Consider the following 113,506-nt stretch of genomic DNA (forward strand, 5'->3'; position numbering starts at 1 on the left):
CCCGGGGATAGAAAAAGCGCAGGCCCGGGCCTGCGCTTCGATGGCGGCGGCAGGCGCCTATTTCTTCTTTGTTTTCTTGCGGATGACCAGAACCGGGATCTCCGACTGGGTCAGGACGTGCTGGGTTTCGCTGCCCAGCAGGATGCGCTGGTAGCCCTTGCGGCCGTGCGAAGCCATGACGATCAGGTCGGCCTTCTGTTTTTCGGCGGCCGATATGATGGCATTGGCGATCAGATCCGACTTTGCCACGACGGCTTTGACCGAAACGCCTATGTCCTTGCCGGCCTGCTTGACGGCCGCCAGCTCGGCCTGGGCGTGCTCCGTCCAGAGCGCCTCGACGCGGCTGTCCATCTTCTGGTCCAGGATGGGGCCGCCTTCCAGGTAGCTTTGCCGGTAGCGCGGAATGACGCGCAGTGCGATGAGCTTGGCGTCGCAGGCTTTGGCCAGATTCAAGGCGTGACGGACGGCATGGTCGGACAGTTCCGATCCGTCGGTGGCGACCAGAATGCGCTCGTACATGGGGGAATTCCTTAAAGAGGGTTATCAGCGGCGTGTGTTTTGTATAACGTATCAGGAACCTTACTGTGAATTGCCCCTGTTGTGTCCGGTCTGCGGTCTCGGGAACAGGGAATTTACGTTCCGGGAGCGGGGCGTCCACGCTTTTTGCTCCTGTTGCCGCGCCCGCAAACGGCGCAGGGAGACTTTAATGACAGACGTAGTCGTAGTCCAGGCATGCCGCACCGCCATCGGCGATTTTGGCGGAGCGCTCAAGAATGTGTCGCCGGTGGAACTGGGAGCCATGGTGTTGCGGGTCGCGCTCGATCGCAGCGGGGTGGACGCCGCCGATGTGCAGCATGTGGTCATGGGACAGGTGATCCAGACCGAACCGCGCGACATGTATCTGTCGCGCGTGGCGGCCGTGCAGGCCGGGCTGGGCTATGACACGCCGGCCATGAACGTGAACCGCCTGTGCGGTTCAGGCCTGCAGGCCATTGTTTCCGCCGCGCAGGGCATTCTGCTGGGCGACGCCGAAGTGGCTCTGGCCGGCGGGGCCGAAAGCATGAGCCGCGCTCCCTATATGTCCAGCGCGCACCGCTGGGGAGCCCGCATGGGCGACACCGTGATGATGGACATGATGACGGGCGCGCTGACCGATCCCTTCGATCGGGTCCATATGGGCATCACGGCCGAGAATGTGGCGCGCCGTTACGGGATCACGCGGGCGGACCAGGACGAGCTGGCGCTGCAGTCGCACCGGCGGGCTCAGCGGGCCATCGAGCAGGGTTATTTCAAGGGGCAGATCGTGCCCATCATCCAGAAAAGCCGCAAGGGCGAGCTTGTGTTCGACCAGGACGAGCACGTGCGCCCCGATGCGACCCCGGAGAGCTTCAGCAGTCTCAAGCCCGTGTTCCTTCAGGAAGGCGGCAGCGTGACGGCGGGCAATGCCTCGGGCCTGAATGACGGCGCGGCGGCGGTCCTGCTCATGTCCGCGGACCAGGCGCGCGCCAGGGGACTGGCGCCGCTGGCGCGCCTGGTGTCCTGGGGACATGCCGGCGTGGAGCCCGGCATCATGGGCATGGGGCCGGTGCCGGCCACGCGCGCCGCCTTGCAGCGCGCCGGCCTGGCGCTGTCGGACCTGGACGTGATCGAGTCCAACGAGGCCTTCGCGGCGCAGGCTTGCGCGGTATCGCGCGAACTGGGCCTGGATCCCGAACGGGTCAATCCCAACGGCAGCGGCATCAGCCTGGGACATCCCATCGGCGCCACCGGGGCGGTGCTGACGGTCAAGGCCCTGCACGAACTGCAGCGCGTCCAGGGGCGCTATGCCCTGGTCACCATGTGCATAGGCGGCGGGCAGGGGATCGCGGCCATCTTCGCCCGCGATTGACGCAGGCCGGGCCGTTCGTGAGGAGGGGGCGGCCGGCTGGTATGATGGCGCCTTTGTCAAAAGCGCCGGACACGGCCGGCGATTTTCGAGGAATGAAGTGATGTGCGCCGATTTTGAGCATGACAGCCCCACCATGTCCGAGAGCGATGGCATCCGCTATCTGCACTTCGGGACGGAATGGATACAAGGCGCGATGCGCACGCGCAAGCCGGCCGAATTGGTCCTGGCCTATACCCAGCAGATGATGGCCTGGCTGATGTTCACCCGGCCGGGCAAGCAGGACAAGCTGGCCATACTGGGGCTGGGCGCGGGTTCGCTGCTGCGATTCTGCCTCAAGCACACGCCCTGCCAGGTGCGCACGGTGGAGTGGAATCCAGCCGTGACCGGCATCTGCCAGGCTTTTTTCCGCCTGCCGGGCAGCGACCGTTCACAGATCGATCACGAAGACGCGGGGGTGTGGGTCCGGGACCCGGATCAGCATGGCCAATACCGCGCCCTGATGGTGGACCTGTATGACGCGTCCGCCCAGGGGCCGGTGCGCGACAGCCTGGAGTTCTATCAGAACTGCCGCGCGGTGCTGGACGAGGAGGGCATCATGACGGTCAACCTGTTCGGCGCCCATCCCAGCTTCGAGCGCAACATCAGCCACATACGCCAGGCCTTCGAGGGCAAGGTGCTGCTGCTGCCCGAGATGGACGAGGGCAATCAGGTGGTGCTGGCCTTCAAGGGCGATGCGCTGGAGATCACGGCCGGCGCACTGCTGGAGCGGGCCATGCAGGTGCAGGCCGACCATCAGTTGCCTGCGCAGCGCTGGGCCCGCGAGCTGTTGTCGGCGCTGCGCGACACAGGCGCCAGACTGCCTTGAGGGCAGGGATTACCTGCAGGGCGCGGCCGTTTTATTCGCGGTAGACTTTAGTGCCTATAAAATTACCGCTTTTTCTCGCATCTAAGGAGTATCGGATGAAGCTGATCAGGTCTGTACATCAACTGGCGGCCGCTTTGGCATGTGTGGGGTTCATGTCCGGCGCCGCCGTGCATGCGCAATCGGTGTCGGTGTCGTCGATCGTCGAACATCCGGCGCTCGATTCCATCAAGGACGGCGTGCACAAGGCGCTGTCCGACGCCGGCTACACCGAAGCCAAGGGCCTGAAGTGGCAGTTCCAGACCGCTCAGGGCAATCCGGCGATTGCCGCTCAGATCGCGCGCAAGTTCGTGGGCGACAAGCCTGACGTGATCGTCGCCATTTCCACGCCGTCGGCGCAGGCCGTGGTTGCCGCCACCAAGGATATTCCGGTGGTGTATTCGGCCGTGACCGATCCCGTGGTGGCGCACCTGGTGTCCAGCATGGAGCCATCCGGCACCAATGTCACCGGCGTGTCCGACGCCCTGGCCCTGGAGCCGCAGATCGAGCTGATCAAGAAAGTCGTTCCCGAGGCCAAGAAGGTCGGCATGGTCTACAATCCCGGCGAAGCCAACTCCGCCGTGGTCGTCAAGCAGATGAAAGAACTGCTGCCCAAGCACGGCATGTCGCTGGTCGAGGCCACCGCGGCCCGCACCGTGGACGTGGGCGCGGCGGCCCGCAGCCTGGTGGGCAAGGTGGACGTGATCTACACCAACACCGACAACAACGTGGTCTCGGCCTACGAGTCCCTGGTCAAGGTCGGCAACGACGCCAAGGTGCCGCTGATCGCCTCGGACACCGACAGCGTGGCGCGCGGCGCCATCGCCGCCCTGGGCGTGAACTACTATGACCTGGGCGTGCAGACCGGCGGGATCGTCATCCGCATCCTGAAAGGCGAGAAGCCCGGCGCCATCGCATCCGAGACCAGCAGCAAGCTGGAGCTGTACGTCAACCCCGGCGCCGCCAAGCGCCAGGGCGTGACGCTCAATGACGAGTTCGTGAAGACCGCCACCAAGATCGTGGAATAATCGCGCCTTGTTCCTTCCGCCGGGCCGATACCAGAACAAGAAACGCCTCCCTCGGGAGGCGGCCAGCAGGGCTTGTCCCGCGCGGCGCGGGGCGTTTATCTCCTTCTTGCAGGTGGGCCGCCACAAGCCGCCCGCCTGTGTCAATTGCACACCAGACGCACGACAACATGTCTATCTATTCCATGTGGGGGCCCTGGAGATCGGTCTGATATTCGGACTGGTCGCCCTGGGAGTCCTGATCTCTTTTCGCATCCTGCGTTTTCCCGACCTGACGGTCGACGGCAGTTTTCCTCTGGGCGGCGCCGTGGCCGCCACCCTCATCAGCCAAGGCTCGGATCCTTTCCTGGCCACTATCGCCGCCACCTTCACCGGCGCGCTGGCCGGCAGCGTGACCGGCTGGCTCAATGTGCGCCTGAAGATCATGGATCTGCTGGCCAGCATCCTGATGATGATCGCCCTGTATTCCATCAACCTGCGCATCATGGGCCGTCCCAACGTGCCGCTGATCATGGAGCCCACGGTCTTCACCGTGCTGCAGCCCGATACCATCGCCGACTACATCGCCCGGCCTTTGCTGCTGATCGTTCTGGTGGTGCTGGTCAAGCTGGCGCTGGACTGGTTCTTCGGCACCCAGACCGGGCTGGCCATGCGCGCCACCGGATCAAACGCCCGCATGGCGCGCTCCCAGGGCGTGGCCACTGGCAATATGGTGCTGCTGGGCATGGCCATCTCCAACGCGCTGGTCGCGCTGGCCGGCGCGCTGTTCGCCCAGTCCCAGGGCGGTTCGGACATTTCCATGGGCATAGGCACCATCGTGATCGGCCTGGCGGCCGTGATCGTGGGCGAGAGCATCCTGCCGGCGCGCTAGTTGTTCTATGCGACCCTGGCGGTGATCCTGGGCGCCATCCTGTACCGTTTTTTCATCGCCCTGGCGCTCAATGCTGATGTCATCGGCCTGAAGGCGCAGGACCTGAACCTGGTCACGGCCCTGCTGGTGACCGTCGCCCTGGTGATACCCCTGTTCAAGAAACGCATGCGCGGCCGCAAAGGAGCTCGGTAAGATGCTGGAAGCCAATAACCTGCGCCTGACCTTCAATCCCGGCACGCCCATCGAGACCCGGGCGCTGCGCGGCCTGTCGCTGAACATTCCGGAAGGCCAGTTCGTCACCGTCATCGGCTCCAACGGAGCGGGCAAGTCCACCTTCCTGAACGCCATTTCGGGCGACCAGTCGGTGGACGAGGGCGAGATCCTGATCGACAAGGCCAACGTCACCCGCATGCCAGTCTGGCAGCGGGCCAACTGGGTGGCGCGCGTGTTCCAGGACCCCATGGCGGGCACCTGCGAAGATCTGACCATCGAGGAGAACATGGCGCTGGCCACCGGCCGCGGCAGCCGCCGAGGCTTGTCACGCGCGGTGCGCAACGACATGCGCGATGAGTTCCGCGAGCGCCTGGCAACGCTGGGGCTGGGCCTGGAGAACCGCCTGGCCGACCGCATCGGCCTGCTGTCGGGCGGCCAGCGCCAGGCCGTCAGCCTGCTGATGGCGGCCTTGAGGCCGTCCAAGATCCTGCTGCTGGACGAGCACACGGCGGCGCTGGACCCGCGCACGGCGGATTTCGTGCTGCAACTGACCAACCGCATCGTGCGCGAAGGCGGCCTGACCACCATGATGGTCACGCACAGCATGCGCCAGGCGCTGGACGTGGGCGACCGCACGGTCATGCTGCATCAGGGCAAGGTGGTGCTGGACGTCAGCGGCGAGCAGCGCCAGGGCCTGGACGTGCGCGACCTGCTGGAGATGTTCGAGAAGGTGCGCGGCGAGACGCTGGCGGACGATAGCTTGCTTTTGAGCTAGTTGTTTTCCCGTCATGCGAGAAAAACCACGGCGGTCCGCTGGGCCGACCGTGGTTTTTTTTCACCTCTAGCTCACAGACGCCTGATTATGCTTATGCTTTTCAGTCGGGCGGGCAGATGCGCAGGGGCGAGTGGACTCACGGCAGACTGCCGCCTTCCCAATTCCTATATGCCGAAATGAGTCCGGTTTCTCTTTTTCTGTATTTTTGAGAACGTTTTCGACATATACTTCAGGATTGCCGAAACCATACTACGCAGTCAGTTTAAGCGTAACATTTTGTATGACGCTTAGCTCAGGAGTACTTCATGTCATCTAAAAGCCTGCTGGGTTGGCAGCCTTTGCGCATTGCTGCTTTCTCTTCCATGGTCCTGCTTGCCGCTTGCGGCAACAAAGAGCCCCAAGCCGACATGAGCGGGATGAAGATCCCGGTCAGCGTCATTACCGTGCAGCCGACATCCACGGAGCTGTTCTCCGAGCTGCCCGGCCGGGTGGAGGCCATCAAGGATGCCCAGATCCGCGCCCGTGTCAACGGGATCGTCGAAGAGATCAACTTCGAGCAGGGCAGTGACGTGAAGCAGGGCCAGCTCCTGCTCACCATCGATCCGGCGCCGTATCGCGCGGCCCGCAATCAGGCGGCCGCCCAGCTCAAGAACGCCCAGGCCGAGGCCCGCAGCGCAGCGCTGCTGGCCCAGCGCTATGAGCGTCTGATCAAGGAAAACGCCGTATCCCGTCAGGAATACGATACGGCCAAGGCGCGCGCCTTGCAGGCGGACGCGGCCATCGCCGCCGCCAAGGCGGCCCTGGACGCGGCCGACATCAACCTGGGTTACACCAAGGTCGTCTCGCCTGTCGACGGGCGCATCGGCAAGGCCATGGTCACCGAAGGCGCTCTGGTCTCTGCGGCCAATGGCACCCAGATGGCCACGGTCCAGCAGCTGGACCGCGTCTATGTGGACGTCACCCGTTCAACCTCGGAGCTGTCCCAGTTGCGTCGCGCCATGGCCGACGGCAAGCTGACCCAGGCCGGGGAGGGCAAGGCCAAGGCGCACGCCATCCTGGAAGACGGCTCGACCTACGATCACGACGGCGCGCTGCTGTTCAGCGGCGGGAGCGTGGATCCGTCCACGTCCCAGGTGACGCTGCGGGCCGAGTTCCCCAACCCCGACCAGATCCTGCTGCCCGGCATGTACGTGCGGGTGCGGCTGTAGCAGGGCGTCGCGCGCGATGCGCTGCTGGTTCCCGCCCAGGCCGTCCAGTACACCAACGACGGGCGCACCAGTCTGATGGTGGTGCGCGACGGCAAGGTGCAGGCCGTGCCCGTGGCTCTGGGCGCCGAGGACAAAGGCCAGTACATCGTGAACCAAGGCCTGAACGCCGGCGACCAGGTCGTGGTCGAGGGCTTCCAGAAAATCCGCCCCGGCGCGCCGGTGCAGCCCATGCCCTGGAAGGGCGACAAGGGCGCGGCTGCCGCGCCCCAGGGCCAGGCGGCGCCCGATCAGGGGCAGCCCGCCCAGCCGGCGCAGGAGCCAGCCCCTGCAGCACAAACCGATGCCAAGTCTAGCGAGTAAGCGACATGCCTCAGTTTTTCATCGATAGACCCATTTTCGCGTGGGTCGTTGCCTTGGTCATCACTCTGCTGGGCCTGCTGGCCCTGCCGAACATGCCCGTGGCGCAGTACCCGGATGTGGCGCCGCCCCAGGTGACCATCCGCGCAACCTATCCCGGCGCAACCGCCGAGGACGTCTCCAGCACCGTGGCCAGCGTCATCGAGAACGAACTCAACGGCGCCAAGGGCCTGCTGTACTATGAATCCGTCAGCGACTCCTACGGTTCCACGGAAATCACGGCCACCTTCCGTCCCGGCACCAATCCGGACCTGGCGCAGGTGGACGTGCAGAACCGGGTCAGCAACATCACGGCATCGCTGCCTGCCGCCGTGATGCAGCAGGGCCTGCACGTGGAACAGTCCAGCACGGGCTTTCTGATGGTGGTGACGCTGTCCTCGACCGACGGCACCCTGGACCAGGTCGCGCTGGCCGACTACATCCAGCGCAACATCCAGAACACGATTTCCCGTGTTCCCGGCGTGGGCCGCTTCCAGTTGTTCGCGGCCGGCCGCGCCATGCGCGTCTGGGTGGATCCGCAAAAGCTCGTCGGCTACCAGATGAGCATGTCCGAGGTCACCTCGGCCATCAGCCGCCAGAACGTGCTGGTGTCCGCGGGCATCCTGGGCTCGCCGCCCAATCCGAGCAGCCAGCGCGTGACCGCGCCCATCACCGTCAACGGCCAGCTGGAGACGGTGGAAGAGTTCGAGAACATCATCCTGCGCTCCAATCCGGACGGTTCGGCCGTGCGCATCAAGGATGTGGCGCGCGTGGAAGTGGGGGCCGACAACTACCAGTTCGGCGCCCGCCTGAACGGCCAGCCCACGGCGGCCTTCGCCATCTCGCTCTCGCCGGAGGCCAACGCCCTCGATACGGCCGACGCCATCAAGAAGCAGATGGACGAGCTGGCCCAGTTCTTCCCCGACAACATCCGCTACGACATTCCCTACGACACCTCGCCCTACATCGACAAGTCCATCACCCAGGTGGTGCACACCTTGCTGGAAGCCATGGTGCTGGTGTTCATCGTGATGTTCGTGTTCCTGCAGAACGTGCGCTACACGGTGATTCCCGCCCTGGTGGTGCCCGTGGCCATCCTGGGCGCCTTCGGCGTGATGCTGGCCCTGGGCATGTCGGTGAACGTGCTGACCATGTTCGCCATGGTGCTGGCCATCGGCATTCTGGTGGACGACGCCATCGTGGTGGTGGAGAACGTCGAGCGCATCATGGTGGAGGACGGGCTGTCGCCCAAGGAAGCGACCAAGAAGGCCATGCCGCAGATCAGCGGGGCCATCGTGGGCATCACGCTGGTGCTGACCACGGTGTTCCTGCCGCTGGCCTTCATGTCGGGTTCGGTGGGCGTGATCTATCGCCAGTTCTCCGTGGCCATGGCCGTGTCCATCGCATTCTCGGCATTCCTGGCCCTGTCCTTCACGCCGGCGCTGTGCGCGACGCTGCTCAAGCCCATCCCCAAGGGCCACCACGAGACCAAGCGCGGCTTCTTCGGCTGGTTCAACCGCACGTTCAACACCACGACCAACCGCTACGAAGGCTTCGTGGCCAAGACCCTGCGCCGCGGCGGGCGCATGATGTTCATCTACCTGATCATGGTGCTGGTGCTGGGCTTCGTGTACCTGCGCATGCCCACCGCCTTCCTCCCCGAGGAAGACCAGGGCTACGTGATCGCCAACATCGAGCTGCCTTCGGGCGCGACCGCCAACCGGACCATCGAGATCATCGAGCAGGTCGAGGGCTACTTCAAGCAGCAGCCCCAGGTGGAGAACATCATTGTCGTGCAGGGCTTCAGCTTCAACGGCAACGGCCTGAACTCGGCCATCGCCTTCGTGCCCCTGAAGGACTTCAGCGAGCGCAAGGGCAAGGAGAACTCCGCCCAGGCGCTGTCCGGCAAGGCGATGGGCCAGTTGCTGTTCGGCCTGCCTGATTCCATGGTGATCGCCATCGTGCCGCCCGCCATTTCGGCGCTGGGCAACTCGGCCGGCTTCGACATGCGTCTGGAAGACCGCAGCGGCATGGGTCACGACGCCCTGATGGCCGGCGCGCAGCAGTTGCTGAGCCTGGCCAAGCAGAGCCCCGTGCTGGATCCGCAGAGCGTGCGCATCACGGGCCTGGGCCCCGGCAAGCAGATCAGCCTGAAGATCGATCGCGAGAAGGCCGCCGCCCTGGGCGTGGACTTCAGCGAGGCCGCCTCGCTGATCTCGACCGCGCTGGGCTCGTCCTACGTCGGCAAGTTCACCAACCAGGGCCGCGTGCAAAGCGTATGGGTCCAGGCGGACGCGCCTTACCGCATGACGGTCGACGACGTGCTCAAGCTCAACGCCCGCAACAACGAAGGCAAGATGGTGCCCCTGTCGGCCTTCGTCAGCCAGGACGTGGAGCAGGGTCCCGTGCAGATCGTGCGCTACAACAGCTACGAGTCCGTTCGTATCGGCGGCGGTCCGGCCCCAGGCTACACCTCGGGCGACGCCATGGCCGAAATGGAACGCCTGATGAAAGAGCTGCCTGCGGGCTACGGCATCGAATGGACCGGCCTGTCCTACCAGGAGCGCCAGGCCAGCGGCCAGTCCAGCATCCTGATGAGCCTGGCCGTGCTGGTCGTGTTCATGGTGCTGGCGGCCCTGTATGAAAGCTGGGCGATTCCGCTCTCGGTCATGCTGGCGGTTCCGCTGGGCATGCTGGGCGCGGTCCTGCTGGTGTTCGGCATGGGCATGGCCAATGACGTGTACTTCCAGGTGGGGATGGTGACCGTGATCGGCCTGTCGGCCAAGAACGCCATTCTGATCGTGGAGTTCGCCAAGGACGCCTACGCCCGGGGGGCGCCCCTGATCGACGCCACGCTGGAGGCGGCGCGCCTGCGCTTCCGTCCCATCCTGATGACGTCCTTCGCCTTCATCCTGGGCGTGGTGCCGCTGGCGCTCGCCACGGGCGCCGGCGCCGCCAGCCAGAACGCGGTGGGCCTGGGCGTGTTGGGCGGCATGCTGGCCGCCACGCCGCTGGCCGTGCTGATGGTGCCGACTTTCTTCGTCGTCATCCTCAAGCTCTTCAAAACCAAGCCTCGTCTGTTCGGCGAAGCCGCCAAGCAGCACGAGCGCGAGTTGGCCGCCAAGGCCGCGCAACAAGAACGGTCCGAAGGAGGACAGGTCTGATGTCTCGCCTATTTTTACGCAGTCCTCTGGTGCTGGCCCTCGCGCTTGCCTTGTCGGCATGCTCGCTGGCGCCCAAGTACGAGCGTCCCGCCTCGCCCGTGCCCGAGCAGTTCCCCCTGGCCCAGCAGGGCCAGGCCGATGCGGTCAGCGCGGCCGACCTGGGCTGGCGCGAGTTCTTCACCGATCCGCGCCTGCATGTCCTGATCCAGCAGGCGCTGGACAACAACCGCGACCTGCGCATCGCCACCCAGCGGATCGAAGAGGCGCGCGCGCAGTACGGCATTGCCCAGAGCGAGCAATTGCCCACCATCGGCGTCATGGCGGCCGAGCAGGCCACCCGCTATCCGCCCGAGTCCCGTCCGGGCGGCCCGGATTCGCCGTCGGTGTCCAGGGGATTCCAGGCCGGCATCGGCATCACGTCCTTCGAGCTGGACTTCTTCGGGCGGGTGCGCAATCTGTCGCGGGCCGCTCGCGAGCAATACCTGGCGACCGAACAGGCGCGGCGCACCGCGCACATTGCGGTCGTGGCCGGCACGGCCGAGGCCTACTTCCGGGTGCGCGCCGCCGACGAGCTGCACAAGCTGATGGAAAACACCTTGCGCAGCCGGCAGGAGACGCTGCGCCTGGTGCAGTCCTCGTTCGACGCCGGCGTGGTGTCCTCGCTGGACCTGAACCAGGCCAAGGTGCAGTACAACACGGTGCGCTCCGACATGCAGCAGGTCGAGCGCGATCGCCAGAAGGCGATCAACGCTCTGCAGGTGCTGCTGGGCTCGCCCGTTCCTGAAGGCCTGCCGCAAGGCTTGCCGTTCACCCGGGCGCAACTGATGCCCAGCCTGCCGGCCGGGTTGCCATCCGACCTGCTGGAACGCCGTCCCGACATCATCGGGGCCGAGCACGCCCTGCAAGGCGCCAACTACAATATCGGCGCGGCGCGGGCGGCCTTCTTCCCGAACGTCACCCTGACCGGGCTGCTGGGCTTCCTGAGCCCCGAGCTGGGCGGCCTGTTCAGCTCCGGCAACCGCTACTGGCAGTTCCAGCCGCAGATCGTGATGCCGCTGTTCTCGGGCGGCACGCGCGGCAATCTGGCGCTGGCCGAGGCCCGCCGCGACATTGCCGTGTCCCAGTACGAGAAGAGCATCCAGGTGGCGTTCCGCGAAGTGGCTGATGCGCTGGCCGGCGAGGCCACCTTCGGCAAGCAGATCGAGGCGCTGCAGGAAGTGGACAAGGCGGCCAGCGAGTCGCTGCGTCTGGCCAAGTTGCGCTACGAAGTGGGCGTGGACAGCTTCCTGCAGGTGCAGACCGCCGAGGTCAACCTGTATGGCACGCGCCAGGCCTACATCCAGACCGGCCTGGCCTCGCTGCTGAACCGCGTCGAGCTGTACAAGGCGCTGGGCGGCGGCTGGAACGCCGATACCGTGGCAAGGACGGCGCCCGCGCCGGCTGCCGCGACATCGCAGGGATAAACAGGCGATAATACGCCCAGGGCGGACCGGTATCGGCAAGGGCCAAGGCGCCTGCAAGCCGGTCCACCCTCGTAAACCATCCCTGGATTCACGGAGGCCGTAGGGGAATGATAGAACTGGGCGTCAATATCGACCACGTTGCAACGCTGCGCCAGCAGCGTCTCACCACTTATCCCGATCCCATCCAGGCCGCCCTGCGGGCAGAAGACGCCGGGGCGGACCTGATCACCTTGCATCTGCGCGAAGACCGGCGCCACATCCAGGACGCCGATGTCTTCAATATGCGGCCGGTTCTGCGCACCCGCATGAATCTGGAATGCGCCATCACCCCTGAGATGCTGGACATCGCCTGCCGCGTCAAGCCTGACGATGTCTGCCTGGTGCCCGAGCATAGGGCCGAGCTGACCACCGAAGGCGGTCTGGACGTTCTGGGCCATCTGGAACAGGTCAGGGCGGCGGTGCGGCAGTTGCAGGAGGCCGGCATCCGCGTATCCTTGTTCATCGATGCGGACGCCGCCCAGATCCAGGCGGCCGCCGACGTGGGCGCCACTGTCATCGAACTGCACACCGGCGCCTACGCGGACGCCGACACGCCGGAGCAGGCCGCCGCCGAACTGGAGCGCATCCGCACCGGCATCGCCCAGGGCGTGTCCCTGGGTCTGCGCGTCAACGCCGGCCACGGCCTGCATTACGGCAATGTCCAGGCCATCGCGGCCTTGCCAGGCATTGCCGAACTGAATATCGGCCACGCCGTCGTCGCCCAGGCCGTCTTCGATGGCTGGGACAAGGCCGTGCGTGACATGAAAGCTTTGCTCGTGCAGGCCTGTGCGCCCGGCAAGGCCTGACCTGCCAAGGCCAAACCGATGCGGCGCCCCGGGCGCCCCCCGCATCATGGCGAAGAAGAGCCGGCCGCAAGGCCGGATTTCTGCATTCATGGGCCGCCCTGAGGCGTAGCCTTCAACTGATTCTGGAAGACGTATGAGCAACATTGATTCTTTGCTGTCCCGCCGTTCCATCAAGCTCGTCCATGGGCCCGGCCCCGACGAACGGCAACTGGACCTGATCCTGCGCGCCGCCATGTGCGCGCCCGACCATGGCCGGCTGCAGCCCTGGCGGTTCAAGCTGATCCGCGGGGCCAATGTGCAGGCCCTGGGCGAACTGGCCATCGCCGCCAGCGAGCGCGCCGGCACGCCGCTGCCGGAACAGAAGATCGCCGGCGTGCGCGCCTGGCTGGACAAGGTGCCGCTGCTGATCGCCGTGGCCTGCCACATCGATCACAGCAACCAGAAGATCCCCGAAACCGAGCGCCTGCTGGCTACGGGCGCGGCCGTCACCAATATGCTCAATGCCGCCCATCAATTGGGCTTTGGCGCTTTCTGGAGCACGGGACTGGGGACCTATGTCGAGGAAGTTCCCGAAACCCTGGGCTTTGATGCGCTGGACTACCATTTCATGGGTTTTGTCTCAATCGGCACGCCCATTCATGCCTTGGGCCTGCCGCAGCGCCCCGAGCCCGCCGGCTTCGTCAGCGAGTGGCAAGCGGGCTGACCGGCCTTCGCGACCATGAAAACCCGGCTTTGGCCGGGTTTTTCACTTGGGCAGATACCAGGCGCTTAGAGCGTGTTACGCGCTTTCGGAATCGTGCCGCAAAGGCTCGCAATCTACAAATGGAGGGAAATCTGATTCAAGAAATCGGATTTTGCCTTCCAAGTTTCTTTCGAGCTCCTCCAATGTGTATCTCACGAGTCGAAATGCGAGACATAGACTTTGGAATGAATCAATTCCGCAGGCAGAACGGACTTTTTCAATTTTTTCGCCCGAAAATCGTACCGGGCACCGCCAGTCCATCCCTCGGACCGTCTCGACATCTCGAATCGGCGCACCGATTTCCACCAGAATTCTAGAAGATGTTTCGCATTCAATAAGTTCGAAATCCCGACTCGCGATGGGTACGGTAAAGCTATCGGGGATTGGTTTTAATTCTTCCATGGGGGAATCTTCCTCAGAATGGGTGACCGAACTGCGCGTGAAAAGCGCATAACGCGCTTTAGGCGAGCGTGTCGGCCAGATGCTGCCTGATGTGGGCGATGAATTCGATCGGGGCCGGCATCAGGGTTCGATTCTTGCGTGTCAGTATGGATATGCGCCGCATGACCTCGGGTTCCACGAGTTCCGCCGCATGAACGTCGAAGGCGGGAATGTATGGATGATTGTTCATGGGCAGGATGCTGACCCCCATGTCGGCGTTCACCAGGCTCAGGACCGTTGTTGCGAATGAAACTTCGTTGGTGATGCGCAGCTCGATCCCCAGGTCATGGCAGGTCTGGTCTATCAGTTTGCGGATCGGGCTGGAGGGAGCCAGGGCAATAAAAGCCTGGCCCTGCAAATCCGCCCAGGCAATGGTTTTCCGCTGCGCGCCAAGGGGTGGTTCTTGCTGCACAGCGCGATGAACTTGTTGTCGAAAAGATGGGACTCCTCCAGGTCCAGGCTGTCGCTGAGCTCGAAAAAGGTGCCAATGCCGAAATCCACGCTTCCGGCGGCGACTGTCTCGGCAATGGCTTCTTCGGCTACATCGTGCAGGCTGAGATTGATGTTCGGGTAGAGCGTGCGAAAGCTTTTGAAGCATGGGCTGAGCAGGCCTGAGGCTATCACCGTGGAGGCGACGATGCGGACCTGTCCGCGCTGCAGCGTGGACAGCTCATGCAGGTCATTGATGCCTTTGTTGAGCTCGTTGAATACGTTTTCCGCCACCTGATGGAAGTATCGGCCGGCCTCGGTCAGTTCCACCATCCGCGTATTGCGGTCGAGCAACTGCACTGCCAGGCGACCCTCCAATTCCCTGATCAAGGCGCTCAGCGCCGATTGCGTGATATGCATGGCCGCCGCCGCCTGGGTGAAATGCCGGGTGTCGGCGACCAGCAGGAACGCGCGCAGCTGGCGTAGCGTGATGCTCATCACTCCTCCGATGCAGTGTTTTATTTTCTTAAAACATAAATATAAACAATTTGTTTAATGATTGCTGGCTTGCTGTAATGGCCCCAATAGCTGGCAAACGTATGAAACGCAGAAATTGGCGAGGTGAGCGAGATGACGATGACGCTGTCAGCCCCCATGGTGGGCATTCATCCGGCGCGGGTGAGCAGGATTCATAAAGTCGCCGCCGAGGTTCTGGAGCTCGAACTGGAGCTTGCCGATCCGGACGCGTTGCCTGCTTATTCGGCAGGCGCACACATCGATGTTCATTTACCGAATGGCCTGGTGCGCCAGTATTCCCTGGTGAGCTCCTGCGACGAGAACACGTACAGGATTGCCGTCGCCCTCAGCAAGACCAGCCGGGGCGGATCAGCCTATATACATGCGCAATTGCAGACTGGGCAGACCGTGCATGTGAGCCTGCCCAGAAACAACTTCCCTTTGCGGGACTGCCGGGATACTGCCGTACTGGTGGCGGGCGGGATAGGCATCACCCCCATCTGGAGCATGGTCCGGGAACTGGAGAGACGCGGGCAGCGCTGGGTCCTGTATTACTGCGCCCGAACCGCAGGCCATGCGGCTTTCCTGGATTCGATACGGGCCTTGCTCAAGCCCCATGCCCATGGGGAACTGATCACCGTCTTTGATCAGGAGCCGCCCCATGAGTCACTCAGCCTGGCCCGTGTATTCAGCGCCCATGGTCGACAGGCGCGCTACTACTGTTGCGGACCGTCCGGCATGCTGGATGCGTTTGTCGCCGCCGCGCAGGCCGCGGAGGTGCCGCTTGATCGCGCCCATATCGAACGTTTTTCCGCGGAACCCATGCAAGGGCAAGTGAATGCGGGTTTTGACGTCGAATTGCGCAATGGCGCCGTCCTTCATGTCGCCGCCGATCAGTCGATTCTGGACGTGCTGATAGAAGCCGGCCTGAACCCCATGTACTCATGCAAGGAAGGAATCTGCGGATCCTGTGAAACCCGCGTCTTGGGAGGGATTCCGGATCATAGGGATTCGCTTCTGTCAGAGGCCGAGCAGGCGGGCAACAAAACCATGTTGATATGCGTGTCACGCTGTAAAGAAGGCAGATTGCTGCTGGATATTTAACGATAAGGAGAGACAAGCCGATGAAAACGCTCATGCAGGATTACAGTGAACACCCCTTGTATCAGACCTTGCATCAATTCTGGCATCCCGTGGCCTACTCCAGCGAAGTGGGCGACAAGCCTCGGCAAGTGGTGCTGCTGGATCAGAAGATCGTCATTGCCCGCATCGAAGGCAAGGTGAGCGCTCTGGCCGACAGATGCGCCCATCGCGGAGCGGCGTTGTCAAACGGCATGCTGGTCGACAATTGCTTTGAATGCCCCTACCACGGCTGGCGCTACGACAGCAACGGCAATTGCGTGCGTATTCCGGCTCGCAATGAGTTGGTGCAGGTCATGAAACCGCGGATTCCATCCTATCAAGTGAAGGAGTCGGCAGGGATCGTATGGGTCTGTCTCAGCGAGACGCCCAGATTCGATGTGCCCAGCTTCCCGGAGTTCGACGATCCCAACTATCGGCTCATACAGGGGCCCGCCTACGACTGGGAAACCAGTGCGCCGCGGCGTCTCGAGAATTTTGTGGATTTTTCGCATTTTGCATTTGTGCATGACGGCAGTATCGGCAGCCGCTCCCGTCCGGAGGTGGACGCCGTCGAGCCCTGGCGCGAGCAGGAGCAGGGGGTATTGCGCTTTGAAAGGCCGCCCATCAAAGAGCCGAGCGTAGGCAAGAAAAGAAAGATGTTGGGCATAGAGGGCGATGCCTGGATCGAAGTGGCCAATTCCTACCGGGTGATCATGCCTCATACCGTCCATTTGAGCCGGCGCGTAGAGAACGGCAAGAATTACGTATTGATGATGGCCGCCTCGCCGATCAGCGCTGAAAAGACGCGCAGCTTCTGGTGGATAGCCAGAGACTTCGGATTGGAGCCCGAGCACGACAGCTTTTTCGTGGATTTCGAGCTTGAGGTATTGGCCCAGGATCTGCCGGTCATAGAGTCGCAAGAGCCCAAGTTCCTGCCCTTGATTGGCGATGAGGCCCGCCTGGAGCTGCCTGTGCGCGGGGCCGATGCCGTGACTACGGAATACCGCCGCTGGCTCCTGGACCTGGTTAGGGAACGCCAGCAGCAGAGCGCCGACGCCCTGAGCGCCTGACCGGGAGTCGACCATGACGATGCCGATATTGCTGGGCTGCGCGGGGCGCGGAGTGCAGAATTCCCGCCCCGGGAACCCCGTCTCCTTGAACGAGCTGCCTGTCGACGAACAGTTTCGCCTGGTGGTCGAATCGGGCGTATTTGATTTCTTTGACCGCCTGCCCTTGAGCGACAAGGTGGACGACTATATTGCCGCGGTACAGAAATATTCATTTCCGGTCCTGGGCTCCGCCTGGACCTATCGCATAGGCGACCAGGAAATGGAGGTTCTTGAACGCAATCTGAAAAACTGCGCTTTAACGGGCGTGCGCTATCACAATATGATGGTTTTGACCCATCATGAAAAAGGGCATGTGGTAAGAGACGAGGAGTTGATTGAGCTTTACTTGAAGGCGTTCGATCTCGGGGATAAATACGGCGTGGAGATCGGTTTTGAAGTCCATATATTGATGTGGTCAGAGGATTTCAGAAGAGTGACGCCAATAGCGGAAAAAATAAGAAGCAGAGGCGTGCCTTTCAATTTCGTAATGGATTACAGCCACTGTATTTTCAAGATGGCCAACCCAGCCGAGCAGGAAATATCGGGCATACGGCAGGACGTGCTGAATGGAAAGGTGATTCTTGATCCATTCGAACCAGGCAATCTGGCCGATGAATGGCTGGGCCAGAACATGGTCTGGTGGCAGCAGAACAGGCCTGCCGTGCCGAACGGGCCGGTGAACAAATGGGCGCTTGGCGAGGATGGCTTGCCGGGGCGCGGGGTGCAGTACCCCTTCCTCAAGCCGAACAAGGGCGAGTGGTACGAGGAGTGGCACGCCTATTTGCTGGAGCCGACCAAGGAGGTGATACGGAAAACCCTGCGCCATCACTTGAGCAACAAAGAAAGTCCCTTGAAACTGATGACGGTTGATTACATCAATCTGCCGGACTATGGATTGGGGGTTGAATACAATACGTTGGAGAACAGTATTGCAGTTGGAAAATTCATAAGGGAGACCTATAAGAAAATAGAATCCGAAATGAGAAAATAGGAAGCATTGATTTTTTCACGCGTCACAATAAAAAGAGACAAGAACAGCCTGCCTGGATTGATCCAGGCAGGCTGGAAACCCCTATAAGGAGGCGGCATATGGGTAATGAGCACACTACTCGACCCTTGCAACAAGAGGTGACGGCTGTAGACGAGATCGTAGTTCCGGGGAAATTGCTCGTATTCGGGCTGCAGCATGTGCTGGTCATGTATGCCGGCGCCATCGCCGTCCCTATCTTGATCGGTACGGCCGCCAGGCTGCCTGCGGATCAGATTGCATTCCTGATCAGCGCCGATCTGTTCGTTTGCGGAGTGGCGTCCTTCATCCAGTCGGTCGGCATCTGGAAGTTCGGCATACGATTGCCATTGATGATGGGGGTCACGTTTGCGGCCGTGCCGCCCATGCTGGTGATGATCAACAATCCCGATATAGGACTTCAAGGGATGTTTGGAGCCATCATCGTCTCGGGCCTGGTCGCCATGCTGATGGCGCCCGTCGTCGGCCGCCTGGTGCGCTTGTTTCCGCCTGTCGTGACCGGCACCGTGATTACCGTGACCGGCCTTAACCTGATACCGGTGGGCGTCAATTGGATAGCGGGCAGGGGAGAGTCGGCGGGCAGCCTGTCGAACCTGGCGATCAGCGCCTTCGTTCTGGCGATCATCATCGTGATCACCAAGTATGCCCGTGGATTCTTGCGCAATATCGCGGTTCTGGTCGGCATTGCGGGCGGCTTCCTGGCATCGACCTCCCTGGGGCTGGTCGATTTCAGCCGTTTGGGCGATGCCGCTTGGCTTGCCATGATCACCCCTTTTCACTTCGGCCTGCCCACCTTTGACATCGGTTCCATTCTGGCGTTGTCCATCATCATGGTCGTGGTGATGATAGAGACCACGGGCATGATGCTGGCGGTGGCCGAGATGGTCGGTAAGAAAGTCGGTACCGAGGACGTGACGCGCGGCTTGCGCGTCGATGGCCTGGGCACGTTCATTGGCGGCATATTCAATACCTTTCCCTACGTGACCTATTCCCAGAATGTGGGTCTGGTGGGGGTGACCGGCGTCAAGAGCCGCTGGGTCTGCGCCTGCGCCGGCGTCATCATGGTTGTCCTGGCCTTGTTTCCCAAGCTGTCCATGTTGTTCGCACTGATTCCCCAGTCGGTGCTGGGCGGGGCGGGCATCGTCATGTTCGGCATGGTGGTCGCAACCGGCATCAATGTCCTGGCCGGGGTGGATTACAAGGGCATGAGCGGCCGCAACAATTTATTCATTGTCGCCGTCAGCGTCGTGATCGGCCTCATGCCCCTGGTCAATGGCAAGGTGTTCAGCCGCCTGCCGGAGTGGCTGTCGCCTTTCACGCATAGCGGGATCGTGCTGGCCGCCATCACCGCCCTGATTCTGAATCTGTATCTTAATGGTTATCCCAAACCGGCCGTTTCCCGTAGCGCTGCTGCAAGGCTGGCCGTGGAAGAGTAGGCCTGCGACGGCGAGCGGAAGCGCTTGCCGGCCCCTGGGAACGGCGTTTCACGCTTTTTCGGGCGCTCGCCCGGGGGGGCGACGGGCCTTGTCGTCGCCCTTCGCTTCGGCATGCGTACAGGCGCCTTCCAGGCTGTCCAGGATGGGGCAGTCAGGGCGATGGTCTCCATGGCATTGCTCGGCGAGCTGGCGCAGCTTGGCGGCCATGTCCAGCAATTGCGCCGCACGCGTTTCCAGATGCCGGATATGGGTCTGGGCCAATTGCTTGACCTCGCTGCTCGGGCGCCGGTGATTGCGCCAGAGGCTGGTCAGTTGCTGGATGTCCGTCAGGCTGAAGCCCAGATCCTTGGCGCGCACGATGAAGCGCAGCGTGTCCAGGTCTTGCGGCTGGTACATGCGATAGCCGTTGCCCGCCCGTTCGCTGCTGAGCAGCCCCAGCTCTTCGTAATGGCGGATCATTTTCGGGGTCAGGCCAGTCTCGCGCGCGGCTTCACTGATCAGCATGGGCTTCCTTCCGGCAGTCAAGCTCGACTGCGTTATGATTCAGACACGAATTGATCCATTGTAGAGCGCAGCTCCGCGGTGGTGAAGAACTCCGGCCTTTCACGCCGGGATTGTCGAATCGGGAGTGCATATGAAGGAAATTCAGTGTGACGTGGCGGTGATCGGCGCCGGCACGGCGGGCATGACGGCGTACCGGACGGCCAAGCGCGCCGGACAGAGGACCGTCCTGATCGAGTCGGGCCCCTACGGCACCATGTGCGCCCGTGTGGGCTGCATGCCCTCCAAGCTGCTGATCGCGGCGGCCGACGCCGCCCATGACGCGCGGCGCACGGCGCCGTTCGGCGTGCACGTCGACGGACCCGTGCGCGTCGACGGCGCGCAGGTCATGGAGCGGGTGCGCCGCGAGCGGGACCGCTTCGTGCAGTTCGTGGTGGACGACGTGGAAGGGTTCGACGCGCAGGACAAGCTGCGCGGCCGGGCGCGCTTCGTGTCCGACCATGTGCTGGAGGTGGACGACCATACCCGCGTCACGGCGCGCCGCATCATTGTGGCGGCCGGCTCCGAACCTGTGCGTCCCAAAGAGTTGGAGGCCTTGGGTTCATTGCTGATCAGCAATGAAGGCGTTTTCTACTGGAACGATCTGCCGCGCCGCGTGCTGGTGATCGGCGCCGGCGTGATTGGCCTGGAGCTGGGGCAGGCCCTGGCGCGCCTGGATGTGGACGTGGCCATCGTCGCCCGCAGCCAGAGCCTGGCGGGCTTGTCCGATCCTCAGGTGCGCGAGGCGGCCCGGGCCATCTGGACCCGGGAGTTGAACCTGCGCGCCGACGTGACGGTACTGGGCGGCGAGGTGGTCGACGGCAAGGCCCGGGTGCGGCTGCAGGTCGAAGGCCGCGAAGTGGTGGAGGAGTACGACTGCGTGCTGGCGGCCGCCGGCCGCCGCCCGCAACTGCAAGGCCTGGGCCTGGAGAATACCGGGGCGCAATGGGACGAGAAGGGGCGGCCCGTGTACGACGAGGCCACACTGCAGTTGAAGGGCACCCCCATCTATCTGGCGGGCGATGTGAACCAGCGTGCGCCCATCCTGCACGAGGCGGCCGACGACGGCCGGCTGGCCGCCCTGCAGGCGGCCGGTTCGGGCGACGCGGCGCCGGGGCCCCGCCGGGCGCCCATGGCAGTGATGTTCACCGACCCGCAGGTTGCAGTGATCGGCACGCCCTTCAAGGCCTTGCCGGAGGGCGCAGTGGTGGGGGCGGTCAGTTTCGCTAACCAGGGGCGCGCGCGCGTCATGCTGCGCAACCAGGGGCTGCTGCATGTGTATGCCGACCGCGAAGGCCGCTTCCTGGGCGCGGAGATGGTGGGGCCGGACGCCGAGCACATCGGCCATTTGCTGGCCTGGTCCTTGCAGATGGGCTTGAGCCTGGACCAGATGCTGGCCATGCCTTTCTATCATCCGGTGCTGCAGGAAGGCTTGCGCACCGCCTTGCGCCAGGCGCAGTCGGCCCTGAAGGCGCAGTGAGGGTCGCAGGTTTGTCCCGAAACAGGCGGCGTCATGCCGCCGTGGGTTCCTAGAGCAGGCGGCGCACGCCGTCTGCCAGCACTTCTACCGATTCGGTGTCGGGGGCGAGGAAACGGGCCTTGCCCTGGCGATCGAAGAAATACACGCCGCGGCTGTGGGCGACCTCGTAGTCGTCCGGCGTCTTGGGGTCGGGTTTCTCGATCTGGTAGGCGACGCGGTAGCGTCGAGCGAGATCGGCGATCTGCTTTTCCGTGCCGGTCAGGCCGATGGCGTGCTCGTCGAAGGCCTTGACGTAGCTTTCCAGCGATTCGGGCGTGTCGCGGTGCGGGTCGACGCTGACGAACAGGATGCGCACGTCCCGGGCCTGGGGGCCCAGGCTTTCCATGACGGCGGCCAATTGGGCCAGCGTGGTGGGGCACACGTCGGGGCAACTGGCGTAGCCGAAGAACAGCAGCACCACCTTGTCCTTGAAGTCGTCCTGGGTGACGGACTTGGGGCCGGCGGCCTGCAGGGAGAAGCGCAGGTCGGGCAGAAAACCGCGCACCGGGTGCAGGTTGGCGGCTGCGCTCGGACCCGCCAGCATGAAGCCCAGCAGCATTGTCAGGACAAGTCGTTTGAGCAGGACAAGGCGGGACTTCATGGGCGGTTCTCCAGTCGGGCGGGTTCTGGTCAGGCTGGTTCCGGGGTCAGCCCGCTGTGGCGCAGCAGGGCGGCGATGGAAGGGTCGCGGCCGCGGAAGGCGCGGAACGATTCGGCGGCGGGGCGCTCGCCGCCCACCGAAAGGACTTCGCGCCAGAAGCGATGGCCGGTATTGCTGTCCAGCGTATCGCGCGCACCGTCGGCGTGCACGTAGGCCTGCTCCTCGAAGGCCGAATAGGCGTCGGCCGACAGCACTTCCGCCCATTTGTAGCTGTAGTAGCCCGCGCCGTAGCCACCCGCGAACAGATGGGAGAACTGGTGCGGGAAGCGATGCCAGTCCGGCGGGAAGATCACGGCCACTTCCTGGCGCACCTGCTCCAGTATCTGCATGACGGCGGCAATGTCCAGGCCCGTATCGCGGGCGTGGATCAGCATGTCGAACAGGGAGAATTCCAGCTGGCGCACCATCTGCATGCCGCTCTGGAAATTGCGCGCGCGGCGCAGTTTCTCGTAGAGTTCGCGCGGCAGGTGCTCGCCGGTATCGGCGTGGGCCGTCAGCATCTGCACCACCGGCCATTCCCAGCAGAAGTTCTCCATGAACTGCGAAGGCAGCTCGATGGCGTCCCATTCCACGGCGGCGAAGGCCGAGGCGGCCGGGTCGTCCACGCGCGAGAGCAGGGCGTGCAGGGCGTGGCCCGATTCGTGGAACAGGGTGATGACATCGTCGTGCGTGAGCAGGGCGGGGCGGCCGGACTGCGGCTCGGCGAAATTGCACACCAGGTAGGCGATGGGCAGGCACAGGTGCTCGCCCAGGCGGCGCCGGCTGCGTTCGCTGTCGACCCAGGCCCCGCCTTGCTTGCCCTGGCGGGCGTGCAGGTCCATGTACAGGTAGCCCAGCGTCTTGCCGTCCGAGCCGCAGACCTCGAAGGCGCGCACGGCAGGATGCCAGACGGGCGCGGTGGTGGGGCGCAGCGTGACGTCGAACAGGCGCTGGATGACCTGGAACAGGCCTTTGAGCACCGCCGGTTCGGTGAAATATTGTTTGACTTCGTCTTCCGAGTACACGTAGCGCTGTTCGCGCAGCCGCTCCGAGCAATAGGCCACGTCCCAGGGCTGCAGGGCGGCCAGTCCCAGTTCCTGGCGGGCGAATTCCTGCAGCTCGGCCAGATCCTGGCGGGCATAGGGGCGCGCCTTGGCGGCCAGGTCGCGCAGAAAGCCCAGCACCTGTTCCGGCGTGTCGGCCATGCGGGTTTCCAGGCGCATGTGGGCGTAGCTGGCAAAGCCCAGCAGGCCGGCTTCCTCGGCGCGCAGGCGCAGGAGGGTCTCGATGGCCCGGGAGTTGTCGAATTGGGGATCGCCCTGTTCCGAGGCGACCGTGGTGTAGGCGCGGTACAGGAGCTCGCGCAGATCCTGGTTGCGCGCATACTGCATCACGGGCAGGTAGCAGGGCATCTTCAGGGTCAGGCGCCAGCCTTGCTGGCCGTTTTCCTGCGCGGCCCGGGCAGCGGCGGCCAGCACGTCCGCGGGCACGCCTTCCAGTTCTTTTTCGTCGGTGACCAGGTAGTGCCATTGGTCGATGGCGTCCAGCACATGTTCAGAGAATTGTTGCGAGGTCTGGGCCAGCTCTTCGGAAATGCGGGCGTAGTCCTCGCGGGCCTGGCCCTGCAGTTCCACGCCGCTCAGTCGGAAGTCCCGCAGCGCCAGGGCGACGATGCGCTGGCGCTGGGGGCTGAGCCCGGCGAAGGCCGGGCTGTCGGCCAGCGCCTGGTAGCGCAGGAACAGCTGGCGGTTCAGGCCCACCCAGGTGGAGAACTCGCTCATGCGCGGCAGGCAGTTGTTGTAGGCTTCGCGCAGCTCGGGCGTGTTGATCACGGAGTTCAGGTGCCCGGCGACCGACCAGGCCCGGTACAGCGTTTCCGTGGCGTCGGTGAGCGGTTCGACGACGGTCGCCCAGCTGGGTTCGCGATCGTCGCTCGACACGGTTTCCACGGCTTGCCGGGCCTGGGCCAGGAGCTGGTCTACGGCCTGCTCCACGTGCTCGGGCCGGATGGCGGGGTAATCAATGAGGCTGTCGATAGCGACCAGCAGGGGATTCGTCGTCATAGGGCTATAAATCAGTGGGTGATGCCGGCCGTGCGTTCGGCCGCTTCCAGGGTGTTCACGAGCAGCATGGCGATGGTCATGGGACCGACGCCGCCGGGCACCGGCGTGATGGCCGAGGCCACGGCGCTGGCGCTGGCGAAGTCCACGTCGCCGCACAGCTTGCCGTCCGCGCCGCGATTGATGCCCACGTCGATGACGACGGCGCCCGGCTTGACCATGTCGCCGGTGATGATCCCGGGACGGCCCACGGCCGCCACCAGCACGTCGGCGCGGCGCGTCTGCGCGGCCAGGTCGCGGGTCTTGGAGTTGCACAGCGTGACGGTGGCGCCGGCGGCCAGCAGCAGCAGGGCCATGGGCTTGCCCACGATGTTGCTGGCGCCCACCACCACGGCTTCGGCGCCGCGCAGGTTCACGCCTTCGGATTCCAGCATCTTCATGACGCCGTAGGGCGTGCAGGGGCGGAACAGGGGCTTGCCGGTCAGCAGCAGGCCGGCGTTGCTGATGTGAAAGCCGTCCACGTCCTTTTCAGGCGCGATGGCTTCGATGACCTTGTGCTCGTCCATGTGGCCGGGCAGGGGAAGCTGAACCAGAATGCCGTGCACGCCGTCGTCCTGGTTCAGGCGCGCGATCAGGGCGAGCAGTTCGGATTCGGACGTGTCGGCGGGCAGGCGGATCAGGTCCGACTTCAGGCCGGCGGCCTCGCAGGCCAGGGACTTGTTGCGTACATAGACCTGGGAGGCGGGATCTTCGCCGACCAGGACCACGGTCAGGCCGGGCTGCAGGCCTTCCTGCTTGAGTTCGGCCACGCGGGCGGCCACTTCAGCCTTGATCCGGGCGGACAGGGCTTTTCCATCGATGATGCGAGCACTCATTTACGCTTCCTCGGACTTGGCAAGGGCGATTTTCATGAGGTCGGCGACTGTGGTGACTTCCAGTTTTTCCATGATGTTGGCGCGATGCGCTTCGACAGTTTTGATGCTGATGTTCAGGTCCCCGGCGATCTGCTTGTTCAGGCGGCCCGCCACGATGCGCTCGAGCACCTGTTGTTCGCGGGCCGTCAGGCGGCCGAGGATCTCCTGCTGGTCTTTCTGGGCCTGGGCCTGCGAGGCGCGGGCCGTGGCCTGTTCTATCATGCGGCCCACGATGGTGCGCAGGTCGGCTTCTTTGAAGGGTTTCTCCAGGAAGTCGATGGCGCCTTTCTTCATGGTGCTGACGGCCATGGGCACGTCGCCGTGTCCGGTGATGAACACGATCGGTATGGTGGCCTTGCGGGCGATCAGGGTTTCCTGGAGCTCCAGGCCGCTCATGCCGGGCATGCGCACATCGACAATCAGGACCGCGACCTGGGAAGGGTCGTAGGCGCTCAGGAATTCCTCGCCGGACGCAAAGCAGCGCACGCGATAGCCATTGGCCTCCAGAAGCCAGCGCAGGGAGTCGCGCACGGCTTCGTCATCGTCAACCACATAGATGGTGCATGGCGTCTGAGGGCTGGTCATTCGGTTATCTCCAGTTTGTTATCAATGGTGTCCGGTACATCCGGCGCTGCACAGGGAAGGCTGAAACGGAAGATCGTTCCGCCTTCGGGATTCGGGCTCGCCCAGAGGCGGCCGTGATGCGATTCAATAATGGTACGGCAGATGTTCAGGCCCATCCCCAGGCCTTCGGACTTGGTGCTGTAGAAAGGCTCGAACAGGCGCTCGGGATCCTTCAGTCCATGGCCGCGGTCGATCACGGCCATTTCCAAAAGCGATTCCTGCTGGCTGATGACCAGCTTGAGCACGTGGTGCTCGCTGTGTTCCATGGCTTCGATGCCGTTCTTGAGCAGATTCAATAATACCTGTTCTATAAGAATGGGGTCGGCGATGACATCCGGCAAGGGGTCTGGAATAGTAAGGTCTATATCGATCTGGCGCTTGCGGGCGTCGATCTCGGCAAAGCCCACCGCGTTCTCCACGATGCGCATCACGCCCACGCGCTGGCGGCGCGGCTCGCTGCGTTTGACGAATTCGCGGATGCGGCTGATGATCTTGCCGGCCCGCTCGGCCTGCTGGGCGGCTTTTTCCAGGGCGGCGAGCAGGGTCTCGGGCTGGTAGCGCCCGGACTTGAGCATGGCCACGGCGCCCATGCTGTAGTTGCTGATGGCCGTCAGGGGCTGGTTCAGCTCGTGGGCCAGCGAGGAGGCCATCTCGCCCATGGTGGTCAGGCGGCTGGTCAGCTGGACCTTTTCCTGCTGTATGCGCGAGGCTTCCTCGTGCTTGCGCCTGTCGGTGATGTCGCGCGCCACCTGCAGGCGCACGCGGCGTCCGTCCGTCCAGGCCGGCATGCTGTGATGCACTTCGAACCAGCGCGCCGCCGATTCGGAATAGATTTCCACGGTTTCGTCGGTGAAGCGGCCCAGGCGCCCGCCCAGCAGTTCCGCGTGGCCGTTGGACTGCGCCCCGAAGAAGCGCCGGTAGGTGCGGTTGGCGAACAGCAGCTCCAGGCCCTCGGAGGTGTCGGCCACCACGGAGATGGCGTCGTCCAGGCCTTCGAGCACGGTCATGAAGCGCTCGTGCGCGGCCGTCAGGGCCTCGCGGATGCGCTTGGGTTCGGTGATGTCCGTCATGGAGGTCATCCAGCCTATCTGCTCGCCGTTGGGCGCGCGCAGCGGCGAGACGTACATGCGGGCGGTGAAGCGCGAGCCGTCGCGCCGCTGGGCCTCCACTTCCAGGCCGCTGCTGGGCGTGCGCCCCGACAGCAGCAGGTCCAGGGTCTCCTGGTGCTGCTGGTGGCGGCCCGGCAGCCAGTAGGGGAAGGGCGCGGTGCGCCCGACCAGGTCGGCCTCGTTCCATCCGATCATGCGGCAGAAGGCCGGGTTCACGTAGGCGATGCGCCCTTGCATGTCGAACACCCGCATGCCGGTGGACATGGAGTTCTCCATGGCGCGCCGGAACCCGGTCTCGGCGATCTGGGCGGCCTCGGCGCGGGTGCGAAAGCGCGTATAGCGCCACAGGGCCAGCAGGCTGACCACGATGACCAGGGACAGGGCGATGATGACCATCATGAGCCGCTGCTGACGGGTCTCCTGGTCGATGGTCACGAACATGACGCTGTCGTTCTGCAGGCGCTGCAGCCACACGAACACGCCCATGACGCAGAGATAGAGAAACAGCACGACCACCGGCGTCAGCCAATAGAAGCCGCGGCGGCTCTGCCTGGGCCGGTCGTAGAAGGTCGTCGGAATCAGGGACTTTTTGGGATGGTTGGCCACGACTGCATCAATGTTGTTGTGCGTGAATTGTAATGTAGCGCTATTTTCCTTGGTGATATTTCACATTATAAAAACTCATACCATAAAATGAAATTTTGCTTGAGCCTTTGGATGTTCTTTCCTAGAATGGCCTCGATGCAGGAGTATAGCGCCTTCACCGCTCACGGTCCGCAGTCATAAGCTTCGTTACCAACGCTTTGGCCTATCACGTGTTCAGCGTTGTGGAAGTCCGGACTCATACCCCATATACGGAGACACTATATGTCCTCAACTCAAGACAATAGTTCGGCCCACGTCAATCAAGACCAAGCCTTGGAAACAAAAGAGTGGCTCGAGGCCCTGGAAGCGGTCGTGGACCGTGAAGGCCCTGCGCGCGCCCATGACCTGATCGAAAAGCTGATCGACCTGGCGCGCCGCTCGGGCGCCCACATCCCGTTCTCGCCCAACACGGCCTACGTCAACACCATTCCTCCCGGCCTGGAGCCTCCGCACCCCGGCAACCTGGAACTGGAAGAGCGCATCCGCTCCTACATCCGCTGGAACGCCATGGCCATGGTCGTGCGCGCCAACCGCGAAACGCCGCCCGACGGCGGCGGCCTGGGCGGCCACATCGCCTCCTTCGCCTCGCTGGCCACCATGATAGGCTGCGGCCAGAACCACTTCTGGCACGCCGAATCCCAAGACCACGGCGGCGACCTGGTGTTCTTCCAGGGTCACTCCTCGCCGGGCATGTACGCCCGCGCCTTCATGGAAGGCCGCATCTCCGAAGACCAGTTGAACAACTTCCGCCAGGAAGTCGACGGCAAGGGCCTGCCTTCCTATCCGCATCCCAAGCTGATGCCCGAGTTCTGGCAGTTCCCCACCGTGTCCATGGGCCTGGGCCCGCTGATGGCCATCTACCAGGCCCGCTTCCTGAAGTACCTGCACGCCCGCGGCATCGCCGATACCAGCGGCCGCAAGGTCTGGGTGTTCCTGGGCGACGGCGAGATGGACGAACCCGAATCCCTGGGCGCCATCGGTCTGGCCGCACGCGAGAAGCTGGACAACCTGATCTTCATCGTCAACTGCAACCTGCAGCGTCTGGACGGTCCCGTGCGCGGCAACGGCAAGATCATCCAGGAACTGGAAGGCACCTTCCGCGGCGCCGGCTGGAACGTGATCAAGCTGATCTGGGGCGGCTACTGGGATCCGCTGCTGGCCCGCGACAAGGAAGGCATCCTGCGCCGCGTCATGGAAGAGACCGTTGACGGCGAATACCAGGCCTACAAGGCCAACGACGGTGCCTACGTGCGCGAGCACTTCTTCGGCAAGCATCCCAAGCTGCTGGAGATGGTCAGCCGCATGAGCGACGAGGACATCTGGCGCTTGAACCGCGGCGGCCACGATCCTCACAAAGTGTATGCCGCCTTCGATGCCGCCACCAAGCACGAGGGCCAGCCCACCGTCATCCTGGCCAAGACCATCAAGGGCTACGGCATGGGCCACGTCGGCCAGGCCAAGAACCCCTCCCACCAGCAAAAGAGCCTGGATCTGGATGCCGTGCGCGAATTCCGCGACCGCTTCAACATCCCCGTGCCCGACGACAAGCTGGAAGAGCTGCCATACTTCAAGCCGGCCGAAGATTCGCCTGAAATGCAGTACCTGCACGCCCGCCGCAAGGCGCTGGGCGGCTACCTGCCCAAGCGCCGCACCAAGGCCGACGAGCAGCTGACGGTGCCCGCGCTGGACGCGTTCAAGCCCATCCTGGAAGCCACGGCGGAAGGCCGCGAGATCTCCACCACCCAGGCTTTCGTGCGCTTCCTGAACACCTTGCTGCGCGACAAGCAGGTCGGTCCGCGCGCCGTGCCCATCCTGGCCGACGAGTCCCGCACCTTCGGCATGGAAGGCCTGTTCCGCCAGATCGGCATCTATGCGCCCGAAGGCCAGAAGTACGTGCCGGTCGACAAGGACCAGGTGATGTACTACCGCGAGACGGCCAACGGCCAGCTGCTGCAGGAAGGCATCAACGAACAGGGCGCCTTCAGCTCCTGGATCGCCGCGGCCACGTCGTACTCGAACAACAACCGCATCATGATCCCGTTCTTCATCTATTACTCGATGTTCGGGTTCCAGCGCTTCGGCGACCTGGCCTGGGCGGCGGGCGACATGAAGGCGCGCGGTTTCGTGCTGGGCGGCACCGCCGGCCGCACCACGCTGAACGGCGAAGGCCTGCAGCACGAAGACGGCCACAGCCACATCCAGTCCTCGCTGATCCCCAACTGCGTGTCCTACGACCCCACCTTCGCCCACGAAGTGGCTGTGATCATGCAGAACGGCCTCAAGCGCATGGTCGAAGACCAGGAAGACGTGTACTACTACGTCACCCTGATGAACGAGAACTACCCGCAGCCCGGCCTGGTCGAGGGCGACGAGGAAGGCATTCTGCGCGGCATGTACAAGTTCAAGTCCGCCGGCGAAGGCAGCAAGCTGCGCGTCCAGCTGATGGGTTCGGGCACGATCCTGCGCGAAGTCATCGCTGCCCAGGAACTGCTGGAAAAGGATTGGGGCATCGGCTCGGACGTCTGGAGCGTCACCAGCTTCACCGAGCTGCGCCGCGACGGCCTGGACTGCGAGCGCACCGCGCTGCTCAATCCCGAAGGCAAGGACCTGCCCGTGCCTTACGTCACCGCCAAACTGCAGGGCACCGAGGGCCCCATCGTGGTCTCCACCGACTACGTCAAGGCGTTCGGCGACCAGATCCGTCCGTTCGTTCCCAAGGATCGCACCTTCAAGGTGCTGGGCACCGATGGCTTCGGCCGCTCGGACTTCCGCTCCAAGCTGCGTGAGCACTTCGAGGTCAACCGTCACTTCGTGGTCCTGGCCGCGCTGCGCGCCCTGGCCGAAGAAGGCAAGATCCCATTCAGCAAGGCTTCCGAAGCGATCGCCAAGTATGGCATCAATCCTGCCAAGGCCAACCCGCACCACGCATAAGGGACTGCACCATGAGCAATATCATTCAAGTCAAAATCCCGGACATCGGTGCTGAGGACGAAGTCGACGTCATCGAGATCCTGGTCAACGAAGGCGACACCATCGAGGTCGAGCAGAGCCTGATCACTGTGGAATCCGACAAGGCTTCCATGGAAATCCCGTCCTCGCACGCCGGCGTGGTCAAGGCTATCAAGGTCAAGCTGGGTGACAAGGTCAAGGAAGGCAGCGTCGTCCTGGACCTGGAGACGGCCGACGCGGCGCAAGCCGCTCCCGCCGCCGAGCCTGCCAAGGCCGCCGAACCCGCTAAGGCCGAGTCCGCCAAGGCCGAGCCTGCCGCTGCGGCGGCGCCGGCAGCGGCTCCGGCCGCCGCGGGCGGCGAGCAGAAAGTCACCGTTCAGGTGCCCGACATCGGCGACGCCCGCGACGTGGACGTGATCGAGATCATGGTCAATGTGGGCGACACCATCGAAGTCGACCAGAGCCTGATCACCGTGGAGTCCGACAAGGCCTCCATGGAAGTGCCTTCGTCGCATGCCGGCGTGGTCACCGCCATCAAAGTCAAGCTGGGCGACAAGGTCAGCCAGGGCAGCGACATCCTGGAACTGACGGTCCAGGGCGCCGCTCCCGCGGCCGCGCCTGCCAAGCAGGAACAACCCGCTCGCCCGCACCCCCCCGCCCCGGCCCCCGCCGCCCCCGCCGCCTCCTCCTCGTCCGTGGTGACGGGCGCCGGCGCGCCCGCCCCGGCGCGCGTGTCCCCGACCGCCTCCTATGCCGAGGCCGACGTGCCGCTGCGCAACCTGCCTCACGCTTCCCCCAGCGTGCGCAAGTTCGCCCGTGAACTGGGCGTGGACCTGAGCCGCGTCCACGGTTCGGGCGACAAGGGCCGCATCACGGCCGATGACGTGCGCACCTTCGTCAAGCAGGCCCTGGCGGGCGGCGCCGCCCCTGTCACGGCCGCCGGCACCGCCGCCCAGGTGGGCGGCCTGGACGTGCTGGCCTGGCCCAAGGTGGACTTCGCCAAGTTCGGTCCCGTGGAAGCCAAGCCGCTGTCGCGCATCAAGAAGATCTCCGGAGCCAACCTGCATCGCAACTGGGTCATGATCCCGCACGTCACCAACAACGACGTGGCCGACATCACCTCGCTGGAGGCGCTGCGCAAGGAGCTGAACGAGGAATACAAGAAGTCCGGCGCCCGCGTCACGATGCTGGCCTTCGTGATCAAGGCCGCCGTGGCCGCGCTCAAGAAGTTCCCCGAGTTCAACGCCTCGCTGGATGGCGACAATCTGGTGCTCAAGCAGTACTACCACATCGGTTTTGCCGCTGACACGCCCAACGGCCTGGTCGTGCCCGTGATCCGCGACGCCGACAAGAAGGGCATCCTGGACATCGCCCGCGAAACCGGCGAACTGGCCGCCGCGGCCCGCGACGGCAAGCTGACCGCCGCCCAGAGGCGAGGCGGCTGCTTCACGATCTCGTCCCTGGGCGTCATCGGCGGCACCGACTTCACCCCCATCATCAACGCTCCCGAAGTGGCGATCCTGGGCCTGTCGCGCTCGAGCATGCAGCCCGTCTGGAACGGCAAGGAATTCGAGCCGCGCCTGATGTTGCCCCTGTCGCTGTCCTACGACCACCGCGTCATCGACGGCGCCGCCGCCGCCCGCTTCAATGCCTTCCTGGCAACGATGCTGGCCGACTTCCGCCGCATCGCGCTGTAAGGAGCTGCCATGAGTCTGATTGATCTGATCGTACCGGACATCGGCGACTTCGGCGAAGTCGACGTCATCGAAGTCCTCGTGCAGGTGGGCGACACCATCGAAGCCGAGCAAAGCCTGATCACCGTGGAGTCCGACAAGGCCTCCATGGAAATCCCCGCCTCGCAGGGCGGCGTGGTCAAGGAAGTGCTGGTCAAGGTGGGCGACAAGGTCGCCCAGGGCACGGCCATCGCGAAGGTGGAAGCGAGCGCCGATGCCGCGCAAGCCGCCGCGCCGGCCGCCGCGTCCGCCGCCAAGCAGGACGGCGCCAAGGCGGCTGCCGCTCCTGCCGCTGCAGCGCCCGCCCCGCAGGCCGCCAGCCACCAGGGCGGCTCGGACGACACCGTGGACGTGGTCGTGCTGGGCGCAGGCCCCGGCGGCTACAACGCGGCCTTCCGCGCCGCGGACCTGGGCCTGAAGGTGGCCCTGGTCGAGCGCTACGACACGCTGGGCGGGGTCTGCCTGAACGTGGGCTGCATTCCCTCCAAGGCGCTGCTGCACACCGTGGCCGTCTACGAGGAAGCCAAGTCCCTGGCGACGCACGGCATCAAGTTCGGCGAAGCCGAGATCGACATCGATGCGCTGCGCGACTACAAGAACAAGGTCATCGGCAAGTTGACCGGCGGCCTGGCCGGCATGGCCAAGGGCCGGAAAGTGCAGGTGGTGGTCGGCAACGGCCAGTTCCTGGACCCGAACCACATCGAAGTGACCGCCAAGGACGGCGCCAGGAAAGTGATCAAGTTCGGTTCGGCCATCATCGCCGCGGGCAGCCAGTCCGTGAAGCTGCCGTTCCTGCCCGATGATCCTCGCGTGGTGGATTCCACCGGCGCGCTGGAACTGAAATTCGTCCCCAAGCGCATGCTGATCGTGGGCGGCGGCATCATCGGCCTGGAAATGGGCACGGTGTACTCGGCCCTGGGCGCGCGCCTGGACGTGGTGGAGATGCAGACGGGCCTGATGCCCGGCGCGGACCGCGACGTGGTCAAGGTGTGGGAGAAGATGAACAAGCATCGCTTCGACCACATGATGCTGGAAACCCGCACCGTCAGCGCGGAAGCCCGCGAAGACGGCATCTGGGTGACCTTCGAGGGCAAAAACGCCCCGGCCGAGCCGCAGCGCTACGACCTGGTCCTGCAAGCCGTGGGCCGCTCGCCCAACGGCAAGAAGATCGGCGCTGAGAAAGCGGGCGTGCAGGTCACCGACCGCGGCTTCATCGAAGTGGACAAGCAGCAGCGCACCAATGTGCCGCACATCTACGCCATTGGCGACATCGTGGGCCAGCCCATGCTGGCGCACAAGGCCGAACATGAGGCGCACGTGGCTGCCGAAGTCATCGCCGGCCAGAAGGCCTTTTTCGACGCCCGTGTGATTCCATCGGTGGCCTATACCGATCCGGAAATCGCCTGGGTGGGGCTGACCGAAGAGCAGGCCAAGAAAGATGGCATCAAGGTCGAGAAGGGCGTGTTCCCCTGGGCCGCTTCGGGTCGTGCGATCGCCAACAACCGCGACGAGGGCTTCACCAAGGTGCTGTTCGATGCCGAAACGCATCGCATCCTGGGCGGCGGCATCGTGGGCACCAACGCCGGCGAGCTGATCGGCGAGCTGGTGCTGGCCATCGAGATGGGCGTGGATCCCGTGGATCTGGCCAAGTCCATCCATCCGCACCCCACTTTATGCGAGTCGGTCAGCAAGGCCGCCGCCGTGGCCGAAGGCACGTGCACGGACTTGCCTCCCGCGCGTCGCAAGTAATACCCATGGGCGCCTTGTCTGCAAGGCGCACCGGGCGGACGGCAGGTGCTATCATCAGCGCCTGCCGTTTTTTTATCGCCGGGACGCCCCCAAGATAAAAAGCGCCCCTCGGGGCGGCAAGCAGGCCGAGCCTGCGCGGCGTGGGGGCTTTTTTTTGGTATCTGCTATGTCTAGTCCTATCCTGAGCGCCGGCTCCGCGCTGCCTGATTGGCTCTCCTACCTGGAAACCCTGCATCCCTCGGCCATCGACATGGGCCAGGCCCGCATCCGCGAAGTCGCCCAGAGGCTGGGCGTGCGCATCGACGGCGTGGTCATCACGGTGGGCGGCACCAACGGCAAGGGTTCGACCTGCGCCATGCTGGAAGCCATCCTGCTGGCCGGAGGCTACAAGGTGGGCGTGTATGCCTCGCCGCACCTGGTGCGCTACAACGAACGCATCCGCCTGAACGGCGAGCTGGCCTCGGACGAGCAGATCACCGCGCAGTTCGCGCGCATCGATGCCGCGCGCCAGGACATCACCCTGACGTACTTCGAGTTCTCCACGCTGGCCGCCCTGTTGTTGTTCCAGGAACAGGGCGTGGACGCGGCCGTGCTGGAAGTCGGCCTGGGCGGGCGCCTGGACGCGGTGAACATCATCGATTCGGATTGCGCCGTCATCACCAGCGTGGACATAGACCACGCCGAGTATCTGGGCGACACCCGGGAAAAGATCGGCTGGGAGAAGGCTCATATCTTCCGCCCCGGCTGCCCGGCCATCTGCGCCGACCCCGTGCCGCCGCAAACGCTCATAGACTACGCCCGGGAGATCGGCGCGGACCTGTGGCTGTTCGGCAAGGATTTCAATTATTCCGGCGACCGCCAGCAATGGGCCTATGGCGGCCGCGGGCAGCGGCGGGCGGGCCTGGCGTCCCCGGCGCTGCGCGGCGCGAACCAGTTACTGAATGCGTCGGCCGCCCTGGCGGCGCTGGAGGCCTTGCGCCCGCGTCTGGCCGTTCCGGCGCAGGCCGTGCGCGAAGGCCTGCTGCGCGCCAATGTGCCGGGCCGCTTCCAGATCCAGCCCGGCGTGCCCTGCGTGATCTTCGATGTGGCCCACAACCCGCATGCCGCGGCCGCCCTTGCGCAGAACCTGGACAACATGCCGCCTTACGCCAAGACGATCGCCGTGCTGGGCATGTACAAGGACAAGGATGTGGACGGAGTCGTCGCCCGGCTCGCCGGACGCATAGACCACTGGTTGTGCGCCGGGCTGGAAGGCCCGCGCGGGCTGAGCGGCGAGGAGCTGGCCGGGCACGTGCGCCATGTGCTGGCGGCGCATCCGCGCCAGCCCGAGGTGCTCGATCCGGCGCAGGAAGAGGCCGGCCATCGTCCCGGCGTGCGACCGGCCGCGCGCAATCCTGTCGCAAAGCCGCCGGCCGTCGTATCCAGTTACAACAGTCCCGCCCAGGCCTACGAGGCGGCTCGAAAAGAGGCGGGTGACAATGATAGAATTGTAGTGTTTGGCTCGTTTGCAACGGTAGGCCCGATACTTGAGGCCGCAAACGATCGCTCATCCTCCTGATCGTCCGCAAGGCAGTTCACTACATAGGTCTAGGGTTCATGGGTTTTTTCTCACGCAACGATGCTTCCTCGTCGTCGGGTCGCCGTGGAGCGACCTCCAGTGATTCGCAACTGTCGGAGCTGCGCAGCCGGGCCCGCCGTCGTCTGATCGGGGCCCTGGCGCTGGTGCTGGCCGTGGTGGTGATCGTGCCCATGCTGACCGTGGACAAGACCGCACCCGAACCCGAGCAGTCCCTGGCCATGGGCCCGGTGGGCCAGACCGCAGCGCCGGCGCAGCCCGCGCGCCCTGGTGAACTGATCGTGGAAGAGGGCGGCCGGGCGCCTGCGGTGGTGCAGCCCGAACCTCCCCTGGTGGCCGACTCCGGCGCCAGCGGCACGGTGGAGACCGTGCAGGATCCCGGCCTGGGCGCCGATCCGGCGCACGTCGCGCCGCCGGCCGAACCGCCGCGCCCCGAAACGGCTCGCACGGAGCCGCCCAAGCCCGCTGAGAAACCCAAGCCAGCCGAAAAGCCCAAGCCTGCTGCGCCGCCTGCCGGCCAGGCCAACGGCGGCAAACGCACCGACGACGGCTCCTATGCCCTGGCGCTGCTCGAAGGGCGCGTGCCGGACGGTCCGGCGCCCGCGCCCCGCACCCCGTCCAAGCCCGCGGCACAGCAAGGCAACTTCATCCTGCAGATCGTCGCCTACTCGAACGAGAACGACGCCCGCTCGCGCCGCGACCAACTGGTTTCGGCCGGCGTCACCAATGCCTATGTGGAAACCGCCCAGTCCGGCGGCAAGTCCACCTACCGACTGCGCGTGGGACCTTTCCCCACCCGCGAGGCCGCTCAGGCCGCCCAGGCCCGCCTGCGGTCGCTGGGCTACGAGAACAGCTTCATTTCGGCTAAGTGACCAGTTTCGACTATATCGTCCTTGCCGTCATCGGCGTGTCAGGCCTGCTGGGCCTGATACGCGGCTTGATCAAGGAAGTGCTTTCCCTGACCGCCTACCTGCTGGCCTTCATGGCCGCCATCTGGTGGGGGCCGCGCACATCAGGCTGGATACAGGTCTGGATAGAAAACGGCTTATTGCGTACCGCTCTGGCGTACGGAGCCGTTTTTTTGTGGTGCTGCTGCTGATCGGGCTGCTGAACATGCTGCTGGCCAGCCTGATCGAGCAAACGGGGCTGACGCCTGCCGACCATGGCCTGGGCGGCCTGTTCGGCGTGGCCCGGGGCGTGCTGCTGGTGCTGATCCTGGTCATTCTGGCCGGGCACACCGAGCTGCCCAAGGAGCCCTGGTGGGAGCAGGCCAAGCTGGCCGACCCGGCCATACGGGCGGTCCAATCCATCAAGGCCATGCTGCCGCCGTCCTTGGCAGAATGGCTGCCTTATTGAGAACACACTAACGGGAACCAATCATGTGTGGAGTTGTAGGGGTTGTCGCGCGCAGCCCTGTGAATCAGTTGATCTATGACAGCCTGCTCCTGCTGCAGCATCGGGGGCAGGACGCCGCCGGCCTGGCGACCTGGCACGACCAGTTCTTCAGCATGCACAAGGCCTACGGCCTGGTGCGGGACGTGTTCCGCACGCGCAACATGCGCTCGCTGCCGGGCAACAGCGGCATCGGTCACGTGCGCTATCCCACGGCCGGTTCCAGCGACAGCGTGGACGAGGCCCAGCCTTTCTACGTCAATGCACCGTTCGGGATCACCTTCGCCCACAATGGCAATCTGACCAACTGGCGCGAGCTGCGTGAAGAGCTGTTCACCATCGACCGCCGCCACATCAATACCAACTCGGACTCTGAGGTATTGCTGAACATTTACGCCCACGAGCTGCAGCGCGCCGCAACCGGTCCCGAGCTGTCCGTCGACGAGGTCTTTCAGGCGGTGTCGGCGGTGCACCGGCGCGCCGCGGCGCCTATGCCGTGGTGTCCCAGATCGCCAATTTCGGCCTGGTCGCCTTTCGCGATCCCAACGGCATCCGTCCCTTGTGCCTGGGCCGCAACGAGACCGACAAGGGCGTGGAATGGATGGTGGCGTCCGAGTCCGTGGCCCTGACCGGCTGCGGTTTCGAGCTGGTGCGCGATGTGGAGCCAGGCGAGGCCATCATCGTCGATCTGGACGGCAACTTGAACAGCCGCCAATGCGCCGAGAACCCCCGCCTGAACCCCTGCGTGTTCGAGTACGTGTACTTCGCACGCCCGGACTCGACGGTGGACGGCGTTTCGGTCTATGACGCGCGCCTGCTGATGGGCGAGTATCTGGCCGACAATGTCGCCAAGAACCTGCGCCTGGCCGATATCGACGTGGTCATGCCGATTCCCGATTCGGCCCGCCCCTCGGCCATGCAGCTTGCCGCGCGGCTCAACCTGAACTACCGCGAGGGTTTCATCAAGAATCGCTACGTGGGCCGCACCTTCATCATGCCCGGCCAGGAGGTCCGCAAGAAGTCCGTGCGCCAGAAGCTCAGCGCCATTCCCATGGAGTTCCGCGGCAAGAACGTGCTGCTGGTGGACGATTCCATCGTGCGCGGCACCACCAGCCGCCAGATCGTGGACATGGCGCGCGCCGCCGGCGCCAGGAAGGTGTTCTTCGCCTCGGCCGCGCCGCCGGTGCGCTTTCCCAATGTGTACGGCATCGACATGCCCACCCAGGCCGAACTGATCGCCACGGGACGCGATGTGAACCAGGTCGCCAAGGAAATCGGCGTGGACGGCCTGGTGTACCAGGATCTGGGCGATCTGGAGCAATCCCTGAGCGACCTCAACCCCCGCTTCGCGGGTTACGAATCGTCCTGTTTCAGCGGCCAGTACGTGACCGGCGATGTGGACGAAGCCTACCTGGAACGCTTGGCTGATAGTCGCAAGAACGGCAAGCCGGTGCCGGACGTGACTGACTGACAGCTGAGCGATAGTCTTTTTATTTCCCTGCGAGGGGAATTTCGCAGTCTATTTTCATCCCTGCAAAGCGAATTGCGCTTTGCAGGGATTTTTTATTGCTCCTTCATTTTTCGTAGTTGCCGATAGGTTGACCAAATGAATAGTGCCTGTTTGACGAACAGGCTGAACGGCGCGGGCTGCTGAATAAGGAGAGTCCCAGTTTGAGTAAAGTCCGTAAAACCCAGGGCTCGTGTCAGAGCTCGACATACGAGGGCTAAGCGCGTTGGCAGTGAATTAATAATATTTCAAATAAAATATTTGTACTTAAATTAAAAGCTCGGGATGTTTTTTAACGATTCTGAAGTTTTTTTATTAACATGCTGTCGCCCTATATTTTTTATTCTTATGGATCAATATGACAGCTCCCGTTTCTTTTTCTCGCATCATGGGTGGTTTTTATCTTTTTTTGTTTATGCCGCTCTTGCTGGTTATCAGCATTCTGTCGGCGCTAGGGCTGTTGCTCTTGATGGGGGGAGCATTTACTTGGCATGGCATAGGGGCGCTCAAATCGAGAACTGGATTGTCGTGGTCCTGAGCATGATGGGCTTGGGTTTGATGATATTGATGATAGGTGTCGCCATTGATCAAGGCCTGCGTGTGTGTTGGCGTCGCCGTAACCAGACGCTGCCCCTGGCGCCCTTGCCTCTGCGTATTGTTATGCTTCCCTGGGTTCCGCGTGCTGTCGCCTTGTCGAAGGCGGGATTGAGCTTGGTGCTGTTCAGTACCGTGTTGCTGATAGCGACTCAATTTGCCATGGCAGTGGTCAGAGTCGTGCTGGTTCTGGGCATGGTGTTGATTGTATTCTCGTTCTTGAAAAGACTGTATGTATGCGGACGCAGTTCAGGCGTGTTCAGCATCGACGAAACAGGCCTTAAGATGCAAGGCTGGGAAGAGTTCTCCCTTTTATGGGAATGCGTGGACGATATGCGTCTGGGCCATTTGAGCTTGGGGGGCGGCAAAGTCCCTCTGGTTGAGCTGCGTGTCACCCAGGGTATTGATCAGGTGCCCCAAAAACTGAAGCGCAAGCCATTTTCGTATTTGAAAGAGACTAGGGATGGCTTCAATGTGTTCCTGTTTCCTGCCGCATACATGCTCAAACCGCAGGAACGTTACGAGGCCTTGCGAGATCGTCGCCCAGCGCAATGCACATTGTAGATCTCTGATCCTGAAAACAGCAGAATTTTTCACGGCGGTGAGGCAATTGATTCCCTGCGTATCAAATTGGGGAGGTGGCCGTCTTGTCGCTGTTGATGAGGTTGCGCCGGCCCGGGACAACAGCCTGGCCTTGCAATGGCTGGCGGAGCGGGTTTCCTTGGCTATGTCCCCGTTATGTGTCGGAGGAACAGTCTATATGCTGATTTTGCGGCAGGAGACTACGCCACGAACACTCGGGTTTTCCATCGTTGGCTGACCCTATTGAGCCAGCTCAATACTCATTGGAAACCCCTCATTCAACATGCGTTGCAAAAGCAGCAGCAACAGGCCGTGCGGGAGGATTGTTTGACGGACTTGCCCTACTGCCCGAGCTGCCATGTTACGGCTAAGCAATGGGTGCTTTGGGCCTAGCGACGTATGCTTGAGCGTTATTTCCGCGCCTTCAAGAGGCCTTGGGACGACCTATAACAGGTACATAGCCTTTAGTTATGTTTCTGTTTTTCTATGTGCGGTTTGCTGTGAATTTTCTGATCATAGTGTGATTTTTCTTCAGAAAATCTTGTTTTTATTGAAACTAAATTATCGGGATATTTTTTCATTATTCTGTAATGATTATTTGGCTAAGATCTTCAGTATTGGTTTATTGCAAGTTCTAGTTTGGTTTAAGCGGTAACTATATGGATTTATAGAATTTACGAAGATGCGACTAGCTACGGCTCGTGACGGGATGGAAGGGGCTGGGAATTCAAGAGGGCCGCGGTTCTTGACATAGGTGAAATAAGAATGGTCAGGGACTGATTGGATTTAAAACTTTGTTCGAGTGTTCTGCGGTAGCTGTGATCGCCGTCTCTCGTCTCGTCGTCACGTTTGATAAGAAAAACAACGGAGCGAATCCAATATCTACTTTCTTGTGCTACGTGAATTTTTCTGATGGGCAAATTTTCTTAATTCGGTTTTGAATATGAATTTGGTTGAGGATTTGATCATTTTTTTCGATTTTTATCGAGATTAGCAAAGATGAGTTAAAGTAAAAAATGGATTGCTTGAAACGTATCAGGCGGCCAGAGATATGGATGGGGCTTCTTGGGGTGCTGCTATTGGTACTATGGATGGCCGTATTGCCGCATGCCCATTTATATCGTCTTTCATATTCTAATCAGTTGCCGATTCAGACGAAGGGAGGGGGGCGGAGTTTATAAATAACAATAAAACTGGTCAAAATATAATAATTGATGATCAAGTATTCGTATGTGCGCTCGATATTACCGCTGGAAATAATTGCTATCATCATGCGAATAATGGAAAAACCAGAAAATTACCAAATGAATTGCTTGATCATTATGCTGTGGTGCAGTGAACTGAGATAGGCGCATTTCCTTGGTAAAAGCTTCGTGTGGTTGTTGGCTTAAACATAGATGGAAAAATTTATCGGACAGCAGCTGATTTTGATCGAGGGTTGGCTAGATCAAAGAGGTTGGTTATGCAAATGGATTTTTTTATGTTTATGCTTTTCTTTGTATATGTATGGTTTAGGTTGACGTTTCGTCCAGGGCCTTATCATCACTAAGGAATCATCATGGGTAGCGCGAAAGTTATGACTCTGACAGAGGCGGTAGATGCTACCTTTACCTACTTGTTTACTTCCACAATACTCGTTAATACAGCTGTTAATGCCGTTAAGCGTGATACACAGGCAACTGATACGGTTCTGGGAGCAAAGAGCGTTGGCCAAGGTTTTTTCAATATGCTTGGCAAGAGTACACTTGGGACTAGACTGCTATTGTCTACTGCAGATTTATATCGAGACACTCAAAATTTGATCGAAGATTATTAGGAAAAAATAATTTAGATGTAAAGATTATCTTGCTGTTTTGAGTAAAATATTTTAATTTGTTTGTCATTTTTCTGTCTTATTAATTTGGTATCGTGCAGTAGTATTTGAGTCTAAAAATTGTTCTCTGGTTGTTTTCTATTTTCTGTTTTGGTTTTATCTGAAATTGTAATTTTATAAATACATTTTTATTTTGCTATTGAATTTATTTAAAAATGAATTGGACTGAGCGTATTAGGCGTCCGGAAATATGGATGGAGTTTATGGGTGTGCTGCTCCTGATGCTATGGATGACTGTTTTGCCTCATGCTCATTTATATAGATTGCCTTATTCTCATCAGCTGTTGATGCATACGGATGAGGGAAAACTGAAATTTCTAAATAATAATAAAAATGGACAAAAACTTCTTATAGGAAATCAAAATTTTACATGCACGCTTGATACTATTATTCGAAATACTTGCCACTATCGTACGAGTAACGAAAAGATAGAGAGGTTGCCCGTTGACTTGGCTGGCAAAAACGCGGTTGTGCAATGGACAGAGGTAGAAGCTTTTCCATGGCAGAAGCTTCGCGTCGTCATTGACTTGGCAGTCGATGGAAAAACCTACCGCAGGGCAGCTGATTTTGATCGGGATTTAGCTGCGTCCAAGAAGCGTGCTATGCAATCTGATTTATTTAGTTTTTTGCTCTTTTCAGTATACGTATGGTTCAGGTTGACGTTTCGTCCAAAACTCTATCGGCAATAAGGAGTCGATATGGCCAACGCGAAAGTTATGACTCTGGCGGAAGCGGTAGATGCGGTTTTTGCCTACTTATTTACTCCTACAATACTCGTTAATACTGCTGTGAATGCAGCCAAGAGCGATGCGCAGGCGATTGATACGGCGCTGGGAGCGATGAGCGTTGGCCAAGGCTTCGTGAATATGCTTGGTAAGAGCACTCCGGGTACTGGGCTAGCCTTGTCTACTTTTAGCCTACAGCGCGATGTTGAAAAACTAATTGCGGACTACGGTAGCAAGGAAGGGAAAGTTAGTACATCGACCATCTGGTCAGCGTCATCGAATATCCTAGCCACCGTCGCCAGTTTCGCGACTGGTGGGGCTCTTTTGGGTGCGGCTGCGCCCGCGCTGACTATCTCTGCCGGAATACTGCTGACGGGAAAACCCGTTGGCGTCGCCGCAGCCGTCATCATCCGCAAGGCGCGAGGCGCCGCGGCAGGCCCGAAGCCAAGAATAGTGACATCGATGATGGACGGGCCCGCTTGGTTTCAGCGCTGCTGATAGATGGAGGCCAGCGCCTGATTCAAGGCTCCCGCCTGGCTCCAGCTCAAGTACACGCCCGCCGACACCGACCCTTGCATCACATACGGCAGCCAGCGGTCGGAGACATTCGGTAGCGCAATACGTTCGGCCAGCCATTGCAAGGCCAGGCTGTTGTCCCGGGCCTGCGCGACACCATCGACAGCAACCAGACGGCCCGGAATCCGTCCGCCATCCGCCCCCGCCTGGGTGGCGGCGCGTTGCGCCGCGAAATCATTGCCCTGCTGGGCGATGAAGGCAGCGGGGTCGCCGCCGGAGTACGAAACGCCGTTCAGGGTCAGTCTGGCTAACTGCGCCGACCCGTTCGCGCCGACATCCCAGCGGCCGGAGATGCCCGCGCCGTGGTTGTATTCGACATAAGCAGTGCCATTCTGCAAGCTCAATCGGTATTCACCGGTCGCGGAGCCTTCGGCCATGCGCACGGACAAGGCTTGGTCCTCGACGCGAATCAAGGCGCCGGGAGTCACGTAGATCGCCGCCCGCCCATCCACCGTCACACCGGCCGCGCCGGTCTCGTCAAAGGCGATACGCACCCTGGAATACGGATCGGCGATATCCAGCGCCACTTCGGCGAATAGATTTCCGCTCGCATCCAGGCCGAAGTCTGTCAGATAAGCCGGATCCACCTGCATCTGCGCACCAGTCTGCGAGGTCCCCAGCTGGACTTTGCCATCGGCCACAGTCAACACTTCCAGCTTGTTGGCAATCGACGGCAAAACCGTATTCCTGAGCTCTGCCAGGGCCTGTGTGAACTCCGTTCCGAGCGCTTGAGCAATGGAGACAAAGCCGGACTTCAGCTCAGTGAAGAACCCTGCCACATCAAATTCCGAAGACGTGTGAGTTGCCACGACCGCAAACGCAACACTCGTGGCGGCCAAACCGAGAGCGGGAGCGGGGGCCATGATCCACGCCGAGTATGTTTTCAAGGGCTATGCGGCGATGGCGGCCGGACAGGCCAGGGCGGCCGGGCAGGCGGGCGTGAATGCGCGCCAGAACTTCGGGGACGACCAGGCTGCCCTGCAGTACTGGATGCAGACGCAGCGCATGTCGACGTGGCGCGGAAACGTATCGCCGGCGATGCGCACCGGCGATCACGCCCTGATTCATCTGAAATCGGGCGGCGCGATCATACATAGCACGGCGGCCAAGCAGATGATGGCGTGGATCCAGGCCAGTTCCGGCGGCGATGCGGCCGTCTCCCATGCCGCGGCCCGGGAGGATGCGGCCTTCATGGCGATGGCGCAGGCGGGAACGGCAGCCATGCAGGCGAACTTTTTAGGACATGACTACTTGCGCCAGTCGGCGCAGGCCAGCGCGCAAGCGGCCTCTGGCGCCCTGGGTTCGGCAGCGGCGGCGTATCTGCAGGCGCACGCGGATGTAGTCGCCTTGACGCAGGGGCTGGAGCAGCTACGCACGGAACTGTTGCGCTTGATACCGGTGGGGACGGGCTACGAGGAGCATCTGCCCGGCGGGGCGACGTTTTTCTCGCCCGGAGATGCGCGTTTTGCAAGCGCGACGTTCAGCGCCTATGCCAAGGCGCTGCAGCATGCGGGCGATCGTAAAGTGGTCATGGACGAATTGCTGGCGGCCTTCGCCCAGTCCTCCGGCTACACACGGGTCTACCTGGGGCAGCCGGGTTCGACGGTCCGGACCTCGGAGGGTTTCAATCTGTTGATGGCGACAGCGGGGGAAAACCATTTTTCCTTGTCGCAGCGGGTGGATCATCTGCTGGTCAGCGCCGCATCCGGAACCGTCACGCTGCATGGCTTCCAGGCGGGCAGCGGCGGCGATCAGGTGCATCTGGCGGGGGTGGGGGAGCAGGCCTATCTGCGGCGCATCGCCAACGGCATCGAGCTGACGAGCACGGGCGGCAAGCGCGTGCTGATGATGGGAGCCGATCTCAATCAATTTGATCTGTTCGCCAACCTGGTCGGGGTGACGCGGGTTTCCTTCGAGAACGATTCTGCCGCAGGGGTGCGAAGCTTGCGCCGCGCTTTGCTGTTTGACGGACTGGTCCACATCAATGAACTGAAGGCGTCCAATTACGGCGATACGCTGATCGGCGGGGACTGGCGCTCGGTCTTGCGCGGCGGGGCGGGCAATGACACCTTCGTCGTGACCGGCACGTCCTATTTCATCGATGGGGGAGCAGGCTCCGATACGGTGTCGTACGAGGAGTCCGTGAAGGCGATTCAAATCGATCTGCTGGCCGGCAACGACAATCTGGGCTCGCAGCTGTTGAATGTGGAGAACGTGCGCGGTTCGGCCTTGGACGATCGCCTGTCGGGCTCGGGCGTCAATAATGTGCTCGACGGCGGGAGAGGCGATGACGTTTTGATCGGCAACGGCGGCAATGATGTGTATGTGTTTGGCCGCGGCTACGGCCAGGACCGCGTCGTCAACGGCGTGGCGGGCAATGGCCGATCCAGCAGCATGGCGCGTCTGCGTTCGCCGGACGTGGGCGTGCGGAATCTGTGGTTCGATCGCGTGGGCCAGGATTTGCGGATTCGCATCCTGGGGTTGCCATGCTATTTCCTGTTGTCGGCGGGTTTTACGCCTGCGCTGCGCGCTCGCCTCAACGAAAAGTTCAACCGGGGCGCCGAAAACCAGGCATTCCTGGTCGAGACGATCAGCGGTGTGGAGACCCTGAAAGCCGGTGCGGTCGAGCCGCAGTGGATACGCAAATGGGACCATCAACTGGCCGCCTATGTGAAGGCGGGCCTGCGCACAGCGACGCTGGGCACGCTTGCCAACAGCGGCGTGACCTACATCAGCAAGCTGGTGACCGTGGCGACGTTGTGGCTGGGCGCCCGGCTGGTGATTGACGGCCAGCTCACGGTGGGGCAGTTGATTGCCTTCAACATGCTGGCCGGCAATGTGGCCGGTCCTGTCATGCGATTGGCGCAATTGTGGACGGATTTCCAGCAGGTGGGGATTTCCATGCAGCGCCTGGGCGATATTCTGAATACTCGTACCGAAGTACATACTGCCCGGCCAGCGCTGCCGCCGCTGCGCGGTGCCATTACTCTCGACCAGGTGGTGTTCCGCTATCGTCCCGGTGCGCAGCCCGCGCTGCGGGGCGTATCGTTGCATATTCGAGCTGGTGAAACCTTGGGCATCGTGGGCCGATCGGGCTCCGGCAAGAGCACGCTGACCAAGCTGGCGCAGAGGCTGTACGCGCCTGAGCAGGGCCGTGTGCTGATTGACGGCGTGGACATCACCACCATCGACGCCAGTTCGCTGCGCCGCCAGATTGGCGTGGTATTGCAGGAAAACCTGCTGTTCAACTGCAGCATCCGCGACAACATCGCGCTGGCCGATCCCGGCATGCCGCTGCAACGCATCATCCAGGCGGCGCAGCAGGCCGGCGCACACGAGTTCATCGCGGAACTGCCCGAAGGGTACGACACCATGGTGGGCGAACAGGGCGCCACGCTGTCCGGGGGGCAGCGCCAGCGCATCGCCATCGCACGCGCCTTGTTGAGCAATCCGCGCATCCTGATCCTGGATGAGGCCACCAGCGCGCTGGACTATGAGTCCGAGCGCATCATTCAGCGCAACATGCGCGCTATCGGCCAGGGGCGTACGGTGCTGATCATCGCGCACCGCTTGTCGGCCGTGAAGGATGCCGACCGCATCATCGTGATGGATCGCGGCGAGATCACCGAGGAAGGCACGCATGCGGAGCTGCTGACGCGTGAGCAGGGCCATTATGCGGCGCTGTATCGGATGCAGCAGGGCTGATGAACGATGGCAACAGGACGTCGTACGGAGGCTTGGCTCGATTTGTGCGGCCGCTATGGGCGGGGGCTTGCCGCCGCCTGGCGCGAACGCAAAACGTTGGACGGTCAGCGCTACGAAGCGGACGAAGCTGAATTTCTGCCCGCCGCGCTGGCCTTGCAGCAAACGCCGGTATCGCCTCTGCCGCGTGTGTTGATGTGGCTGCTGGCGAGTTTGGCGCTGCTGACGCTGACGTGGTCGATCTTTGGACGCATGGACATCGTGGCCACGGCTCAGGGCAAGATCATCCCCAGCGAAGGCACGCAGGTGGTACAGCCCGTCGGCACGGCCACGATCAAGGCTATTCATGTTCGTGAAGGCCAAGCCGTGCAGGCCGGCGATCTGCTGATCGAACTGGATGGCACCGTGCCGCAAGCGGAACGTCAGCGTTTGCTCAATGAATGGCAGGCCTGGACCTTGCAGGCGGCGCGGGCACAGGCTGTTCTGCGCGCCATCGACTCCGGTCAGGCGCCTGTTCTGCCTGCGGTGGAGGATGTGCCGGCGCGGGCGCTGGCTGACGCCCGGCATCTGGCCGAAGGCGAGTATGCGGCGTTGCAGGCAAAACTGGCGGGCATTGACGCGGAACTGGCACGCCGACAGGCCGAACGCCAATCCACTCTGGGCCTGGTAAGCAGGCTGGCGCGTACCGCCCCCATTGCACGCCAGCGCGCCGAAGCCCTTAGAGAGCTGGCCGGCAATCAATATGTAGCGCGCAACACCTTTCTGGAACGCGAGCGCGAGCGCATCGAACAGGAGTCCGAGTTGGCGGTGCAGCGCAGTCGAGTGCGAGAGGTCGAGGCCCTGATCCGAGAGACTCGTCAGCAACGTGACACGCTGCTGGCCGAAGCGCGGCACACCAATCTGAATCATCTGAACGAGGCGCGCGAACGCGTTGCGCTGCTGGAGCAGGACTTGATCAAGGCGGGGCAATCCGAGCGCCTTACACGCTTGACGGCGCCCGTCTCCGGAACGGTACAGCAGCTGGCGGTACGCACGGTCGGCGGCGTCGTGACCGAGGCCCAGCCCTTGCTGCTGGTGGTGCCGCAGGAGCATATGCTGGAAATCGAAGCCTTTCTGGAAAACAAGGACGTGGGGTTCGTGCGGCCGGGCCAGGAGGCGGAGGTCAAAATCGAGACGTTTCCTTATACCAAATACGGCATCGTGCCGGGCACCGTGACGACCCTCTCCGACGATGCGATCAACGATGAAAAACTGGGTCTGGTGTACGCATTGCGTATCGCTCTGTCGCGCTCAACCATCCAGATCAACGGCACGGATGTGAGGCTGGCGCCGGGCATGTCGGTGACGGCCGAGATCAAGACGGGGCGGCGGCGTGTGATCGACTATTTCCTGGGACCTTTGGTGGAGTACGCCACGGAAAGCCTGCGGGAGCGATGAGGAAGAGCATGCTTGATAGTGTTGAGGAAAATGATGTGCAGCCGCCGCGGGGGCGATGCGTTGGCCGCTTTGCTGCTCGATGTGTCGCGTATCGGCGCCAATTGTTGACGTCGATGTGTTTGTCGGGCCTGTTCTGCCTAGCAATGTCCGCCCATGCCGACGGCCTCATGGCTTTGTCTAGTCAAGCGTTGGAGCATGATCCAACGTACCGTGCTGCGCTGGCCGAACGCAATGCGGGCCGCGAGGAGCGCGCCATCGGCCGGGCGGCGCTGTTGCCTCGGCTGTCTTACCAGTACCAGGCAGGCAGCAATCACTCCGTGGTTGCCCAGCCTGCGCTGTTCGGCGGCGTGACGACGGCTGACCGGAACTATCGCAGCTACACGTCTGCCCTGACACTGCAGCAGCCATTGCTCGATTACGAGGCCTGGTCTCGCTATCACTACGGCGTTGCCCAGGCGCATCATGCCGACGAACGCTTTCGCAGTCGCAGCCAGGAACTGGCAGTGCGCGTGGCCAAGGCTTATACCGGTGCGCTGTACGCGCACGATCAGATCGAGTTGTCGCGCGCGCAGGAGCGCGCCTACGCCGAATTGTTGACGTTGAACCGCCGGATGCTGGATGCCGGAGAAGGCACACGCACCGATGTCCTGGAAACACAGGCCAGGCATGATCTGGCCGTTGCGCAGGAGATCGAGGCCCGGGATGCGTTGGATGCCGCTCTGCGGGAACTGGGCGCGATGGTGGGGCGGACAATCCTTATCGAGAACCTGGCCCCGCTGTCCTCGCCATTCAGGGAGCTGGCGATTGAACATGCCGATTTTGATCAATGGCGCAACATGGCGCTTGCGCAAAACCCCGAGCTATCCGCGCAGCGCCATGCGCTGGATGCCGCGCAACAGCGTATCGAGCAAGCTCGCGCAGGCCATTTCCCATCAGTCAGTTTGTACGCGACGGCGGGACGGCAGAAATCCAGTTCGGAAGCGACGTATGACCAGCGCTATCAGACCAACAGCATTGGATTGCAAGTGAGCATACCGATCTTTGCCGGCGGAGGCGTGTCCGCTTCGGTGCGGCAGGCCGTTGAGCAGCTTGAGCAGCAGCGTTACGAGGGCAATGCCCGGCAAGCCGAGATTCTCAATGGACTGCGCCAGCAATTCAATCTGTTCCGTAGCAGCGCGGCCAAGATGCGCGCCTATCAGTACGCCGTCGATTCGGCGCGAGAGCTAACCCGGGCCATGCAGAAGAGCGTGGCCGGCGGAGAGCGTGTCAATGCCGATGTGCTTCAGGCGGAGCAGCAGTATTACGATGCATCGCGTAACCTTGCACAGGCGCGCTATGCTTATCTTCTGTCATGGATGACACTGCGATTGCATGCAGGCGTCTTGGAGCCGAAGGATATACAAGCCGTGGATAGATTCTTCGCTCTGCAGCCGGACCGCCGGCGTGCGGCATTGCCATAAAATCGGTCCGGTTTTTTCTTGGTCTTCAGTCATGCTCTAGCCGCTGGCGGGAGCGCTGTCCGCGGTGTCAGGGCTTATCGCCGCAGCAGCGTCATCAGCAGGCCCAGCCCCAGGATGAGGAACAGCGCCAGGCTCCAGAGGGCGTACTCGATGCCGAACAGCTCGACCCGGGCGTCCATGCACGAGGCGTAGATGCCGAACAGCGAGGGTACGGCGCTTTCCAGTCCCGACTGGGTGATGAAGCGGTCGGCGAAGGTCTGGTCGCAAGAGAACAGGTGCTGGGCCACCGTGTATTGGTACCAGGCCGCCAGCATGCCGCTGGCGGCGCCCGCCAGGGCCAGCACGCCGGCCGCGCGCGAGGCGCCTTCGCGTCCGCCCTGGCGCAGCAGCGCGGCAGCCAGGCTGGCCACGCCCAGCGCCAGGTAGATCAGGCGCTGCAGCACGCACCAGGCGCAGGGCGGCATGCTGAATACGTGCTGGGACACCAGGGCGGCGCCCACAGCCAGGAAGGAGAGGGCGCTGATCAGGTAGTAGGGCAGGGCGGAGCGGTTCGAGTTGGCAGCCATGGCGAATCAGGACGACGTCGTGGAGTGGAAGGTAGATGCTTCGTGCAGCAAACCCAGGAAAAGTTCATGGAAACCGGCCCAGGCGATCTGCACGCCCAGGCACAGCAGGATGAAGGCGGACAGGCGCATGACCACGGCGGTGCCGTTCTTGCCCAGCTTGTAGAGGAACTGCGAGGCAAAGCGCAGGCACAGGTACACCACGAAGCCGGCGACGGCGATGGCCGGCACGGCGCCCGCCAGCTTGCCGGCCGTGCCGGCGACGGTATTGTCGTGCAGGGTGGCTCCCACGGTCAGGGCGGCGGAGATCGAACCCGGACCGCAGATCATGGGGAAGGTCAGGGGATAGAAAGCCTTGGAGCGTATCTGTTCCCAGGAATAGGATTCGGCCATGTTCTGTGCATGCGCCGCATCGAAGTCCGAGGCGTTGACCAGGCGCCAGGCCGTGGCGATCACCAGCAGCCCGCCGCCCACCCGGATGATGGGCAGGGAGATGCCGAAGAAGTTCAGGACGATGTTGCCGGCCACGGTGGCGATGGCCAGCATGACGAAGATGTTGATCGAGACTTTCTGGGCCAGGCGGGCGCGGTCCGGCGTGCTGGCGCCTTCGGTCAGGGTCAGGAAGATGGGGGCCGCGGCCGGCGGGTTGAGCATGGGCAGCAGGGTTGCCAGCGCGAACAGGAAGCTGCGGCTGAGATCGGCCAGGAAGGCGGGGAATTCCATTGGTGTGAGCGGACCCTAATTTGAGGCGGGTTGTTGGGACAGGGCCAGGCGCACATCGCGTTCGAAGCGCAGCTGGTTGCGGTTCTGTTCCAGGGCGGGCCCGGCGAGCACGAACACGTCTTCCACCCGATCGCCCAGCGTCATGACCTTGGCGGAGCGCAGGGTGACATCGTGCCGCTCGAAGACCTGGGCGAGACTGTACAACAAACCGCGCCGGTCCGTGGCGGTCAGCGTCAGGATCCAGTCCTCGCCCTTGTCGTCGGGGCGCAGGTCCACGGCAGGCTGGATCGGGAACACGCGCGCCCGTCGCGAACGGAAATCCCGGTAGTGGGACGGCGCCGGCCCCGCCTGCTCCTGTCCCTGCTGCAGGGCCAGGCTGAGCTCGGACTCGATGAGCAGCGGATCGCGTCGCGCCGCATGCTCGTAGGCCGGCAGCATGACGATGAAGCTGTCCAGGGCCCAGCCATGCCGCGTGGTGTAGATGCGGGCGTCCTGGATGCTCATGGCCTGGCTGTCGAAATAGCGTGAGATGCGCAGGAACAGGCCTTCCGAATCGGGCGTGTAGACCAGCACCTGGATGGCGTCGGTCTGGCCGGCCACGCGGATGCGCACGATGGGCTGCGGGCTGTGTGATTGATGGTAGAGCTGGATCGTGTGCCAGGCGATCTCGCCGGCGTCGTGACGCAGGAAATAATGGTCGTCCAGCCATTGCCAGAACTGCTCGCGGGCCTCGTCCAGCAGCCCCGCCAGGCGGATCTCGCCGGCGGCGTCGCGCTTGCGCTGCTCCAGCACGGACAGGCCGTCGCTGGCCTGGCCGCCCAGCGCGGCCAGCGTCAGGCGGTACAGGTCCTCCAGCAGCTTGCCCTTCCAGGAATTCCACACCGTGGGGCTGGTGGCGCGGATGTCGGCCACGGTCAGCAGATACAGCGCAGTCAGGCGGCGCTCCGTGCCCACGGCGCGCAGGAACTGGAAGATGACCTGCGGGTCGCTCAAATCCTTTTTCTGGGCCACCTGCGACATGGTCAGGTGGTCCCGTACCAGGAAGACCACCAGTTCGGTGTCGGTCGGGTTCAGGCCGTGGTCCTGGCAGAAGGCCAGGGCGTCCTGCGCGCCCAGCTCCGAATGGTTGCCGCCGCGCCCCTTGGCGATGTCGTGAAACAGGGCGGCGATGTACAGCAGCCAGTGGCGCTCGAAGCCGCTCATCAACTGGCTGGCCATGGACAGCTCTTCGCTGTGCTCGGCCATGGTGAAGCGGCGCAGGTTGCGGATCACCTTCAACGTGTGTTCGTCCACGGTGTAGGCGTGGAACAGGTCGTGCTGCATCTGGCCCACGATGCGCCGGAACACGGGCAGGTAGCGGGGCAGCAGGTTCAGCAGGTTCATCAGGCGCAGGGTGTGCACGATGCCGCGCGGCTGCTGCAGGATCTGCAGGAACAGGCGCCGGTTGCGCGGCTCGGCGCGAAAGTCCGCATCGATCAGGCGGCGCGCATGCCAGAGCGCGCGCAGCGTGCCCGCTTTCAGGCCGTGCAGGTCGGCGCGCGACTGCAGGTGCAGCATGGCCACGAACATCAGGGAGGGATCGCGCTGGAAGCCGTCGGGGCGGCGCAGCTCCAGTTGGCCGTGGTGGACCTGGAAGTCGTCGTCCAGCATGTGGGCCGGCTGATCGGGCTGGGGAAACAGGCGCTCCTCGATGCTTTGCATCAGGATCAGGTTGAGCGGGCTGACGGGCTTGGCCGCCCAGTAGTAGCGCTGCATCAGCGGTTCGCTGGCGCGCCGCGTGGCGGTGGGCTGGAAACCGTAGATCTCGGCCAGGCGCGGCTGCAGGTCGAACAGCAGACGGTCCTCGGCGCGGCCGGTCAGCAGGTGCAGTTCGATGCGCAGGCGCTTGAAGGCCTGGTCCACGCGGCTCAGGGCGCGCAGCTCGGCCTGGGTCAGCAGCCCCGAGCGGGCGATGTCGCGCCAGGTGCGTCCCAGGCCGGCGGCGCGCGCCATCCACAGCAGCACCTGCAGGTCGCGCAGGGCTCCGGGCGATTCCTTGCAGTTGGGCTCCAGCGCATAGGGCGTATCCTGCAGGCGGGCGTGGCGCTGCTGCTGTTCGGCCTGTTTGGCCAGGAAGAAGGCGCGCGGATCCAGCTGGCTCTGCAATTGGCGCTGCACGTGGCGCAGCAGCAGGCGCGAGCCCGACAGCCAGCGGCTCTCCAGCAGCGCGGTTTCCGTGGTGATGTCCTGCGCGGCCTGTTCCAGGCATTGCTGCGGCGTGACCACGGCATGGCTGGGGGCCAGGCCGATGTCCCACATGGCGGCCAGCAGGGCCTCGATGCGGGCAATGTCCCGGGCGTCGGGAGGGCGCTGCAGCAGGATCAGCAGATCCACGTCGGAGTGGGGGTAGAGCTCTCCGCGCCCGTAGCCGCCCAGCGCGGCCAGGCAAGCCTGTTCGGGCAGCGGATGAAGGGCGAGCAGTTCACGCAGGCCCTGGTCGCAGATGCGGCGCAGGGCCTTGAGCAGCACGTCGGGCTGCAGGTGTTGCCGATAGCGCCGGCAGGCGTTGGCCCGGCGGCGGGCGATCGTGTCGCGCAGCGAGGCCAGGGCCGGGCCGGGCATGGGATCAGGCCTTGATGAAAGCCGGCGGCGCAGGCATGCCGGGCGAGACGGTCAGCACTTCGTAGCCGGTGTCGGTGACCAGAACGGCGTGCTCCCACTGCGCCGACAGGCTGTGGTCGCGGGTCACCACGGTCCATTGGTCCGCCAGGGTGCGCAGCTCGCGGCGACCGGCGTTGATCATGGGTTCGATGGTGAAGATCATGCCGGCCTCCAGCTTGACGCCGGTGCCGGGCTTGCCGTAGTGCAGCACTTGCGGATCCTGGTGGAACTTGCGGCCCACGCCGTGCCCGCAATATTCGCGCACCACCGAGAAGCCCTGGCTTTCGGCATGCTTCTGGATGGCGTGGCCGATGTCGCCCAGCGTGGCGCCCGGCTTGACCTGGTCTATGCCCAGCCACATGCATTCGTAGGTGGTCTCGGTCAGGCGACGGGCCAGGATGCTGGGTTCGCCAATATAGAACATGCGGCTGGTGTCCCCGAACCAGCCGTCCTGGATGATGGTCACGTCGATGTTCAGGATGTCGCCGTTCTTGAGGACCTTGTCGCCGGGAATGCCGTGGCAGATGACGTGGTTCACGGAGGTGCAGATGGATCCGGGGAAGGGCGGGTAGCCGGGCGGCGCGTAACCCACGGTGGCGGACTTCACCTGCAGTTCGTTGATGCGTTCCATGCACAGTCTGTCCAGTTCGGCGGTGGTGACGCCGGCTTTGACAAAGGGGGTCAGGTAGTCGAGGATCGAAGCTGCCGTCCGGCAGGCTGCCCGCATTTTGTCGAGGTCGGAAGGGTCTGTGACGAGAATACTCATAGCAACTTGAACAGGTCTGTTGAAAAATAGTAGAATTATAGGCTTTCGTGAATTTTGCGGCAGTGCAAACCCTTCTTTACGGGGGCGTGGTGCCGGCAAAAGAAGTGAAATTTGGCGGGAGAGCCTTGCGCCTTATCCTTCTAGGATACACCCGGTGCGTGCCTGGCGTCTGTTTTGCCCTTTCATGAAAGCAACGGGCCGGACACTGGCGGTCGCCAAGCGCATGTCGCTTTGCGCGGTCGCGGGCCCGTATGTCCAATGCGCCAGTCCCGTCTTGGGCGGCGTTCCTAAATGTAGCTGTAAATCGCGTGACCGTCCGTCTCGGGGTGTCTGGAATGCAGGCGAGCCTGCGGCCCTTACCGGATACCGGGCGGTTACAAGACCAAACCCTTGGAGAAAATCATGTCTTTGATGCGTGAAATGCTGGAAGCCGGTGTGCACTTTGGCCACCAAACCCGTTACTGGAACCCCAAGATGTCGCAGTACATCTTCGGCCAGCGTAACAACATCCATATCATCAACCTGGAAAAGACGGTTGCTCAGTACGAAGAAGCCGTGAAGTTCGTGCGCCAGCTGGCCGCCCGCGGTGGCAACATCCTGTTCGTCGGCACCAAGCGCGCCGCCCGTGAACTGGTCGCCGCCGAAGCCGAGCGCTGCGGCATGCCTTACGTCGACAGCCGCTGGCTGGGCGGCATGATGACCAACTTCAAGACGGTCAAGACCTCCATCAAGCGCCTGAAGGACATGGAAGCTCAGCTGGCCGAAGGCCGCACCGAAGGCATGAGCAAGAAAGAAGCCCTGATGTTCGAGCGCGAGCTGGAAAAGCTGAACAAATCCATCGGCGGCATCAAGGACATGAACAACCTGCCTGACGCCCTGTTCGTGATCGACGTCGGCTACCACAAGATCGCCGTGGCCGAAGCCCGCACCCTGGGCATCCCCGTGGTGGCCGTGGTCGACACCAACCACTCCCCGGAAGGCCTGGACTACGTGATCCCCGGCAACGATGACTCCGCCAAGGCCATCGCCCTGTACGCCCGCGGCATCGCCGACGCCGTGCTGGCCGGCCGCGAGCAGAACCTGAACGGTCTGGTTGAAGAAATCGCTGCCGACGAGGAATTCGTCGAAGTCGACGCCGACTCCCAGGAGTAATCGGCTCGAAGCCATCGGCCATGCGCAAAGCTGTCATGGCCGATGGCTACACTTGCATTTCGCACCGCCCCGGCGCGCCGGGGCACGTTCTACAGAATTGGAGAAAACCGTGGCTCAAATCACCGCATCGATGGTTAAGGAATTGCGCGAGAAAACCGACGCGCCCATGATGGAATGCAAAAAGGCGCTGACCGAAGCCGATGGCGACATGGCCCGCGCCGAAGAAATCCTGCGCGTGAAGCTGGGCAGCAAGGCCAGCAAGGCCGCCAGCCGCGTGACCGCTGAAGGTCTGGTGACGGTCTACATCGCCGACGACGCCAAGACCGGCGCCATCGTCGAAGTCAACTGCGAAACCGAATTCGTGGCCAAGAACGATGACTTCATCCAGTTCATCGATCAGGTCGCCCAGCTGGTTGCCAAGAACAATCACGCCGACCTGGCCGCCCTTGCTGAACTGCCGTTGGCCGACGGCACCGATGAAAGCGTGCGCGCCGCCCTGGTCGGCAAGATCGGCGAGAACATCTCCGTGCGCCGCTTCCAGCGCTACGAAACCGCCGGCCAGCTGGCCAGCTACATCCACAGCGGCAAGATCGGCGTTCTGGTCGACTTCACCGGCTCCGAGGAAGCGGGCAAGGACCTGGCCATGCACATCGCCGCCAGCCGCCCCAAGGCCCTGGATGCATCCGGCGAGGACGCGGCCGACATCCAAGCCGAGCGTTCCGTCGCCGCCCAGAAGGCTGCCGAGTCCGGCAAGCCTGCCGACATCGTCACCAAGATGGTGGACGGCGCCGTGGCCAAGTTCCTGAAGGAAGTCACGCTGCTGAACCAGCCTTTCGTCAAGAACGACAAGCAAAGCGTCCAGCAGATGCTGAACGAAAGCAAAGCGACCATCGCCGGCTTCACCCTGTATGTCGTGGGTGAAGGCATCGAGAAGCGCGTTGAAGACTTCGCCGCCGAGGTGGCTGCTGCCGCCGGTCAAGCTTAATCTGGCTTGAACTTGCAGGGCAGGCACCGTAGTGGCGGTGCCTGCCCTGCTGCTTTACACTCTCCCTGTCTTTCGTCACTTGGAACCCCAACCATGACCACCCCTCATTACAAACGCGTCCTGCTCAAGCTTTCCGGCGAAGCGCTGATGGGCGAGGACTCGTTCGGTATCAATCGCAGCACCATTCTTCGCATGACGGAAGAAATCGCTCAGGTCGCCCAGTTGGGCGTGCAGCTGGCGATCGTCATCGGAGGGGGCAATATTTTCCGGGGCATCGCTCCCGGCGCCCAGGGAATGGATCGCGCGACGGCCGACTACATGGGGATGATGGCCACTGTCATGAACGCACTGGCGCTGCAGGATGCGCTGAAGCACCGCGGCCTGGATGCCCGCGTGCAGTCGGCGCTGAACATCGAGCAGGTCGTGGAACCCTACATCCGTCCCAAGGCGCTGCGCTACCTGGAAGAGAACAAGGCCGTCATTTTCGCGGCCGGCACGGGCAATCCCTTCTTCACGACCGATACCGCCGCCGCGCTGCGCGGCGCCGAAGTGGGCGCGGAGATCGTGCTCAAGGCCACCAAGGTGGACGGCATCTACAGCGCCGACCCGAACAAGGATCCCGGCGCGACCCGCTATTCGCGCATCAGCTTCGACGAGGCCATCGTGCGTCGTCTGGAAGTGATGGACGCCACGGCCTTCGCCCTGTGCCGCGATCAGAAACTGCCCATCAAAGTGTTTTCCATCAACAAGCCCGGCGCCCTGACGCGCGCGGTCTCCGGCGAGGACGAGGGCACCCTGGTCCACGTTTAAAGTTATAGGAAATTAAGTCCATGAGTCTCTCCGAGATCAAATCAACGACCGACACCCGCATGGCCAAGTCCATCGAGTCCTTGAAGACCGGCCTGGCCAAGATCCGCACCGGCCGCGCCACCACGGGGCTGCTCGATCACGTCCAGGTGGAGTACTACGGCTCGCCCGTGCCCGTCAGCCAGGTGTCCAACATCACCGTCGTGGACGCGCGCACCCTGAATGTGCAGGTCTGGGAAAAAAACATGGCCGGCCCTATTGAAAAGGCCATCCGCGACAGCGACCTGGGCCTGAACCCCATTTCCATGGGCGACAGCATCCGCGTGCCCATGCCGGCCCTGACCGAAGAGCGCCGCCGCGACCTGGCCAAGGTCGTGCGCAGCGAAGGCGAGGACGCCAAGGTCGCCATCCGCAACCTGCGCCGCGACGCCAACGACACGCTCAAGAAGCAAGTCAAGGACAAGGAGATCTCCGAGGACGAGGAGCGCCGCGCCCAGGACGAAGTCCAGAAGCTGACCGATAAGTACGTCGCCGAGATCGACAAGCTGATCGCGCAGAAAGAAGCCGAGATCATGACGGTCTGATGACCGCACAACAGGTGGCTAGGTGATTCCATTCAGTTCTACTCAGCGTATCCCGACGCACAGTCAAGTCCCTGGTCACCTGGCCATTGTCATGGACGGCAATGGTCGATGGGCAACCCGCCGCATGCTCCCGCGTACGGCGGGCCACCTGCGCGGCGTCCAGGCCGTCCGACGCATCGTCGAGGCCTGTGGCGACCTGGGAGTGCGCTACCTGACCTTGTTCGCATTCAGTTCCGAGAACTGGCGCCGGCCTCCCGAGGAGGTCTCCATGCTGATGCGCCTGTTCGTGAAGATGCTCCAGAAGGAAGTGACGACGCTCAAGAAGAACGGCGTGCGCCTGCATGTGGTCGGCGAGCTGTCCGCCTTCAGCGACGAGCTGCGCGAGCTTATCGCCCGCGCCGAGGAACAGACTCGCGACAATGACCTCCTGCATCTGACCATTGCCGCCAATTACGGCGGCCGCTGGGACATACTGCAGGCGGCGCAGAAAACCATCGCGGCCAATCCCGAACTGGCTGCGCATCCGGAGAAACTGGACGAAGCCCTGTTCAGTCCGCATCTGGCAATGGCCTATGCGCCCGAACCGGATCTGTTCATCCGCACCGGCGGCGAGCGCCGCATCTCCAATTTCCTGATCTGGCAGATGGCCTACACGGAACTGTACTTCACCGATGTGTACTGGCCCGATTTCGGCCGCGCCGAGCTCGAGGAAGCGTTCGAATGGTATCGCGGACGGGAGCGGCGCTTTGGCCGCACCAGCGCTCAGGTGCTGGAATCCTCCGCCCCCTGAGGAGTACCCTTATGCTTAAACAGCGAGTCATTACCGCCATCGTGCTGCTGGTGATCCTCGGCGCCGCCATGCTGGCGCCGGTGCAATGGCCGCTGTTGGCCATCTTCGGATTGCTGGGCACGCTGGGCTGCTGGGAATGGCGGGGCCTGGGCCTGCCGGCTGACCAGCAGGGCGGGGCGTGGGCGGTCGCCTTGCTGACCGGAGCGCTGATCGCCTGGCTGAGCGTGTACTGGTACGTAGGCGGTCCGCAAGGGCAGGCCGCCGATCTGGTCTATCGGGGTCTGGTGCCCATCATGGTCGCCGTCTGGCTGGTGGGCGCAACCGGGCTGGTCCTGCAGGGCCAGGCCCAGCAGCGGGCCCAGACCTCGTTCCTGTGCGTGATGGGCGTGGCCGCTCCGCTGGCCGCCTGGGCTGCACTGTATCATCTGCTGCACGGCCGGGGCGTCGTTTACGTGCTGTCCGTGCTGGTGCTGATCTGGGTGGCCGACATTGCCGCCTATTTTGCCGGCCGCGCTTTCGGCAAGGCCAAGCTGGCGCCCAGGGTCAGCCCGGGCAAGACCTGGGCGGGCGCAATCGGGGGGATGGCCGCCGCCGCCGCCTGGATGTTGCTCAGCGCGGCGTGGCCGGGCACTTTCGGCGCGGACCTGGTCGCGCGCTGGGGCTGGACCGTCACGGCCGTGCTGGGGGTGCTGCTGGCCGCCATCTCCATCGTGGGCGACCTGTTCGAATCGCTGCTCAAGCGCCGCGCCGGCGTCAAGGACTCCAGCCAGTTGCTGCCCGGGCATGGCGGGGTCTATGATCGCATCGATGCCTTGCTGCCCGTAGCGCCGCTGGCCTTGCTTTTAGGTGGGGCGTGGCTGTCCTGATCCGGAAAGGATGCGGGGCGCCTGCGCCAAGGAAATACTCATGAACTTCCAGCATGTCTGCGTCCTTGGGGCCACGGGCTCCATCGGCGTCAGCACTTTAGATGTCATCGCCCGCCATCCGGACCGTATGGCCGTCCATGCCCTGACGGGCCACACCCGCATGGAGCAGTTGGCCGGGCAGGCCCATTCCAGCCGGGCGAAAGTGGTCGTGGTGCCCGACGCCGCCGCTCGCGAACGTTTTCTTGCCGCCTGGCCGGGCGGGGCGCCATTGCCCGAGATCCGCGTAGGCGCCCAGGCCCTGGCCGATACGGCGGCCGATCCCCAGGTCACGACCGTCATGGCGGCCATCATCGGTGCGGCCGGGCTGCCCTCGGCTCTGGCGGCGGCGCGGGCCGGCAAGCGCGTCCTGCTCGCCAACAAGGAAGCGTTGGTTGCGGCCGGCGGCATCTTCATGAAAGCGGTGCAGCAGGGCGGGGCGCAATTGCTGCCCATCGACTCCGAGCACAGCGCCATCTATCAATGTCTGGCGGGCGAGGCTCCGGCGCAGGCCGGCCAGGCCGTGGCGGGGTTGCGCCGCCTGCTCGTCACGGCCTCAGGCGGTCCGTTCCGCTCCCGGCCCCTGGCCGAGCTGGACGCCGTCACGCCGGAGCAGGCCTGCGCACATCCGAACTGGAGCATGGGCCGCAAGATCTCCGTCGATTCGGCCACCATGCTGAACAAAGGACTGGAAGTCATCGAGGCTCATTGGCTGTTCTGCGTGCCGGTGGAACAGATCGATGTCGTCATCCACCCCCAGAGCGTCATCCATTCCATGGTGGAGTTCATCGACGGTTCGGTCATGGCGCAACTGGGCCAGCCGGACATGCGCACGGCCATTGCCTATGGCCTGGGCTTCCCCGAGCGCCTGGCCAGCGGCGTGGGCCTGCTGGACCTGGCGACCCTAGGCCGGCTGGACTTCGAGCCTCCGGACCTGGTGCGCTTTCCCTGCCTGCGCCTGGCCTACGAGGCCTTGCGCAACAGCCAGGCGGCCTGCGTCACCTTGAATGCGGCCAATGAAATCGCCGTGGATCGCTTTCTGGGCGAGCAGATTCGTTATACTCAGATTCCGGACGTGATCGAACACTGTCTGGACAAACTCAATGGCCGCGCCGCCCAGTCACTGGACGCTCTGGATGCGGTGCTGGACCTGGACCGGGAGGCCCGGTCCCTGGCTCTGGATTACTGCCGCACGGCGCCGCGCGGCTGACGGGATCCCACATGCTGTACGCCTTGCTGGCCTTTCTGGTGACTCTGGGCGTGCTCGTGACTTTCCACGAGCTGGGCCACTACTGGGTCGCGCGCCGCTGCGGCGTGCGGGTCGAGCGCTTTTCGATCGGTTTCGGCAAGGTGCTTTACCGCCGCAAGGACAGGCATGGCACGGAGTGGGCGGTGTCGGCTCTGCCGCTGGGCGGTTATGTGGCGATGCAGAATGATCCGCCGCCCGGCACCACGCTGGAACAGGTACAGGAATCCTTCAATTGCAAGCCTTTGTGGCAGCGCGCCGCCGTCGTGCTTGCCGGGCCGCTGGCCAATCTGATCCTGGCCGTCATCATCTACGCGCTGGTGGGCGTGCTGGGCGCGCAGGAGCCGGCGCCCGTCATCGCCCGGCCGCAGGCCGGCACGCCGGCCGCCCCGGCCGGCTTCCAGGCAGGCGACCGCCTGATCGACATAGCCGGCCGCGAGGTCCGCTCCTGGAACGAGGCGCGCTGGGAATTCATGGAGGCCCTGTCCTCGGGCGGGACGCTGGCGGTGGGCGTGCTCGATGCGCAAGGCCAGGAGCGCGAGCGCAGCCTGTCGCTGCCGGCCGGCGAGATCACGCCCGACAATCGCGACCTGCTGGCGCAGGCAGGGCTGGCCCTGCTGCCGCCGCGCGCCGTAGTCCAGGAGGTGTACAAGGACAGCGCCGGCGAGCAGGCTGGCCTGCAGGAAAAAGACATCATCCTGGCGCTGGGTTCCAGGCAGGACCCGGACGTGGTGCAGTTCGTCGAACAGATTCAGCAGTCCGCCGGCCAGACGCTGGCGCTGGACGTGCTGCGCGCCGGGCAGATCCTGCACCTGTCCATCACGCCTCGGGCGCAGGCCGGCGAGGACGGCGAGGTGCTTGGGCGCATCGGCGCCCAGATAGGCCCCGATTTCGACATGGTGCATGTGCGCTACGGGCCCGTTGACAGCGTCCGGCGCGGCTTCGTGCGTACGGCCGAGACCTTCTGGTTCTCCCTGAAGATGATAGGGCGCATGATCACTGGCGAGGTATCCGTGCGCAATGTCAGCGGGCCGGTTACTATTGCAGACTATGCGGGTCAGACGGCGCGCATCGGCCTGATCGCCTACCTGAATTTTCTGGCGCTGATCAGCATCAGCATTGGATTGCTGAATTTATTGCCCGTGCCCATGCTGGACGGTGGGCATCTACTGTACTATGCCATCGAAGCCGTACGCGGCAAGCCCGCGTCGGAGCGCATGCTGATGATAGGCCAGCGTCTGGGCCTGAGCGCATTGGCGGTGCTGATGAGCATTGCATTTTTTAATGACATCACCCGCCTTTTCAGTTGACGGCGTGTGGCATACAATTTCCAACCATTTGACCGACCAAGGATTGTCCAGGATGTCGTTTAGCCGGAAACCCACTTTTGCGTTGCGTGTCTTGCCCGTGCTGGTGGCAAGTCTCCTTGCCCCCGCCCTGGCGAATGCATTTGCACCGTTTGTCGTGCGCGATATTCAAGTCAACGGCATCCAGCGGGTCGATCCCGGCGCCGTGTTCTCGTCCCTGCCCGTCAAGGTGGGCGAGTCCTTCTCCGAGGAACAGGCTGCCGACGCCATCCAGCGCCTGTACGCCACGGGCTTTTTCAGCGACGTCCAGATCGACACCAGCGGCAATGTGCTGATCGTCAACGTCAAGGAACGCCCGACCATCGCCTCGGTGTCCTTCAACGGCATGCGCGAGTTCGACTCCAAGAACATCATCACGTCCCTGGCCCAGGTCGGTTTTGGCGAAGGGCGCGTGTTCGACCGCTCCATGCTGGAGCGCGCGGAGTTCGAACTCAAGCAGCAATATCTGTCCAAAGGCAAGTACGGCGTGGAGATCACGCCCATCATCACGCCCCTGCCGCGCAACCGCGTGGGCGTGAGCTTCGACATCTTCGAAGGCGAACTGGCCAAGATCAAGGAAATCCGCGTGGTGGGCAACGAAGCCTTCTCGCAGAGCCGCCTGCTCGACGAGATGGAGCTGACCACCTCGGGCATGATGACCTGGTACACCGGCACCAACAAGTATTCCCGCGAGAAGCTGGAAGGCGACATGGAGCGCATCCGCTCCTTCTATCTGAACCGCGGCTACCTGGAGTATTCGGCCGAGCCGCCGCAGGTGTCCATCTCGCCGGACCGCAAGGACATCTTCATCACCCTGACCGTGCATGAAGGCCAGCCTTATACGCTCAGCAACGTGAAGCTGGCGGGAGACCTGCTGGGTCTGGACGACAAGATCCAGCCCCTGGTGCAGCAGAAGGCCGGCGAGGTCTTCTCCGCCGACAAGACCAACGCCACCGTCAAGGCCATCACGGAATACCTGGGCAGCCTGGGCTACGCCTTCGCCAACGTCAACCCCAATCCCGTGTTGGATCGCGAGGGGCATACGGCGGATCTGACCTTCTACGTGGATCCGGGCCGGCGCGTATACGTGCGCCGCATCGACATCGGCGGCAACACCCGCACGCGCGACGAAGTCATCCGCCGCGAAATGCGTCAGCAGGAAGCCGCCTGGTACGACTCGTCCAGCATCAAGTTCTCGCGCGACCGCGTCGACCGCCTGGGCTACTTCAATGAAGTGGACGTCAATACCAAGCCGGTGCCCGGCTCGCCCGACCAGGTGGACGTGAACGTGGACGTCAAGGAAAAGCCCACCGGGCTGATCAACCTGGGCGTGGGCTACGGCTCGACCGACAAGCTGATCCTTTCCGCCGGCCTGAGCCAGGACAATATCTTCGGCAGCGGCAACAGCCTGTCCCTGCAGGTCAATACCAGCAAGGTGAACCGCGCCGCCGTCATCAGCCACACCAATCCGTACTGGACGCGCGACGGCATCAGCAAGACCACTTCGATCTACTACCGCCGCACCACGCCTTACGAGGCCAACAACGCCTGGGGCGACTATCAGAACACCGCCATCGGTGCGGGCCTGAACTTCGGCGTGCCGATTTCCGAGTACGACCGCATCTTCATGGGCGTGAATTTCGAGCAGAACAAGCTCTCGCGCCTGAGCCCGCAGTACACGCCGCGCGCGTATCAGGATTACGTGGCCGAGTACGGCGAGCGCACCAACGCGTTCATCTTCAACCTGGGCTGGTCTAAGGACACCCGCGACAGCGCCATCGCTCCCAACAAGGGCAGCCTGACCAGCCTGTCGGGCGACCTGGGCACCATGGACCTGCGCTACTACATGCTGCGCGCCAGCCACCAGCACTACATCCCGCTGGGCCGCGCCTACACGCTGGCGCTGAACGGCGCCATCGACTGGGGTCGCGCCTATGGCAGCAAGTCCTATCCGGTCATCAAGAACGTGTATGGCGGGGGCATAGGCTCGGTGCGCGGCTACGAAGGCGCCTCGCTCGGTCCGCGCGATACGCTCACCGGCAACTACCTGGGTGGTTCGCGCCGCATGATCGCCAATGCCCAGTTGTATCTGCCATTCCCCGGCGCCACGCGGGATCGCACCCTGCGCTGGTTCTTGTTCGCCGACGCCGGCAAGGTGGACAACACCAGCGGCGGCTGCGCCATGGGCCGTCCCGACAGTCCTTCCACGGATCCTTGCGGCTGGAAGTACTCCGCCGGCCTGGGCCTGTCCTGGCAGTCGCCTCTGGGGCCGCTGCAGCTATCCTACGGCCGCGCCCTGCGCGCCAAGGAAGGCGATGACAAGCAGGCCTTCCAGTTCCAGATCGGCACGGCTTTCTGATGTTCGCGTTTAATGGCACAATTGCTCTATTCTGCAGCCTAATTAGCAAGGTAGATTTTTCATGAAGTCAAACATCGCAATGAAACTCACAACTATCGCCCGCGGCCTGACCCGTGGCAATAAAGCGCTCGTTCTGGCTGCCGCACTGGGTGTCAGCGCCATGACAGCCGCTCCTGTTGTTCAGGCTCAGACCAAGATCGGTTTCGTCAGCACCGAGCGCATCCTGCGCGATTCCAAACCCGCCAAGGCTGCCCAGACCAAGATCGAAGCGGAATTCAAGCGCCGCGACGAAGAATTGGAAAAGCTGGCGAACAACCTGCGCGCCCAGGCACAGAAATTCGACAAGGACGCTCCCGTGCTGTCCGAGTCCGACCGCGTCAAGCGCCAGCGCCAGCTGGCCGACCTGGATTCGGACCTGCAGCGCAAGCGTCGCGAATTCCAGGAAGACTTCAACCGTCGCCGCAACGAAGAGTTCTCGGCCATCGTCGAAAAAGCGGATGCCGCCATCAAGAGCATCGCCGATTCCCAAGGCTACGATCTCATCATCCAGGATGCCGTCACCGTCAGCCCTCGCGTGGACATCACCGAAGAAGTCCTGAAAGCACTGGGCGGTTGATGAACCATGCCGGTATTGCTGAGCGCCGAACAGGCGGTGTCCCTGCCTGAGCTGGTACAGGAAATCAACAAGACCGGACTGGATTGCAAGCTGCCTCAGGGCGCCCAAGAGCCTATGCCCCGCATCCGGGGCCTAGGCTCTTTGCTTTCTGCGGGCTCGCAGGAAATTAGCTTTCTGTCCAATCCCAAGCTGCACGAGCTGCTGTCCCGAACACAGGCCGCGGCGGTCATCCTGACCCCGGAGGTTCATGCCGCGCTGGATTTCGAGCCGGCTTTCGCGCCTGTGCTCTGTCCCCAGCCTTATCTGATGTATGCGCTGCTGGCGCAGCGCTTCGACCAGGTGCGCCTGTCCGGACTGCCCAAGGGCATACATCCCAGCGCCGTCGTCGACCCTTCCGCTGAAATCGGGGAAGGCGCGGCCATCGGGCCCTTCTGCGTGGTCGAAGCCGGCGCGCGCATCGGCCGCGGTTCGCGGCTGGGAGCCCACTGCGTCATCGGCGCGGGCTCCACGCTTGGCCAGGATTGCCTGTTGCATGCCCGCGTCACCCTCTATCATGGCGTGCACGTGGGCGATCGCGCCATCCTGCATTCCGGCGTGGTGCTGGGCGCGGACGGCTTCGGTTTCGCGCCGGACCCCGTCAAGGGCGACGGAGCCTGGGCCAAGATCGCGCAGATCGGCCAGGTCCGGATCGGCAACGATGTCGAAATCGGCGCCAATACCACGGTGGACCGCGGAGCCCTGGACGATACCGTGATCGGGAACGGCGTCAAGCTGGACAATCAGATCATGATCGCCCACAACGTGCACGTGGGCGAGCACACCGCCATGGCCGCCTGCGTGGGCGTGGCCGGTTCCACGCAGATCGGGGCGCGCTGCACCATCGCCGGCGCAGCCATGCTATCCGGCCACATCCGCCTGGCGGACGACGTGCACGTATCCGGGGGCACCGCCATCACGTCCAGCATCACCGAACCCGGCCGCTACACCGGGGTCTATCCTTTTGCGCCGCACCAGGACTGGCAGAAGAATGCCGCCGTCCTGGGGCAATTGGGCGGCCTGCGCCGCCGCCTGCGCTCGCTGGAGCGCCAGGCGGACGAAGGGGCCGATTCATCTCGTAACACACATAACCAGAACTAAGCAGGACAAGAAAAAATGGAACTCGACATTCGACAAATCATGGATCGCCTACCACATCGCTACCCGATGCTGCTGGTCGATCGCGTGCTGGAAATGGTGCCGGGCAAGAGTATCGTGGCCATCAAGAATGTGTCGATGAACGAGCCTTTCTTCACGGGCCATTTTCCGCATCACCCCGTGATGCCGGGCGTGCTGATCATCGAAGCCATGGCCCAGGCCGCTGCGCTGTTCTCCTTCACCGACCCCGAAGACCCCTACGCAAAAGTGGACAACAAGCTGGCCTACTACCTGGTGGGCGTGGATGGCGCGCGCTTTCGCAAGCCCGTGCTGCCCGGCGATCAGTTGCGCCTGGAAGTCGAGGCCGACCGCATCAGCCGGGCCTTGTGCAAGTACACGGGGCGCGCCCTGGTGGACGGCCAGGTCGTGGCCGAGGCCAAGCTCATGTGCGCCATCCGTCAACTGGAAGAGTAATTTATGCGTATCCATGAAACGGCCATCATCGAAGCGGGGGCGACCCTGGCCGATGATGTCGAAGTCGGCGCCTACAGCATCATTGGGGCCAACGTCACGATAGGGGCGGGCACCAAGGTGGGCCCGCACTGCGTGATCGACGGCCACACCACCATAGGCCGCGACAATCATTTCTACCGTTTCTGCTCCATCGGCGGCATGCCCCAGGACAAGAAGTATGCCGGCGAACCCACCCGCCTGGAGATCGGGGACGGCAATACCGTCCGGGAATACGTCACCATCAATACCGGCACGGTGCAGGACGTGGGCGTGACCCGCGTCGGCAGCGACAACTGGATCATGGCTTACGTGCACATCGCGCACGATTGCCAGGTGGGAGACCATACCATCATCGCCAACAGCGTGCAGCTGGCCGGGCATATCCACATCGGCGACTGGGCCATCCTGGGCGGCCTGACCGCGGTGCACCAGTTCGTGCGCATCGGCGCGCACAGCATGATAGGCGGCACCAGTTCGGTACGCCAGGACATCCCTCCCTACGTCATCGGCGCGGGCGATCCCTTCCGGCCTGTCGGCATCAACAGCGAAGGCCTGGGCCGGCGCGGCTTCACGCCCGACTCCATCGCCGCCGTCAAGGAATGCTACAAGCTGCTCTATCGGCGCAAGCTCACCATCGAGCAGGCGGCCGAGGAAATGCAGCAGTTGCAGCAGGCCCAGCCTGACAGCGCCGCCGCCATCCAGATCATGGTGGACTTCCTGAACGCCTCCAGCCGGGGCATCTCCCGACCATGACCATGCCTCAAGGTGCAGGCCGGCCGGGCGCGGGCTTGCGCAGCCCGGGTTTGTCGGGCCTGACCGTCGGCATGGTGGCGGGCGAGCCGTCGGGCGACCTGCTGGCGGCCCGCATCATCCAGGGCCTGCGCCAGAGCGACGCACAGCTCCTGGTGGAAGGCATAGGCGGTCCCGAAATGGCCGTCGAGCAATTCCGCCAGCACTACCCCATGGATGCCCTGACGGTCTTCGGCTATGTGGAGGCGCTCAAGCGCATTCCCGGCCTGGTGTCCACCTACCTGGGCATGCGCAATCATTGGCTGCGCCATCGCCCTGACGTCTTCGTGGGCATAGACGCGCCCGATTTCAATCTGCGCCTGGAGCAGCGGCTGCGCCAGGCGGGTGTGCCTACCGTGCATTTCGTCGGCCCGTCCATCTGGGCCTGGCGCTACGAACGCATCCACAAGATCCGCGAAGCGGTCTCGCACATGCTGGTGCTGTTTCCCTTCGAGACCGAGATCTACGAAAAGGAAGGCATTCCCGTCACTTACGTAGGCCATCCGCTGGCCGCCAATATTCCCTTGCAGCCCGACAAGCAGGATGCGCGTCGCCGCCTGGGCCTGCAAGGGCAGGGCTGCGTGCTGGGCGTGTTGCCGGGCAGCCGTTCCTCGGAGGTGCGTCTGCTGGCGCCCCGTTTTCTCAGGACTGTTCAACTGCTGCAGCGGCAGGACCCGGACCTGACCGTTCTGGTGCCCATGGTCAATGCCCGGCGCCGCCGGGAGTTCGAGCAGGCGCTGGCGCAGTGCCCGGTGCGCAATCTGCACGTGATCGACGGCGATACGCCCGGCGTGCGCGCGCCTGACGCTCAGGGCGTGGTGCGCCCGGCGGCCTGGAGCGTCATGGAAGCCAGCGATGCGGTGCTGGTGGCCAGCGGCACGGCCAGCCTGGAGACGGCGCTGTACAAGCGCCCCATGGTCATCTCCTATGTGCTGACGCCGATGATGGAGCGCATCATACGCTGGAAGTCGGGTCAGGATCGTCCCTATGTTCCGTGGGTGGGTCTGCCCAATGTGCTGGCCCGGGACTTCGTGGTGCCGGAACTGCTCCAGGAAGACGCCGAGCCCGAAAAGCTGGCGCGCGAATGCTGGAAGGCGCTCACGGACCAGGACTACGTCAGACATATCGAACAGGTCTTCACCCAGATGCATCTGCAGTTGCGCCGCGACACGCCGGCCCTGGCGGCAGACGTCATCCTGAAGCTGGCGCGCGAACATGCAGGTTGAATTGTTTGCCTTAGATCCGGCAGCCGGCCTGGTCGCGGGCCTGGACGAGGCCGGCCGGGGGCCGTTGGCCGGTCCGGTATTCGCCGCCGCCGTGATCCTGGATCCGGCCAGGCCCATTGCCGGCCTGAATGACTCCAAGAAGCTGACCGCGCGCCGCCGCGAAGAGCTGGCGGCCCGGATCAAGGAGCGCGCCCTGGCCTGGGAGATCGCCAGCGCCAGCGTTGCCGAGATCGACGACATCAATATCCTGCAGGCCGCCATGCTGGCCATGCGGCGCGCCTGCAATGCGCTGGCTGCAAGGCCCGACCAGGCCCTGGTCGACGGCAACCGGGTCCCGGCAGGGCTGTGCTGTCCCGCCATCGCCCTGGTCAAGGGAGACGCCACCCAGCCGGCCATCTCGGCCGCGTCCATCCTGGCCAAAACGGCGCGCGACGCGTACTGCATGGAGCTGCACGCCCGCTTTCCACAGTATGGTTTCGACCAGCACAAAGGCTACGGCACCGCGCTGCACCTGGAGCGCCTGGCCCTGCACGGCGCCTGTGAAGAACACCGCCGCAGTTTTGCGCCGGTGCGCCAAACCCTGTTAGGTAATTCCCATGAGGTTGATTGAATCCAAGGACAACGCCCTGTTCAAGCGCGTGCAGCGCCTGGCGCATGACAGGCGCGAAGTGGACGGCGCCGAACAACTGGTGTGGCTGGAAGGCATACATTTATGCCAGATGTGGCTGGAGCACCGCGGCCTGCCGGAGCTGGCGGTCTTCGAACTGGATCGGCACAGCGACGAGTTGCTGGAGCTGGCGCGTTTCCTGCCCGGCCGCGCCTGCGTGACCTTCAGTGCATCGCTGATGAATGCGGTGTCCCAGGTGGGGCAGGGGCAGGGCGTGGGTTTCGTGGTGCGCGTGCCGCGCGCCACGCAGTGGACCGCGCCGAGCGGGCGCGCCTTGTTGCTGGACCAGGTACAGGATCCCGGCAATGTGGGCACCGTGCTGCGCACGGCCGTGGCCGTGGGCCTGGAGGCCGTCTACCTGACGCCGGGCTGTGCCAGCGTGTGGTCCCAGAAGGTGCTGCGCAGCGCCCAGGGGGCCCATTTCTCCATCCAGCTGCACGAGCAGGTGGACGGCGCTGACCTGCTGGTCAAGGCCGGGCTGCCGGTGCTGGTGACGTCGCTGGAGCAGGGCGCCACGGACCTGTACGAGACCGCCTTGCCCGATGCCGGCGTCTGGGTCTTCGGCAACGAAGGCCAGGGCGTCAGTCCGGCCCTGGCGGCGCTGGCCAGCCAGCGCCTGTTCATTCCTCAGGCCCCTGGCGTCGAGTCTCTGAACGTGGCCATCGCCACGGCCCTGTGTCTGTACGAGCAACGGCGCCAGCACCGCGCCTGAGGCTGGCGCCCGTTCGGCAATCGCTCCGGCTTGTCCATGACAAGCAGGCAGGGACGTGCTTCATGACGCATTGCGGTTTTTTCAAATCCGCTTGTTTTGAATCAGGGTTGCGATTCGCACTCTTCGTTCTTCCCGAGGGGATAAGGGCTGCTCCGAGCCCCTGCTGCTGTTCGTCGTGCCCGATCCCGCCTTGACGGTGGAGGAAGCAAAAATGTTCGGATCCAGTCCCAAAGGGTGCAGGCTCGATGCTTCGCGTAGATTCTTCACGACAAATCGGTTCGGCGCGCGCTGGGGAGTCACGTCCGGGTCGTGATTCGGAGTTGGCTTGAAATAATCCATGGCGGCCGTGATCTGAGACTGTGCTTGCGCTTTCATGCGGGCTGGTATGTCGCCGTAGGCTTGCTGCGTCGCGGATACTAGCTCGTTGAGCAGGACCAGGGGGACGGATACGCTGATATCGCGTTTCCGCCCCATCGCCTCTTCCTGCTTGACCCTACAGGACTTCAAATCCGGTTCGGCCCGGCGATAGATCTCATCTTCCAGGGTCTGGCGCAAGCGCACCAATAGCCCCCCGCTGTCATGCAACGTTCGCGTGGCGCGATCCAGTTTGACAGCGTTCAGCTTCGCCTGTATTTGTTTGAATTCAGTCCTGGACAACGATTGCAGGTAGGACGTCAGCCGTTTGCCCTCGTCCCGGTAAAGTCTAGTCAAAAACACATTCAGCGCTGCGCCGTCCAGCAGTCGGCGGGACAGCAGGCCGGCGCAACCCTCCACTAGCTTGCGAGTCGGCCTTCTCCATTGCCTATCCGCGGCTTTCCGGATTTCTTTAATCATGGCTTCTGCCTGGGTGTGCAATTTCTGGTCCGGCCACGAAATCTTGCCCAGCATATCCGCTATCGCACTCTCGCTCTTGTACAACCAGCTTTTGCGCAGGGTATAGATATCCGCAGGCGCCAACCTCCCCAGATGCAGGGACAGCAGGTTTTCCCGTCGGGGCAACTGGTCTGAGACGTCTTTGGGCAAATTGACCATTTGAGCCAGCTGTTGCGCGACCTTGAGCTGTGCCTGCCTGGTTTGCTGTCCGGCTGTCAGTTCACCCAGCATACTGCTCAAAAGCAAGCTGTATTGGCGCATCTGCATCCGAAACTTGTACTCCGTACGTTTGGGCGAGGGCGCAGCAGTGAAAAAAAGGCGCAGTTTGTCGCATAGATCGGCCATGGCATGGCGCAGCGTGTACAGGGCAGTGGCAAGTCGGCCGGCGCGGGGCGTGCCGCCTTCAGCGGCGGAGAATCTTAGATTTCCTCTGTTTCCCAGGGCGCTGGGCCACATGGTGGAGTGCAGGATCTCGTTTCTTGTCTGCGAAACTGTGAAGGCGGGCCCAGATTGGATGAGCTGAAGTTTCTTCATGATTTTCCTTGACATTTTGGAGTGAGAGCTTGCTGAGTAACAAGTTCACGCTTTGTGTCGCAAGGATTCAAGCAGGATGAGCAGTCCGCAGGAGTGTCAGGCCGTGCCCAGGCGCCTTGGCGCGGGCTGTCTTCAAGCGCAACAGGAGAGCGGCGCTTCGCGGCGTCGCTTGATGGCGGCCCACGCCCATGTCGCGGCGATTAGACGTGGAATTTCACGCCCTGCGCCAGCGGGAGCTCCCGCGAATAGTTGATGGTGTTGGTGGCGCGGCGCATGTAGTTCTTCCACGCGTCGGAACCGGATTCGCGGCCGCCGCCGGTCTCTTTCTCGCCCCCGAACGCCCCCCCGATCTCGGCTCCCGAGGTGCCGATGTTGACGTTGGCAATGCCGCAGTCCGAGCCAGAGGCGGACAGGAAGCGTTCGGCCTCGCGCAGGTCGTTGGTGAAAATCGCCGAGGATAGGCCCTGCGGCACGTCATTCTGCAAGGCAATGGCATCCTCGAACTGCTCATAGGCGAGGACGTAGAGAATAGGCGCGAAGGTTTCCTGGCGCACGGTATCGGTCTGGGCATTCATTTCGACGATGGCCGGGCGTACGTAGTAGCCGTCGGGGGCTTGCGGCATGTCCACGCGTGCGCCGCCGTAGACCTGCCCGCCTTCGGCTTTGGCGCAGTCCAGGGCTGCCTGGAACGCTTCATAGCTGGCTTTGTCGATCAGCGGCCCCACCAGGGTCTGCGCGTCCAGGGGATGGCCGATCGGCAGCTTTTCATAAACGGTTTTCAGACGGGAGAGCAGCGCGTCCTTGACGCTGGCATGCACGATGAGCCGGCGCGTGGAGGTACAGCGCTGGCCGGCCGTGCCGGCAGCCGCGAAAACGATGCCGCGCAGCGCCAGATCCAGGTCCGCGCTGGGAGTGACGATCACGGCATTATTGCCTCCCAACTCCAGGAGCGAGCGGCCAAAGCGCCGCGCTACGCGCGGGCCGACCTCGCGGCCCATGCGGGTGCTGCCGGTCGCCGAGACCAGTGCAACCTTGGGGCTGTCCACGATCACTTCTCCCAGGCTGCGGTCGCCAAGCACCAACTGATTCAAATGGGACGGCGCCTTGCCGAAGCGCTCGAGCGCGCGCTCGAACAAGGCTTGCGAGGCGAGCGCCGTCAGCGGCGTCTTCTCCGAGGGCTTCCACACCACGGCGTTGCCGGTCACCAATGCCAGGGCGGCATTCCAGGCCCATACGGCGACCGGGAAGTTGAAGGCGGTGATCACGCCCACGACTCCCAAGGGATGCCAGGTTTCCATCATGCGGTGGCCAGGGCGTTCGGAAGCGATGGTCAGGCCATGGAGCTGGCGGGAGAGGCCGACGGCGAAGTCGCAGATGTCTATCATCTCCTGCACTTCGCCCAGGCCTTCAGTCAGGATCTTGCCGGTCTCCAGCGAAACCAGCCGGCCCAGCCTCTCTTTTCCGGCTCGCAATTCCTCGCCAAGAAGGCGAACCAGTTCACCGCGCTGCGGGGCGGGCACGTCGCGCCACTCGAGACTGGCGGCCTGCGCCTGATCGATGATCAAGGCGACTTGTTCGGCGGACTGGGCATGCGGGCGACCGATCACCGAACCGTCGATGGGCGTGCACACTTCCAGATTGCCGTTCAGATAGAGGGCCGGGTCCACGCCCAGTTCCTGCAGTGTGGATTGGCGGAGCTCCGGGGCAGGCAGACAGGGTGGATTGGACATGGGTTTCAGCTCCTGTAGAGGCTCGTGGCAAGAAATGAGTGAAGGCGGATAGGGAAATTATTTCACCGTCCGGAATATCTGTTTCCTATAGGAAACCCTAGCCGCGGGCTGGCACGTTCATGGCTGGCGTCACCCGCATCGCAGGGGTGAAATAGGAGAGCTTGTACGGCCATGATCTCCTGGCAACGTCTTGAAACCATGTTTCGCAAATTTCCAGATACATTGAAGGGACTGTGCCGCGAAAGCCCGTCCCTTTTTCTGTCCTTGGGAGCGGCGCCGAGCACAAGAGCCCTGCAGCCCATGCCGCCCGGGATGCGTTCAATATTCGGCAAGAAGCTTCAGGCGCAGCCAATGGACGAGATCGCGCTTCATGCACGTATCCAGCAGGGCTCTCTGGATATGATGCGGGCGCGCTTCATGCGAGGACAGTCATGAACGGTGATCAACGCAGCCATGGACTGTGGGAGGCCAGCGCGCCGGCTGCGCCTGCGGCTGCCCAGTTGGCTGGTCATGCAGGGGCCGTCGACGTCGTCATCGTCGGCGGCGGCTTCACGGGCCTGTCCGCCGCACTGCACTTGTGCGAGGGCGGGGCCGGCGTCGTCTTGCTGGAGGCCGAAGAATTCGGCTTTGGCGGTTCGGGCCGCAATGTCGGCCTGGTCAATGCGGGACTATGGGCCATGCCTCGTACATTGCCTGATCTTCTCGGCCCCGTATACGGACAGCGCCTTTTGCAGTTGCTCGGCAATGCGCCCGAACTGGTCTATCAGCTCGTGGACAGGCACGGCATGGACTGCCAGGCCGTGCGCAACGGGACGCTGCACTGCGCTGTCGGGGCCCGAGGGCTGAAGGAGATCCAGGAACGCTGGCGGCAATGGAAGGAGGCCGGCGCGCCGGTCGAGCTTCTGGACGCCGACGCCACGGCGCGGGCCGTGGGCACCACCGCGTACAGCGGCAGCCTGCTCGATCGCCGCGCCGGCACCATCCAGCCTCTGGCCTATGTGCGCGGCCTTGCCCATGCGGCAGCCAATGCGGGGGCGCGCCTGCACACACGCAGTCGTGTCGTTTCCGTCCAGGACCGGCAGACGCATTGGCAGGTCCGGACGGCCGAAGGACGGGTCGATGCAAAATGGATCGTGGTGGCCACGGACGCCTATACCCGCAACATCTGGCCCGAACTGCAGCAGCAACAGGTTCGCCTGCCTTACTTCAATATGGCCACGCGTCCGCTCGGCGAGGGCCTGCGCGCCCGTATCCTGCCGAACCGGGAAGGCGTCTGGGATACCAGAAAAGTGCTGTCCTCATTCCGTTTCGATCGCGACGCCCGCCTGGTGTTCGGCAGTGTCGGGGCTCTGCGCGGGGCGGGCGCACGCGTCCATGAGAACTGGGGGCGCCGCGCGCTGGCCAAACTGTTTCCGGAGCTGGGCAAGGTGGAGTTCGAGTACGAATGGTACGGGCAGATCGGCATGACCGCCGATGCCCTGCCGCGCTTGCACCAGCTTGCCCGCAACACCCTCAGCTTCACCGGCTACAACGGTCGCGGCATCGCGCCGGGCACGACGCTGGGGCGCGAACTGGCGCGCCTGATTCTTGGCCGGATAGACATCATGGACCTGCCCCTGCCGCTGAGCGATCCGGAAAAAGCTGCGTTCAAGTCTGCGCGCGAAGCGTTCTATGAATACGGGGCTGTTGCCGCGCATGCGGCAGGCGCCCGCTTCTGACGGTCTTCCGCATCCTGGAGCCGGCAGGCCGTCGCGTCAGGGCGTGCCGGCCTGGCCGGCGGATTCATGGCGCAACTGCGCTAGCAGCCAGTCCGCGCGCTCGGCCACGCCCGTTCTGGGCAGGATGAGGACTTCATAGCCCAGCCGCGGATAGACCTCCAGAAGGTGTTCATACTCCCGCAAGGCATCTTCCAGGGCGAGCTGGCGCTGGCTGTCGCGCTGGTAGAGCTCGGGCCAGGGCGGGGCCAGGAAGACCTGTTCATGGTAGCGGCGCTCGTGGCGCAACTGTTCCAGCAGGGAGGGATTCCCCAGGCGGGCCAGGCCGGCGGCCGCATCGACCAGGCCGCGATCGAAGAAGGTCCGGGCGCTGCAGGCGCCGTCGTAGTCGAGGCGCGCCAATCCCATGGTGCGTTCGAGAAAGGCCCGCATGTCCGTCCAGGGCAGGGCGGATCCGGCGCTCGCCTGCTCCTGTTCGACGATGCGGCGGCCCGGCTCGGCCACCACGGCATGGCCGCGGCGCCGCAGTTCTTCCAGCAGGGTGGACTTGCCCCCGGCGGAGCAGCCTGAGATGACGATTCGTTGGTTCATGGCGTGTGCGGGCCGGCGCATGCGCCGGCCGGAGATGGGAAGGAGGGGAGGGTTGCGGCGCGGGCCGCGGGAACGGGCAAGGCGAGAGTTCGCCCTGCCGCGGAGGCGGTTCAGTAGGTGCGGCGATCCAGGCCGACGTCGTCCAGGATCTTGGTGGAGATCTCTTCGATGGACTTGGTGGTGGTGGACAGCCACGGAATGCCTTCCATGCGCATCAGGCGCTCGGCCTCGGCCACTTCCATGCGGCATTGTTCCAGGGAGGCGTACTTGCTGTCCGGGCGGCGTTCGTTGCGCACTTCGGCCAGGCGGTCCGGGTGAATGGACAGGCCGAAGATCTTCTTGCGATAGGGCGCCAGCGTGGCGGGCAGGGTGCCGCGCTGGAAGTCTTCCGGGATCAGCGGGTAGTTGGCGGCCTTCACGGCGTACTGCATGGCCAGGTACAGGCTGGTGGGGTCTTGCCGCAGCGCGACACGCCCACCAGGATCACGTCGGCCTGCTCCAGGCCGTTGACGTACTGCCCGTCGTCGTGCGCCAGGCTGAAATTGATGGCCTCGATGCGGTTGTTGTATCGTTTCGACATTCCCCCGGAGTGGGAACGTCCGACCGAGCGGCTGGACTTCACGCCCAGGGCGCGTTCGATGTGACGCACGAAGGCGCCGAACAGGTCCAGGAACGTGCAGTTGGAGGCCCCGATGATGTGCGCCATCTTGGGATCCACCAGGGTGCTGAACACCAGAGGCTGCTGGCCCTGTTCCTGTGCGCAGCGATTGATGCGCTCGGCCACGGATTCGGCTTTCTCGATGGTGTCGATGAACGGGATGCGGATGGCCTGGAACTCGAACTGGGCGAATTGGGACAGGACGGAATGGCTGAAGGTTTCAGCAGTGATGCCCGTGCTGTCGGAAACGACGAAGACGGTGCGCTCGATAGGAGAGGAAGACATGGAATAAGTCGTGCACAATGCTCGGGAAACGGTACAATTTGCAAGGTTACCACTTAACCGCAGAGCTCGGGTGCGGTGAAAAGGCAGGTTTGCCTAGGGCATGGACGTCCTCATGGATTTTTTATTCATGCCTTAAGCAAACACGCTTTTTTTTCTATTCAAGGTGACTTATGTCTTACGTAATTGCATTCGACAAGCTCCGCATGACGGACGTCGACTCGGTGGGCGGCAAGAACGCCTCGCTGGGTGAAATGATCAGCCAGCTGGCCGATGTGGGCGTGCGCGTGCCCGGCGGTTTCGCCACCACCGCCGAAGCTTTCCGCGTCTTCCTCAAGAGCAACGGCCTGGACCAGCGCATCGCCGAACGCCTGAACTCCCTGGACGCCGACGACGTGCGCGAACTGGCCGCGGCCGGCGCCGAGATCCGCCAGTGGATCATCGACACCCCGTTCCCCCTGAATTCGAAAAGGCCGTGCGCGAAGCCTTCGCCGAGCTGGACGCCGACGGCAAGGGTTCGTTCGCCGTGCGTTCCTCGGCCACCGCCGAAGACCTGCCCGATGCGTCTTTCGCCGGCCAGCAGGAAACGTACCTGAACGTGGTCGGCATCGACGACGTGCTCAGCAAGATCCACCACGTATTTGCCTCACTGTACAACGATCGCGCCATTTCCTACCGCGTGCACAAGGGCTACGCCCACGCGGAAGTGGCCCTGTCGGCCGGCATCCAGCGCATGGTGCGTTCGGACAAGGGCAGCGCCGGCGTGATGTTCACCCTGGACACCGAGTCCGGCTTCAAGGACGTGGTCTTCATCACCTCGTCCTACGGCCTGGGCGAGACCGTGGTGCAGGGCGCCGTGAACCCCGACGAATTCTACGTCTACAAGCCCACGCTGGCCTCCGGCCACTACCCCATCATCAGCCGGCGCATCGGCTCCAAGCTGATCAAGATGGAATTCGACGAAAGCCGCAGCACCGGCCACGCCGTGCGCACGGTGGATGTGCCCGTGTCCGAGCGCAACCGCTATTCGCTCAACGACGAGGAAGTCATCGAGCTGGCGCGCTACGCCACCATCATCGAGAAGCACTACCAGCGTCCCATGGACATCGAATGGGGCCGCGACGGCATAGACGGCAAGATCTACATCCTGCAGGCCCGCCCCGAGACCGTGAAGTCCCAGCAGGCCAACAACGAAGTGCAGGAACGCTACCGCCTGAAGGCCACCGGCGACGTGCTGGTCACCGGCCGCGCCATCGGCCAGAAGATCGGCTCGGGCAAGGTGCGCATCGTGGCCGATGCCTCCGAAATGGACCAGGTCAAGCCCGGCGACGTGCTGGTCACCGACATGACGGACCCCAACTGGGAGCCCATCATGAAGCTGGCCTCGGCCATCGTCACCAACCGGGGCGGGCGCACCTGCCACGCCGCCATCATCGCCCGCGAGCTGGGCATCCCGGCCGTGGTCGGCTGCAACAACGCCACCGATGTCCTGAAGGACGGCCAGGAAGTCACCGTTTCCTGCGCGGAAGGCGATGAAGGCCGCATCTACGACGGCCTGCTGGACACCGAGATCGAAGAGGTCAGCTGGGGCCAGATGCCTGAGATCGGCCTGAAGATCATGATGAACGTGGGCAATCCGCAACTGGCCTTCGACTTTTCCCAGATTCCCAACGCCGGCATCGGCCTGGCCCGTCTGGAATTCATCATCAACAACAACATCGCCGTGCACCCCAAGGCCGTGCTGGACTACCCCAACGTGGACAGCGACCTGAAGAAAGCGGTGGAATCGGCGGCCCGCGGCTACGCCAGCCCGCGCGCCTTCTTCGTGGAAAAACTGGCCGAAGGCGTGGCCACCCTGGCGGCGGCCTTCTATCCCAAGCCCGTCATCGTGCGCCTGTCGGACTTCAAGTCCAACGAATACCGCAAGCTGGTGGGCGGCTCGCGCTACGAACCCGAGGAAGAAAACCCGATGCTGGGCTTCCGCGGCGCGGCGCGCTACTTGTCGGACGACTTCGAAGAGTGCTTCAAGATGGAATGCGAAGCCCTCAAGAAGGTGCGTGACGACATGGGCCTGACCAACGTCGAGATCATGGTGCCCTTCGTGCGCGCCCTGGGCCAGGCCGAGCGCGTGGTCGGTCTGCTGGCCAAGCACGGCCTGGCGCGCGGCGAGAACGGCCTGCGCCTGATCATGATGTGCGAAGTGCCGTCCAACGCCATCCTGGCGGACCAGTTCCTGCAATACTTCGACGGCTTCTCCATCGGTTCCAACGACATGACCCAGCTCACCCTGGGCCTGGACCGCGACTCCGGCATGGAGCTGCTGGCCGCCGACTTCGACGAGCGCGACGAAGCGGTCAAGTTCATGCTCAGCCGCGCCATCAAGGCGTGCCTGGCGCAGAACAAGTATGTGGGCATCTGCGGCCAGGGCCCCAGCGACCACGCCGACCTGGCCCAGTGGCTGCGCGACGAGGGCATTCTGTCCCTGTCGCTCAATCCCGACACCGTCGTGGACACCTGGCAGCGCCTGGCCACGGCCTGATCGCCGTCCGCCGCCTGCCGGGCCGGACCCGGCGGGCCGCGCATGTAAGAAACCCCGCCTCAGGGCGGGGTTTTTTCATGGCCGGGCGGTGCGGCGGCGGCAAAGACGGGTCAGGCGTTGTCGATCAGGTAGACGCGCATGAACATGTCAATGATGTGATCGGTTTCGCTCTGGACGCGGGCTTCGTCCCAGGGGTCCATGGCGCCCATCAGCAGGATGATGACTTCGCCGTCGCACAGGCAGTGCAGGTGATCGCACATCAGCTTGGGGTCCGGCTTGCGCAGCACGCCGCGCTCGCTCTGGCGCGCCAGGAAGCGCGTGACGTTGTCCCAGATCTGGTCGTCCAGCATGTTGAAGAAGCGCCGGCCGATGTCGCTGTTGCCGCCCACCGACACCACCACCCGCAGCAACTGGGCGGTTTCCTTGGAATACAGCTTGCGCAGCATGGGCGGCAGGAAGCGGCGCAGCTCGGTGCGCAGATCGCCTTCGCCGTCCAGCTCGATCAGGACCTGCTCGGCGAACTCCTGCGCGCCCTTGACCAGCGTGGCCAGGAGCAGGTCCTCCTTGGACGGGAAGTAGTTGTAGAGCGTGCCTTTGGAGCCGCCGGCCAGGGCTGCGATCTGAGACATGGACGTGGCTTCGAATCCATGCTCGCGGAAAACCTCGGCCGCCACTTCCAGGATCTTGTCGCGGCGCTCGCGGCCCTTGCGGGTGGCGCGCTGCGACTTTCGGGGAACATCGTCGTGCATAATGGTGCAAAAGGGATTGGGAATTGAATCCAGTATAAACCATACCGTATGGACGGCCTTGCGGGCGACCTTTCGCGCTGATAATCGTGCCCGGGCCGTTCGAGTCAAGGCCGGGCGCGGCGCGAAATTTGCTGCGCAGTCTCGCGTCAAGGGACGCGAGGCCGGCGTGATAAGGAACTTCTATAGTCATTATCAGTTTTGGTTTAAAGTAATCTGCCGGGATTCTGATACTGTCAATTCTCGATAACCATAAGGAGTTTTGCATGTCCCACACACAGCCCTATCAAGTGGTGATTGTCGGTGGCGGAGCAGGCGGCCTGGAACTGGCCGCCAAGCTGGGACGCCAGTTCGGCCGCAAGCATGTCTTCCTTGTGGACAAGGACAGCGACCACATCTGGAAGCCGTCGCTGCATGAGGTGGCCGCCGGCACGCTGGACATTCACCGCGAGGGCCTGTCGTATTTCATGCTGGCGCGCGATTGCGGCTTCACCTTCGTGCCCGGCGAGATGGTGGGCATGGACCGGGACGAGCGTCGCATCTTCCTGTCGGCCGTGCTGGGGCCGAACCAAGAAGAGGTCTTCCCCGAACGCCAGCTGTCCTACGACATGCTGGTGATGGCGGTGGGCAGCAGGTCCAACTTCTTCAACACGCCCGGCTCGCAGGACTATGCGATCACGCTGGATTCCACGAACCAGGCTGAACGCTTCCGGCTCAAGCTGCTCAACGAGCTCATCAGCGTCAGCCGGCGCAACGACCGCGAGCAGGGGTCGGCCCTGCACATCAATATCGTGGGCGGGGGAGCCACCGGCGTGGAGCTGGCGGCCGAGCTCCTGGAGGCGCGCGCCGACCTGAGCATCTATGGCATACCGTCCAGCGACTCCGAACGCGAGGTGCGCATCACCCTCCTGGAGGGCGCGGACCGCATCCTGTCGGCGCTGCCGCCCAAGCTGTCGGCCACAGCCCAGCAGTTGCTGGAGCAGCGCGGCGTGGCCGTGCGCACCTCGGTGCGCGTCAGCCGCATCGCCGCCGATCATATCGAAGATGCCAATGGCGCGCGATACCCAAGCGATCTGTGCGTGTGGGCGGCAGGCATCGAAGCGCCGTCCTTCCTGGCCCAGCTGGGGCTGCCCGTCAACCGCATCAACCAGTTGGTGGCGGACCGCTGCCTGCGCACGCCCGACCCGCACATCCTGGCCATGGGCGACTGTGCGCAAGTTCCCTGGGGCGAGGGAGAGGGCCGTTTCCTGCCGGCGCGCGCCCAGGTGGCGCACCAGCAGGCCAGTTATCTGTGCAAACGCCTGGCGGCCCTGATCCAGGGGAAAACGGTGGATGAGGACCCTTTCGTGTTCAAGGATTACGGCTCGCTGGTGTCGGTCGGACACAGTCGCGGCGTGGGCAGCCTGATGGGCGTGCTCTCGGGCAAGAGCTGGTTCGTGAAGGGTCTGCTGGCGCGCGGCATGTACATGAGCCTGCACCTGATGCATCACATGGCGGTGCTGGGCGTGGTGCGCACCGCCACCCTGGCGCTGGGCAGGCTGCTGAGCAAACGGGCGGCGCCTCGTGTTAAATTACACTAACTGCATTGAAAAAACGGGCCCAGCGGCCCGTTTTATTCATGGGCCTTGCGGCGGGTGTCGTGCTTCATCAGGCGTTCCTGTTCGCGCTTCCAGTCCTTGTCGCGGGAGACGTCGCGCTTGTCGTGCAGCTTCTTGCCGCGGCCCAGGCCGAAGTCCAGCTTGATGCGGCCCTTTTTGTAGTGCAGGTTCAGGGGCACCAGGGTGTAGCCGCGCTGTTCGACCTTGCCGATCAGCTTGCGGATCTCCTCGGCCCTGAGCAGCAGTTTGCGCGTGCGCGTGGCGTCCGGGCGAATGTGGGTGGACGCGGGGGGCAGGGCGCTGACATGCATGCCCAGCACGTACAGTTCGCCGTCGCGCACAATGACATAGCTTTCTTTGAGCTGCACATGGCCGGCCCGGATCGCCTTGACTTCCCAGCCTTCCAGCACGAGCCCGGCCTCGAAGCGTTCTTCGATAAAGTATTCGTGGGTTGCCTTGCGGTTATCAACAATGCTCATGAATCAATTGCCAGCCTTAGATTGTAAAATCAGAACATTCTATCTATTAACCAGACCTGATGCATACAGTAAAACGCTCCGTCCTTGTCCCCTACAGCTGCGAGCAGATGTTCGATCTGGTGGCCGATGTGGACAAATACCCCGAATTCATGCCCTGGTGCGGCGGCGCTTCCGTCACGCAGCGCACCGAGCAGGGCATGGAAGCGTCGGTCACCATCAGCATCGCCGGCATACGCCAGTCCTTCACCACGCGCAATGAACACGATTATCCCAAGCGCATCGTCCTGCGCCTGGTCGACGGCCCATTTTCCGCCCTGACCGGGGACTGGCAGTTCGTCGCCCTGGGCTCGGACGGCTGCAAAGTGCTCTTCACCATGGATTACGAATTCTCCAGCCGCGCCCTGGAAATGGTGGTGGGGCCCATCTTCAACCGGGTGGCCAACAGCTTCATCGATTCGTTCACACGTCGCGCCCAGGAGGTCTACGGTGACTGACCTGGCTGTCACGGTGGTGGTCGCCACGCAGGCCCAGGTCTGGACTGCGCGCCTGGCCCTGCCGCCCGGCAGCCGCGTGCGCGACGCTCTGGTTCAATCGGGCGTCTCGGCCGGGCTGCAGGAGTGCGGCCTGCCGCCGCTGGATCCGGCCTTGGGGCTGGATGGCCTGCGGGTCGGCGTGTTCGGCCAGCGCTGCGAGCTGGACCAGTTGCTGCACGACCAGGACAGGGTGGAAGTCTATCGCGAGCTGGTCTTCGATCCCATGGAGTCGCGCCGCCGCCGCTACGCCCACAAGATGGCCGCGCCCAAGGCGGCCCGGCCCCGCCGCAAGACCCCGCCCGCCGCGCGCTGAACGAATCCGCCTGCAAGCCGCGGCTTGTCGCCCGGCGCCATTGCGCAAGCCCTGCCGTGCAATGCGGGGCCGAGCATGGCCGGGGCTCTCCTTCCTGCTTGGGCCACTGCGCCGGATTGTCATCGACATGACAACCTTCCCGCGCCGCTGGCATTATGGTGGGATAAAACAAGGAGACAGGCATGATACTGACAGACGAGCAGCAGGCCTTCGTCCAGGCCGCCCGTGAATTCGCCCAAGGGGAACTGGCCCCGCACGCGGCCCGCTGGGACGAGGAGCAGGAGTTTCCGGTCCAGGTCTTTCGCAAGGCGGGCGAATTGGGCTTTTGCGGCCTGTACGCCGCCGAGTCCATCGGCGGCCTGGGCCTGGGGCGGCTGGAATCCAGCCTGGTATTCGAGGAGATGGCGGCGGCGGACCCTTCCACGACCGCCTTTCTGACGATTCACAATATGGCCACCTGGATGGTGGGGAAATGGGGATCGGACAGTCTCAAGGAGCAATGGGGCGCGGACCTGAGCGCGGGCCTGAAGCTGGCCTCCTACTGCCTGACGGAGCCGGGCTCGGGATCGGACGCCGCTTCCCCCTGCGCACCCGCGCCGAGCGGGACGGCGAGGATTATCTGCTCAGCGGCAGCAAGGCTTTCATTTCGGGGGCGGGCGAGACCGACCTGCTCATCGTCATGGCGCGAACCGGGGGGGAAGGCCCCAAGGGGATTTCCGCTTTCGCCGTGCCGGCCGACAGCGCCGGCATCACCTATGGTCGCAAGGAGCAGAAGATGGGCTGGAACAGCCAGTCCACCCGGGCAGTCAGCTTCGATCGCGTGCGGGTGCCGGCTCAGGCCATGCTGGGCCGCGAGGGCGAGGGTTTCAAGCTCGCCATGAAGGGCCTGGACGGCGGGCGCATCAACATCGCCTGCTGTTCGGTGGGCGCCGCCCAGGGAGCGTACGAGGCGGCCCGGCTCCACATGCAGGAGCGCCGCCAGTTCGGCCAGCGCCTGGACCAGTTCCAGGCCCTGCAGTTCAAGCTGGCGGACATTCTGACCCATATCGTGGCGGCGCGACAGATGGTGCGCCTGGCAGCCACGCATCTGGACGCCGGCAGCGAGCAGGCCAGCGCATACTGCGCCATGGCCAAGCGCCTGGCCACCGACCTGGGCTTCCAGGCCTGCCTGGACGCGCAGCAGCTGTTCGGCGGTTATGGCTACCTGAAGGACTATCCGCTCGAGCGCCTGGTGCGCGATGCGCGCGTGCATCAGATCCTGGAGGGCACCAATGAAATCATGCGCGTTATCATTGCCCGACACATCATCGATCAAGGAGCCGACATCCGATGACTGAATCCGTGTTGTTCGAGCGCGTGCCCGCCCAGGGCGGACGCGTGCTGGGGATGGCCACGTTGAACCGCCCGCAGGCGCTCAACGGCCTGGACCTGGACATGTGCCGCCGCCTGCTGGCGCAACTGCAATCCTGGGCCCATGACGACGCCGTGGCGCTGGTGGTGCTGCAAGGGGCGGGCGAGAAGGCCTTCTGCGCCGGGGGCGATCTGCATGCGCTCTACGCCGGCATGCAGGCCAACCAGGGCGGCGCAGCCTGGGACAACCAGTACGCCCGCGAGTTCTTCGACGTGGAATATCGCCTGGACTATCTGATCCACACCTATCCCAAGCCGATCCTGTGCTGGGGCGACGGCATCGTCATGGGCGGGGGCGTGGGCCTGTTCAACGGCGCCAGCCACCGGGCGGTGTCGGACACGACGCGTTTTGCCATGCCGGAGATTTCCATCGGCCTGTTCCCGGACGTGGGCGGAACCTGGATGCTGGCGCACCTGCCGGCCGGCGTAGGCCATTTCCTGGCCTTGAGCGGGGCGCAGATCAATGCCTCCGATTGCCTGTTCCTGGGGCTGGCCGATGCCTTTCTGCCGCAGGCGCGCTACCAGGCCTTGCTGGCGGGCTTGAGCCAGTTCGACTGGCGCGGCGATCGCGCCGTGCTGGATCGTCGCCTGCATCAATGCCTGGACGAAGCGCGCGCCGGCGCCCGGCCGGCGCCAGGCCCGCTGGAGCAGCATTACGCGGCGCTGCGCGAGCTGTGCGCGGGCCGCGATTTCGAACGCATCTGCCAAGGCCTGCTCCAGTGGCAGGGCAGCGAGGACGCCCGGCTGGCGCGGGCCGCGCAGACCTTCGCCAAGGGTTCGCCGGGCTCGGCCCGCCTGTCGCACACCTTGCTGGAACGGGTGCGGCATCTGTCGCTTGCCGACGTGTTCCGTCTGGAGTACATCGTGTCCCTGCAGTGCGGGGTGCAGGGTGATTTCCAGGAAGGCATACGGGCGCTGCTGATCGACAAGGACAAGCAGCCGCGCTGGAATCCCGATACGCTGGACAGGGCCGACGCCGACTGGGTGGAGCGCTTCTTTGCGCCGTCCTGGCCGCAGGGGATGGCCCATCCCCTGGCCGATCTGGGAAGAAAAGAGGGCGAAGCGGCCGCCTGAGCCGCATGCCCGAGCCGACAATCAAGGAGACATCATGGATACGATCGCATTCATCGGGCTGGGCCATATGGGCAAGCCGATGGCCTTGAACCTGATCAGGGCGGGACATGCCCTGCAGGTCTACGACGTGCTGGAGTCCAGCATGGCCGAATTGCGCCAGGCCGGCGCCCGCAGCTTCAGTTCCTCGGCGGAGTCGGTCAGGGGAGCGCGGGTCGTCTTCACCATGCTGCCGGCGGGCGAGCATGTGCGCCAGGTGTACGAGGGTCCGCACGGCCTGCTGCAGGCGGTGGAGCCGGGCACGCTGCTGGTCGATTGCAGCACCATCGAGGCCCAGGTCAGCCAGGACCTGGCGGCCCAGGCGGCCCAGCGGGGCCTGGCCATGCTGGATGCGCCCGTCTCGGGCGGCACCGCGGGGGCGGCGGCGGGGACGCTGACCTTCATCGTGGGGGGCGAAGCCCAGGCGCTGGAGCAGGCCCGGCCTTATCTGGAGATCATGGGCAAGGCTGTCTTCCATGCCGGCAAGGCCGGGGCGGGGCAGGTCGCCAAGATCTGCAACAACATGCTGCTGGGCATTCTGATGGCGGGCACGTCCGAGGCGCTGGCCCTGGGCGCGGCCCATGGCCTGGATACGCAGGTGCTGTCATCCATCATTGCGCGCAGCTCGGGGCGCAACTGGGCCACGGAGCTGTACAACCCCTGGCCGGGCGTCATGCCCGATGCGCCGGCCTCGCGCGAGTACGAGGGCGGCTTCGGCACGGCCTTGATGCTCAAGGACCTGGGCCTGGCCACGGATGCGGCCGTACGCCAGCACAGCGCCACGCCGCTGGGCGAGCTGGCGCGCAATCTGTATGCCCTGCATGCCGCGCAGGGCAATGAAAAGCTGGATTTCTCCAGCATTCTCAAGCTGTACCGGAATCGTTCCTGAGTTCGGGCAGCGGATAGGGCAGCGCCTGCAGATGCAGCGCCTGCCCGTCTGGCAGGCAATAGGCGTCCTGGTTCAGGTCGGCCAACTGCACTTCCAGCAGCACGTACAGGCGCGGCTGGTCTGCCCGCCAGGCCCGGTTGACGATGCGGGCGGCCGGCGCGTCGTCCTGGCCGGACAGCAGGACGTCGGCGCCTTCCGCGGCGGGCGGTTCCACCGCGAGCACCGGGGTGGCGGCCGCCCTCATGCGGCCCCTGAGCGGGCCCCGGGAATGACTGCGCGCCACCACCTCCTGCCCCGGATAGCAGCCCTTGCGGAAATTGATGGCGCCGATCAGGTCCAGGTTCAGGGTTTGCGGTATGAACAGATCCTGGGCGGCGGCGCCTACCCAAGGCAAGCCGGCCAGGATGTCCGCGCTTTCCCAGCGGCCCTGCGAGGCCTGGGCGTCCAGCGGGGCAGCGGCAATGCGCCACTGGCGCGTTGCGCCGTCCAGCAGGCCGGGCGCCTGGATCAGGGTGGCGCCGTCTTGCTGAATCACGTCCCAGTCGGCTCCGGCGCCGGCAGGGCCGCTGATGCCCTGCACGCGCAGTTCGCTCAGCGTGATGACGACCTGGCTGCGCAGCACGAACATGCGCAGGCGTTTGATCAGGCTCTCGGCCAGGTCGCGCCGCACCAGCGCCAGCACCGTGTCGGCCTGGGGGTGCCAGAGCAGCAAAGTGGCCAGGGTCCGGCCCTTGGCGGTGCAGTAGGCGGCCGGACAGGCGCGGCCTTCGGGCAGATGCTCCAGGTCGTTGGTGATCTGGGCGTGCAGGAAGGAGACGGCGTCGGCTCCCTGAAACTGGAGCACCGCCAGTTCAGGCAGATCAAAACACAGAGATGCAGGCGTTCCGGTCATGGTTGAACGAAAAGAAAGAGACAAACTCTAATGATACTGCCGTGCGCGCCGCCGGGCCGGGATACCCGCAGTCCGGTCAGGGGATGGGCGGCGGCCCGCCAAACCCTGTTACCACTTGCGCGATCCTGGTCTTGCGATATTGTCCGACGGAAGGGCCCATTCTGTTTACAATACGCCTCGCATGAACAAGACCTTGAAAATTCTCTCCATTCTGGCCGGACTGGCCGTGGCGGCGGCCGGTGCGGCCGCCGGCGGCGCCTGGTACTGGGCCAAGAAGCAGCCGGTGCCCATGGATGCCGAGCGCATCGATTACATCGTCGAGGCCGGCGCGGGCCCGCGCGCCATCGCGCGCAGCATGAAGCAGGCCGGCATCCATATCAACGAAGAGGCCTTCGTATGGATGGCGCGCCTGTCCGAGCTGGACAAATCCCTGCAGGCGGGAGCCTATGAGGCCGTGCGGGGCGATACGCCCTGGGTGGTGATGGAGCGCATGTCCAGCGGCAACATGCTGCAGACTCGCCTGACCATCCCGGAGGGCTGGACCTACAAGCGCATCCGGGAAGTGCTGGCCGCCAACGATAAGGTTCGCCAGACCCTGGCGGAAGTCAGCGACCAGGACCTGCTCAAGCGCCTGGGCGCCGAGCAGGAGCATCCGGAAGGCCTGTTCTACCCGGATACCTATGTCTTCGTGCCGGGCACCGCGGACGTGGATATCCTGAGGCGCGGTTTCCAGGCGCAGCAGGAGCTGCTGGAACAGCTCTGGGCCGACCGGGACGCGGACCTGCCCCTGAAGACGCCTTACGAGGCCCTGATCATGGCCTCCATCGTGGAACGCGAGACGGGCCACAGCCAGGACAGGGCGCGGGTGGCGGGCGTATTCATGAACCGCCTGCGGGCGGGCATGCCTTTGCAGACTGATCCGACCGTCATCTACGGCATGGGCGAGGCCTACACGGGCCGGATCCGCAAGCGCGACCTGACGACCGACACGCCCTGGAACACCTACACGCGCAATGGCTTGCCGCCCACGCCCATCGCCAGTCCCGGCAAGGCCTCGCTGCTGGCCACCCTGCATCCTGAAAAACACGATTTTTACTACTTCGTGTCGCGCGGCGACGGCACCAGCGAGTTTTCCACCAATCTGTCGGCCCACAATCGCGCCGTGGCCAAGTACATCCTGAATCGCTGAAGCGGACCCTGGGCTGCATCGGGCAAAGCCTGTCCGCGCCCGGCCAGGAAATTGACCCTTTTGATCGACTGATTTAATATCTAATCAAATAGTGTCGCAGGAGGTGCGTCATGGGCAAGTCCGAAACCCTTACCTTGCAGGGCGAAGTGCTGACCGTGCAGCCTTATCGGGAAGGCCGCGGTCGGGCCGGCGGCCGGGCGTTCGTGCTCGAAGTGAGCAACGAGGCGGCCTCGGGTACCTTGCTGGCCTCCCTGTCCCTGCTCGATCGGCTGTTGTCGGAAAAGATCACGGCCGTGCGTGAACGGTGCCTGGAAGAAATGATCGATTTCATGGCGGCGCGCATGGTGGTCCCCAGCCAGGCCGAGACAGAGATGGCGCAGCGGCTGGCCGTCCGGCATGCCCGTGTGCTCAATGAATTCGGCTATTTCACCGCCGAGCAATTGGCCGACATGAACCATTCCCGTTCCGGCAACCGTTCGGCCTTGGCGGACAATTGGCGCAAGCGCCGCCAGGTCTTCGCCGTGCCTCACCCGGACCGCTCGGCGCGTGAGCGCGATGTCTTTCCCGCATTCCAGTTCGACCACGGCAAGCCGATCAAGCTTGTCCAGACGGTGCTGGAGATTTTCGACGGCCGCAAGACGCCCTGGAAACTGGCCTTGTGGTTCACATCGAACAATGGCTGGCTGCCTGACAACGCTCGACCGGTCGATCTGCTGCAGGCCGATCCTCAGGCCGTCGCGCAGGCGGCGCGCCGGGAAGTCGAAGACGCCTAGCTTCGCTTGCCATGTCAGGCTTGTGCCGCGTCCCGCCCCAGGACCTGAACCCGCTGTTCGATGTGTGGCCGGCAGGGCGCGTGATCCATGTCCTTCACGATGCGGCCTATCCGCCGGAGAGCTTCAACCCGGGCGTGGACGGGCAGGGACGCTTGCGCAAGCCGACCCGCTTCGCACCCATACGCGATGGCGCCGGCCGGGTCGTGCCGTATCTTTACGGCGGTTCTTCCCTGGACTGCGCCATTTTCGAGACCGTATTCCACGACGTGCCGCTCGATGCGGCGGACAAGTTCGTCGACCTGAGCCTTCATGCGCACCGCGGGCATGGGCAGGTCCTGTCCCGGCGTGATCTCAAGCTCGTGGATCTGACCAGCGAAGGCCTGCATCGCCTGAAGGTTCCCAAAAGCGAACTGATCGCCAGTCCGGCGCGTGCCTACGAGTCGACGGCGCTGTGGGCGCAGGCCCTGCACCATCATTGTCCCGATGCGGACGGACTGTTGTGGATGTCCCGCCAGCGCGACCGGGACCATGCCTTGCTGCTGTTCGGCGACCGCCTTGCCGGCGTGTTGAGCGGCACGCGAATGGGCGGCGTCCTGGGGACGGATCCGGCCTTGCGCGACGCCGTGTTCACGGCCGGCTTGCGCGCGGGCATCGAGGTGGCTTGAGCCTGAGCGTCGGGGCGGAAACGGCCGTGTTCAAGTCAGCCCGCGGCGCTCGCAGAAGGCGCGCCACTGCGCGGCGACACGCCGGGCCAGGTGATCCAGTCCGGCGTCATTCAGAATCACATGGTCTTCCGGACGGCGGGCAATGCCCCATTCCGAGGAATGATCGCTGATGACGGGATTGCCGGGCCGTTCTATGTGCCAGATCTCGCCGCCGTGACGGCGGATGAAGTCGGCTTCGTTTTCGTAACGCACGTCCTTGATCAACAGGCAGCGGGCACGGCTCATGTCGGGCAGTTCATGGGTGGGCGGGGCCAGGGGGCGCTGGCGGCGGCGCCGTTCGAAGTCCGGATAAGCGGCCAAGGCCTGGGCGCGCAGATGCTGCGCGGCCTGCCGGGGGCTGATGCCCCAGAAGGGATCGATCTGATCGGCGCGCGCATCGCGCAGGGTTTCGGGGTCCATGCCGTACAAGGGGGCCAGGGCCAGTTCCCAGACGCTGCCGGTCCGGATCCTGGCAGGCTCGGCCGGGCCGAACTCCAGCAGGTGCCGGGCGCGGCGCAGCCAGTGGTCGGGATCCCGCGCGCGCATCCAGTCCGTGCCCATCAATTGGAAGCACTGGCGCGGCGAGCGCTCCCACAGGGCGATGGGCGTCTCCTTCAGGCTGTCGTCGGTCCAGGCTTCGGCCCGCGTCAGGCCGAATACGACTTCGCAGGCCATCTTGACCGGATCGGCCAGGGCATAGGCGGCCAGCAGCGGGCTCTGGGCCAGCAGCAGGCCGGCGACCGTGTCTTTGCCCGAACGCGCCCGGGCGGCCAGGCCTATCATCAAACTCACGTCATCATCCTTTGGGGTGGAGGCGGCATTTTAACCGTTCATATTACAATGCGATGAGGCCTGCCTTCCTGATCGGCCCAGAAGTCCGGATCGGAAGGCGGGATGTTTTTTGCAGTGCATTCCCGAGGCGACGACGTGTCCGATTGGCTGACTTTCCTTCCCTGGCAGACGAGCGCTGCGCAATCCTGGCTGGCCCGGCGGGAGCGCTTTGCCCACGCGTGGCTGATCCACGGCCTGCCCGGCACGGGCAAGACGCACTTTGCCCGCGCCGCCGCCGCCAGCCTGCTGTGCGAACAGCCGGTGCAGGGCCTGGCCTGCGGACAGTGCCAGGCCTGCCAGTGGGTGCGCGGCGGCAACCATCCCGATCTGCGCCTGTTGCGGCCCGAAGCCGTGGCGCTGGAGGAGGATGGCGCAACCGGTCAGGAGGGCGATGCGGCCTCCGAGGCCGCGGCGCGCAAGAATCCTTCGCGCGAGATCCGGGTGGAACAGTTGCGCCAGTTGCAGCACTGGTTCAATACCGCCACGCACCGCGGGGATGGCGGGTGGCCGTGCTGTATCCGGCCGACGCCCTGAACCTGATTTCCGCCAACGCCTTGCTGAAGGTGCTGGAAGAGCCGCCTGCGCATACCGTGTTCCTGCTGGTGGCCGATGCGCCGGACCGGCTCCTGCCCACCCTGGTATCCCGCTGCCGGCGCCTGCCGCTGCCGGCGCCCTCCGTCGGGCAGGCGCGCGACTGGCTGGTGCAGCAGGGAGTCGAGCAGGCGGACCAGTGGCTGCATGCCTGGGGCGGGGCGCCGCTCAAGGCCTTGCGCGCCAGCCAGAATATGGACGCCCCGTATCCGTCCTGGCTGACGGCCTGGCTGGACGGCGTTCTGCAGGCAGGCGGGCAGGCGGATCTGTCCCTGGCCGATGAGCTGGAGAAACTTCCTCCCCAGGATTGGATCGAACATTGGCAGCGCCTGTTCATCGATCTGCAACTGGGCGGATTCGGCCAGCAGGCGCGTTACTATCCGTCCCTGCAGGGGCGCATCGATGAGCTGGCCGCCCAGGCCGGCCCGGCGGCGGTGGCGGAAACCTTGAAGTGGCTGGGTCAGCAAAAGGCCTTGGGCAACCATCCGCTGAACGCCAGGCTTTATATCCATCATGCGCTGGACAGGCTGCATCAGGCCTGCCGGCGCGCTTGAACATCGTATTCAAATCATGTTTGTCGATTCGCATTGTCATATCAACTTTCCTGAACTGGCCCAGAACCTGGACGAGATCCTGGCCAAGATGCGCCGGAACCAGGTGGGCCACGCGCTGGTGGTCAGCGTGAACATGGACGACTGGCCGGGCCTGATGGACCTGGTCCGACCGCATCCCCATCTGTTCGCGTCCGTGGGCGTGCATCCGGATTACGAGGACGTGGTCGAACCTACCGTGCAGGATCTGCTGGACCGAGCCGCCGATCCCAAGGTCGTGGCCATAGGCGAGACCGGCCTGGATTACTATCGCCTGCAGGAGCCGCTGGACTGGCAGCGCGCGCGCTTTCGCACGCACATTCGCGCCAGCCGGGAATCGGGCCTGCCGCTTATCATCCATACGCGCTCGGCCAGTCAGGACACGCTGGCCATCATGGCCGAAGAAGACGCCGCCCGGGCAGGCGGCGTCATGCACTGCTTCACCGAAAGCTGGGAAGTCGCTCAGGCCGCCATGGCCATGAATTTCTATATCTCGTTTTCCGGCATCGTCACGTTCAAGAGCGCCGCGGAGCTGCAGGACGTGGCCCGCAAGGTGCCGCTGGATCGATTGCTGATCGAGACCGACTCCCCGTATCTGGCGCCGGTGCCGTACCGGGGCAAGATGAACGACCCGTCGCTGGTGGTTCACGTGGCGGAAAAGATAGCCGAGCTCAAAGGAATTTCCGCCAAGGAGGTCGAAGAGGCCAGCACGGAAAATTTCTTCAATCTTTTCAAGAAAGTATTGGCCTGAGTTAAAGTTGATTCTGATATTTTTCCAGGGCTGATGCCAAATGTTTGAGTTACGGCTTCAAGTTAAAGCAAAATTTCAATTAAAGGTTTTAACTACATGATTATAAAGAAAAAAATCTTTTGTGTTTCTGTGCTGTCCCTGTCCCTGGCGTGTACGGCGGTCTGGCCGCTTGCCGGCCAGGCCCAGCAGCAGGACCAGGAGAGCCGCAACTGGTATCTGGCCCTGGAAAACGACAGGTCGAACATCACGCAGCAGGAACTGGCTCGGGGGGCCGATCCGAACGCACGCGACGCGCAGGGCAATCCGTCGCTGATGCTGGCGATCCGCAACCAGGCCTGGAAGGTGGTCGATACCTTGCTGGCGAACCGACGCACGGACGTCAACATCGAGAATGCCAGCCGCGAGACCCCCATGATGTACCTGGCCCTGATGGGGCAGACGCAGCGTCTGAAGGATCTGCAGGCCAGGGGCGGGCAGATCAATCGGGTGGGCTGGAGCCCTCTGCATTACGCGGCATCCAAGGGGCGGGTGGACACGGTGCGCTACCTGTTGTCGCAGAAGGCCATCGTGAACGCGCCCGCGCCGGACGGCACTAGCCCCCTGATGATGGCGGCGCTGTCGGGCAGCCGGCCGGTGGTGGATATGCTGTTGCAGGCCGGCGCGGATCCGCTCATGCAGAATGCTCAAGGGCTCAGCGCGGCGTCGTGGGCACGTTCCGCCAACCATGATCAGTTGGCGGACTACCTGGAGCAGCTGGCCGCGGCGCGTTCGGCCAAGGCGGGCGGACCGGTATCGGCGTCGGACGTGCAGACGTTCGGCGTGCCCGAGTCGGCGGCGCCGCAGGATCCGGACCATGTTCATACGCTGATTCTGGAAAACGACAAGGAGCTCGAACCCGCCCCGGCGCCCAAGCCCGCCGTGAAGGGCGGCAATAGCGGCTACTTCGATCTGGAGCGTTTCGACCGCCCGGCCGAGCCTTGAAGGGCGTGTTCCTGGCAATAAAAAACCGGCTCAAGAGGCCGGTTTTTTTGATGAAGTCGCATCGTCAGCGGGGATTGGTGGGCGTCACATCCAAACTGGAGACGCTGCCGCGCAGGGTGGCCGGAAGGCAGGCGATATCAGCTATCTGTTCTCCATTCCGATGCACCATCACGCCGCCGAAGGTTTCGGGATGGTCCACTTCTTTTTCCGTCATGGGTTTCTGGCTTCCCTGATAGACCTCGTAGGTGATGTCTTTGTTGGGAAACTCCACGGTGTCCGTCATGTAGCGGCCGAAGCCGTCCCAGACAAAGCCCTTCAAGTCCTTGCGGGCGGCGCTGAGCGCCATTTCGGGCCGGGCTCCCGGCTTGCCGAATGTGTAGTAGGCGGTGTCCGGGTCGGCGCAGATCCGGATCTCCTTCTTGTTCTTGGTGGCGCAGTAAAAGATTTCCTGACCGATCTCGCAGGCGAAAGTGCTGGATAGAGGCGCGGAGGCCGCGAAGGCCGACAGCAGCAGTGTCATCGTGTGTTTCATGGGAATGCGTTCCAGAAGCAGGGCGGGGCGCTCGGTTCAGCTTGCCGGCAGATAGTCCGGGCGCAGAATGCCGCGCAGTTGCGCATAGGGGAGCAGCAATTCGGGCTGGCCCAGGGAATAGGGCGCGATCTCGTAGGCGTTGTACTTGACGACCACGCCCTTGTCGGTCAGCGCCGCATTGCCGGCCGGCTGGAAGGGCCACATGCGGGCCCAGCCCTGCGGGTCCTGCTGCGCATCGGGCAGGGTCTGCACCCAGGCCGCATGCGCCTGTCGGACCAATTCCTGGAATTGCCCCTGGCGGCCCGGCACCAGCAGGCGGTCCAGCGGCAGCGCCATCTGCAGGCGGTTGTCCCAATTCAGGAACTGGCTGGCGGCGATGCCATGGGCGGCGCCGGTCATGTACAGCCAGGAGCCCAGCTCCACGACCGTCAGGTCGCGATTGCGGTAGCGGGTGCGCGCCGTCAGCTGCACCTTGTCCTTGCCGTTGGCGGTGGCCCAGTAGTAGTTCTCGAATTCTTTCAAGCTGCGGTAGCCGGGCTCGCGCTCGCCAAGAATGGTCATCTGGGCCAGGCTCCGGTCCACCAGCGCGGTCAGGGCCTGGTTGCCGGGGAAGATCAGGGATTTCACGTCCAGGCTGGGGCATTCGCCCGTGCAGCCCGGCTTGACGTGCTGGTAGTTCAGCGGCTGTGTGAAGACGCCGTCCTTCTGGGTCTGGTCCTCTGTCTGCGCAGGGATCAGAGAGATATCCGACCTGGGGGCGCTGGAACAGGCGGACAGCGCCAGCACGGCCAGGGGCAGCAGCAGAAAGCGGGAAGGGCGATTCAGGGTCATGGGCGCTCCGGCTTACTTGATGGTCTTGGCGTCCTGGCCGAACAGGATCTTGCGTGCCTGTTCATCGTGGGCGGCGGTGCTTGGATTGATGCTGTCCACCAGCGCGTAGGCGCGTTGCGTGGCCGGGCGGGCGGCAATGCGTTCGAACCAGCGCTTCAGGTGCGGGAAGTCGTTCAGGTCCTGGCGCTGGCGCTCGTGGGGCACGATCCAGGGGTAGCAGGCCATGTCGGCGATGGAATAGTCGTCCGCGATGTAGTCGCGATCCGCCAGCTGCTTGTTCAACACGCCGTACAGGCGGCCGGTCTCGCGCACGTAGCGGTCGATGGCGTAGGGGATGGGCTCGGGGGCGTAGACGCTGAAGTGGTGGTTCTGGCCGGCCATGGGGCCCAGGCCGGCCATCTGCCAGTAGAGCCATTGCAAGGTTTCCGTGCGCCGGCGCAGGTCCTGGGACAGGAACCGGCCTGTCTTCTCGGCCAGGTACTGCAGGATGGCGCCGGACTCGAAAATGGAGATGGGCGCGCCGCCGTCCTGGGGCGACTGGTCCACGATGGCCGGGATGCGGTTGTTGGGCGCGATGCGCAGGAATTCAGGCTGGAACTGATCGCCTTTGCCGATATTGATGGGGTGCACGGTATAGGGCAGGCCGGTTTCTTCCAGAAACAGGGTGATCTTGTGTCCGTTGGGCGTGGTCCAGTAATACAGGTCTATCATGCGGTGTCCTTTGGCGTTGGATAGCCCCTGGCGGAGCCGTTGGCGCGTCGGCGGGCGCTCGGCTACTATAGCCTGCCCGAACATGCTTTACAGGAGGTCAGGTACTGACATGAGCAAAATCTATCATAATCCCCGCTGCAGCACGTCCCGCAATGCCCTGGCGCTGATGCAGGAAAAAGGGCTGGAGCCCGAAGTCATCGAGTACCTGAAGACGCCGCTGTCGCGCGGCGAGCTCAAGTCCCTGATCGCCGCCGCCGGCCTGCAGGTGCGCCAGGCCATGCGCGCCAAGGAAGCGGTGTATGCCGAATTGGGGCTGGATGATCCCGCCCTGACTGAGGAGGACCTGCTGGCCGCCATCGAGGCCAATCCGGTGCTGCTGAACCGCCCCTTCGTGGTGACGGAAAAAGGGACGCGCCTGGCGCGTCCCCTGGAGGCCTTGAACGACATACTGTGATGCCGGAGCCCCGCCGTCCGGCGGGGGCGTATCCAGGCTTACTGCTGGATGGCTTCCAGCGCGATGCTGATGGTGACCTCGTCGCCCACGTAGGGGACATTGGCGCCCATGTTGAACTCGGAACGCTTGACTTGCGTCTGGGCGTCGGCGCCCAGGGCGGGCTTGCCCAGCATGGGGTGCTTGGGCATGGTCAGGAAGGAGTCGATGGTCAGGGTGACGGGCTTGGTGACGCCCTTGATGGTCAGTTCGCCCTTGGCGGCCACGGGCTTGTCGCCTTCGAAGACAATGTCGGAGGACTTGAAGGTGGCCGTGGGGAACTGGGCGGTGTCGAAATGGTCCTTGCCCTGGATGTGTTCGTTGAACAGGGGAAAGCCCGTGTCCACGGAGCGCGTGTCCACCGTCATGTCGATCTTGCCCGTCTTGGCTTCCTGGTCCAGCACCACCGTGCCCTGGATGGCGTCGAAGCGATGCAGTTGCGTGCTCAGGCCCAGGTGCTTGTAGGCAAAGCGCACGAACGTATGGCTGGGCTCGACCTGGTAGGTCACGGGAGCGGCCTGGACGGCGAAGCTTGCGGCCAGCGTGGCGGACAGAACGATGAGCGGCTTGAACATGGTGTGTTTCCTTTGAAGCAATGATGGGCTCGGTCGGCCCGGAAGAATGCCGGAAGGCGCTTTAGCGCGTGGTCATCCGGAAATTGACGGTGATTTCATTGGCGACGACGTCATAGCTGGACCAGGACCCTTCGCCGATGGCGAAGTCGCCCCGCTTGATCTCGAAGCTGCCGGTGAAGACGGCGCTGTCGCCCTGCGGCTGCAGCGTGGCGCGGATCTGGACGGGCTGTTCGCGGCCCTTGATCTGCAATATGCCTGCGACTTCGTATTGCTGCGGGCCTACCTCGCGTATCGCGCTGGAGGTGAACACTGCCTGCGGATGGGCGTCTATGTCGAACCAGCGCACGTCCTGCAGTTCGTCGTCGGCTTCGGGCGAGCCCGTATCCACGCTGTCCAGCGCGACCTTGAGCACGACCTTGGATTGATCCAGCGCAGCGGGATCGAAGTTCAGTTCGCCGTCGAAGCGATTGAACTGGCCATCGAGCTTGACGCCCATCTGGGAGTACTCAAAGGCAATCTGGCTGTTGGCGGCATCCAGGGTCTGGTAGGCGGCGGCATTGGCGTTCAGGCTGGCCGACAGGCCCAGGGTTCCGGCCAGCACGGCGGCGAGCAGGGTTTTGGTCATGCTTTTTCCTTGGTAGAGACGAAAGTGATGCGGCGCAGCAAGCCGTCGCGATCGATGAATTGATGCTTGAGCGCAGCCAGGATGTGGAGGACGACCAGCGCGATCAGCACATAGTTCAGGATGATGTGGACCTGCACCAGGGCTTCGCCCAGCGGTTTGTTCTTGGCTACCAGGTCGGGCAGAGGCAGCACGCCGAACCAGACTGTCTGGAATCCTTTGGCCGAGCTCATCAGCCAGCCGCTCAGGGGGATGGCGACCATCACCGCATACAGGGCGGCATGGCCGGCATGCGCCAGGCCGCGCGTCAGCGCGGACATGGAGGCGGGCAGGGCGGGGGGGGGGTTGAGCGGGCGCCGCGCCGGCCGGGAGATGACCAGGGCCAGCGGGGTGATGCCTATCCATTTGTGCCAGGAATAGACTTGCAGCTTCAGGGGCGAGAGGGGCAGGGTCTTCATGGTGTAGCCCAGGGTCACCATGCCGATCAGGGCCAGGGCCATCAGCCAGTGCAGCAGGCGTGCGACGACGGTGTAGGAAGCCGTGTCGGGGCGAGAGGAAATGCTCATTGATAATGCCTTTCATTTACGCAGCCAGAGAACTTTAACCTGTTTGTAAGCATCGACAAAGACCCCATGGTGCAACGCACTATTGCAGCGATGAAGGTAATCCTGGAGCGAGTGGACACAAGTGCGTACAGGACGCCAATGCGGGGGCGGCTACACTAAGAGCTTGAACAGCTTGCAAGCTTTGCTTGAGGTATTGAAGGATGCGAGTATGAAAAAAGCGGGAATGGCGCTGGTGATGGCGGTACTGCTGGCGGCCTGCCAGGATCCCAGGCAGGCCAATAAGGCCAATTTCGGCGCGGCGATCCAGTCCTACCTGGATACGCGGGACGGCCTGTGCGTGGGAGTGCCGGGCCGCCAGTATCCCTATCAGGCCGAACACGATTCCGAACTGGCCGTGCAGGACAGGCAGCGCCTGGCGGCTTTGGCCGAAGCGGGATTGTTGCGCGAGGTGGGCACGGTTGCCGCGCCGCGTTACGAGCTCGGCAGCGCGGGCGAGCCGTACCTGGTTCGAGGCGATGCGCAACGCCAGGGCCTGCATGACGCCTTTTGTACGGGGCGTCTGGTGCTGGACAGCGTGACTTCCTTCACGGAGCCTGCCGAGGCCGGCGGCCTGAAGGTGAGCCGGGTGAACTATGTCTACCATCTGCAGGACGCCGCCGCCTGGCTGCAGTGGTCCTCAGTGCAGAAAACCTATCCCGAACTGGCGCCTTTCATGGCGCCTGCCGTGCAGGGGCAAGCCTTGCTGATTCTGACCAGCAAAGGGTGGGTGCATCAGAATCAGTTCAGGTAGAGCAGGATTCTGCAGGCGTATGGTCGGGGAGGGGAGCCAGATTGGCCAGGGGGACCCAGCCGCTGGCGCCATCCAGGGGGCGGCGGCACCAGCACCAGGCATTCAGTGTGCGTTCGCCCAGCACTTGGCCGCCGGGGTCTACATTCATTTCCCGCGCGCTGTAGTCTTCCAAAGCCCGGCCAGCGTCGCCCGGCAGGCGCTCGATGATCTGTTCGGGCACCCAGCCGCCCGGATGGCGCGACGTGGAGCAGAAAATCCAGTTGTCCCAGCCTTCCGGGCCTTCGTAGCGTTCTCCCACCGTCAATGCTTCGTATTGGAACAGTTCGAGCGGGTCAGGGTATTCGGATCGGTGAGGAGCAATGACAAGGTAGCGCATGATGGAGGGTTGTGGGTAATGGACAATATGGACAATAAGTTTTTGAGCGCGCTTTCGGGCTAGACCCGATACAGCAAGGGCCGGACCGTATCTGGCATAGCTTGAAAGCTGGTTCGTATACAATAAAATGCAATTAACGGAAAAAACATCACCACCATGAAAAGAAAGTCTACACGAGCAGAAGGGCAATTCGACCTGCCGATTCTGGGCTCGCAAGCCTGCGATATTCCGGCAGAGGCGTTGTTCGATACCTGGCTGCAGCATCAACGGCCGCCCATGCGGCCTGGGACGCAACGCGTCTATCGGACATTGTGGCGGCGGTTTGTCCAGGCACTGCAACTGCATAAAAAGCATTATGCGCAGGTCGGCCCGTCCGACATTCGTGACTTTCTGAGCGGACTGGATGAAGTGCGGCGGCCGCAGCGGGAGCGCTACCAGCAAGTGATTGCGCGGGCCTACGAGGAGCTGTGCCGCCAGGCCGGACGCACCGAGAATCCAGCGATAGGTCCGGCCATCAACGACCCTTTGAGACAGGACTGGCGTCAGGCTCCGGACAATCAGGCGACCCGTTTCCTGTCCATGGCGCAACGGGACGACATGGTTCGCGCCCTGCAGAATCGTCTGCGCGTATTGACGCTGGCCAGCGACATGACCGCTGCCGCCCGCTGGCGGGAATTCCGCGACATGACGATCGTGGCCGTGATGTTGGGCACGGGCTTGCGTCCGGTGGAGCTGGAAGTGCTGCCGCCTGCAGCCGTCGGCGCTGCGGCAGCGCGTCCTGGCCAGGGTCTCGAGGAGGATGAGGACGCGCTGGAGACGCTGTGGCGGGACGGAAAGCTTCTGCTGAGCATTCCCGGCTCCGCGCGCCGCGAAGTGGCCGTTCCGATATGGTGCGAAGACATTGTCCGCGCGTGGCTGGATCATAGCGGTCTGGCGGATGGGCGAACAGGAAGCAGTCGATTGTTCCCGGGCAGTCGCAGGATCAGCGCTGCGCGGCCGCAATCGCAGATGAATCCGGCTACTCTGGCGCGTATCGTCGCCAAATGGGGGTTGACGCACATGGACCTGATCATGACGCCGCAGCGATTGCGCAATACATTTGGCGCCGGCCTGATCGAACGCGGATATTCCTTGCCGGAAATCGAACAGATCATGGGTTATGCACCCGGCGCCGCCAGCGCCTGGCGCCTGCAGGCGGCATGGCTGGCCTGGCTGGAGGCGCAGAAACCGACGCCGGCCGTTGTCCTGAATCCATCGGCGAGCTGACGGCTTATGGCTTCGCCTTCATCCAGTCGGCCATAATCAGACTTTGTGCCCGAATTTCACTCTTGCTGGGAGCATAAGGCCATGTCCGAACCTGTTTTTCGTCGTGCCGAACAGTCCGATCTGGAAGCCATTGTCGCCATGCTGGCCGACGACGTGCTTGGCCGGCAACGGGAAGACACCCGTTTGCCGGCGGCCGATGCCTATGTTCAGGCTTTTCAGGCCATAGACGCCGATCCCAACCAGTTTCTGGCGGTCGCCGAGCTCGACGGCGCAGTCGTGGGCACCTTGCAGATCAGCTTCATGCCGGGCTTGTCGCATCAGGGCGCCTGGCGTGGAGAGATCGAAGCCGTGCGCATCGCCCGCACCGCGCGCGGCGCGGGCCTGGGCCGCAGAATGATGGGATGGGCCATTGAACAGTGCCGCGCGCGCAATTGCCGCATCGTGCAGCTGACATCGGACCTGAAACGGACGGATGCGCACCGTTTCTACGAACAGATGGGCTTTGTCGGCAGTCACAAGGGCTACAAGCTGGTGTTATGAAGCGGCCTGCCGATGGCTGGATTCTGGTCTGCTTGAAACGGGCTTGCGGTCGCGTTTACTGTTAACCGGAACGAGATCTACAAAACGCATAATGTGTATTATGTAAAGTCTGAGACTTGCGGAAGGTCCTATCCTCATCATCTGCGCTGCGGCCAGTATGGTTAGCGATGGTCAGCAGCCTTCAACGCTATACGCCAGGGTTGCTTCACGAAACCGGAAACTGCAGCACTCGCTGATCATCCCCCTGCTCCCGTTTCTCAGCCTTGAATGCTCAGTCCTGGTTTGGTGCCGCATTAGCCGACGCTGCGCAACGGTATGGCTTGGCACAGAGAATCTTGAACAACTGATCTGTCGCGTACGCGCAGGATATGGCGCCGTGCCCAAACACCAAGCATGCGCGCGCACAAGGAACCTTGAACGAGCCAACTGTTACTCAAGCGCAGGAGTCGGGCTTGGCGCCAAGGCAAGCAGCCCGAGGCACGGGCGGACAAGCGCAAAGATCTCGAAATCTCTGTTCACCCTACTTGACGCTTCACGCGAAAAAAATTGGGAGGTGCCTCTATGCAAAACCATGAAGAGATTTTATCTAAATTGGGAGATCGCCTGGGGCTTGACCTGGCGTTCGATGACAACCGCCAGTGCTTTCTTATATTAGATCAGAAGCTGATGGTCTCTATTCATCAAAAACCATCGGCCTGGATGTTCTATGGAATGATAGAAGACAACGTCGAGTGGAAAGAAAAGTCATTCTGGAAGAATCTGCTTGAAATCAATCTGGATTTGGCAGAAAACGGAGGAGGCTCGATCTCTTTCGAGCCAGAATCAGGGGCATTGATGTATGTGCACGGCCTGGATGCCCCTCATCTGGATGCAGAGTCTGCTTATGCTTTTTTTGAGAATTTCGTCGATAGACTGGAAGCGATCGGGAACAATCCTCTGCTTCAGGAATAATCGTAGCTTCTATCGATAATTGATTTATTTTGGAATAAAAAATGTTTAAATTAACTGAATTTTCAAAAATTGCCAAGAGCGGTCATGAAATAGAATTGGGCGATTATCAGCAAGGGTCCCCTGCTCTTAAGGTTGCGTCGGTTGGATTCAAAGGAAAGGTGCTGGGATTTTTGAGCCATGTGCCATTGTTGAAAGATCTGGGCGCCGTGAAAAATTACGTAGAAAGCGTCAGAGTACGTAATGGTCAGGTACTGGGGGTTTTCATTCAGGCCTTGGCCGTCCGTTTCGGCAACGTGGCCGCAAAACAGGCAGTTTGCGAAAACGGCATAGACCTTTCAGGCAGAACGCCGCTGACAAGCCGATCTATCAGCAAATTGATTGGTGATGCGAGCAGGATCAAGCAGTCGAACGGCTTGCACAATGCAGTGATCACCAGCGGAGAGTCGTACGGCCTTTCGCAGAACGTCAATTTCAGCATCCCGAAATTCCCTGCGCACAACGCAGCCGTCAATACTGGCTCGTCGAGCAAGCCCGCACACAAAGCGGCTGCTAATGCAAACTCGTCGAGCGGCGCCGCACACAATGCGGTGGCCAACGGGGGCCAGCCGAGCGTCACGGCAGCCAATGCGTCGGTCAGTGCGAGTCAGTCGAGCGAGACCGCAGGGGATACGGCAGCCAGTACCCGCTCAACGAACAGCGCACCGGGCAGCATACCGGTCAGTGTAACCACGGCCAGCGACTGGGCAGCTAGCAAGGTGACTAACCCCAGCCCGGTATCCGAACCAGCGAACAGCCCAGCGGCTAAATTGGACCCGTTCCAACATGTCCGCGGATTTGCTAACCTTGGCAATACGTGCTACGCGAATTCCGCTTTGAAATTCTTGATGTTTTCAATCGGCATTCCGAAACTCAGCGAGCATTTGCAGGGTGTGATAAATAGAAGCGACGACGAAGGGAAAAAGACTTGCGCTGAAAAATTCATGAATGTGATAAATGCTTCTATTGAGAACAACCCGAATTCAAAGAAAACCTTCATCGTCGGCTATGTTAAAGAAGAACTGGCGGATTTTTTTGAGGAGCTGCAAAAACAGCCTGCTTTCGGCAATATGGATGGAAGCGGAGAGATCGGTTTCAAGATAGTAGGAGAACAACAGGATGCCAGGGATTTTCTGGCCAGGATTACGGACCTGTTTGAGCTGAACGGCAAGGATTTCTCGCCTATAAATCTCGAGTCAAAATGGAAGTATTACGATCTCGAGCGCGAAGCGTCTGATAATCCAGTACCAGCATACTATAAGGTCGTTACTATTAATGATGCGAGCACAAGTTTGCAAGGAATAATAGATAAGACCTATGCGGCTGAACCTGGCGTGGCCGTCAGGTGGAATTCTGATGATACTGAAAATGTGCAAGCCACAAAGATAAACCGATGGATTGTTGATGAAATAGAAAAACTGGACAGGTTCAACTTGAACATTGAGGCGGTGCAAGAAGGTCCTATTGATTCGCCGGCGAAAAAACTGAATCTCCAAAGCATCGACTTCAATAGCAAGGTGAAAATGCCAGTGCTCGACAAGAGCACGAATCAGACCTGGGTGGTCAGTCTCGAACCACGTGATGTGGTGATTCATGCAGGAAACACCACAGGTGGGCACTACTATATGTATTCAAAGTTGTCGAAGGGTTGGAGCAAGCATAATGACAGCATGGTATCGCTAGAGGCCCATATCCCTCCTCGCGAACAGCCAAAGCTCATCAGCTTCGCCGTGGTGGAGAAGCAGTTGCTTGAATGAACAAGACAAGCGCCCTGCGGCCTGGGTATAGTGACAGCTTGTGTGATTGCTTGACCTGACTCGGAGCGATTGAACATGGGCCATGTTTTCCAGTTCGCCGAACGCGATCCCGCCATGTCGGCCGACGAAGCAAAGAAGCAGATCGGGGCTTTGCGCCCCGCCCTGCTGCTCAGCCAGTACGAGCGCTTGCGCAAGGCGGAACAGACGCTCTTGATCGTGGTGGCCGGGATGGATGGCGTGGGCAAGGGATCGGCCATCAATACGCTAAACACCTGGCTGGATCCGCGTCATGTCCACTCGCTGGCTTTCGGCGAACCGACTGAAGAGGAAGCCATGCGCCCGGCCATGTGGCGTTACTGGCACGCCCCGCCGGCCAAGGGCCAGACCGGTCTGGTGTTCGGGTCCTGGTATGCCGCCCTGATGCGGGAGCTGGCCCGCAAGAAACCCGATCCGGAAAAAGTGGATCTGTACACCCGGCTGATCAACCGGTTCGAGGCGCAGTTGGCGTACCAGGGCGTGCAATTGCTGAAGCTGTGGTTTCATCTTTCGGCGCAGGCCCAGGCGGATCGCTGCTCCGCCCTGCTGGCCGATCCGGATACGGCCTGGCGCGTCAGCAAGGCGGACTTGAAAGTCCACAAGAAATTCAATCGCTTGCGCAAGGCGGGGGTGGAGACCATAGGTTTGAGCCACCGCCGTCATGCGCCCTGGGTCGTCATCCCCAGCGCCGATCCGCATCTTAGGGATGTGTCTGTGGGCAAGGCCGTGCTGCAGGCCATGCGTCAGCCCGTGCTGCCCCGCCAGGTGGTGGAGCCCCAGCCTTTTCCGGTCAGCCTGCGCCAGCCTTGCGCCTCCTTGCTGGATCCGCCGCCTGTCCAGCAGGTGCAGGACTACGAATCCCAGTTGTTGCATTGGCAGGGGCGTTTGTCCAGGGCCGTGCGCGGCAAGGCGTTTCGCAAGCGTTCCATGGCGCTGGTGTTCGAAGGTCAGGATGCCGCCGGCAAAGGCGGCACGATACGCCGCGTGACTGCCGCGCTGGATGTGCGCAACTACGACATACACCCTATCTCTGCACCGAATGCAGTCGAGGCCGCCCGCCCCTATCTTTGGCGTTTCTGGCGCAAGCTGCCCCGCCGGGGCGACATCGCGATTTTCGACCGCTCCTGGTACGGACGGGTGCTGGTGGAACGGGTGGACAAACTCGTGTCGCCCGCTGCATGGCGTCGGGCTTACGACGAGATCAACGGCTTCGAGGCGCAACTGAACGCCAATGGCACGCTGGTGTTGAAATTCTGGCTGGCCGTGAGCAGAGACGAACAGCTCAAGCGCTTCCAGGAGCGCGAAAATTCTCCCTTCAAGACCTACAAGATCACGGAGGACGACTGGCGCAACCGCGGCAAATGGAATGCCTATCGGACGGCGGCCCAGGATATGTTCGCCCATACCGATACGGAAACCGCCCCTTGGCACATCGTGCCCAGCGACGACAAGAAAGCGGCGCGCATCGAAGTGCTGAGGATCGTGGTGCAGGCGCTGGAGACGCTGGACAAGACCACGCTGGATCTGGTGGAGCCGGCGTTGAAGGAGCAGGCCAGCGACCAGGTCTAGGTCGACATCGCCTACAGGTCCTGGCGCGCCGCCAGGGACAGGATGCGCACCCAGCGCCGGCGATCGCCGGCGCGGTCCATGACCAGCAGCCACTCCTGGTCGGGATTGCGCAGCGTCAGTCGGACCGCGCCCCCCTGCTCCGCCGCTTCTGCGATGTCGGCGAAAATGAAGGCCCGCTCGCCCTGCCTGGTCCGCAGCAGGCCGCGCTTGTTCAAGGCGTCCACGTGGATATGGCCGTCCTGAAGCTCAGATTCCAGAATACGCTGGCCGTTGCGTTTGCGGCCGTGGATGGCGACATACCGCTTCCACAGCCAGACGAAAGGCGCGGCCAGCAAGCCGGCCGCCATCAACAAGGCCAGAACCGCCGCCGCCAGGCCCGCGGACGCGGATACCAGTGCATACAACTGCATGCCGCCGTAGATCAGTCCTGCCACGACGGCTACGAACAATACCAGGACGATGACGGGCATGGCGGCCCTCCTTCTCAGCGGGCTTTGACGCTCACCAGCGAAGCCGCCTTGCGGGCGTTTTCCCGCGCGGCGTCCAGGTCGACGTCGGCGGCCAGGGCCACGCCCATGCGCCGCTTTTCAAAGCTCTCGGGTTTGCCGAACAGGCGGATGTCGGTCTGCGGAATGCGCAAGGCCTGGTCCACGTTCAGGAACTCGACTTCTTTTGCTTCCACGCCTCCGTAGATGACGGCGCTGGCGCCGGGCACGCGCAAGGCGGTATTGACCGGCAGGCCCAGGATGGCGCGCGCATGCAGTTCGAATTCGGACTGCCACTGGGTGATCATGGTTACCATGCCGGTGTCGTGCGGTCGCGGGCTGACTTCGCTGAACCAGACCTGATCGCCCTTGACGAACAATTCCACGCCAAACAGGCCTTGGCCTCCCAGATTGCCGGTGACGGCGCGGGCGATGTCGCGGGCGGCATCCAGCGCCTTGGAGCTCATGGGCTGGGGCTGCCAGCTCTCCACGTAGTCGCCGTCCACCTGCTTGTGGCCGATGGGGTCGCAGAACTGAGTCTCCACCTGGCCGTCCGCCCCCAGGGAGCGTACCGTGAGCAAGGTGATTTCATAGTCGAAATCGATGAAACCTTCCACGATGACACGGCATTGGTTGACCCGTCCGCCGGCCATGGCGTAGTCCCAGGCCCGGGCCACGTCTTCAGGACCGCTGATCTTGCTTTGGCCCTTGCCCGAGCTGCTCATCAGCGGCTTGACCACGCAGGGGTAGCCTATGCCGCCATCGATGGCGGCCTGCAGGCTCTGCTGGGAATCGCAGAACTGATAAGGGCTGGTGGGTACGCCCAGGGTCTCCGCCGCCAGGCGGCGTATGCCTTCACGGTCCATGGTCAGGCGGCGGCGCGCGCCGTAGGGATGACGCGCACCTTGCCCTGCGCCTCCAGCTCTTCGAGCACCGGCGTGGCGATGGCTTCGATCTCCGGCACCACCAGGGCTGGCTTTTCCTGCTCGATCAAGGCGCGCAGCTGCTCCGGATCGCTCATGGTGATGGTGCGCGCGTGATGGGCGACCTGCTGGCCCGGCGCGTCGTCATAGCGATCCACGGCAATGGTTTCCACCCCCAGCCGCTGCAGGGCGATCAGGACCTCCTTGCCCAGTTCGCCCGATCCCAGCAGCATGACTTTGTCTGACGACGATGTTAAAGGGGTGCCCAGCAGGCTCATGGCTTGCGCTCCGAAAAGAATATGGATAATCCTTTATTGTAATGCAGGCGGCGGCGCCCATCGGCCTGCCGGCACGCGCTGCCATAGGCTTGACCGAAACGTCTATTTTTTAAAAAAAGTGTCTACTTCAGAAGAGTATTTTGAAAAAATAGCTATCCCATTTGGATGTTACGCCTGTCCAGGAATTCGGCGAAGTGGTGATTGACGCATTCTTCGATGCGCTGGATCTCGGGCTGACTCAAGCCCTCGACCAGCTTGAGCTTGCGTTTGGACAGGGTGCCATTGCCTTGCACAATGACATCTACCAGAGTGTTCAATACAGCTTGACGCATGTCCAGCCAAGTTTCCAGCTCTCGGATGGTGGCGTCATGAGCGCGCAGATACAGCACCTCCATCTGTAAGTCTTCTGAAACGCAGGCTTCGCAGCATTCATAGATGAACTCGCAGATATCTGTGAAATCGTGGTAGGCATACAGCCAGCGCGGCTGCATCGATTTCATGCGTAGCGTGGCGCTATCGGAATCCAGCGAGTAGTCGAGCAATTCGGTCCTGGGGCGGGAGTATGGCTTTAATAGTGCAGAATATCGATCCAGCTGCTTGAGCATGCGAGCCGATAAAGGCAGCACCACGGCGCGGGGTGTAAAACCGGATTGGCGCAGGATGTGATGCAGCAGACAGCGATGAAGGCGGCCATTACCGTCCCAGAAAGGATGCACGAAGACCATTCCAAAAGCCGCGCAGGCCGCTGCCAGTACTGGGTCCAGGGTTCCTGAACTAGCGCTTTGGGCCAGCTCAGCCACGCTTGCCATCATGGCATGGACATGTTCGGCTGGCGGCGGGATGAAGTCGGCGATGTTGCGAAACCTGCCAGGCCTGGACAGCCAATTCTGCCCTTGTCGATAGTGATACTCCGCGCAACGGGGATCAATCACTTGGGCTTGCCATTCGCCCAGTTGCACTTCGGTCAATGGGCCGGGCTCGCCGGCCTGTTCGAGGAGGTGCCGAAAACGCATTGCGCGATGGTGATCAGGTACTTCGTCTTCGATGCCATAAGTGGAGCGGGTCTCGGATAGGTAAAGGTAGTCGACCGCACGTGACAGCATTTCGGGCTCTATGGTCTGAAAGCTTGCCTTGACCTGTTCAGCCAGTTTTGCTGAAAGCATGTTTTGCAAGCGGGGCGTGCGTCGGATCAGAGGGCTGAACCAGACATCGCCCAGCAGATTGTGCAAGATGCCGAATGTAGAGCATGACCTGCCAGGGCCCGTGACATAGGCGGCTGGATCGAGCAACGGCACACGTGGACACCCCTTGGGCAAGCGGTAGTCGAAGATGTGCCCTGTCAGCCATTTGGCCAAGTGGCCGGCGCTGCGTGCGTACTTGGACGATGGCTTGGCTGCAAGCCAAGCCTGCAATTCCTGCAGGACGCCGGGCTGATCAAACAGGGCTGCCAGGACCGTCAGGTTCAACGTTTCGCGTTTGAACGCGAAGGTGAGCCGGTCGGCAAGGCAGGCGCCGCCGCGGACACGTTGTCGAGGCAGTTCGATACGCTCTTCGCCATTAGGCTGGAGTGTGCGGGACTCGACGGCTTTGTCTGTCACCGACCAGATGCTGAGCAAGGGCGGAACTTGCAACCGATAGTGATGGATGAGAGCAGCATAGCCCAAGTAAGGTGGAGTCATGGCGGCAAATACGGGCAGGGTTGCAGTTTTATCTACATTCTAGATTATTTATCTATTTTTCTATTGGTTTAGAAAAAAACAACTATCTTTTAACATTCAAAGGGCATGCGACTGAGCCGGCCGCGGTCAGGCTGGCGGCCGACTCATCGAACTGTGGCGCGGGGGCTTCGCTCCCTCAGCCGGGGTGGATCATTCCACCATCAGTTGCGCCATCATGCCCAGGTCCTCATGTTCCAGGATGTGGCAGTGGAACATGCGCAGGCCGGGCCAGTCCTGGCGGAAAGCCAGGGTGATGGCCTCCTTGGGCCGCAGGTTGACGGTGTCCCGCCAGGCGCGCAATGGTTCCGGGGCCGCCTTGCCGCCGTTGTCCCGGGAGAGCACCTGGAACTGGACGCCATGCAGGTGGAATGGATGGTCCATGTGGGAATCGTTGACCACCTGCCAGTGCTGCCACTGGCCCGCCGGGCAGCGCAGGTCGATCCGTTCCATGTCGAAAACCTTGTCGTTGACCCGGAACATGCGCTGCAAGGACGCCATGTCCGGCATGTGGCCCATTCCCTGCGGCGATTCCGCGTGTTCGCCGCTCATGCCGTGCCCGTTCCCCTGCCCTGCCATGGCATGGTCCATTTCCATGACCTCACTGAATACCACGCGGGCTTGCGGCTGACCGGCGGGCACGGCGGCCATGAATCGCAACTGTTCCGGCAGGATCAGCGGATGCGCCTGTATGTCCAGGTCGGCCAAGGTCAAGGTGTGGGGCTCCTCCTGGACCATCATCTTCTGCCTGTCGTAGTACAAGGCCTGCAACGTGGTCGCGCCGGACTGCCCGGCCTCCAGGAAGAATTCCGCCCGCCCGGCGGGAGCCAGGAGCAGTTCGCCGGTGGCGGGCAGCGGGGCTTCCAGCAGGCCGCCGTCGGCGCCGACCTGGATCAGCCGGGCGCCCGGCACGTGCAGGCGCAGGTATCGGGCCGAACAGGCGTTCCAGAGGCGGATGCGCTCGCTGGTACTGACCGTGATGCGCGGCTGCCGCTGGCCATTGACCAGGACGAACTGCCCTTCCCGGCCGTTCATCCAGTCCAGCGGGGTATTGGCGGGGATGCGGCCTTCCGTGTCCAGCCGCAGGTCGCTGATCAACCAGTGCTGCTCCCTGGCCTGGCGCAGAGGGTCGTCGGGCGTCCGGACGATCAAGGCGCCTGCCAGGCCGTGCGCCACCTGCTCGCCACTCTTGCCGTGCGGATGAGGATGATACCAATAGGTGCCGGCGCACCCTTTGGGCAAGGTGAACCGGTAATGACGGCTCTGGCCGGCGGGAACGGCGTCCTGCGGGTTGCCATCCTGGTCGGGCGGCACCGGCAAGCCGTGCCAGTGGATGGTGGTGGCCTGGTCCAGCTGATTGACGAATTCGATATCGACTTCATCCCCTTCCGTCAGCTCGATCAGGGGACCGGGCAATTGGCCGTTGTACAGCCAGGCCTCGGTCTGCCTGCCGTCCGCCAGGATGACGTGATGGCGGGCAGCGGTCAGGCGCGCCTGGAAACGGCCGGGTCGCGCGGCGGCGTTGGTCAGCGTCGGCAACGGGCGCAGCGTCTGCCCGCCGGGCATGCGATCCACCGCCATCAAGGTCTCGTGACCGGACCCCATGTCCATGGTCATGGATCCGTGGTGTCCCATGCCCTGGGCAAAGGCGCGCCGGGGCAGGCTGTTCAGCAGGCTGGCGCCCAGCGCCAGTTTGAAGAGTTCGCGTCGATTCATGGTCTTTCCTGAAAATCGTGGCAAGGCGATCATGCCGGCAAGGCACGATCCGGGCCCCATGCGCGACCAGCGCATGGAGGTATCAGCATGCGGTGAGTTGGCGCCAAGGCGCCTGGTCAGGAAAGACGCGGAGGCGGCAGGGCCGGCCCGATCAGGCGCGAACGGAAACCGAGGCGCCGCGGCGCCGGGGGGTAGTCCGCGTCGGCAGCGGCCAGACGAGGCATCGAAGGATGAAACGGCACGCAGGGGCAGCAGGTCATGTGTACGGGCGTAGCACAGTGCGAGCCGCCTGGGGAGCGATGTTGGGAGCTATCGACCTGGGAGTGGTGAGGGGCGGATGCATGGGCCGGCACTGGACCGGCCTGGGCTTGCGCGGCGAAGCCGGCGTGCAGCGTCCAGGCCATCATGATGATGCCCAGTGCCAGCAGCCAGTTTTGCAGAATCCGCCGCAGCGTCATGTCGCGTATCCGTTCATATGCCCCATCGCGCAAGCTTAGCATGAGTGCGCTGTCAGGCAGATGTTCCGGAACCCTGGCGTATCAGTCACCCCTCGTTCAGTCTGCGTCGTCGGCGTTGCGGATGGGACGGCGTTTCAGGCGTACGGGTCGCTCCGCCTGGATCTGTTCCAGCTTGGCGCGCAGGGCCAGCACGTGGTCGTGCAGGTCTTCTTTTTCGCGCTCCAGCAAGGCGCAGCGGGTACGGGTCAATTGCAGTTCGGTCTGCATTTCCCTGGCCAGGCCGTTGCTGAAATCCAGCGCCGCCTGCATGGCGCGCCGCTCGCCCTGCTCCTGCCCCAGATCCTGGCGCATGGCTTGCAATTGTTCCTGTAAGGCGCGTTGTTCGGCCTCGCTTTGCCGGCGCTGTTCGCGCTGCGCCTGTTCCGCTTGTTCCAACTGCTGGCGCAGCCGGGCCTGGACAGATCGTTCTTTGTCGATTTCGAGCAGCGCGCGTCGTTCGCTGGCTTGCGCGCGCTCCTCTGTCAGTTCCATGGACTTCTGCAGTTGTCCCAAGTCCTGGGTGAACTGTTCGCTTTGCCGGCGCAACTCCTGCTGGACGGCGGCCTTTTCATCTTCCAGTTCTTCCTGGCGCAGCGCGGCATGGCGTAAGTCCTGGCCCAGGGCGGCCAGTTCCTCGCGCAAGTCCTGGACTTGCTGCTGTTGCCGGGCCAGAGCCTGTTCGCTCGTCTGCCTGGCCTGCTGTTCAGCCTGCAGCGTTTTGGCGGCCTCCTGCGCTTGTTGCTGCGCCTGCTGTACGCGTTCGTCCGCCTGGGCCTGATATGCCTGCAGTTCCAGGCGGGATTGTTCCAAGGCTTGCCGCCAGATTTTGCCCAGCAGTTCTCCCGTCAGGGCTTGCAATTCTTCCGGAATGTCGGCCAGGTCCAGCCTGACCCGGCTTTTTTCCCGCAAATCCTGCCAGAAAGCCTGCAAGGCCTCGGCGGGCGCGCTCATGCTGCCTTTGCGCACCAGTTGATACAGCTTGTTGGCCGTGGGCGTGATCCCGTAACGGAAAAACAGCAAGGCAGCCACTTCCCGGTACAGCGTCTGGGTATGGCTGAAGCGTTCGCGCAAATCGGCGACATCGGCCAGCACTTGGCCTTCGGAAAGCGGGTTTGGGAGCATTTTCAGCTTGTTCAAGGAAATCTAATTAATAATACAACGTATTATATTGAGTTTATAATGTTTTGTATCCTTAAATTTGACATTAGCTTTATAATGTCAAATATTAAGCGCCAAGTAGCTAATCACAGGCCCCAAGTGCCGTCTCTGAGCCCGTTGCCGATGCATGGGAAGACGGCTGCATGGTTTGCTTTCACGTCCCCGCTTCCGCCTATTTTTGTAATGAATTCGCCCCCTCTCCCGCCCTCCCCAGTCCGCGCCGATGGCATTTCCCAGCTGCTGGCCCAATTCGACGGACGCAACGGTCTCAATCGGGCCCTGGGCGGCCGTGCCCAGATCGAGGCGCAGACGGATATCGATGCCTTGCGCGGATGGCTGGTCCGTTACGCGGGCAATCCGCGCACCTATGCCAACTACCGCAAGGAAGCGGAGCGGCTGCTGTTGTGGTCCGTGGTGGAGCGCCACAAGCCGCTTTCCTCTCTGAGCCATGAAGACATCATGGCCTATCGGGACTTCCTGGCCGATCCTCAGCCGGCCGAGCGCTGGGTGATCCAGGGCGGGGGCCGGCCGGCGCGGCATCACCCCGCCTGGCGTCCTTTCGCCGGTCCCTTGTCTGATGCCAGCCGCAATCAGGCCATGCTGATCCTGAACGCCTTGTTTTCCTGGCTGGTACAGGCCGGCTACCTTGCCGGCAATCCCCTGGCCCTGTCGCGTCAACGCGGCAGCGCCCGGCCGGCGCGGGACGTGCAGCGCTATCTGACCGCGGAGCAATGGTGCTGGGTGCAGGACTGGATACGCGCTTTGCCCGAAGAGGACAGGGCCGCCCGGCGGCACAAGGCGCGGCTGCGCTGGCTGGTTTCAGTGCTGTACGGCGGAGCCTTGCGGATTTCCGAGCTGGTCCAGGCCCGCATGGCCGATGTGTCCGCGCGGATCGATACCCAGGGACGGGAGCAATGGTGGCTGCAGGTGCGTGGCAAGGGCGACAAGATCCGCCGCATACCCATGACGCAGGAACTGATGCAGGAGCTGTTGCGCTATAGGCAGGCCCATGGCCTGGAGGGGCCGCCGCATGCGCTGGAAACGCAGCCTCTGCTGATGTCGGCCGGGGCCTCGGACAAGCACCTGAGCCGCGCCATGGCGCATGTGCTGGTCAAGCAGGTGTTCGTGCAGGCGGCCCAGGCCCTGCGCGAACGCCATCCGGAGCGCGAGGCGCAGGCGCGCGTGCTGGAGCAGGCGTCGGCGCACTGGCTGCGACACTCCGCAGGCTCGCACATGGCTAACCAGGGCATGGATCTGCGCGTCATCCGCGACACCCTGGGCCATGAGTCCATCGCCACCACCAATATCTATCTGCACGCCGACGAGGAGCAGCGCCATCGGGCGCTGGAGCAGGCTCATCACCTGGGCTGGTGATAAGCGCTATCAGGCGCGCGGCCTGTCCCGGGCCGGCGGGACGTGCTACTGTTGGCCGTGCTTGAATGCGCCGGGCGCCCCCTGACAGGGCCAACCCGGCTTTTTGTTATGGAGCGAAACATGAGCTTTACCGTCTACCTGTCCGGCGAAATCCACACCGACTGGCGCGAGCAGATCGCCAAGGGCGCCAAGGCCGCCGGACTGGACATCACGTTCACCGCGCCGGTCACGGACCATGACGCCAGCGACGCCGCGGGCGACCACCTGGGGCCGGACAGCGTCTCGTTCTGGCGCGACCACAAGTCCTCCAAGGTCAACGCCATCCGCACCAAGACGCTGATCGAGAAGGCCGACCTGGTGGTGGTGCGTTTCGGGGACAAGTACAAGCAATGGAACGCGGCCTTTGACGCCGG

Annotated in this window: 94 protein-coding genes and 10 pseudogenes (1 of these 104 cut by a window edge); 69 read left to right on the forward strand and 35 right to left on the reverse strand. The window is 63.2% G+C overall.

What is annotated here, in order from left to right:
* Positions 1–57 precede the first annotated feature (57 nt).
* Complete coding sequence (locus tag ACWPWO_RS17305) at positions 58–519, reverse strand: universal stress protein (RefSeq protein ID WP_454007645.1); 462 nt, start codon at positions 517–519, stop codon at positions 58–60.
* A gap of 187 nt (positions 520–706) precedes the next feature.
* Between ACWPWO_RS17305 and ACWPWO_RS17310 the strand changes: the two genes are divergently transcribed.
* The 10 genes and pseudogenes from ACWPWO_RS17310 to ACWPWO_RS17355 all read left to right on the forward strand — a co-directional run bounded on the left by ACWPWO_RS17310 (position 707) and on the right by ACWPWO_RS17355 (position 13,452).
* Positions 707–1,888, forward strand: a complete 1,182-nt coding sequence (locus ACWPWO_RS17310) for an acetyl-CoA C-acyltransferase family protein (RefSeq protein WP_454007646.1) — start codon at positions 707–709, stop codon at positions 1,886–1,888.
* A 100-nt stretch (positions 1,889–1,988) separates the two neighbouring features.
* Positions 1,989–2,753 (forward strand): spermine/spermidine synthase domain-containing protein, encoded by a 765-nt coding sequence (locus ACWPWO_RS17315; protein WP_454007647.1) that lies wholly within the window; start codon positions 1,989–1,991, stop codon positions 2,751–2,753.
* Between the two features lie 152 nt (positions 2,754–2,905).
* A complete protein-coding gene (locus tag ACWPWO_RS17320) occupies positions 2,906–3,817 on the forward strand; it encodes an ABC transporter substrate-binding protein (protein WP_454007816.1) in 912 nt (303 codons plus the stop codon).
* A 184-nt stretch (positions 3,818–4,001) separates the two neighbouring features.
* Positions 4,002–4,877 (forward strand): annotated as a pseudogene (locus ACWPWO_RS17325) (ABC transporter permease).
* Between the two features lies 1 nt (position 4,878).
* A complete protein-coding gene (locus ACWPWO_RS17330; protein ID WP_394059916.1) occupies positions 4,879–5,673 on the forward strand; it encodes an ABC transporter ATP-binding protein in 795 nt (264 codons plus the stop codon).
* Positions 5,674–5,978: 305 nt separating this feature from the next.
* Positions 5,979–7,241: pseudogene (locus ACWPWO_RS17335) on the forward strand (efflux RND transporter periplasmic adaptor subunit).
* A 5-nt stretch (positions 7,242–7,246) separates the two neighbouring features.
* The gene (locus ACWPWO_RS17340; protein ID WP_454007648.1) at positions 7,247–10,441 is read left to right on the forward strand and encodes a multidrug efflux RND transporter permease subunit; all 3,195 of its coding nucleotides are present in this window, start codon (positions 7,247–7,249) and stop codon (positions 10,439–10,441) included.
* Complete coding sequence (locus tag ACWPWO_RS17345) at positions 10,441–11,904, forward strand: efflux transporter outer membrane subunit (protein ID WP_454007649.1); 1,464 nt, start codon at positions 10,441–10,443, stop codon at positions 11,902–11,904. The genes ACWPWO_RS17340 and ACWPWO_RS17345 overlap by 1 nt, the downstream gene beginning before the upstream one ends.
* A gap of 107 nt (positions 11,905–12,011) precedes the next feature.
* A complete protein-coding gene (gene pdxJ, locus ACWPWO_RS17350; RefSeq protein WP_454007650.1) occupies positions 12,012–12,749 on the forward strand; it encodes a pyridoxine 5'-phosphate synthase in 738 nt (245 codons plus the stop codon).
* A gap of 133 nt (positions 12,750–12,882) precedes the next feature.
* On the forward strand, positions 12,883–13,452 hold the full coding sequence (locus ACWPWO_RS17355; protein WP_454007651.1) for a nitroreductase family protein: 570 nt from the start codon (positions 12,883–12,885) through the stop codon (positions 13,450–13,452).
* Positions 13,453–13,527: 75 nt separating this feature from the next.
* On the opposite strand, the gene ACWPWO_RS17360 is transcribed toward ACWPWO_RS17355, so the two are convergent.
* Positions 13,528–13,893 (reverse strand): DUF6968 family protein, encoded by a 366-nt coding sequence (locus ACWPWO_RS17360; protein WP_454007652.1) that lies wholly within the window; start codon positions 13,891–13,893, stop codon positions 13,528–13,530.
* 58 nt (positions 13,894–13,951) lie between these two features.
* A pseudogene (locus ACWPWO_RS17365) lies at positions 13,952–14,859 on the reverse strand (LysR family transcriptional regulator).
* A 132-nt stretch (positions 14,860–14,991) separates the two neighbouring features.
* Here ACWPWO_RS17365 and ACWPWO_RS17370 point away from each other — a divergent pair.
* From ACWPWO_RS17370 to ACWPWO_RS17385, 4 genes are all read left to right on the forward strand, one after another.
* On the forward strand, positions 14,992–15,981 hold the full coding sequence (locus ACWPWO_RS17370; protein ID WP_454007653.1) for a PDR/VanB family oxidoreductase: 990 nt from the start codon (positions 14,992–14,994) through the stop codon (positions 15,979–15,981).
* 20 nt (positions 15,982–16,001) lie between these two features.
* The gene (locus ACWPWO_RS17375) at positions 16,002–17,069 is read left to right on the forward strand and encodes an aromatic ring-hydroxylating dioxygenase subunit alpha (protein ID WP_454007654.1); all 1,068 of its coding nucleotides are present in this window, start codon (positions 16,002–16,004) and stop codon (positions 17,067–17,069) included.
* Between the two features lie 13 nt (positions 17,070–17,082).
* The gene (locus ACWPWO_RS17380; RefSeq protein WP_454007655.1) at positions 17,083–18,099 is read left to right on the forward strand and encodes a xylose isomerase; all 1,017 of its coding nucleotides are present in this window, start codon (positions 17,083–17,085) and stop codon (positions 18,097–18,099) included.
* Positions 18,100–18,197: 98 nt separating this feature from the next.
* Positions 18,198–19,571 carry a nucleobase:cation symporter-2 family protein gene (locus ACWPWO_RS17385; protein ID WP_454007656.1) on the forward strand — a complete coding sequence of 458 codons (1,374 nt, stop codon included), beginning with the start codon at positions 18,198–18,200 and terminating at the stop codon, positions 19,569–19,571.
* 48 nt (positions 19,572–19,619) lie between these two features.
* Here the strand turns inward: ACWPWO_RS17385 and ACWPWO_RS17390 are convergent, their stop codons facing one another.
* Positions 19,620–20,075 carry a MerR family transcriptional regulator gene (locus tag ACWPWO_RS17390; RefSeq protein WP_394059895.1) on the reverse strand — a complete coding sequence of 152 codons (456 nt, stop codon included), beginning with the start codon at positions 20,073–20,075 and terminating at the stop codon, positions 19,620–19,622.
* A gap of 130 nt (positions 20,076–20,205) precedes the next feature.
* Here ACWPWO_RS17390 and ACWPWO_RS17395 point away from each other — a divergent pair, with 130 nt between their 5' ends.
* Positions 20,206–21,591 (forward strand): dihydrolipoyl dehydrogenase, encoded by a 1,386-nt coding sequence (locus ACWPWO_RS17395; protein WP_454007657.1) that lies wholly within the window; start codon positions 20,206–20,208, stop codon positions 21,589–21,591.
* 49 nt (positions 21,592–21,640) lie between these two features.
* Here the strand turns inward: ACWPWO_RS17395 and ACWPWO_RS17400 are convergent, their stop codons facing one another.
* The 5 genes from ACWPWO_RS17400 to ACWPWO_RS17420 are packed head-to-tail and all read right to left on the reverse strand — an operon-like array spanning position 21,641 to position 27,583.
* Positions 21,641–22,231 carry an SCO family protein gene (locus ACWPWO_RS17400; protein WP_454007658.1) on the reverse strand — a complete coding sequence of 197 codons (591 nt, stop codon included), beginning with the start codon at positions 22,229–22,231 and terminating at the stop codon, positions 21,641–21,643.
* A gap of 29 nt (positions 22,232–22,260) precedes the next feature.
* Positions 22,261–24,333, reverse strand: coding sequence for a M3 family metallopeptidase (locus ACWPWO_RS17405; protein ID WP_454007659.1), 2,073 nt, complete (start codon positions 24,331–24,333; stop codon positions 22,261–22,263).
* Between the two features lie 11 nt (positions 24,334–24,344).
* Complete coding sequence (gene folD / locus ACWPWO_RS17410; protein ID WP_394059887.1) at positions 24,345–25,205, reverse strand: bifunctional methylenetetrahydrofolate dehydrogenase/methenyltetrahydrofolate cyclohydrolase FolD; 861 nt, start codon at positions 25,203–25,205, stop codon at positions 24,345–24,347.
* Positions 25,206–25,829, reverse strand: coding sequence for a response regulator transcription factor (locus ACWPWO_RS17415; protein WP_454007660.1), 624 nt, complete (start codon positions 25,827–25,829; stop codon positions 25,206–25,208).
* Positions 25,826–27,583 carry a PAS domain-containing sensor histidine kinase gene (locus ACWPWO_RS17420; protein WP_454007661.1) on the reverse strand — a complete coding sequence of 586 codons (1,758 nt, stop codon included), beginning with the start codon at positions 27,581–27,583 and terminating at the stop codon, positions 25,826–25,828. The genes ACWPWO_RS17415 and ACWPWO_RS17420 overlap by 4 nt, the downstream gene beginning before the upstream one ends.
* 261 nt (positions 27,584–27,844) lie before the next feature.
* On the opposite strand from ACWPWO_RS17420, the gene aceE reads away from it, so the two are divergent.
* The 11 genes and pseudogenes from aceE to ACWPWO_RS17475 all read left to right on the forward strand — a co-directional run bounded on the left by aceE (position 27,845) and on the right by ACWPWO_RS17475 (position 42,800).
* Positions 27,845–30,553 (forward strand): pyruvate dehydrogenase (acetyl-transferring), homodimeric type, encoded by a 2,709-nt coding sequence (gene aceE, locus ACWPWO_RS17425; protein WP_394059881.1) that lies wholly within the window; start codon positions 27,845–27,847, stop codon positions 30,551–30,553.
* A gap of 11 nt (positions 30,554–30,564) precedes the next feature.
* Positions 30,565–32,268, forward strand: coding sequence for a dihydrolipoyllysine-residue acetyltransferase (gene aceF, locus ACWPWO_RS17430; protein ID WP_454007662.1), 1,704 nt, complete (start codon positions 30,565–30,567; stop codon positions 32,266–32,268).
* Between the two features lie 9 nt (positions 32,269–32,277).
* Positions 32,278–34,053 (forward strand): dihydrolipoyl dehydrogenase, encoded by a 1,776-nt coding sequence (lpdA, locus tag ACWPWO_RS17435; protein WP_454007663.1) that lies wholly within the window; start codon positions 32,278–32,280, stop codon positions 34,051–34,053.
* A gap of 166 nt (positions 34,054–34,219) precedes the next feature.
* Positions 34,220–35,611: a bifunctional tetrahydrofolate synthase/dihydrofolate synthase gene (gene folC / locus ACWPWO_RS17440; protein WP_454007664.1), complete on the forward strand. Its 1,392-nt coding sequence runs from the start codon at positions 34,220–34,222 to the stop codon at positions 35,609–35,611.
* Between the two features lie 38 nt (positions 35,612–35,649).
* Complete coding sequence (locus tag ACWPWO_RS17445) at positions 35,650–36,501, forward strand: SPOR domain-containing protein (protein WP_454007665.1); 852 nt, start codon at positions 35,650–35,652, stop codon at positions 36,499–36,501.
* Positions 36,498–36,985: pseudogene (locus ACWPWO_RS17450) on the forward strand (CvpA family protein). The gene ACWPWO_RS17445 and the pseudogene ACWPWO_RS17450 overlap by 4 nt, the downstream one beginning before the upstream one ends.
* 23 nt (positions 36,986–37,008) lie before the next feature.
* Positions 37,009–38,492, forward strand: a pseudogene (gene purF / locus ACWPWO_RS17455) (amidophosphoribosyltransferase).
* Between the two features lie 321 nt (positions 38,493–38,813).
* Positions 38,814–39,686: a hypothetical protein gene (locus tag ACWPWO_RS17460; protein ID WP_454007666.1), complete on the forward strand. Its 873-nt coding sequence runs from the start codon at positions 38,814–38,816 to the stop codon at positions 39,684–39,686.
* Between the two features lie 1,576 nt (positions 39,687–41,262).
* Entirely contained in the window at positions 41,263–41,520 is a 258-nt protein-coding gene (locus ACWPWO_RS17465) for a hypothetical protein (RefSeq protein WP_454007667.1), read from the forward strand.
* A gap of 251 nt (positions 41,521–41,771) precedes the next feature.
* Entirely contained in the window at positions 41,772–42,266 is a 495-nt protein-coding gene (locus ACWPWO_RS17470; RefSeq protein WP_454007668.1) for a hypothetical protein, read from the forward strand.
* A gap of 9 nt (positions 42,267–42,275) precedes the next feature.
* Entirely contained in the window at positions 42,276–42,800 is a 525-nt protein-coding gene (locus ACWPWO_RS17475; RefSeq protein WP_454007669.1) for a hypothetical protein, read from the forward strand.
* Here the strand turns inward: ACWPWO_RS17475 and ACWPWO_RS17480 are convergent.
* Positions 42,788–43,741 carry a hypothetical protein gene (locus tag ACWPWO_RS17480; RefSeq protein ID WP_454007670.1) on the reverse strand — a complete coding sequence of 318 codons (954 nt, stop codon included), beginning with the start codon at positions 43,739–43,741 and terminating at the stop codon, positions 42,788–42,790. The two genes, ACWPWO_RS17475 and ACWPWO_RS17480, sit on opposite strands and share 13 nt — an antisense overlap.
* Between ACWPWO_RS17480 and ACWPWO_RS17485 the strand changes: the two genes are divergently transcribed.
* The 3 genes from ACWPWO_RS17485 to ACWPWO_RS17495 are packed head-to-tail and all read left to right on the forward strand — an operon-like array spanning position 43,740 to position 49,477.
* The gene (locus ACWPWO_RS17485) at positions 43,740–46,583 is read left to right on the forward strand and encodes an ATP-binding cassette domain-containing protein (protein ID WP_454007671.1); all 2,844 of its coding nucleotides are present in this window, start codon (positions 43,740–43,742) and stop codon (positions 46,581–46,583) included. The two genes, ACWPWO_RS17480 and ACWPWO_RS17485, sit on opposite strands and share 2 nt — an antisense overlap.
* A gap of 6 nt (positions 46,584–46,589) precedes the next feature.
* Positions 46,590–48,017, forward strand: coding sequence for an HlyD family type I secretion periplasmic adaptor subunit (locus ACWPWO_RS17490; protein WP_454007672.1), 1,428 nt, complete (start codon positions 46,590–46,592; stop codon positions 48,015–48,017).
* An 8-nt stretch (positions 48,018–48,025) separates the two neighbouring features.
* Positions 48,026–49,477 (forward strand): TolC family outer membrane protein, encoded by a 1,452-nt coding sequence (locus ACWPWO_RS17495; protein WP_454007673.1) that lies wholly within the window; start codon positions 48,026–48,028, stop codon positions 49,475–49,477.
* A 74-nt stretch (positions 49,478–49,551) separates the two neighbouring features.
* Here ACWPWO_RS17495 and ACWPWO_RS17500 read toward each other — a convergent pair whose 3' ends face one another.
* From ACWPWO_RS17500 to map, 4 genes are read right to left on the reverse strand one after another with little or no spacing between them, the layout of a single operon-like run.
* Positions 49,552–50,043, reverse strand: coding sequence for a disulfide bond formation protein B (locus ACWPWO_RS17500; RefSeq protein WP_454007674.1), 492 nt, complete (start codon positions 50,041–50,043; stop codon positions 49,552–49,554).
* A 6-nt stretch (positions 50,044–50,049) separates the two neighbouring features.
* A complete protein-coding gene (locus ACWPWO_RS17505) occupies positions 50,050–50,763 on the reverse strand; it encodes a MarC family protein (protein WP_394059866.1) in 714 nt (237 codons plus the stop codon).
* Positions 50,764–50,778: 15 nt separating this feature from the next.
* The gene (locus tag ACWPWO_RS17510; RefSeq protein ID WP_454007675.1) at positions 50,779–53,364 is read right to left on the reverse strand and encodes a [protein-PII] uridylyltransferase; all 2,586 of its coding nucleotides are present in this window, start codon (positions 53,362–53,364) and stop codon (positions 50,779–50,781) included.
* A gap of 4 nt (positions 53,365–53,368) precedes the next feature.
* Positions 53,369–54,169, reverse strand: a complete 801-nt coding sequence (gene map / locus ACWPWO_RS17515) for a type I methionyl aminopeptidase (RefSeq protein ID WP_454007676.1) — start codon at positions 54,167–54,169, stop codon at positions 53,369–53,371.
* A gap of 402 nt (positions 54,170–54,571) precedes the next feature.
* On the opposite strand from map, the gene rpsB reads away from it, so the two are divergent.
* From rpsB to ACWPWO_RS17595, 16 genes are all read left to right on the forward strand, one after another.
* Positions 54,572–55,321 (forward strand): 30S ribosomal protein S2, encoded by a 750-nt coding sequence (rpsB, locus tag ACWPWO_RS17520; RefSeq protein WP_394059860.1) that lies wholly within the window; start codon positions 54,572–54,574, stop codon positions 55,319–55,321.
* A 109-nt stretch (positions 55,322–55,430) separates the two neighbouring features.
* Positions 55,431–56,306, forward strand: a complete 876-nt coding sequence (gene tsf, locus ACWPWO_RS17525; RefSeq protein WP_454007677.1) for a translation elongation factor Ts — start codon at positions 55,431–55,433, stop codon at positions 56,304–56,306.
* 93 nt (positions 56,307–56,399) lie between these two features.
* On the forward strand, positions 56,400–57,116 hold the full coding sequence (gene pyrH / locus ACWPWO_RS17530) for a UMP kinase (RefSeq protein ID WP_454007678.1): 717 nt from the start codon (positions 56,400–56,402) through the stop codon (positions 57,114–57,116).
* Between the two features lie 20 nt (positions 57,117–57,136).
* Entirely contained in the window at positions 57,137–57,697 is a 561-nt protein-coding gene (gene frr, locus ACWPWO_RS17535) for a ribosome recycling factor (RefSeq protein WP_394059856.1), read from the forward strand.
* 25 nt (positions 57,698–57,722) lie between these two features.
* Complete coding sequence (gene uppS, locus ACWPWO_RS17540; RefSeq protein WP_454007817.1) at positions 57,723–58,487, forward strand: polyprenyl diphosphate synthase; 765 nt, start codon at positions 57,723–57,725, stop codon at positions 58,485–58,487.
* A gap of 11 nt (positions 58,488–58,498) precedes the next feature.
* Positions 58,499–59,353, forward strand: a complete 855-nt coding sequence (locus ACWPWO_RS17545; protein ID WP_454007679.1) for a phosphatidate cytidylyltransferase — start codon at positions 58,499–58,501, stop codon at positions 59,351–59,353.
* 40 nt (positions 59,354–59,393) lie between these two features.
* The gene (locus ACWPWO_RS17550; RefSeq protein ID WP_454007680.1) at positions 59,394–60,599 is read left to right on the forward strand and encodes a 1-deoxy-D-xylulose-5-phosphate reductoisomerase; all 1,206 of its coding nucleotides are present in this window, start codon (positions 59,394–59,396) and stop codon (positions 60,597–60,599) included.
* 11 nt (positions 60,600–60,610) lie between these two features.
* A complete protein-coding gene (rseP, locus tag ACWPWO_RS17555; RefSeq protein ID WP_454007681.1) occupies positions 60,611–61,945 on the forward strand; it encodes an RIP metalloprotease RseP in 1,335 nt (444 codons plus the stop codon).
* Between the two features lie 52 nt (positions 61,946–61,997).
* The gene (bamA, locus tag ACWPWO_RS17560; RefSeq protein WP_454007682.1) at positions 61,998–64,340 is read left to right on the forward strand and encodes an outer membrane protein assembly factor BamA; all 2,343 of its coding nucleotides are present in this window, start codon (positions 61,998–62,000) and stop codon (positions 64,338–64,340) included.
* 61 nt (positions 64,341–64,401) lie between these two features.
* On the forward strand, positions 64,402–64,956 hold the full coding sequence (locus ACWPWO_RS17565) for an OmpH family outer membrane protein (protein WP_394059851.1): 555 nt from the start codon (positions 64,402–64,404) through the stop codon (positions 64,954–64,956).
* Between the two features lie 6 nt (positions 64,957–64,962).
* Positions 64,963–66,093 carry a UDP-3-O-(3-hydroxymyristoyl)glucosamine N-acyltransferase gene (gene lpxD / locus ACWPWO_RS17570; RefSeq protein WP_454007683.1) on the forward strand — a complete coding sequence of 377 codons (1,131 nt, stop codon included), beginning with the start codon at positions 64,963–64,965 and terminating at the stop codon, positions 66,091–66,093.
* Between the two features lie 15 nt (positions 66,094–66,108).
* Positions 66,109–66,564, forward strand: a complete 456-nt coding sequence (fabZ, locus tag ACWPWO_RS17575; protein ID WP_394059849.1) for a 3-hydroxyacyl-ACP dehydratase FabZ — start codon at positions 66,109–66,111, stop codon at positions 66,562–66,564.
* 3 nt (positions 66,565–66,567) lie between these two features.
* On the forward strand, positions 66,568–67,356 hold the full coding sequence (gene lpxA, locus ACWPWO_RS17580) for an acyl-ACP--UDP-N-acetylglucosamine O-acyltransferase (RefSeq protein ID WP_454007684.1): 789 nt from the start codon (positions 66,568–66,570) through the stop codon (positions 67,354–67,356).
* 2 nt (positions 67,357–67,358) lie between these two features.
* Positions 67,359–68,618, forward strand: a complete 1,260-nt coding sequence (lpxB, locus tag ACWPWO_RS17585; RefSeq protein WP_454007818.1) for a lipid-A-disaccharide synthase — start codon at positions 67,359–67,361, stop codon at positions 68,616–68,618.
* Positions 68,608–69,228, forward strand: coding sequence for a ribonuclease HII (gene rnhB, locus ACWPWO_RS17590; protein ID WP_454007685.1), 621 nt, complete (start codon positions 68,608–68,610; stop codon positions 69,226–69,228). Before lpxB ends, rnhB begins: the two co-directional genes overlap by 11 nt.
* A complete protein-coding gene (locus ACWPWO_RS17595; protein ID WP_454007686.1) occupies positions 69,215–69,997 on the forward strand; it encodes a TrmH family RNA methyltransferase in 783 nt (260 codons plus the stop codon). Before rnhB ends, ACWPWO_RS17595 begins: the two co-directional genes overlap by 14 nt.
* A gap of 81 nt (positions 69,998–70,078) precedes the next feature.
* Here ACWPWO_RS17595 and ACWPWO_RS17600 read toward each other — a convergent pair whose 3' ends face one another.
* Both ACWPWO_RS17600 and amaB read right to left on the reverse strand, forming a co-directional pair.
* On the reverse strand, positions 70,079–71,404 hold the full coding sequence (locus ACWPWO_RS17600; RefSeq protein ID WP_454007687.1) for a hypothetical protein: 1,326 nt from the start codon (positions 71,402–71,404) through the stop codon (positions 70,079–70,081).
* A 200-nt stretch (positions 71,405–71,604) separates the two neighbouring features.
* Positions 71,605–73,134: an L-piperidine-6-carboxylate dehydrogenase gene (gene amaB, locus ACWPWO_RS17605; protein WP_454007688.1), complete on the reverse strand. Its 1,530-nt coding sequence runs from the start codon at positions 73,132–73,134 to the stop codon at positions 71,605–71,607.
* 171 nt (positions 73,135–73,305) lie between these two features.
* On the opposite strand from amaB, the gene ACWPWO_RS17610 reads away from it, so the two are divergent.
* Together ACWPWO_RS17610 and ACWPWO_RS17615 are read left to right on the forward strand one after the other, a co-directional pair.
* Positions 73,306–73,569 (forward strand): hypothetical protein, encoded by a 264-nt coding sequence (locus ACWPWO_RS17610; protein WP_454007689.1) that lies wholly within the window; start codon positions 73,306–73,308, stop codon positions 73,567–73,569.
* Positions 73,566–74,852 (forward strand): NAD(P)/FAD-dependent oxidoreductase, encoded by a 1,287-nt coding sequence (locus tag ACWPWO_RS17615; RefSeq protein ID WP_454007690.1) that lies wholly within the window; start codon positions 73,566–73,568, stop codon positions 74,850–74,852. The genes ACWPWO_RS17610 and ACWPWO_RS17615 overlap by 4 nt, the downstream gene beginning before the upstream one ends.
* A 36-nt stretch (positions 74,853–74,888) precedes the next feature.
* On the opposite strand, the gene ACWPWO_RS17620 is transcribed toward ACWPWO_RS17615, so the two are convergent.
* Positions 74,889–75,440, reverse strand: coding sequence for an AAA family ATPase (locus ACWPWO_RS17620; protein ID WP_454007691.1), 552 nt, complete (start codon positions 75,438–75,440; stop codon positions 74,889–74,891).
* Between the two features lie 110 nt (positions 75,441–75,550).
* Positions 75,551–76,383: pseudogene (ppsR, locus tag ACWPWO_RS17625) on the reverse strand (posphoenolpyruvate synthetase regulatory kinase/phosphorylase PpsR).
* Positions 76,384–76,553: 170 nt separating this feature from the next.
* Here ppsR and ppsA point away from each other — a divergent pair.
* Positions 76,554–78,919, forward strand: a pseudogene (ppsA, locus tag ACWPWO_RS17630) (phosphoenolpyruvate synthase).
* Positions 78,920–79,029: 110 nt separating this feature from the next.
* On the opposite strand, the gene ACWPWO_RS17635 reads toward ppsA, so the two are convergent.
* On the reverse strand, positions 79,030–79,668 hold the full coding sequence (locus ACWPWO_RS17635; protein WP_454007692.1) for a TetR/AcrR family transcriptional regulator: 639 nt from the start codon (positions 79,666–79,668) through the stop codon (positions 79,030–79,032).
* 263 nt (positions 79,669–79,931) lie between these two features.
* On the opposite strand from ACWPWO_RS17635, the gene ACWPWO_RS17640 reads away from it, so the two are divergent.
* Positions 79,932–81,245, forward strand: a complete 1,314-nt coding sequence (locus tag ACWPWO_RS17640) for an NAD(P)/FAD-dependent oxidoreductase (RefSeq protein ID WP_454007693.1) — start codon at positions 79,932–79,934, stop codon at positions 81,243–81,245.
* Positions 81,246–81,277: 32 nt separating this feature from the next.
* Here the strand turns inward: ACWPWO_RS17640 and smpB are convergent, their stop codons facing one another.
* Complete coding sequence (gene smpB / locus ACWPWO_RS17645; protein ID WP_454007694.1) at positions 81,278–81,742, reverse strand: SsrA-binding protein SmpB; 465 nt, start codon at positions 81,740–81,742, stop codon at positions 81,278–81,280.
* Positions 81,743–81,801: 59 nt separating this feature from the next.
* Here smpB and ACWPWO_RS17650 point away from each other — a divergent pair, with 59 nt between their 5' ends.
* The 5 genes and pseudogenes from ACWPWO_RS17650 (at position 81,802) to mmsB (ending at position 85,997) form a co-directional block, all read left to right on the forward strand.
* On the forward strand, positions 81,802–82,236 hold the full coding sequence (locus ACWPWO_RS17650) for a type II toxin-antitoxin system RatA family toxin (RefSeq protein WP_454007695.1): 435 nt from the start codon (positions 81,802–81,804) through the stop codon (positions 82,234–82,236).
* Positions 82,229–82,588 carry an RnfH family protein gene (locus ACWPWO_RS17655; protein ID WP_454007696.1) on the forward strand — a complete coding sequence of 120 codons (360 nt, stop codon included), beginning with the start codon at positions 82,229–82,231 and terminating at the stop codon, positions 82,586–82,588. Before ACWPWO_RS17650 ends, ACWPWO_RS17655 begins: the two co-directional genes overlap by 8 nt.
* Before the next feature lie 182 nt (positions 82,589–82,770).
* Positions 82,771–83,921: pseudogene (locus ACWPWO_RS17660) on the forward strand (acyl-CoA dehydrogenase family protein).
* The gene (locus ACWPWO_RS17665) at positions 83,918–85,072 is read left to right on the forward strand and encodes an enoyl-CoA hydratase/isomerase family protein (RefSeq protein ID WP_454007697.1); all 1,155 of its coding nucleotides are present in this window, start codon (positions 83,918–83,920) and stop codon (positions 85,070–85,072) included. Before ACWPWO_RS17660 ends, ACWPWO_RS17665 begins: the two are co-directional and overlap by 4 nt.
* Before the next feature lie 34 nt (positions 85,073–85,106).
* Complete coding sequence (mmsB, locus tag ACWPWO_RS17670) at positions 85,107–85,997, forward strand: 3-hydroxyisobutyrate dehydrogenase (RefSeq protein ID WP_454007698.1); 891 nt, start codon at positions 85,107–85,109, stop codon at positions 85,995–85,997.
* Here the strand turns inward: mmsB and ygfZ are convergent.
* Positions 85,972–86,889 (reverse strand): CAF17-like 4Fe-4S cluster assembly/insertion protein YgfZ, encoded by a 918-nt coding sequence (gene ygfZ / locus ACWPWO_RS17675; protein WP_454007699.1) that lies wholly within the window; start codon positions 86,887–86,889, stop codon positions 85,972–85,974. The two genes, mmsB and ygfZ, sit on opposite strands and share 26 nt — an antisense overlap.
* A gap of 181 nt (positions 86,890–87,070) precedes the next feature.
* On the opposite strand from ygfZ, the gene mltG reads away from it, so the two are divergent.
* The 3 genes from mltG to ACWPWO_RS17690 all read left to right on the forward strand — a co-directional run bounded on the left by mltG (position 87,071) and on the right by ACWPWO_RS17690 (position 89,516).
* Positions 87,071–88,078, forward strand: coding sequence for an endolytic transglycosylase MltG (gene mltG / locus ACWPWO_RS17680; RefSeq protein WP_454007700.1), 1,008 nt, complete (start codon positions 87,071–87,073; stop codon positions 88,076–88,078).
* Between the two features lie 110 nt (positions 88,079–88,188).
* Positions 88,189–88,851: a hypothetical protein gene (locus ACWPWO_RS17685; protein WP_454007701.1), complete on the forward strand. Its 663-nt coding sequence runs from the start codon at positions 88,189–88,191 to the stop codon at positions 88,849–88,851.
* An 11-nt stretch (positions 88,852–88,862) separates the two neighbouring features.
* Positions 88,863–89,516 carry an RES family NAD+ phosphorylase gene (locus ACWPWO_RS17690; protein WP_454007702.1) on the forward strand — a complete coding sequence of 218 codons (654 nt, stop codon included), beginning with the start codon at positions 88,863–88,865 and terminating at the stop codon, positions 89,514–89,516.
* Positions 89,517–89,546: 30 nt separating this feature from the next.
* Here ACWPWO_RS17690 and ACWPWO_RS17695 read toward each other — a convergent pair whose 3' ends face one another.
* Positions 89,547–90,338, reverse strand: coding sequence for a deoxynucleotide monophosphate kinase family protein (locus ACWPWO_RS17695; protein WP_454007819.1), 792 nt, complete (start codon positions 90,336–90,338; stop codon positions 89,547–89,549).
* A gap of 111 nt (positions 90,339–90,449) precedes the next feature.
* Here ACWPWO_RS17695 and holB point away from each other — a divergent pair.
* The 3 genes and pseudogenes from holB (at position 90,450) to ACWPWO_RS17710 (ending at position 93,299) form a co-directional block, all read left to right on the forward strand.
* Positions 90,450–91,531 (forward strand): annotated as a pseudogene (gene holB, locus ACWPWO_RS17700) (DNA polymerase III subunit delta').
* A gap of 16 nt (positions 91,532–91,547) precedes the next feature.
* Positions 91,548–92,318: a TatD family hydrolase gene (locus tag ACWPWO_RS17705; protein ID WP_454007703.1), complete on the forward strand. Its 771-nt coding sequence runs from the start codon at positions 91,548–91,550 to the stop codon at positions 92,316–92,318.
* 129 nt (positions 92,319–92,447) lie between these two features.
* Entirely contained in the window at positions 92,448–93,299 is an 852-nt protein-coding gene (locus tag ACWPWO_RS17710) for an ankyrin repeat domain-containing protein (protein WP_454007704.1), read from the forward strand.
* A 64-nt stretch (positions 93,300–93,363) separates the two neighbouring features.
* Here ACWPWO_RS17710 and ACWPWO_RS17715 read toward each other — a convergent pair whose 3' ends face one another.
* From ACWPWO_RS17715 to ACWPWO_RS17725, 3 genes are read right to left on the reverse strand one after another with little or no spacing between them, the layout of a single operon-like run.
* Complete coding sequence (locus ACWPWO_RS17715; RefSeq protein WP_454007705.1) at positions 93,364–93,831, reverse strand: hypothetical protein; 468 nt, start codon at positions 93,829–93,831, stop codon at positions 93,364–93,366.
* 36 nt (positions 93,832–93,867) lie between these two features.
* Entirely contained in the window at positions 93,868–94,662 is a 795-nt protein-coding gene (locus tag ACWPWO_RS17720; protein ID WP_454007706.1) for an RsiV family protein, read from the reverse strand.
* A gap of 12 nt (positions 94,663–94,674) precedes the next feature.
* Complete coding sequence (locus tag ACWPWO_RS17725; protein WP_454007707.1) at positions 94,675–95,373, reverse strand: glutathione binding-like protein; 699 nt, start codon at positions 95,371–95,373, stop codon at positions 94,675–94,677.
* 109 nt (positions 95,374–95,482) lie between these two features.
* On the opposite strand from ACWPWO_RS17725, the gene arsC reads away from it, so the two are divergent.
* Positions 95,483–95,827, forward strand: a complete 345-nt coding sequence (arsC, locus tag ACWPWO_RS17730; protein ID WP_454007708.1) for an arsenate reductase (glutaredoxin) — start codon at positions 95,483–95,485, stop codon at positions 95,825–95,827.
* Between the two features lie 38 nt (positions 95,828–95,865).
* Here arsC and ACWPWO_RS17735 read toward each other — a convergent pair whose 3' ends face one another.
* From ACWPWO_RS17735 to ACWPWO_RS17745, 3 genes are all read right to left on the reverse strand, one after another.
* Positions 95,866–96,438: a YceI family protein gene (locus tag ACWPWO_RS17735; protein WP_394059821.1), complete on the reverse strand. Its 573-nt coding sequence runs from the start codon at positions 96,436–96,438 to the stop codon at positions 95,866–95,868.
* A 61-nt stretch (positions 96,439–96,499) separates the two neighbouring features.
* Positions 96,500–97,063: a YceI family protein gene (locus ACWPWO_RS17740; RefSeq protein ID WP_454007709.1), complete on the reverse strand. Its 564-nt coding sequence runs from the start codon at positions 97,061–97,063 to the stop codon at positions 96,500–96,502.
* Positions 97,060–97,626 carry a cytochrome b gene (locus tag ACWPWO_RS17745; RefSeq protein ID WP_454007710.1) on the reverse strand — a complete coding sequence of 189 codons (567 nt, stop codon included), beginning with the start codon at positions 97,624–97,626 and terminating at the stop codon, positions 97,060–97,062. The genes ACWPWO_RS17740 and ACWPWO_RS17745 overlap by 4 nt, the downstream gene beginning before the upstream one ends.
* Positions 97,627–97,834: 208 nt before the next feature.
* Between ACWPWO_RS17745 and ACWPWO_RS17750 the strand changes: the two genes are divergently transcribed.
* Positions 97,835–98,416, forward strand: a complete 582-nt coding sequence (locus ACWPWO_RS17750) for a hypothetical protein (RefSeq protein ID WP_454007711.1) — start codon at positions 97,835–97,837, stop codon at positions 98,414–98,416.
* Here the strand turns inward: ACWPWO_RS17750 and ACWPWO_RS17755 are convergent.
* Positions 98,409–98,792: a hypothetical protein gene (locus ACWPWO_RS17755; protein ID WP_454007712.1), complete on the reverse strand. Its 384-nt coding sequence runs from the start codon at positions 98,790–98,792 to the stop codon at positions 98,409–98,411. The genes ACWPWO_RS17750 and ACWPWO_RS17755 overlap by 8 nt on opposite strands.
* 156 nt (positions 98,793–98,948) lie before the next feature.
* Here ACWPWO_RS17755 and ACWPWO_RS17760 point away from each other — a divergent pair, with 156 nt between their 5' ends.
* The 5 genes from ACWPWO_RS17760 to pap all read left to right on the forward strand — a co-directional run bounded on the left by ACWPWO_RS17760 (position 98,949) and on the right by pap (position 104,947).
* A complete protein-coding gene (locus tag ACWPWO_RS17760; protein ID WP_454007713.1) occupies positions 98,949–100,058 on the forward strand; it encodes a site-specific integrase in 1,110 nt (369 codons plus the stop codon).
* Between the two features lie 81 nt (positions 100,059–100,139).
* Positions 100,140–100,598 carry an N-acetyltransferase family protein gene (locus tag ACWPWO_RS17765; protein WP_454007714.1) on the forward strand — a complete coding sequence of 153 codons (459 nt, stop codon included), beginning with the start codon at positions 100,140–100,142 and terminating at the stop codon, positions 100,596–100,598.
* 561 nt (positions 100,599–101,159) lie between these two features.
* The gene (sicP, locus tag ACWPWO_RS17770; protein WP_454007715.1) at positions 101,160–101,549 is read left to right on the forward strand and encodes a chaperone SicP; all 390 of its coding nucleotides are present in this window, start codon (positions 101,160–101,162) and stop codon (positions 101,547–101,549) included.
* 41 nt (positions 101,550–101,590) lie between these two features.
* On the forward strand, positions 101,591–103,342 hold the full coding sequence (locus ACWPWO_RS17775; RefSeq protein WP_454007716.1) for a type III secretion system effector BopA family protein: 1,752 nt from the start codon (positions 101,591–101,593) through the stop codon (positions 103,340–103,342).
* A gap of 75 nt (positions 103,343–103,417) precedes the next feature.
* A complete protein-coding gene (gene pap / locus ACWPWO_RS17780; protein ID WP_454007717.1) occupies positions 103,418–104,947 on the forward strand; it encodes a polyphosphate:AMP phosphotransferase in 1,530 nt (509 codons plus the stop codon).
* Between the two features lie 11 nt (positions 104,948–104,958).
* Here the strand turns inward: pap and ACWPWO_RS17785 are convergent, their stop codons facing one another.
* The 6 genes and pseudogenes from ACWPWO_RS17785 to ACWPWO_RS17810 form a co-directional block, all read right to left on the reverse strand.
* Complete coding sequence (locus ACWPWO_RS17785; protein ID WP_454007718.1) at positions 104,959–105,417, reverse strand: hypothetical protein; 459 nt, start codon at positions 105,415–105,417, stop codon at positions 104,959–104,961.
* 14 nt (positions 105,418–105,431) lie between these two features.
* A pseudogene (purT, locus tag ACWPWO_RS17790) lies at positions 105,432–106,633 on the reverse strand (formate-dependent phosphoribosylglycinamide formyltransferase).
* 152 nt (positions 106,634–106,785) lie between these two features.
* Entirely contained in the window at positions 106,786–108,312 is a 1,527-nt protein-coding gene (locus ACWPWO_RS17795; RefSeq protein ID WP_454007719.1) for a Fic family protein, read from the reverse strand.
* Positions 108,313–108,501: 189 nt separating this feature from the next.
* Complete coding sequence (locus tag ACWPWO_RS17800; RefSeq protein ID WP_454007720.1) at positions 108,502–110,064, reverse strand: multicopper oxidase family protein; 1,563 nt, start codon at positions 110,062–110,064, stop codon at positions 108,502–108,504.
* A gap of 116 nt (positions 110,065–110,180) precedes the next feature.
* On the reverse strand, positions 110,181–110,522 hold the full coding sequence (locus tag ACWPWO_RS17805; protein ID WP_454007721.1) for a hypothetical protein: 342 nt from the start codon (positions 110,520–110,522) through the stop codon (positions 110,181–110,183).
* Positions 110,523–110,618: 96 nt separating this feature from the next.
* A complete protein-coding gene (locus ACWPWO_RS17810; RefSeq protein ID WP_454007722.1) occupies positions 110,619–111,653 on the reverse strand; it encodes a DNA-binding protein in 1,035 nt (344 codons plus the stop codon).
* 249 nt (positions 111,654–111,902) lie between these two features.
* Here ACWPWO_RS17810 and ACWPWO_RS17815 point away from each other — a divergent pair, with 249 nt between their 5' ends.
* Both ACWPWO_RS17815 and ACWPWO_RS17820 read left to right on the forward strand, forming a co-directional pair.
* Entirely contained in the window at positions 111,903–113,093 is a 1,191-nt protein-coding gene (locus tag ACWPWO_RS17815) for a tyrosine-type recombinase/integrase (protein ID WP_454007723.1), read from the forward strand.
* Positions 113,094–113,213: 120 nt separating this feature from the next.
* Positions 113,214–113,506, forward strand: partial view of a YtoQ family protein gene (locus tag ACWPWO_RS17820; protein ID WP_454007724.1) — the 5' portion only. 148 nt of this gene lie beyond the right edge of the window; only the first 293 of its 441 coding nucleotides appear in the window; the start codon lies at positions 113,214–113,216; its stop codon lies beyond the right edge, outside the window.

This window comes from Alcaligenes sp. Marseille-Q7550 (genome assembly GCF_965112015.1).

Excerpts from the sequence above, each read along its gene's own strand:
- ACWPWO_RS17305 (WP_454007645.1), bottom strand. The coding sequence starts at position 519 with ATGTACGAGCGCATTCTGGTCGCCACCGACGGATCGGAACTGTCCGAC.
- ACWPWO_RS17310 (WP_454007646.1), top strand. The coding sequence starts at position 707 with ATGACAGACGTAGTCGTAGTCCAGGCATGCCGCACCGCCATCGGCGAT.
- ACWPWO_RS17315 (WP_454007647.1), top strand. The coding sequence starts at position 1,989 with ATGTGCGCCGATTTTGAGCATGACAGCCCCACCATGTCCGAGAGCGAT.
- ACWPWO_RS17320 (WP_454007816.1), top strand. The coding sequence starts at position 2,906 with ATGTCCGGCGCCGCCGTGCATGCGCAATCGGTGTCGGTGTCGTCGATC.
- ACWPWO_RS17330 (WP_394059916.1), top strand. The coding sequence starts at position 4,879 with ATGCTGGAAGCCAATAACCTGCGCCTGACCTTCAATCCCGGCACGCCC.
- ACWPWO_RS17340 (WP_454007648.1), top strand. The coding sequence starts at position 7,247 with ATGCCTCAGTTTTTCATCGATAGACCCATTTTCGCGTGGGTCGTTGCC.
- ACWPWO_RS17345 (WP_454007649.1), top strand. The coding sequence starts at position 10,441 with ATGTCTCGCCTATTTTTACGCAGTCCTCTGGTGCTGGCCCTCGCGCTT.
- pdxJ (WP_454007650.1), top strand. The coding sequence starts at position 12,012 with ATGATAGAACTGGGCGTCAATATCGACCACGTTGCAACGCTGCGCCAG.
- ACWPWO_RS17355 (WP_454007651.1), top strand. The coding sequence starts at position 12,883 with ATGAGCAACATTGATTCTTTGCTGTCCCGCCGTTCCATCAAGCTCGTC.
- ACWPWO_RS17360 (WP_454007652.1), bottom strand. The coding sequence starts at position 13,893 with ATGGAAGAATTAAAACCAATCCCCGATAGCTTTACCGTACCCATCGCG.
- ACWPWO_RS17370 (WP_454007653.1), top strand. The coding sequence starts at position 14,992 with ATGACGATGACGCTGTCAGCCCCCATGGTGGGCATTCATCCGGCGCGG.
- ACWPWO_RS17375 (WP_454007654.1), top strand. The coding sequence starts at position 16,002 with ATGAAAACGCTCATGCAGGATTACAGTGAACACCCCTTGTATCAGACC.
- ACWPWO_RS17380 (WP_454007655.1), top strand. The coding sequence starts at position 17,083 with ATGACGATGCCGATATTGCTGGGCTGCGCGGGGCGCGGAGTGCAGAAT.
- ACWPWO_RS17385 (WP_454007656.1), top strand. The coding sequence starts at position 18,198 with ATGGGTAATGAGCACACTACTCGACCCTTGCAACAAGAGGTGACGGCT.
- ACWPWO_RS17390 (WP_394059895.1), bottom strand. The coding sequence starts at position 20,075 with ATGCTGATCAGTGAAGCCGCGCGCGAGACTGGCCTGACCCCGAAAATG.
- ACWPWO_RS17395 (WP_454007657.1), top strand. The coding sequence starts at position 20,206 with ATGAAGGAAATTCAGTGTGACGTGGCGGTGATCGGCGCCGGCACGGCG.
- ACWPWO_RS17400 (WP_454007658.1), bottom strand. The coding sequence starts at position 22,231 with ATGAAGTCCCGCCTTGTCCTGCTCAAACGACTTGTCCTGACAATGCTG.
- ACWPWO_RS17405 (WP_454007659.1), bottom strand. The coding sequence starts at position 24,333 with ATGACGACGAATCCCCTGCTGGTCGCTATCGACAGCCTCATTGATTAC.
- folD (WP_394059887.1), bottom strand. The coding sequence starts at position 25,205 with ATGAGTGCTCGCATCATCGATGGAAAAGCCCTGTCCGCCCGGATCAAG.
- ACWPWO_RS17415 (WP_454007660.1), bottom strand. The coding sequence starts at position 25,829 with ATGACCAGCCCTCAGACGCCATGCACCATCTATGTGGTTGACGATGAC.
- aceE (WP_394059881.1), top strand. The coding sequence starts at position 27,845 with ATGTCCTCAACTCAAGACAATAGTTCGGCCCACGTCAATCAAGACCAA.
- aceF (WP_454007662.1), top strand. The coding sequence starts at position 30,565 with ATGAGCAATATCATTCAAGTCAAAATCCCGGACATCGGTGCTGAGGAC.
- lpdA (WP_454007663.1), top strand. The coding sequence starts at position 32,278 with ATGAGTCTGATTGATCTGATCGTACCGGACATCGGCGACTTCGGCGAA.
- folC (WP_454007664.1), top strand. The coding sequence starts at position 34,220 with ATGTCTAGTCCTATCCTGAGCGCCGGCTCCGCGCTGCCTGATTGGCTC.
- ACWPWO_RS17445 (WP_454007665.1), top strand. The coding sequence starts at position 35,650 with ATGGGTTTTTTCTCACGCAACGATGCTTCCTCGTCGTCGGGTCGCCGT.
- ACWPWO_RS17460 (WP_454007666.1), top strand. The coding sequence starts at position 38,814 with ATGTTTTTTAACGATTCTGAAGTTTTTTTATTAACATGCTGTCGCCCT.
- ACWPWO_RS17465 (WP_454007667.1), top strand. The coding sequence starts at position 41,263 with ATGGGTAGCGCGAAAGTTATGACTCTGACAGAGGCGGTAGATGCTACC.
- ACWPWO_RS17470 (WP_454007668.1), top strand. The coding sequence starts at position 41,772 with ATGGAGTTTATGGGTGTGCTGCTCCTGATGCTATGGATGACTGTTTTG.
- ACWPWO_RS17475 (WP_454007669.1), top strand. The coding sequence starts at position 42,276 with ATGGCCAACGCGAAAGTTATGACTCTGGCGGAAGCGGTAGATGCGGTT.
- ACWPWO_RS17485 (WP_454007671.1), top strand. The coding sequence starts at position 43,740 with ATGATCCACGCCGAGTATGTTTTCAAGGGCTATGCGGCGATGGCGGCC.
- ACWPWO_RS17480 (WP_454007670.1), bottom strand. The coding sequence starts at position 43,741 with ATGGCCCCCGCTCCCGCTCTCGGTTTGGCCGCCACGAGTGTTGCGTTT.
- ACWPWO_RS17490 (WP_454007672.1), top strand. The coding sequence starts at position 46,590 with ATGGCAACAGGACGTCGTACGGAGGCTTGGCTCGATTTGTGCGGCCGC.
- ACWPWO_RS17495 (WP_454007673.1), top strand. The coding sequence starts at position 48,026 with ATGCTTGATAGTGTTGAGGAAAATGATGTGCAGCCGCCGCGGGGGCGA.
- ACWPWO_RS17500 (WP_454007674.1), bottom strand. The coding sequence starts at position 50,043 with ATGGCTGCCAACTCGAACCGCTCCGCCCTGCCCTACTACCTGATCAGC.
- ACWPWO_RS17505 (WP_394059866.1), bottom strand. The coding sequence starts at position 50,763 with ATGGAATTCCCCGCCTTCCTGGCCGATCTCAGCCGCAGCTTCCTGTTC.
- ACWPWO_RS17510 (WP_454007675.1), bottom strand. The coding sequence starts at position 53,364 with ATGCCCGGCCCGGCCCTGGCCTCGCTGCGCGACACGATCGCCCGCCGC.
- map (WP_454007676.1), bottom strand. The coding sequence starts at position 54,169 with ATGAGTATTCTCGTCACAGACCCTTCCGACCTCGACAAAATGCGGGCA.
- rpsB (WP_394059860.1), top strand. The coding sequence starts at position 54,572 with ATGTCTTTGATGCGTGAAATGCTGGAAGCCGGTGTGCACTTTGGCCAC.
- pyrH (WP_454007678.1), top strand. The coding sequence starts at position 56,400 with ATGACCACCCCTCATTACAAACGCGTCCTGCTCAAGCTTTCCGGCGAA.
- frr (WP_394059856.1), top strand. The coding sequence starts at position 57,137 with ATGAGTCTCTCCGAGATCAAATCAACGACCGACACCCGCATGGCCAAG.
- ACWPWO_RS17545 (WP_454007679.1), top strand. The coding sequence starts at position 58,499 with ATGCTTAAACAGCGAGTCATTACCGCCATCGTGCTGCTGGTGATCCTC.
- ACWPWO_RS17550 (WP_454007680.1), top strand. The coding sequence starts at position 59,394 with ATGAACTTCCAGCATGTCTGCGTCCTTGGGGCCACGGGCTCCATCGGC.
- rseP (WP_454007681.1), top strand. The coding sequence starts at position 60,611 with ATGCTGTACGCCTTGCTGGCCTTTCTGGTGACTCTGGGCGTGCTCGTG.
- bamA (WP_454007682.1), top strand. The coding sequence starts at position 61,998 with ATGTCGTTTAGCCGGAAACCCACTTTTGCGTTGCGTGTCTTGCCCGTG.
- ACWPWO_RS17565 (WP_394059851.1), top strand. The coding sequence starts at position 64,402 with ATGAAGTCAAACATCGCAATGAAACTCACAACTATCGCCCGCGGCCTG.
- lpxD (WP_454007683.1), top strand. The coding sequence starts at position 64,963 with ATGCCGGTATTGCTGAGCGCCGAACAGGCGGTGTCCCTGCCTGAGCTG.
- fabZ (WP_394059849.1), top strand. The coding sequence starts at position 66,109 with ATGGAACTCGACATTCGACAAATCATGGATCGCCTACCACATCGCTAC.
- lpxA (WP_454007684.1), top strand. The coding sequence starts at position 66,568 with ATGCGTATCCATGAAACGGCCATCATCGAAGCGGGGGCGACCCTGGCC.
- lpxB (WP_454007818.1), top strand. The coding sequence starts at position 67,359 with ATGCCTCAAGGTGCAGGCCGGCCGGGCGCGGGCTTGCGCAGCCCGGGT.
- rnhB (WP_454007685.1), top strand. The coding sequence starts at position 68,608 with ATGCAGGTTGAATTGTTTGCCTTAGATCCGGCAGCCGGCCTGGTCGCG.
- ACWPWO_RS17595 (WP_454007686.1), top strand. The coding sequence starts at position 69,215 with ATGAGGTTGATTGAATCCAAGGACAACGCCCTGTTCAAGCGCGTGCAG.
- ACWPWO_RS17600 (WP_454007687.1), bottom strand. The coding sequence starts at position 71,404 with ATGAAGAAACTTCAGCTCATCCAATCTGGGCCCGCCTTCACAGTTTCG.
- amaB (WP_454007688.1), bottom strand. The coding sequence starts at position 73,134 with ATGTCCAATCCACCCTGTCTGCCTGCCCCGGAGCTCCGCCAATCCACA.
- ACWPWO_RS17610 (WP_454007689.1), top strand. The coding sequence starts at position 73,306 with ATGATCTCCTGGCAACGTCTTGAAACCATGTTTCGCAAATTTCCAGAT.
- ACWPWO_RS17615 (WP_454007690.1), top strand. The coding sequence starts at position 73,566 with ATGAACGGTGATCAACGCAGCCATGGACTGTGGGAGGCCAGCGCGCCG.
- ACWPWO_RS17620 (WP_454007691.1), bottom strand. The coding sequence starts at position 75,440 with ATGAACCAACGAATCGTCATCTCAGGCTGCTCCGCCGGGGGCAAGTCC.
- ACWPWO_RS17635 (WP_454007692.1), bottom strand. The coding sequence starts at position 79,668 with ATGCACGACGATGTTCCCCGAAAGTCGCAGCGCGCCACCCGCAAGGGC.
- ACWPWO_RS17640 (WP_454007693.1), top strand. The coding sequence starts at position 79,932 with ATGTCCCACACACAGCCCTATCAAGTGGTGATTGTCGGTGGCGGAGCA.
- smpB (WP_454007694.1), bottom strand. The coding sequence starts at position 81,742 with ATGAGCATTGTTGATAACCGCAAGGCAACCCACGAATACTTTATCGAA.
- ACWPWO_RS17650 (WP_454007695.1), top strand. The coding sequence starts at position 81,802 with ATGCATACAGTAAAACGCTCCGTCCTTGTCCCCTACAGCTGCGAGCAG.
- ACWPWO_RS17665 (WP_454007697.1), top strand. The coding sequence starts at position 83,918 with ATGACTGAATCCGTGTTGTTCGAGCGCGTGCCCGCCCAGGGCGGACGC.
- mmsB (WP_454007698.1), top strand. The coding sequence starts at position 85,107 with ATGGATACGATCGCATTCATCGGGCTGGGCCATATGGGCAAGCCGATG.
- ygfZ (WP_454007699.1), bottom strand. The coding sequence starts at position 86,889 with ATGACCGGAACGCCTGCATCTCTGTGTTTTGATCTGCCTGAACTGGCG.
- mltG (WP_454007700.1), top strand. The coding sequence starts at position 87,071 with ATGAACAAGACCTTGAAAATTCTCTCCATTCTGGCCGGACTGGCCGTG.
- ACWPWO_RS17685 (WP_454007701.1), top strand. The coding sequence starts at position 88,189 with ATGGGCAAGTCCGAAACCCTTACCTTGCAGGGCGAAGTGCTGACCGTG.
- ACWPWO_RS17690 (WP_454007702.1), top strand. The coding sequence starts at position 88,863 with ATGTCAGGCTTGTGCCGCGTCCCGCCCCAGGACCTGAACCCGCTGTTC.
- ACWPWO_RS17695 (WP_454007819.1), bottom strand. The coding sequence starts at position 90,338 with ATGATAGGCCTGGCCGCCCGGGCGCGTTCGGGCAAAGACACGGTCGCC.
- ACWPWO_RS17705 (WP_454007703.1), top strand. The coding sequence starts at position 91,548 with ATGTTTGTCGATTCGCATTGTCATATCAACTTTCCTGAACTGGCCCAG.
- ACWPWO_RS17715 (WP_454007705.1), bottom strand. The coding sequence starts at position 93,831 with ATGAAACACACGATGACACTGCTGCTGTCGGCCTTCGCGGCCTCCGCG.
- ACWPWO_RS17720 (WP_454007706.1), bottom strand. The coding sequence starts at position 94,662 with ATGACCCTGAATCGCCCTTCCCGCTTTCTGCTGCTGCCCCTGGCCGTG.
- ACWPWO_RS17725 (WP_454007707.1), bottom strand. The coding sequence starts at position 95,373 with ATGATAGACCTGTATTACTGGACCACGCCCAACGGACACAAGATCACC.
- arsC (WP_454007708.1), top strand. The coding sequence starts at position 95,483 with ATGAGCAAAATCTATCATAATCCCCGCTGCAGCACGTCCCGCAATGCC.
- ACWPWO_RS17735 (WP_394059821.1), bottom strand. The coding sequence starts at position 96,438 with ATGTTCAAGCCGCTCATCGTTCTGTCCGCCACGCTGGCCGCAAGCTTC.
- ACWPWO_RS17740 (WP_454007709.1), bottom strand. The coding sequence starts at position 97,063 with ATGACCAAAACCCTGCTCGCCGCCGTGCTGGCCGGAACCCTGGGCCTG.
- ACWPWO_RS17745 (WP_454007710.1), bottom strand. The coding sequence starts at position 97,626 with ATGAGCATTTCCTCTCGCCCCGACACGGCTTCCTACACCGTCGTCGCA.
- ACWPWO_RS17750 (WP_454007711.1), top strand. The coding sequence starts at position 97,835 with ATGAAAAAAGCGGGAATGGCGCTGGTGATGGCGGTACTGCTGGCGGCC.
- ACWPWO_RS17755 (WP_454007712.1), bottom strand. The coding sequence starts at position 98,792 with ATGCGCTACCTTGTCATTGCTCCTCACCGATCCGAATACCCTGACCCG.
- ACWPWO_RS17760 (WP_454007713.1), top strand. The coding sequence starts at position 98,949 with ATGAAAAGAAAGTCTACACGAGCAGAAGGGCAATTCGACCTGCCGATT.
- ACWPWO_RS17765 (WP_454007714.1), top strand. The coding sequence starts at position 100,140 with ATGTCCGAACCTGTTTTTCGTCGTGCCGAACAGTCCGATCTGGAAGCC.
- sicP (WP_454007715.1), top strand. The coding sequence starts at position 101,160 with ATGCAAAACCATGAAGAGATTTTATCTAAATTGGGAGATCGCCTGGGG.
- ACWPWO_RS17775 (WP_454007716.1), top strand. The coding sequence starts at position 101,591 with ATGTTTAAATTAACTGAATTTTCAAAAATTGCCAAGAGCGGTCATGAA.
- pap (WP_454007717.1), top strand. The coding sequence starts at position 103,418 with ATGGGCCATGTTTTCCAGTTCGCCGAACGCGATCCCGCCATGTCGGCC.
- ACWPWO_RS17785 (WP_454007718.1), bottom strand. The coding sequence starts at position 105,417 with ATGCCCGTCATCGTCCTGGTATTGTTCGTAGCCGTCGTGGCAGGACTG.
- ACWPWO_RS17795 (WP_454007719.1), bottom strand. The coding sequence starts at position 108,312 with ATGACTCCACCTTACTTGGGCTATGCTGCTCTCATCCATCACTATCGG.
- ACWPWO_RS17800 (WP_454007720.1), bottom strand. The coding sequence starts at position 110,064 with ATGAATCGACGCGAACTCTTCAAACTGGCGCTGGGCGCCAGCCTGCTG.
- ACWPWO_RS17805 (WP_454007721.1), bottom strand. The coding sequence starts at position 110,522 with ATGACGCTGCGGCGGATTCTGCAAAACTGGCTGCTGGCACTGGGCATC.
- ACWPWO_RS17815 (WP_454007723.1), top strand. The coding sequence starts at position 111,903 with ATGAATTCGCCCCCTCTCCCGCCCTCCCCAGTCCGCGCCGATGGCATT.